The sequence below is a fragment of the Haemophilus paracuniculus genome (assembly GCF_002015115.1).
GTDB classification, from domain to species: Bacteria; Pseudomonadota; Gammaproteobacteria; order Enterobacterales; family Pasteurellaceae; genus Haemophilus_E; species Haemophilus_E paracuniculus.
The window spans coordinates 1-115,343 of record NZ_MUYA01000009.1 but is presented as its reverse complement, the minus strand read 5'-3'; the positions used below and the strand labels follow the sequence as shown (position 1 = coordinate 115,343).

The window sequence follows — 115,343 nt, the reverse complement described above, 5'->3', positions numbered from 1 at the left end:
GCAATCGCAATGCAACCGCTGCCCGTACACATATCCAAAATGCGTTTTGGCTCGGCTCGCAAAATGCCCGTGAAGCCGTTTTTAATCAATTCCCCAATCGGCGAACGTGGGATAATCACCCGTTCATCGACATAAAATTCCAAACCGCAGAACCACGCACTATTAGTCAGATAAGCAATCGGCTTACGCTCGCCCAAACGGCTTTCCACCATTGCCACAATCCGTGATTTTTCGACTCGGGTTAAGCGAGAAGAATAGATCGCCTCTGGCACATCAATCGGCAAATGCAAGGCACTTAACACAAGCTGATGAGCCTCGTCCCAAGCGTTGTCGTGTCCGTGTCCATAATAAAGATCAGAGGCATTAAAATAACTGTATGCCCAACGCATCATATCTTGAATGGTGGCAAGATCTTCTTCCACCGCATAGGCGGCGATTTCGTCTAAAAGTTCGGCATTATGTTGCATATTCTACTCACTAGGTCGGAAATAAAGGGGACTATTATCACTATTTATCTGCGGTTTATCAACCGCTTTTATTCTGCTAAAATCCGCCCCCTAAAATGAGGAAGATTATGCTAAACGATGACGATTTTGCCCTGTTTCAAGAGGCAATCAAAGGCACGAAAAAAATCAAACAAGACACCTTTGTGCCAAAAACCGAACCGAGAAAAAAAGTCAGTGAAATCAGACAGTTAAAAGAACAAGCGGATACTTTATTCTATTTTTCCGATGAATATGAACCCCTTTTAACCGAAGAAAATGAGAAAGTTCGCTACCTGCGGGAAGACATCGATCCCTACATTCTCAAACAACTCAGACGAGGCGATTTCCAGCCCGACCTATTCCTCGATCTGCACGGCTTAACCCGCGAGCAAGCGAAAAAAGAGCTGGCGAGTTTGATCCTCGCCTGCGAATGCGAGCAGGTTTATTGTGCCAGCATTATGACGGGCTTCGGCACCCGCACCTTGAAATATCAAATCCCCCGCTGGTTGGTGCAACACCCCAAAGTAATCGCCCTACACCAAGCCCCCCGCGAATGGGGCGGCGATGCCGCGATTTTAATTTTGGTGGAACAGCCTGAGGCTCCGAATAAGCGATAGCAAGCGGATGGATTTTGAAAAAATTTATAAATCTCACTACTTAATTTCGTAACTATATATCAACGGTTATTCAATAGGTTATGAATGAAATTTAACAAAAGATAAACAAATTTTAGATTTATTATAAACTTATTATCAAAAATAAATATGTCAATAGGATTAAATTATGGATTATTCTGTTCACAATAAATTAGTTTCTTTTATTTGGAGCATTGCGGACGATTGCTTACGCGATGTGTATGTTCGCGGTAAATATCGTGATGTAATTTTGCCAATGGTGGTACTACGCCGTTTGGATACCTTATTAGAGCCAACCAAAGAGAAGGTATTGGAAGAAGTCCGCTTTCAAAAAGAGGAGCTGAAATTTACCGAGTTAGATAGTCAGCCACTTGAAAATGCAACAGGATATGTCTTTTATAATACATCAAAATGGACGCTCAAAACGCTGTATCAGACGGCTAGCAACACTCCACAATATATGCTTGCTAATTTTGAAGAGTATTTAGACGGTTTTAGCGGCAACGTTCAAGAAATAATCAACTGTTTTAAATTACGTGAGCAAATTCGCCATATGTCGCATAAAAATGTATTACTCGGTGTATTGGAGAAATTTGTTTCGCCTTATATCAATTTGACGCCACAAGAGCAAGCTGATCCCGAAGGCAATAAATTGCCAGCTTTAACCAATTTAGGGATGGGCTATGTGTTTGAAGAGTTAATTCGCAAATTTAATGAAGAAAACAACGAAGAGGCAGGTGAACATTTTACGCCACGTGAAGTGATTGAACTGATGACACGCCTAGTATTTGATCCACTCAAACAATCTATTCCAGCCATTATTACAATCTATGATCCTGCTTGTGGCAGTGGTGGAATGCTGACAGAGGCACAAAATTTTATTGAAGAAAAATATCCGTTACCTGAAATTCAAGGACAACGAAGTATCATTCTCTTTGGTAAAGAGATTAACGACGAAACCTACGCCATCTGCAAATCCGATATGATGATTAAAGGCAACAACCCGCAAAACATCAAAGTTGGTTCAACCCTTTCAACCGATACTTTCCAAGGCAAATATTTTGATTTTATGCTTTCCAACCCTCCTCATGGAAAAAGCTGGAGCAACGATCAAAGCTATATCAAAGATGGCAAGAGCGTGATTGATGACCGTTTCAAAATCAGCTTAGCTGATTATTGGGGCAATGTCGAAACAGTGGACGCTACACCACGTTCCAGCGATGGACAATTACTGTTTCTAATGGAAATGGTAAATAAAATGAAATCGCCGAAAGATAATTTAATCGGTAGCCGAGTTGCCTCTGTACACAACGGTTCCAGCTTATTTACTGGATAAGCTGGCTCGGGCGAAAGCAATATCCGCCGTTTTATGATTGAAAATGACTTGCTTGAAGCCATTGTTCAACTGCCAAACAACTTATTCTATAACACGGGCATTACCACTTATATTTGGCTATTGAACAACGATAAACCCGAACATCGTAAGGGCAAAGTGCAACTGATTGAGGCAAGCCAATTATTCCGCAAATTGCGTAAAAATTTAGGCGATAAAAACTGTGAATTTTCGCCTGAACATATCGTCCAAATCACGGAAACTTATTTAGCGTTTACAGAAAAAGAAGGTGAATTTGCCGCTAAAATTTTTGATAACCAAGATTTCGGCTATTACAAAGTAACCATTGAACGCCCTGATCGCCGTTCGGCACAAATTACCGCCGACAAGATCGCCATCTTACGTTTTGACAAAGCTTTGCTTGAACCAATGCAACATTTATATCAACAGTATGGTGAACAAATTTATCAAGCAGAGGTTTTAGCAGAAACTGACAAAGAAATCACCGCTTGGTGTGAAGAACAAGGTATCGTCTTAAATAATAAAACCAAAGCAAAATTATTAGATATAAAAACTTGGGGAAAAATCCACTGCACTTTTTAATACCGCCACACAATTACTTTCGTATTTTGGCGAACAGCAATTTGATGATTTCAACCTATTTAAACAACAGGTAGAACACTTCCTAAAAGAGAAAAAAATCAAACTGTCTGCCACGGAAAAAAATGCGATTTTTAATGCGATAAGCTGGTATAACGAAACGGCAGAAAAAGTCGTAGCAAAAACCGTGAAATTAAAACCGAATGAACTAGAAACGCTCTGCCAACGTTATCAATGCCTGCCATCTGAATTAGCGGATTTTGGTTATTTCCCAACAGGAAAAGATGGTGAATTTATCCAATATGAAAGCAGTAGCGATTTACGCGACAGCGAAAGCGTACCACTCAAACAACGCATTCACGACTACTTTAAAACCGAAGTACAACCACACGTAGATGAAGCGTGGATCAATTTAGAAAGCGTGAAAATCGGCTATGAAATCAGCTTTAACAAATATTTCTACCGCCACAAACCGCTCCGTAGCCTTGCCGAGGTGGCACAGGATATTCTCGCCCTAGAAAAACAAGCCGATGGCTTAATTAGTGAGATTTTGGGGATCTAAATCCCCCTCTTTACTAAAGAGGGGATTGGAAGAGATTGACAAGCGGTCAGATTTTAAGGATTTTTGCAAATGAATAGATATGAAAGTTATAAAAATTCAGGTATTGAATGGTTAGGGGAAATTCCAAGTCATTGGGAAATAGGTAGAATTAGTGCTTTTTTTATTGAACGAAGAATTAAAGTTTCCGATAAAGATTTTCCTCCTCTATCAGTAACAAAATTGGGAGTTTTTCCACAATGGGAAAATGTTGCTAAAACAAATGACGGAGATAATAGAAAATTAGTCAGAAAAGGTGATTTTGTCATCAATAGTCGTTCTGATAGAAAAGGTTCTAGTGGTGTGGCTAAACAAGACGGTTCAGTTTCTTTAATTAATATTGTTTTACAACCTAAAAACATAAACTCAATTTATTCAGAATATTTATTTAAAAGTTATGGTTTTATTGAAGAGTTTTATCGAGTCGGACACGGTATTGTTGCAGATTTATGGACAACAAGATTTGAAGATATTAAAAACTCTTTAATATCTATTCCCTCAATTTCCGAACAACAAAAAATCGCCCAATACCTTGATGATAAAACCGCTAAAATCGATCAAGCGATAATGCTTGAAGAAAAGCAGATTGAGCAACTCAAAGAGTATAAACAAAGCTTGATCCAAAATGCTGTAACCAAAGGGCTTAACCCGCACGTTAAATTCAAACATTCAGGTGTAGAGTGGATTGGCGAAGTGCCAGAGCATTGGGATATAACAATAGGTATGAATGTTTTTAAGGAAAATAAACGAGATAATAAAGGAATGAAAGAAAATACCGTTCTTTCTCTAAGTTATGGAAAAATTATTATAAAATCAAAAGAAAAATTAGTTGGATTAGTTCCGGAAAGTTTTGAAACGTACCAAATTGTGGAACCAAACGATATTATTATTCGTTGCACAGATTTACAAAATGACCAAACCAGTTTAAGAACAGGATTAGCTAAAGATAAAGGAATTATTACAAGTGCCTATTTAAATTTGAAAGTAATCAATAATTATTCGGCTAAATTTTTGCACTATTATCTTCATACATTAGATATTACTAAAGTTCTATACAAATTTGGCTCTGGACTTAGACAAAATTTAAGTTTTTTAGATTTTAGACGATTGCCAATAGTTGATCTTCCTTTTGAAGAACAACACCAAATTGCCAACTATCTCGATCAACAAACATCAAAAATCGATCATACGATCCAGATAAAACAGCAACAAATCAATAAGCTCAAAGAGTATAAGACGGTGTTGATTAACGGTGTAGTAACAGGAAAAGTGAAAGTTGTATAATCGATTTTGAACAAAATGAGCTAAAAATAATTGATTTTGTGCAGTCGTAATTGATTTTAAGCACAATAAGCCTAAAATAATTACTTTTAAGCAAGAATAGGGCTTCTATAATGAGCAATCTAATCAACGACCCGATTGGAGCATTGTGGTTAATTCAGCAAGCAGAAATTGAGCCTTTTGCCCGTTTACCTGTTGTAAGCGGTATGGCGGCTCGCCGAAAAACAGAAACTGAAAGCGAAACAGGGTTTCGTAAAGAGCTGTATCCAGAAAGTTACCGCCCTGCTAATTCATATACTGCTCATCTGCAATTCCATTTGCGTAATGAAATTGTGCATTTAGAATTTTTGCAACGCTTATTTCAAGTGATAGACCAACAAATAATTCAAGATTGGATCAATGATGAACCCACAGGGCAATATGCACGCCGTGTTGCATTTTTATATGAATGGCTAACCGATAAGCAATTAACCGTCCCCAATAATATCGGTGGAAGCTATGTAGATGTTTTGTCAGATAAATATCTAATTACCGCATCCGTTGCACAAGTTGAGAAATGTTCACGCTGGCGGGTCAATAATAATTTGGCGGGGAATCGTGATTTTTGTCCAACATTGATCAAGACACCACAGTTTGAGCAAGCGATGAATTTAAATGTTCAAACATTATTAAATGGTTTAATTGATGAATTTGGTGAAGAATTACTGATGCGTTCTTCAGTTTGGTTGACATTAAGGGAAAGTAAAGCCAGCTTTAAAATAGAGGGCGAAGGCAATCAAACAACACGTATTGCCCGTTTTGCCGATGTTATTGCACGTTACACAGGTAAAGGAGAAATTCCTCTTGATGAAATGAGTTTAAGTCATTTACAAAAAGAAATTTTGGGTGATAAAGTCCTATTTCATCATTATGGTGTGCGTTTATCCCCCGTCTTTGTGGGACAAACTCATCATTTTCAAGAAGTTGTGCATTATATTGCTCCCTCTTATCCGCTAATATCCGCGAAATTGGCTGGGCTGAAAGCCTTTTGGCAAAAAACACAAGGGCAATCGCCAATTATGCGAAGTGCTGTATTGGCGTTCGGCTTTGTTTATATTCATCCTTTGGCTGATGGTAATGGACGTGTTCATCGATTTTTATTTAATGATGTACTGAGGCGAGATGGAGTGTTGCCCGATAATGTGATTTTGCCTATTTCTGGTGTGATTGCGGAATCAACTGATGAGCGGCAACGCTATTTTGAATTACTGGATAAAGTTTCTAAGCCACTTATGCAAAGCATTGGCAATGATTATTCTTTTAGCAAAAAACAACAGGTCTATGCTGATGGTATTCGCTCAAATTTGATTTTTGATGCGGAAAATAAAGCCAATCCGATTTGGTCTTATCCAGATTTAAGCCCCCACGTTATTTATTTGGCGAGATTATTAGAACAAGTGGTTAATCGTGATATGCGTGAAGAATCATTGTATTTATTACATCACGAACAAGCCAGAGAAGCGATTAAAGAAATTATGGAAATGCCTAATGATTATGCCGATCGTATTATTCGGAGTGCGAGACAAAATCAAGGAAAATTAACCAATAAATTGATTAAAGAGTTTGATTTTTTGGATAACAATGAAGATTTATGGCAACAACTACTTGGAGCAATTACTCAAGCATTTAATCATCAATTTTAAACAAAATTAGCTAAAAATAATTGATTTTGTGCAGTCGTAATTGATTTTAAGCACAATAAGCCCAAAATCATTGATTTTGAATAGGTGTCATTGATTTTATATACAAGCGGTCGGATTTCATCTATTTTTTGCAAATAAGGACAATCAAAATGGTAACAAGCACAAAAGAAAAAGATTTAGAAATTGCCATTGAACGAGCATTAACAGGTGCTTGTCGGGAGCAGGTAGTTAATCAAACAAATGAACCTGCTGCGAGTTATTTAACCAAAGATCACGGCTTTCAGCTGGGATTTTCACACGATTTTGACCCGCACTTTGCTTTGGATATGAGTCTATTTTGGACTTTTTTGCAAACCAGTCAAAAAGATGAATTGGCACGTTTTCAACAACTCAATCCAAATGATTGGGATCGAAAAATTTTGGAACGCTTGGATCGCAACCTGAAAAAATATGGGGTATTGCAACTGCTAAAAAAAGGATTGGATATTGATAACACTCATTTTGATTTACTTTATCCCGTTCCACTTGCCAGTAGCGGAGAAAAGGTAAAACAGCGTTTTGAACAAAATATTTTTAGCTGTATGCGACAAGTACCCTATTCTCGTATCAGTAACGAAACCATTGATATGGTTTTGTTTATCAACGGTTTGCCGATTATTACCCTTGAATTGAAGAATCATTGGACAGGGCAAACCGCTCGTTATGATGGACAAAAACAATACTGCAACCGTGATTTATCACAAACTTTATTACAATTCGGGCGTTGTTTGGTTCATTTTTCCTTAGATACTGAAGAAGCCTTTATGACAACCAAATTAGCTGGAGCCAATACTTTCTTTTTGCCGTTTAATAAAGGGCATAATCAAGGTAAAGGCAATCCTCCTAATCCAAATGGACACCGTACTGCTTATCTTTGGCAAGAGATTTTTACCAAACAAAGCCTTGCTAATATCATTCAACATTTTGTCCGTTTAGACGGTTCAAGCAAAGATCCGTTAGAAAAACGCTCTCTCTTTTTCCCTCGCTATCATCAATTAGAAGTGGTTCGCCGTTTAATTGAACACGTAGGACAAAACGGTGTCGGTAAACGTTATTTAATTCAACATTCGGCTGGTTCAGGTAAATCTAATTCAATTACTTGGCTTGCCTATCAGTTAATTGAAACCTATCCACAAAATCAAACTGCTGCCAACACCAGAGCGTTGGATCGCCCGATGTTTGATAGTGTGATTGTGGTAACAGATCGCCGTTTACTAGATAAACAGTTACGCGACAATATCAAAGAATTTTCTGAAGTAAAAAACATTATTGCCCCCGCAATGAATTCAGCTGAATTACGAGAATCTTTGGAAAGCGGCAAAAAAATTATCATCACAACGATTCAAAAATTCCCATTTATTGTGGATGGTATTGCAGATTTGAGCGATAAACAATTTGCGGTAATTATTGATGAAGCTCATAGCTCACAATCGGGATCAGCACACGATAATATGAATAAAGCAATGGGCAAAGAAAGTGATGAGCTTGAAGATGCACAGGATCTTATTTTAAAAACGATGCAAGCACGCAAAATGCGAGGTAATGCCTCTTATTTTGCCTTTACCGCAACGCCGAAAAATACCACTTTAGAGAAATTTGGCGAAAAGCAGGCAGACGGAAAATTCAAACCCTTCCATTTGTATTCAATGAAACAGGCGATTGAAGAAGGGTTTATTTTAGATGTACTCGCCAATTACACGACTTATCGCAGTTTCTATGAAATTCAAAAATCTATTGAAGATAATCCTGAATTTGAGAGCAACAAAGCACAAAAACGTTTAAAAGCCTACGTGGAACGATCTCAGCAGACTATTGATATTAAAGCTGAAGTAATGCTAGATCATTTTATTACTCAGGTCTTTAACCGTAAAAAATTAAAAGGCAAAGCCAAAGGTATGGTGATTACGCAAAACATTGAAACAGCGATTCGCTATTTTAAAGCATTAAACCGCTTGCTAGATGAACGAGGCAATCCATTTAGCATTGCTATTGCGTTTTCTGGCAGTAAAGTGGTGGACGGTTTGGAATATACGGAGTCAGAAATGAATGGCTTTGCCGAAAGTGATACCAAAGATTATTTTGACAGGGACGAATACCGCTTGTTAGTAGTAGCAAATAAATATCTAACAGGCTTTGACCAACCTAAATTATGTTCTATGTATGTGGATAAGAAACTAACGGGAGTATTGTGTGTTCAGGCATTATCCCGTTTAAATCGTAGTGCGAATAAATTGGGTAAACGAACAGAAGATCTGTTTGTCTTAGATTTTTTTAATGATACGGAAGAAATTAAAGCAGCATTTGATCCTTTTTATACTTCTACCACGCTTTCTCAAGCCACAGATGCCAATGTGTTATATGAGCTGAAAACACAACTAGATGAAGTTGGTGTCTATGAACAAGAAGAAGTCAATCGCTTTACGGAAGGCTATTTTACCAATCTAGATATTCAACAGCTCAGCAGTATGATTGACCTAGCAGTTAATCGTTTTGATCTAGAATTAGGGTTGGAACAAGCAGAAAAAATTGATTTTAAAGTTAAGGCAAAACAGTTCCTAAAAATTTATGGGCAAATGGCTGCTATTATTCCTTTTGAACAGATGATATGGGAAAAATTGTTTTGGTTCTTAAAATTTTTAGTACCGAAGCTTAAAGTGCAAGATCCGATCGATGAATTAGATGAAATCCTCAATGCGGTGGATTTAAGTTCTTATGGCCTAGCAAAAACGAAGTTAAATCATCGTATTGATTTAGAAGATGAAGAAACAGAACTTGATCCGCAAAATGCCAATCCGCGTAGTGCTCATCAAGACGATAAAACCCCGATTGATGAAATTATCCATAACTTTAATGAAAAATGGTTTCAAGGCTGGGGAGCTACTCCAGAAGAACAGCGAGTGAAGTTTTTAAATATTATTGATCGTATCCGTAGCCATAAAGATTATGAGCAAAAATATAAAAATAATCCTGACATTCATACGCGTGGTCTCGCTTTTGAGCAGATTTTACGAGATGTGATGAGCGAACGTCATCGAGATGAATTAGAATTGTATAAACTATTTGCTAAAGATCCATCTTTTAAAATGGCTTGGACACAAAGTTTGCAAAGAGCGTTAGGAATATAAAATGCTGTTTGTTGCTCAAAGCAAGAATCAACAAATTTCTCTTTAACAACAACAATAAATTCATCTTTCATAAACTGCTTACCTTACTAGGAAATATAAGTGGGTAAATTTTTTGGATTTTTAACAAACCACCGCTTATCGCATAAAAAACCGATCTTTCGATCGGTTTTTCTCTTTTTATGATTGTAGATATTGTTTAAATCGTTGTTCGATTTTTCTTAATTTATCTAGCACGCCTAATTTTTTGAATAATTTCTCTCTCTGAATATCAATCAACGCACATAAAATAAAAATCAATAATGCAATGCCAATAATTTTAATCAACATTAACAATACATTATCCTGAGCAAATGTTTTTGAAATACCTACGATAAAATTACTTCTCACTAAATTATGTTCGTGGATAAGATAAACCCCAAAACTTGCTGATGAAAAAAGAATAATAAGCTTAGCTAATTTTTCACTAGCAATTTTAATTTGAGTGCAAAATATCACTAAACATAATGCAGCAAAAACAATGGTGGGCGAAGTATAGGAAATCAAATTGATCATCTCAATTTTCATTGCATAGGCGTTATTAAAATACTCAACCACGATTTTGTTTAGCCAAGTTAAAATTGAGAAGAAGATAAAAAGGCTGATCGCATACTCTTTTTTCAAGTTAATCCCAAATTTAGCAAGATAACCACCCACTAAATACATAAGCCCTAGCCATAATACACTATAACCATTGCTAACTATATAAGGATCTTTTTTGAAATAGGTAGGTAAGATAACTATCAGAACAAGCATTACGATTAAATTTACTTTTAATGCATTTTTATTTACCTTTTGAAGATAGATATTTAAAATTGGCATTAACAAAAATAATCCAAAATAGGCACTTGCATACCAGTATTTTCGGTGGGTAATTGGAAAGAATGAGCTTATCCATTCTTTGATACTGATATTATGATATAAGCTAAATAAAAAGGTAATAATTAAACTATAAAAAAGAATTTGCAACCAAAAATAAGCCAATTTCGCATAACTTTGTTGAGAGTTCCAACTTAAATAACCCGAAGCAATCGCATAACAGTTTACCGCCCCAAACGCTAAAATTTCTAATAACCACGCCAAAGAATAATTTGAAAAAAAGAGGTTATTTTGATCATATTTTACACTTGCTAATAATCCACCGTGTCCCTCTAAATGCAAGATAATGATCATTAGCATTGAAATGATTTTTAAAAGATCAATGCCTATATTACGTTCATTGCGGATTGCGGATTGCGGATTGCGGATTGCGGATTTTGCATAGTATAGTTCCTTAAATTAAAAAAGATAGGACTAATTTTAAACTAGCCCTACCCTATTTTAATAAATTATTCTTCTTGGAATAATTTTAACTCACGCCCTTTGACTTGTTTTTTGAGCATTTCGGCAAATTCTTCTACGGTGAATGTGCCTAAATCTGCCCCTTTGCGGGTCCGGACGGCAACTTTGCCCGCTTCAATTTCTTTGTCGCCACACACGAGCATATATGGTACGCGTTTGAGGGTGTGTTCGCGGATTTTGAAGCCGATTTTTTCGTTGCGTAAATCCGATTTCACGCGTAAACCTGCGTCAGACAAGGTTTTCACCACTTTTTGCACATAATCCGCTTGGCTGTCGGTGATGTTCATCACAATCGCTTGGGTTGGGGCGAGCCACGCTGGGTAGAAGCCGGCGTACTCTTCGGTGATAATCCCGATAAAGCGTTCGATTGAGCCGAGGATTGCACGGTGGATCATTACAGGCGTTTTGCGGTCGTTATCTTCCGCCACATAAGACGCACCTAAGCGTTCTGGCAAGAAGAAGTCGAGCTGGATTGTGCCGCATTGCCACGCACGGTCTAAACAGTCGTGCAGGGTAAATTCGATTTTCGGTCCATAGAATGCCCCTTCGCCTTCTTGGATTTCATAATCCAAGCCGTTGGTGCGTAACGCTGCCGCCAAATCGTCTTCCGCTTTTTGCCACATTTCGTCCGTGCCGATACGGTTTTCTGGGCGAGTTGAGAGCTTAACTTTGATATTTTCAAAGCCGAAGGTGCTGTAAATGTCGTACACCATACGGATACAAGCGGTTACTTCGCTCTCAACTTGTTCAGGGGTACAGAAAATGTGGGCATCGTCTTGGGTGAAGCCACGCACACGCATAATCCCGTGCAACGAGCCAGACGGTTCATTACGGTGGCACGAGCCAAATTCCGCCATACGCAACGGCAGATCACGGTAAGATTTCAAGCCTTGATTGAAAATTTGAACGTGACCTGGGCAGTTCATCGGCTTAATCGCATACTCACGGTTTTCCGATGAAGTGGTAAACATCATCGCCCCGTAGTTTTGCCAGTGGCCTGTTTTTTCCCACAACACACGATCCATCATAAACGGGCCTTTCACCTCTTGATAATCGTACTCTTTCAATTTGGTACGCACAAAGGTTTCCAACTCACGGAAAATCGTCCAGCCGTCATTGTGCCAGAACACCATACCTGGGGCTTCTTCTTGCATATGGAACAAGTCCAACGCCTTACCGATTTTACGGTGATCCCGTTTCGCCGCTTCTTCTAAACGGTGCAAATAGTCGGCGAGTTGTTTTTTATCCGCCCACGCCGTGCCGTAAATGCGTTGCAACATCTTGTTTTTGCTGTCGCCACGCCAGTAAGCCCCCGCCACTTTTTGCAGTTTGAAATGGTGGCAGAAACGCATATTCGGGACGTGCGGCCCACGGCACATATCGATATATTCTTCGTGATGATATAACGCAGGGGTGGCGGTGCGTTCGATGTTTTCGTCCAAAATCGCCATTTTGTACGGCTCACCACGTTGCTCAAAAGTATCTCTTGCTTCTTGCCAGCTCACAGGGCGTTTCACCACGTCATAATTGGTTTTCGCCAGTTCCAACATCCGTTTTTCGAGGGCATCTAAATCTTCTTGGGTGAGGGAACGATCCAAATCCACATCATAGTAGAAACCGTTGTCAATCGTTGGCCCGATTGCCATTTTCACATCAGGGAAAAGCTGTTTGATTGCGTGTCCGAGCAAGTGAGCCGTTGAGTGGCGGATAATTTCTAAGCCGTCTTCATCTTTGGCGGTAATAATTTCAAGGGTGCTATCTTGGCTGATAATGTCGCACGCATCACGGCGTTCGCCGTTCACACGCCCTGCAATCGTGGCTTTTGCAAGCCCAGCCCCGATACTTTGGGCAACTTCCATTACAGAAACGGGTTGTTCAAATTGACGTGTTGAGCCGTCTGGTAGGGTAATAATTGGCATATTAAATCCTTGTACAGTGGTAACCGATACGAAAGGTTACTTGTTGATTTGAAAGAAAAAACCGCTTGCAAGCGGTCTGATTTTAAAAAATTTCTGCACATTTCTGCCCTTACAATGGGCGGAAAAGGCGGGCGGATTTTAGCATAGATTTTGTAAATTCCCAAAAATCAATGCTTAAAAGCGGGCAAGTTTTTGCAGGGTTTGGAAGGCAAGATCGGTGGCGAGATGGGCTTTGACTTTCGCCACGTTCGCTTTTAAATCCACCTTGCCAAACAGTCGCATTAACATTGCCACGTTCACGGCAACGCTGTCGATGTGAGCTGGCTCGCCTCTGCCCTGCAATAATGCGGTGATTTTCTCGGCATTTTCCGCAGGCTCGCCCCCTTTTAAGGCTTCAAGGGAATGGCGTTCAATCCCAAAATCTTCGGGGGTAAGGGTAAAATAACGAATTTCGCCTTTTTCGATTTCCGCCACTTGGGTTTCACCGTGTACCGTCACTTCGTCCAAACCCGCACCGTGTACCACCAACGTATGCTGATGATTGAGTGCCTTAACCGTTTCCGCATAAGGCTTGATTAAATCAGGGGAATAAACGCCGAGTAGCTGATGTTTCGGGCGAGCTGGATTAACGAGAGGTCCTAAAATGTTGAAGATCGTGCGAGTTTTCAAGGCTTGGCGAACTGGCACGGCGTGTTTAAAGCCGAGATGATATTGTGGGGCGAACAAAAAGCAGATGCCGATTTGGTCGAGGGCTTGGCGAGCGGTTTCCGCCGACATCGCCACGTTAATCCCGAGGGAAGTCAGTACATCGCTCGATCCCGTTTTGCTCGACACGCTACGACTGCCGTGCTTCGCCACTTTCAAGCCCATACTCGCAGCCACAATCGCACTGGCGGTGGAAATGTTAATCGTGTGATGCCCGTCCCCCCCCGTGCCGACAATATCCGCAAACGGATAATCAGGACAAGGGAAAGGTTGAGCATTTTCAAGAGTCGCCGTTACCGCCCCTGCGATTTCGTCCACCGTTTCCCCCCGCATTTTGAGGGCGATTAACGCCGCTGCCAGTTGTTCATTCGATAAATCGCCCTGCATAATCTGTTGGAACAGAAAATGCGATTCGGTTTGGGATAAAGTTTGTTGGTTGAAAAGCTGTTCTAAAAGTGATTCGAGGTTCATTTTGTTGTCCTTTAATACTGTATATAAACTATAACATCTTAACAAAGATCAAGAAAATATAAAATTTCCCAAGAGTCCACACACTACAAAAAAAAACGTAACTCATTGAAAAAAAAAAAAAAACTCAAAAAATAGAAATTTGTCAAAATAACCTTAAAATTATAATGGTAGATATTCATCTTTTACTTTTATATTATATTCAATAGTGATTATTCACATTTCTCTAAAGTATTTTATGCTTTATGACTTTTCAATGAATGAGAGTTTACTTTATATGAATAAAATCTTCAAAGTTATATGGAACAACGAATCTCAATCCGGGCAAGTTGTATCTGAATTAGCAAAAAATAGAGGCAAAGTGTCCTCTACTTTAGTTGGTGGAGTAGGTAGCGTTCTTCTACTTAGCCTTCCCAATACAGCATTAGGTGCAATTAACCCCGATCAGTCTTTAAATGATAATCAAAACACAGCCATTTATGGCCCTAACAACCGTATTCGCTTTGTGAATAATAACGGAGCCAATGCTAATTTGAATACCGAGGGTTCAAATAACTCAACGGTAGTTGGTACTTATCTTGATTTGGGTACTTATGCTAACGCAAGACGTTCAGGGGAAGCCTGGTTACAAAATGGATTCATGCAAAACTATGCAGATAGATATGGATATATACCTGAAAATGTTACGATGGTAGGTCGATATCAAACAGTTGGATCAGGGAAAGATGTTGTTCTACTTGGTAATAACCTAGTAACACAGAGCAACGGCAATATAAATCCTGATGGCCTACGAGCCACCCTAATGGTCGGGAGCAACCAATCAGCTATGAATGCCCTACAATTCGTTTCCGTGGGGCATAACATTACTGTAGGTAGTGGCGATAGAATGGTTGTCGTTGGTGAAAATATTACAGTGAACAATGGTGGTACTGGCTTAGGGAATAACTTACAGATTTCTCGTAATTCCATCGGTATTGGTAAACAAATCCGCGTAACCAATCACGATACAACAGGTATTGGTGAAAACATTACAACGAGTGCTATGCGAGCAACCTTCATTGGTCGAGATTTATATGGCAGCGGTGAAGCACTCGATTCAGTTGTAGTTGGACACAGTTTAATAGCGGGTCAGACAACCGGAAGAGGTAGAGGAAGAGAAACGGTTATTGTGGGTCGTGATAGCCAAGTTATCCCGTTTTGGTCAAACAGTTTTGGTCAAAAAGCTAACATTACATCAGGTAACTATGCTTTGGCGGCAGGATACAATGTCTCTATCAATGGAAACGGACATTATTCAGCAGCATTGGGTACAGATGCACATATCAAACGTGGTTGGTATAGTTTAGCCATCACAAATAGTTCAGTGGAAGGTAATTATGCTGTTGCAATTGGAAATGCAGTAACTAATGGCGATAACTCAACCACAATTGGGGCAAATTCAACTATAACAGGTAATCACTCTGTCGCTATGGGTAGCTACCTCAATGTAACAGGAGAAAACTCTGGTGCATTTGGTACGGCTCAAAGCAATACGACACCTACTGTAAATGCTAACGGTTCATATTCTATTGGTAATAGCAATACCGTTAGTTCGGATAAAGTATTTGTTTTAGGTAATAACATCAGCGTTCCTGAAGGATATGAAAATGCTGTTGTGCTAGGCGAAAGTTCAGGTATTACTCAGACAGCGACAAATGTAACAGTTGCAACGGTAAACGGTATTACATACGATAACTTCACAACGGGCGTGCAAGGCGATGGTTATGTGGTATCCGTTGGCAATGCAACCGCTCGTAGACAACTCATTAACCTTGCAGCAGGTGAAATCAGCGATACTTCTACAGATGCGATCAATGGTTCTCAACTTTATGCGGTAGCAAAAAAATTAAGCACAACATCATTTAATTTTGCCATTGCAAATGGAGAAAGTGCAACAACGGAAAGCGGAACAGCTCAAAACTGGGCGGTGAATGGCACTGCATCTCAAGGCATTACATTTGGTGCAACTACAGATCTTACCGTTACTACAGATGGGAAGGGTAAAATCGTTTATGGTTTATCGCAAACTACCCTAAATAATATCTCAGAAGCATTGACTACGGCTAAAACCGCTAACGCTACGGCAAATATTGCGAATACAACCGCTAACATTGCCAACACTACGGCAAACAACGCTAATGCGACAGCAAACGCTGCAAACACTACGGCAAATAACGCTAATACGACAGCAAATAACGCTAATGCAACAGCAAACGAAGCCCTTAAAACCGCAAATGAAGGTTGGTATCTCTCTACAAATAATGATGCCACATCATCTTCTAACGTGAAACCAGGTGGTATTGTTGATTTAAGCAACACTGACGGCTATATCAACATTACCCAAAACGGCAATAATGTAGTGTTCAACTTGAACAACAATATTAGTGCAGGCGGAAACGGTAAAGACGGTGAAATTAGTGCAAAAGGGGCTGATGGCAAAACAGGCGTGAGCTTGAACGGTAAAGATGGTTCAATCGGTATCAACGGCAAAGATGGCAAAGATGCAACCATTACTGTGGCAGACGGCAAACCTGCCTTAGATCCGAAAGACGGTAAAGACGGTATTACCCGTATTGTTTACAACACCACTCGCCCAGTCTTAGACGAAAACGGCAATCCGAAGAAAGATGCGAACGGTAACCCAATCCTTGAAAACGTTACCCGTCAAGTGGCAACAATGGACGATGGTTTGATCTTCGCAGGTGATAAAGGTGAAGTAACTCAAACAATCGGAAACAAATTAACCCTAACGGGCGGAGCTGATTCAAACAAGTTGTCCGATAACAATATCGGTATCGTCGCTGAAAACGGTAAATTAAGTGTTAAACTTGCAAAAAATATCGACCTCGGCGACAACAGCAAAGTGCAAACGGGTAACGTGAGCATTAGCTCGGACGGCATCAACGCAGGCGATAAGAAAATCAGCAATGTGGCAGACGGTGAACTTTCATCAACCAGCAAAGATGTAGTAAACGGCTCACAACTTCACGCTACCAACCAAAACGTAACCAAAGTACAAAACGAGGTAGCGAAAGGTTGGAACATTGTTACCTCTAAATCAGGTACGGGTAATGTACAGGGTTCAAGTGTAGCGAACGTGAAAATGGGCGATACCGCAACAATCGATGCGGGTAACAATATCAACATTACCCAATCAGGTCGTAAGATCAGCATTGCAACATCAAGCAAACCAACCTTTGAAACCGTTACAGCAACCCAAGGTGTAACCATCGGTCAAGGTAATAATGCTGTGAATATCGGTAACGATAGTGCAGGTAATTTAGTCATCAACAAAGGTACTAAACCTGTCCAAATCAAAGGCGTTGCTGCGGGTACTGCAGACACTGATGCGGCTAATATGGCTCAACTTAGAAACGTTGAAAATACCGTGAACAAGAAAGTCGATAAACTTGACAAACGAGTTCGTGGTATCGGTGCAAGCTCTGCCGCAGCGGCTTCATTACCACAGGTTTATATCCCAGGTAAATCAATGGTTGCCGCAGCAGCAGGTGGCTATGGTGGTAAATCTGCGGTTGCTGTCGGTTACTCTCGTGCCTCTGACAACGGTAAACTTATCTTGAAACTTCAAGGTACTGCAAACAGTGCAGGACACTTATCAGGTGGAGTCGGAGTAGGCTACCAGTGGTAATTTCTCACTAACATCTCACCGCTTGCAAGCGGTGGGATTCTCGAAAAAATTTAACAGCATATCTCGTACGAGATATGCTGTTTTTTTATAAGCTATTTCCTCAATTTTTATCGCTTTTTCAAAAGCCATTCCACACTCTGTTTGAGCAATTTTCCGCCCTGTACGGTGAGGATCGATTCGGGGTGGAATTGAAAACCGCAGATCGGTAGGGTTTTGTGGCGGATTGCCATTACGATGTGATCGGTTTTGGCATTGACGATCAGATCTTCGGGTAAGTTGTCGCCCATTAGTGAGTGATAACGGGCGATAGTCATTGGGCTTTCAATCCCCTCGAACATCATTTCGCCGTCGTGAGTCATCGGGGTGGCTTTGCCGTGTAGGGCTTGCCCTGTATGCACCACTTCGCCGCCAAAGGCTTCGATCAGAGCTTGATGCCCTAAGCAGATACCGATCATCGGCACTTTCTCTTTCAAGCGGTCGATTATTGGCAATAAATTACCCGCTTGTTGTGGTGTCCCCGGCCCTGGCGAGAGGGCGATCAAACAATCGGGGGTATTAAGGGCTTTTTCGCAGAAGGCATCGAGCGGATAATCATTGCGGAAAATCGTTACACTATGCCCTAACTGGCGGAATTGATCGACTAAGTTGTAGGTAAATGAGTCGAAATTATCGACAAAAAGAATGTTTGCCATTTTGCGTTCCTCTTAATTTCCACCGTTGATTTTGGCGATTGCATTCAATACCGCTCGGGCTTTGTGGCGGGTTTCGTCCGCTTCCATTTGTGGATCGGAATCTAACACCTCGCCGCAGCCAGCCTGCACAAACGCTGTGCCGTTTTGCACAAACGCCGAGCGGATCACGATACAGGTATCAAAATTGCCGTCAGACGTGAGATAGCCCACCGCCCCACCGTAGCTATGCCGTTTTTTGCCCTCAAATTGATAGAGTAATTCCATCGCCTTGATTTTTGGTGCGCCCGTCAGCGTCCCCATATTCATACAGGCTTGGTAGGCGTGCAACGCGTCCAAATCAGGGCGAAGCGTGCCAACCACCCTCGACACCAAGTGCATAATCTGCGAATAGCGGTCGATCTGCATTAAATCCACCACCTTACGCGTGCCAGATACGCACACCCTCGCCACATCGTTGCGAGCCAAATCCACCAACATCAAATGCTCGGCGGTCTCTTTTTGGTCGAGGCGTAGCTCTAATTCTAAGCGAGCATCTAATTCAGGATCGATATTGCCCTGCTCGTCAAACCCACGCGGACGTGAGCCTGCAATCGGGTAAATTTCCAACTGGCGAGTGGCTTGCGAATACTTCAACGCACTCTCTGGCGATGCCCCGAACAGGGTAAAATTGTCGTCCTGCATAAAGAACATATAAGGGCTTGGGTTGTTGATTTTGAGCTGACGATAGCTCGCCAGCGTGTTCGGGCAAGGAATGCAGAAACGGCGAGACGGCACAATTTGGAACACATCGCCCGCCACCAAATGGGGTTTGAGATCGCACACCATTTGCTTAAATTCAGGATCTTCAAGGCTTGCCACCGACTCGGTGCTGGCAGTTTGGATCGGCAGTTGCAACGGTTGATGTTGATGATCGGCTAATTTTTCACGGAATCTGACCGCTTGTTGGGCGAGAATATCCCCTTGGCTTGGATCAAAGCAGAATGTATGCAAGGTGGCTTGTTGCAACTGATGATCGATCACGACCAACTGTTCCGCCAAATAAAAACTAAAATCGGGGCAAGCTAACTCACTTTCGCCCAGCGAAATCTGCTGATTAGGAATAAATTGCAACACCAAATCGTAGCCGAACAAACCGCCCAAATGCACGGGGAAATCTGCCTTGGCGAAAATCTGATTAACTGCACGCAACGCATCAAAAATGGTGGTGCTTTTGAGTTTATTATCCTCATCTAATTGCTCATTAAGCGGCGGAAAAGTCGCTTGCAAGCGGTCGGATTCTGGCGAATTTTCACAAATCGGGGCAGGCGAAAGGGTCGCAAGTTGGTTCGCAATTAACGGCAACACCGCCTTGCCATTCTCACTTAACGCCTGAAAATGAACCTGCCGCCCCTCGCAAGTGATATGCACCGCCGACTGAGCAAACAGCAAACTTTTCAAGCTGTTTCTGCTCTGAATTTCCGCCGAATCCAGCAACAACGTATGCGGACGGTCGCCACAAAGATGATAAAAAAGTGCGGTAGTGTCCGCATAATAAGGTAATGAAGTATGTTGAATTTGCACGCTCATCGGAATCCCCTTTGGAAATTTTGTACTATTAAACTAGTACAACATAAATAAGTCAAGGGGCAATTTCATTATTTTTCGATTTTATAACCGCTTGAAAAAGCGTATAATTCGCCACAATTTTTTGAGAGCGAAAACAATGAGCCAATTTTTCTATATCCACCCCGACAACCCCCAGCCCCGTTTAATTCATCAAGCCGTTGAAATTTTGAAAAAAGGCGGGGTGATTGTGTATCCGACCGATTCGGGATATGCGTTGGGTTGTGCCTTGGGCGAGAAATCGGCGATGGATCGAATTGTGGCAATTCGCAAACTGCCTGAAAATCACAATTTCACGTTGGTGTGTAGCGATTTGTCGGAATTATCTAACTATGCGTTAGTCAATAATTCGGCGTATCGGTTGATGAAAAACAACCTGCCGAATCCTTACACTTTCATTCTGCCCGCCACCAAAGAAGTGCCTCGCCGTTTGCTGACCAAACGCAAAACTATCGGCATTCGTGTGCCAGATAATGCGATTGCGTTGGCGTTAATTTCGGCGTTGGGCGAGCCAATTTTGTCTTGCTCGTTGATGTTGCCGAATGAAGAAATTACCCAATCCGATCCCGATGAAATTCGAGATTATCTTGAACATCAAGTGGATTTGATTATTCACGGTGGTTATTTGGGCGTTACCCCCACCACCGTGATTGATTTAACCGAAGAATCGCCTAAAATTATCCGTTTCGGCTCAGGCGATCCAACCCCTTTTCAATAATCAATTAAGCCAATGAAATTATTTTTCAGTACGGCAAGGCGTAGCAACGCAGTAATGAAAAATAATTTCGGCGTAAGACGCTTGTGAAAGCGACAGGGAACTAAAATGAAAACATTTCAAACCAAAAACACCGCCAACAAGCGGTCAGATTCTGCGAAAAATTTACGTAACCGTACTACTCAATCAACCGCCAAACCGACTTCAAAACCGTTGGTAAAAAAATCGGCGAAACCGACCGCTAACGAGGCGAAAAGTGAGCTAAAAAAAGCCAAAGTGGTGGGCGAAAAATTGCAAAAAATCCTCGCCCGAGCGGGGCAAGGCTCTCGCCGTGAGATTGAGGAAATCATCGCCCAAGGGCGTGTGAGCGTGGACGGTCAAATCGCCACCCTCGGCGACCGTGTGCAAGTCAGTTCCAGCACCAAAATCCGCATTGACGGCAACCTCGTGAGCCTGATTCCTGCTCAAAAAGAGGTTTGCCGTGTGTTGATGTATTACAAACCCGAGGGCGAACTCTGCACTCGTTCCGACCCCGAAGGTCGTGCCACCGTGTTCGACCGCCTGCCTCGCTTAACTGGCGCACGTTGGATTGCGGTGGGGCGTTTGGACATCAACACCTCGGGATTACTGCTCTTCACCACAGACGGCGAACTCGCCAACCGCCTAATGCACCCAAGCCGTGAAGTGGAACGGGAATACTCGGTGCGTGTGTTCGGCAATGTGGACGAAGCAATGTTGCAACGCTTACGCAAGGGGGTGCAATTAGAAGACGGTCCGGCAAACTTCAAACAGCTCAAAGCCGTGGGCGGAATGGGGATCAATCAATGGTTTGACGTAACCCTGACCGAAGGGCGAAACCGCGAAGTCCGCCGTTTGTGGGAATCGCAAGGGATTCAAGTCAGCCGCCTAATTCGGATTCGCTACGGCAATATCAAACTCGAAAAAGGCTTACCGCGTGGCGGTTGGGAAGAAATGGGCTTAGAGCAAGTGAACTATCTACGCCAACTGGTTGGCTTGCCAGCGGAAACGGAAACCAAAGTCGATGTAACCAAAAACCGCCGCCGCACTAATATCCGCCAAATTCGTAAAGCGGTGAAACAGCATAATAAATTCCGTAAAGCCTAATATAAATTTATAAGCCGTGAAAACGGCTTTTAATTATTATTTAAATAAGGATAAAACGGTTTACCCCATTCCATTGCATTATGATTTTTCATCATAATTTCGAGCATTTCAGGAATAAAAAACGCCAAAACATCGCACCCGAATTTTAATTGTTCACGGTTGGCTTTACTGCCGAAAGTTGAACCGCCGTGTAGAATTTGGTTGCGTAAGGTATATAAACGACCGAATAATACATCTAAAATTCGCTCAGTTCTTTGTTTTTCTAATGCGGATAAAAAACGCTCACGTTCTTGAATAACGGCTTGATGATATTCTTTTTCGCTGATTTTATTATTTTGTAATTCCCAAAATGGTTGAAAAATATAAGGATTATCCAATAACAAGCGGATAGATCCTGAAAATTTTTTCCACGTTAGATTATAAATTTTTTGCTCTTCATCTAAGGCACAAATGCGTAATAAAAATTCGTTAAAAATTGCCCGATCTTTTGGCGAATCTTCTTTTAATTCTCGTGCATAAGCTGCATTAAAAGAAATCCAAAGCGAGATGAATTTATTATCCAAATCTTCCGCCACGCAGGCTTGTTTTAGCCAACTTAACGAGCGATGAATCCGTAGGCGAAAATCCTGCGAATAATCTTGTTCATCACGGTGCTGTTTAAAGTAGGTTTCTAAATGTTGAGCTTGGGTTGAGAGCATTTTGACCTCCATTAAAAATAGAGAGGAATTATAAGGTAATTTTGCTCAAATAAAAAAGCTGATTTTCATCAAATCAGCTTTTTCGACACTCGCTACAATTTTTCACAAATTGCTAAATTTAGTTTGACAAATTCGTCCCATTTGTAAATGTGGCTTAAATGTGTTCGGTAATAGTCCTCTACTCGGCAAACAAGCGGTCGGTTTTCATAAATTTGGCACAAATGGGTTTGTTCATCAAAATTTAAACAAACACCATCGCCCCGATCTAAATAAGCCGTTTGTTCACTTAAATGTACTCGTTGGCAACATTTACCACAGGCATTGCAGGGAAAAGGCGTTAACTTTTCTGTAATGATCCCAACCAACTTCTTACACTCTCTAAATTGCCCGACTCAAATGGCAAATCGATATTTCTACGTTCTACCTCTGCTTTGAGAATAACACTTCGCTCTAATTCATCATTATAAAATTAGAAATATATTGTTGAAGATTATTAACCATTTTTAGTTGCAATTCATTCGGGCTAATAATGGTTAAATGCGGAATCCAATACTGCACCACTGGCACAATATCCATTTCATTCACATTTTCACACGAAAAAATGGTTTCGCCACTTTCTAATTTATGCACCAGTTTTTGATTCGGCAACAAATTTCGGCGTAAAAAATAGGGTGTAGCAAATTTTGAGACTTTAATCACTACTTCCGAAAGTTGATTACCGTGTGAAATACTGTCGTTATTTTTAATTTCTTCAATAAACTGCTCATTCGGTTCAAAGGTTTCTTCCAATTTTTGAGCATTGAAATTTGGGTGAAACAGAATGTTTTCTTTTGATCGTTTTCCGTGCCGATTAAATACCAAATGCCATTTTTGTTGGTTAAACTATATGGGGCGATTTGGTAAAATTTTGCGGAAATCTGACCGCTTTTAATATATTGAAAATGAACAAATTTTCGCTCTTTAATTGCCTTATTTAATAATTCAAATTCTCGGGCTAAATGGCTGATATTTTCATATTCAAACCCTTTCACTTGAATGCTTTGAGTTAATTTTTCTTGATAAAAATCCCGATCTACTTTCGGAAAAAGTTCAGAAATGCTGGCAAATAACGCAAAACGCTCAATTTCTTCCTGTTGCAAATAGCCAAATTTGGCTCGGTTGAGTTTGTAATATCTCGCCCCGCACTCTTCCCAATCTAAAAAGGCGAGGCGATCTTTTAAATCACGTTGCAGGGTGCGGACGGACATTTCAAATTCTTCGGCGAGTTGGTTGATGTCTAACCGTTCCCCCTGATTTAAACGGGTGAGAATCGTGCCTAAACGCAGGGCAAGCACTTCACTTTTTTTCATTTCGGTATCCTCTTAATCATTTGACTGGGGCGAAGTTTACGCTATCCCCTTGACAGGTTGTGTCGTTTAAAACATTTTTTTGAAAAAAAAATTTTTTCCCCACCGCTTGCCGCCTCAAAATAGGATTTTTTACGCATTTTATACTTTAAAAGTATAAAGTAAGTATCATTCGCTCTTTATCAAAAAAAGTCAATACCTAACATTTCCACTTTGTAAATGAGGGGGAAATGTGCAAGACAAAAACGCAAAAATAATGCAGACCATTGGTCGGGCGATTGCCAAATATCGACAAGCGGTGGGTTTAACGCAGGCGGAATTAGCCGAAATTTTAGGCATTGGCAACGATGCGGTTTCACGAATGGAACGCGGCACGACCGTGCCGACCGTGCTGCGATTGGTGGAACTTGCCGAGATTTTTCAATGTGAAGTGGCGGATTTGCTCACCGAAAGTAGCACTCGTTCCCTCGATCAAGCCCGCCGTTTAGAGGGATTGTTGCAGGGGCTGAACATTTCCGAACGAATTGAGTGTGTGGATTTGGTGGAAAGAATGATTAAATGGAAAAAATCTGAAAAAAATTTGCGTTCCCCTCTTGCATTCTCAAAAAATTTGAAGTAGATTTTTGCTCAACTTACGCAATTTAGCAGAGAACAACACAATGAAATTTATCCAAACTCGCCATCATCATCGCCATTTTTCCTGATTCTTTCGGGCATTTGGTATGTTCGGAAGAAAATCCGAGCGGCAGAGTGCGATAATTTTATAACCCATTTGACCCCCTCGGATCATTCAAAATCCGAGGGGTTTTCTTTTTGATAATTGATAAAAATACAAGGAACAAAAAATGACAACACAACGTTTACGCATTGCAATGCAAAAATCTGGGCGGTTAAGCCAAGAATCGCAAGCCTTACTCAAACAGTGTGGGGTGAAAATCAACTGGAACGAACAGCGTTTGATCGCCTATTCCGAAAATTTGCCGATTGATATTTTACGGGTGCGAGATGACGACATTCCTGGCTTGGTGTTTGACGGCGTGGTCGATCTCGGCATTATCGGCGAAAATGTGTTAGAGGAAGAAGAACTCGGTCGCTTTTCCGCCAGCGAAGCCCCAAGCTACAAAATGCTGACCCGCCTTGATTTCGGTGGCTGCCGCCTTTCCCTCGCTGTGCCACGCGATTTCCCTTATCAATCGGTGCAAGATCTCGCCAACGCTCGCATCGCCACTTCTTACCCAAACCTACTCAAACGCTATATGGCAGAGCAAGGCGTGCCATTCAAAAACTGTTTGCTGACTGGCTCGGTGGAAGTCGCCCCCACCGCAGGGCTTGCCACCGCCATTTGCGACCTCGTTTCCTCGGGGGCGACCTTAGAGGCAAACGGCTTGCGTGAAGTGGAAATCATCTACCAATCCAAAGCCTGCCTCATTCAACGCTCGGCGGCACTTTCCCCAGAAAAACAGGCGTTAGTCGATAAATTACTGACCCGAATCCAAGGCGTACAACAAGCCAGCGAATCCAAATACATTATGCTACACGCCCCGAAAGACAAACTCAACGACATCACGGCGTTGCTACCAGGGGTGGAAAATCCCACAATCCTACCTCTTGCCAGCGATCCGAATAAAGTCGCAATGCACGTTGTCAGCCAAGAAAACCTGTTTTGGGAAACAATGGAAAAGTTAAAAGAAGCAGGGGCAAGTTCGATTTTGGTGTTACCGATTGAAAAAATGCTTGCTTGATCGTTACTTTTCTTTGCTTCGCCAAAGAAAAGTAACCAAAAGAAAGGCGACCCCGAACATTTTGCTTTGTCTCGCTTGTTGCTAATTTCTACGGTCGATTTGTAAACTCGCTTGCTTCGCAAGCTCAAACAGTACAAATCGCCCTTGAAATTCACGCAACCGCTCAACGCAAAATGACGGGGGATCAACAGGGACACGTCCCTGACTAATTGATAACCTAGTACGGCTTGCCGTGCTTTCAAGCGGTTAGATTTTAGAAAATTTCTACTAATTTATAAATATACAAGGAAAACTATATGCAAACCCTCATTTGGAAAAACCTCAGTGAAGATCAGAAAAAACAAGCCCTCACTCGCCCTGCGATTAGCGGTAGCCAGACGATTGTCGAGGCGGTGAATCGTATTCGGGAAGATGTGTTGAACCGTGGCGATCAGGCGTTATTGGAATTGACCGAACAGTTCGACAAGGTCAAATTGGATAGTCTAGTGGTTTCTGCCGAGCAGATTGAACAAGCCTCACAACGGGTTGCCGAGCCACTCAAACAGGCAATTCAAAACGCCAAAGCCAATATCGAAAAATTCCACACCGCCCAAATTCCGCAAGCGGTCGATTTGGAAACCCAAGCTGGCGTGCGTTGTCAAGTGGTAACTCGCCCGATCAATCGGGTTGGACTTTATATCCCTGGGGGTTCAGCACCGCTATTCTCAACCGTGCTAATGCTTGCCATTCCCGCCAAAATCGCAGGTTGTAAAAAAATCGTGCTTTGCACCCCGCCGCCGATTGCGGACGAAATTCTTTACACCGCCCAACTTTGTGGGGTGGAAACCATTTACGCCCTCGGCGGTTCGCAAGCGATTGTAGCAATGGCGTTCGGCACGGAAACGGTCGCCAAAGTGGATAAAATTTTCGGGCCGGGCAATGCGTTCGTTACCGAAGCGAAACGCCAAGTGTCGCAATCCGTAAACGGGGCGGCAATTGATATGCAGGCTGGGCCATCCGAAGTGTTGGTGCTTGCCGATGAATTTGCCGATCCCGAATTTGTGGCAAGCGATTTGCTTTCCCAAGCGGAACACGGGGCGGATAGCCAAGTGATTTTAGTTACCCCAAGCCAAGCCCTCGCCCAAGCCACCGAGCAGACGATTGAACGCCAACTGGCAAAAATTCCTCGCAAAGAGACCGCTTGTAAAGCCCTCGCCCACAGCCGAATTTTTATTGCGGAAAATTTGCAACAAGCGGTCGAAATCAGCAACGAATACGCCCCTGAACATTTGGTGGTGCAGGTCGAAAATGCCCGCTCGCTACTCGACCAACTCGACAACGCAGGCTCAATTTTCTTAGGGTCTTACTCGCCCGAAAGTATGGGCGACTACGCCTCGGGAACGAACCACGTTCTGCCCACCTACGGCTACACTCGCACCACGTCCAGCCTAGGATTAGCCGATTTCAGCAAACGAATGACAGTGCAAGAACTCACACCACAAGGCTTCCAAGCCCTCGCCCCAACCGTAATCGCAATGGCAGAAGCGGAACAGTTAGAGGCACATAAACAGGCGGTGGTGGTGCGGTTGAGCAAATCTAAGTAACTTTAATAGGTAAATAAAATGGAAAACCAAACTCTTCTCACCTATATTTTAACTTGCGTTATCGCAGCAGGCACGCCAGGACCTGGGACGATTAGCGTGATTGTATATAGTGCAATGGTTGGTTGGCGAAAAACTTTGCCTGTTATCTTTGGGGTGCAGGCTGGAATGTTTGCAATGGCGGTGCTTGCCCTATCTGGCGTTTCCGCCACGCTAACCACCTCACCTAAATTATTTATTGCGTTACAATATTTGGGGGCTGGCTATATTGCCTATTTAGGCGTGATGAGTTTATTAGCAAGCCGTCAATCGGAACAGTTTGAGGCAACAATGCGAGATAAAGGTAACTGGCAAAATTTTAATCACGGAATGATCGTTACCTTTGCCAGCCCGAAAACATTACTCTTTTTTACATCATTTTTTCCATTATTTATGGATAGCGAAAAAGCGGTATTGCCACAAATAAGTTGGTTGCTCTTTATTTTATTATTTTGCACGTTAATGGTTCATCTTATTTACTGTTTCTTTATGAATAAAATGACCGATATTTTCAAAAAATATAATCAGCAATTTAATTTTTCGGTTGGTATTATCTTTTTATTACTCGCTCTATATATGGCGTGGGGAATTTAAATTACATTAATACAGGAAAAAATATGCAAATCACACAACTCTCTCGAAAAAATATTCAAGCCCTGACCCCTTATCAATCGGCTCGCCGTTTGGGGGGCAAGGGGGACGTTTGGTTGAATGCGAATGAATATCCGATTTCGCCCGATTTCAACCTTTCCGCTCGTCAATTTAACCGCTACCCCGAGGCTCAACCGCAGGCGGTGATTGAGGGTTACGCTCGCTACGCGGGCTTGTCGCCCGATAATGTGTTGGTTACCCGTGGCGGCGATGAAAGCATTGAGCTGATTATCCGTGCTTTTTGCGAGCTGAGCGACAGCGTGCTTTATTGCCCGCCCACTTACGGAATGTATAGCGTGAGTGCCGAAACTTGTGGCATTACCTTGAAAACCGTGCCTTTGACCGCCGATTTTCAGCTTGATCTTGCCGAAATCGAACGCCAGCTAGACGGCGTGAAAGTGGTGTTTGTATGTAGCCCGAATAACCCGACTGGCGGGCTGATCAAGCGGTCGGATTTGCTCAAACTTTTGCAGATCACCGCAGGGCGTGCGATTGTGGTGGTTGATGAAGCCTATATCGAATTTTGCCCCGAGGCGACAATGACGAACGAGCTGGCGAATTATCCGCATTTGGCGATTGTCCGCACCCTGTCGAAAGCCTTTGCGTTAGCAGGATTGCGGTGCGGTTTCACCCTTGCCAATCCTGAATTGATCGGCGTGCTACAAAAGGTGATCGCCCCTTATCCGTTGCCCGTTCCCGTGTCGGATATCGCCGCCCAAGCCTTGCAACCACAGGGGTTAGCCGAAATGCGTCAGCGAGTAGCGGATGTGTTGAAAAATCGTCAATGGCTGATCGAACAATTACAAAAATGCTCGCAGGTGGAACGGGTTTTTGACAGCGAAGCGAACTATCTTCTGGTCAAATTCAAAGACGGGCAAAAGGTGTTTCAAGCCTTGTGGGATCAGGGGATTATCCTGCGTAATCAGCACACCGCTCTCGGTTTGGCGAACTGTGTGCGGATTACGATTGGCACGCCCGAAGAAAATCAACGGGTCGTGCAAGCGATTAGTGAGCTGAGTTAGATGAAAAGAGGTTGATCACCAACACACCGCCCAAAATCATCGCCATTCCGATAAAGCCTGCGAGATCGGGCTTTTGACCGAATAAAAAGAACGCGACAAGGGCGGTTAGCACGATACCCGAGCCAGACCAAATCGCATAAACTAAGCCGACTGGCAAGGTTTTAAACACAATCGACACTAAGTAGAGAGCCAAACCAAATGCCACGATGGCAACCACCGTTGGCAATGGGCGAGAAAATCCCTCGCTCAATTTTAAAGCGTTTGTGCCAACTACTTCGGCAGCGATTGAAATGAATAATAAAATCCAAGCGTTCATAAAAAAATCCTCGTAAAAGTAAAAAGAGCGAGCATTATAGCGAAAATTTATTTTTTGAGTAGTCTTGTATTTTAAAAATTTTTGTGCCACGCTTTGACAAAATTTAACCAAAATAAGGAACAAAAAAATGACACAACAATCTATTTTATTTATCGACCGTGATGGTACTTTAATTGACGAACCCAAAACGGATTTTCAAATTGATAGTTTAGAAAAATTACAATTTGAACCGAATGTGATTCCTGCTTTATTAAAATTAAAACCTTATTACCGTTTTGTAATGGTAAGCAATCAAGATGCGTTAGGAACGGATAAATTTCCCCAAGAAAATTTTGATAAACCGCACAACGCAATGATGAAATTATTTCATTCACAAGGGATTGATTTTGATGAAGTGTTAATTTGTCCGCACGCCCCAGAAGATAATTGTGAATGTCGTAAACCGAAAACCAAATTGTTACAAAAATATATCGACAAACAATTATTTGATCCAAAAACAAGTTTTGTAATCGGCGACCGTGAAACAGATCTAAAACTTGCCGAAAATTTAGGCATTAAAGGCTTACAATACCACCGTGAAAAATTAAATTGGGATTTAATCGTTGAAAAATTATTGCCAAATCCGACCGCTTGTAACAAGCCCTCTCGCTACGCCGAAGTGGTGCGAAAAACCAAAGAAACCGACATCAAAGTGCAAGTGTGGCTAGACGAGACAGGGGTAAACGAAATCAGCACGGGCGTAGGCTTTTTCGACCATATGCTCGACCAAATCGCCACCCACGGCGGTTTCCGAATGAACGTGCAATGCAAAGGCGACTTGTGGATTGACGAACACCACACCGTAGAAGACACCGCCCTCGCCCTCGGCTCGGCACTCAAACAAGCCTTAGGCGACAAACGCGGCATCGCCCGCTTTGGCTTTGTGTTACCAATGGACGAATGTAAAGCCGAATGCACAATGGATTTATCAGGTCGCCCCTACCTCAAATTTAAGGCGAAATTCAAACGCGAAAAAGTCGGTGATTTCAGCACCGAAATGACCGAACACTTTTTCCAATCCCTCGCCTACACCCTAATGGCAACCTTGCACCTTAAAACCAAGGGCGACAACGACCACCACAAAATCGAAAGCATGTTTAAAGTGTTTGGCAGAACGCTAAGGCAGTGTATAAAAGTTGAGGGGGATCAGTTGCCGAGTTCGAAAGGCGTATTGTGATTTCATTAAATAAATTTAACCTTTATATCATAAAATAATAGAGTAATTTAATATGAAAAATGAATTAAAAGAAAAGTTATTACCACTTTATGAAAAACTTATTCAAAATTTTCAACCTGCTGATCTTGATCGTTTATCTATTTTTAAGGTTCAAGTTGGCAGTCAATGGAAAAAAGGCGAAAGTATCCTTTTTGTTGGCAGAGCCTTAAATGGCGGTAATCATAGTTTATCTATAAAAGATTTATTCTCTTCGGAAAAAACAAATAGCTTTCTTTTAGATGTATTTAATAATACAGAATACAACATTAACAAATCGGCATTTTGGCGTATTATCCGAAAGATAGAAGATCATTATGGAAACAATGATGTTGAGTGGTATGAAAAAACTGCTTGGTCAAATTTATGCAAACTGGCACCAGAACAAGGAAATCCGAACAATAATGATTTTTATAGACAAGAAAAAATTTGTAGAGAAATCCTTTTAACTGAAATTGAAATTTTACAACCAAAGGCTGTGATCCTACTCACATATTCTTGGGACATTTTAGATATCGAAAATATATTTGAGTTAATTGATAAGAAAGAATGGAAGAAATATTCATCATATTTATATAAATATAATGATGTTTATTATATCTATACACCTCACCCACAAGGTAAATCTGAACAAGAACATAAAGAGGCAATTTGTAATTTATTAGAGAAAATCAAATGACTAATCTAGTAATCATCGACACAGGCTGTGCAAACCTGTCTTCTGTAAAATTTGCATTTGATCGTTTGGGGATTTCAGCCGAAATTACCCAAGATTTAGCCAAAATCAAATCTGCCGACAAGCTACTCTTACCTGGGGTAGGAACAGCGGAAGCAGCGATGAAAATCTTAGCCCAGCGAGATTTGAGCGACGCCATCAAAAACGCCACCCAGCCAATGCTCGGCATCTGTTTGGGAATGCAGCTGATGACAGAATTTTCGGCTGAGGGCAATGTGGCAACGCTTAATTTAATGGCAGGCAAAACCGAAGCGATTCCAAACACGGGGCTTCCCTTGCCCCATATGGGCTGGAACCGTGTTCGCTATCAAGCCGATCACCCACTTTTCGCAGGCATTGAGCAAGACAGCCATTTTTATTTTGTGCATAGTTTTGCGGTGCTACCAAGTGAAAATACCATCGCCACCTGCGATTACGGCGTGCCATTTTCCGCAAGCATTGCCAACAAAAATTTCTACGGCGTGCAGTTCCACCCCGAACGGTCTGGTCAAAATGGGGCGAAGTTGTTGAAGAATTTTGTGGAAAACCTCTAACTTCATAACAAGCGATAACTTTCCGCCAAATTTTTACAAAAATAAGGACACAACATCAATGAAAAAATCTATGATTATCCCTACTCTTGATTTGATCGAGGGGCAGGTGGTGCGGTTGCACCAAGGCGATTATGCCAAGCAGACCACTTACAGCGATGATCCTATCGCCCAATTTGCCGATTATGTCAAACAAGGGACAGAACAGTTGCATTTGGTTGATTTGACAGGTGCCAAAGATCCTGCCAAACGCCAAACAGCATTAATCGGCAAGATTATTGAGGCGACAGACTGCCCGATCCAAGTCGGTGGCGGTATTCGCACTGAGCAAGATGTGGCGGATTTGCTTGCGGTGGGGGCAAATCGGGTGGTGATTGGCTCAACGGCAGTGAAAAATCCTGCAATGGTTAAGGGCTGGTTTGATAAATACGGTGCGGATAAATTCGTGCTTGCCTTAGATGTAAACATTGACGACAAAGGGCAAAAAATTATTGCGATCAGCGGCTGGCAGCAGGCAAGTGGCGTGTCGCTTGAAGCCTTGATTGATGATTTTCAAGCGGTCGGTTTACAGCACGTTTTATGCACCGACATTTCCCGAGACGGCACACTATCTGGCTCAAATATCGCTCTTTATCAAGAAATTTGTGCAAAATATCCGCAAATTTCGTTCCAATCCTCAGGCGGTATCGGCTCGCTTGACGATATTTCGGCATTAAAAGGCACTGGCGTGGCAGGCGTGATCGTGGGGCGAGCGTTGTTAGAGGGAAAATTTAGCGTAGCGGAGGCAATCGAATGTTGGCAAAACGGATAATTCCCTGCTTAGATGTAAAAGACGGGCAGGTGGTCAAGGGCGTGCAGTTTCGCAATCACGAAATTATCGGCGACATCGTACCCCTTGCTAAACGCTATGCGGCGGAAGGGGCGGACGAGCTGGTGTTTTACGATATTACCGCTTCATCAGATGGTCGCACGGTCGATAAAAGCTGGGTGGCACGGGTCGCCGAGGTAATCGATATTCCCTTTTGTGTCGCAGGTGGCATTAAAACGGTGGCGGACGCCGAAAAATTATTCGCCTTTGGGGCGGATAAAATCTCGATCAACTCACCTGCCCTAGCCGATCCCAATTTAATCACCGAGCTTGCCGAACGCTTTGGCGTGCAGGCGATCGTGGTGGGGATTGATAGCTGGTTTGAAACCGAAACGGGCAAATACTGGGTCAATCAATACACGGGCGATGAAAAACGCACCCGCCAAACCAACTGGCAACTGCTCGACTGGGTCGCCGAAGTGCAACGCCGTGGGGCGGGTGAGATCGTGCTAAATATGATGAACCAAGACGGCGTGCGAAATGGTTACGATTTGGTGCAACTTAAAAAAGTGCGTGAAGTGTGCCAAGTCCCACTGATCGCCTCAGGCGGTGCGGGCGAAATGGTGCATTTTCGTGATGCTTTTGTGGATGCCAATGTCGATGGGGCTTTGGCAGCGAGTGTATTTCATAAGCAGATTATCAATATCAGCGATCTGAAAAAATATCTTGAAAATCAAGGGGTTGAAGTTCGCTGTTAGCCTCGCAAACAAGCGGTCAGATTTTTAAAAATTTTACAATAAGGAAACAAGATGCAAACCAAAATCAACTGGCAAAAAGTGGGCGGATTGCTGCCCGTGATTGTACAAAATTATCAAACTTGCGAAGTGTTAATGCTTGGCTATATGAATGAAGAAGCCCTCGCAAAAACCCTTTCAGAACAACGTGTTACCTTTTATTCACGCACCAAAGAACGACTTTGGACAAAAGGCGAAACCTCAGGCAATTTTTTAAAGGTTGTCGAAATGAGCCTTGATTGTGATAACGATAGCTTATTGATTTTAGCCGATCCGATTGGCGAAACCTGCCATACGGGCGAAGAAAGCTGTTTTCATCAATTTGAGAAAGAGCCTGATTGGGTCTTTTTTGCAAAATTAGAACGCTTAATTGCCGAACGCAAAGGAGCTGATCCGAAAAGCTCTTACACCGCAGAACTCTACGCCAAAGGCACAAAACGGATCGCCCAGAAAGTTGGCGAAGAAGGTGTGGAAACCGCCCTTGCTGCCACCGTTAAAGATCGCAATGAGACTATCTGCGAAGCGGCTGACCTTGCCTACCATTTAACAGTGCTGCTACAAAATGCAGATCTAAGCTGGGCGGATGTGATTGCAAAACTCAAAGAGCGGCATAAATAGAGAATTCTTTTATCTGTTTGCACGAATAAAAAGAGTCAAAATTACAAGATTTATCATTGTTCGGTAAGGACGGATTTTATATCCGCCCTCACAATGACAGCAGACACAAGCGGTCAGATTTCCTGAAATTTCAAGCATAAAAAAGGGCATTTAAAATGCCCTTCTACTTTGATTAAACCTAGATTAAGCCTGTTTTTGTTTGCGGTTGCGATACCATTTCCAACCGAGAAATAACGCCCCTAAGCCGAGTAACACGAAGATGGTCGTTTGCCCTCTTTTGACTTGATCGTGCAGCCAATCCAAATTTTGAGCACCGAAATCGCCGAGGTAAACCCAGATTGGCACGGAAATAATCGCCGCACAAAAATCTACCAACACGAAACGGAAGAAACTCACTTTACGGGTAATGCCCGACACGAGGTAAACCACCGCACGCAAACCTGGTAGGAAACGTGCCACAAATAACAATTTCCAGCCCTGTTTTTCAAAGCGTTCTTGCACGGTGGCGAAACGTTCTGGGGTGGCAACTTTGCGGATCAGCGGAAATTGCAAAATGCGTTCGCCGTAAATGCGTCCGAGCCAATACATTGTGCTGTCGCCGACTAACACGCCGATCATACTCACCACCAACATCCAATGCACATTGGTGTAGCCCAAACCTGAAATCACACCGCCCGAAACGAGGGTAATATCTTCGGGGATCGGCACGCCAAAGCCACAAATCAGTAGCACAAAGAAAACCGCCCAATAACCGTAGCTACTGAAAAAAGAAATTAACAATTCCATTACTTTTCCTCTATTTATTTAACGTTTTCACCGAACTACGGACAACCAATTCAGGGAAAAATTCCAAGGTTTGTGGCTCATAACTTTGGTCTTGATTTGAAATGCGAGCCAATAGCAATTCCAACGCTTTCACGCCCAAACGGGATTTTGATTGATGAATGGTCGTCAATGGCGGCGAATAGAAACGGGAACTATGAATATCATCGTAGCCGATAATCGACATATCCTGCGGCACAAATTTGCCCCGCTCGCTCAATGCGGAAATTGCCCCCAACGCAATGGTGTCGTTAAAGCAGAATACGGCGGTCGGCAATTTTTCCAATCGTAATAAATTGTTCATCTGCTCAAAGCCGTCTTCGGGTTCAAAATCCCCCTCGAAAATCCATTCCTCACGGATCGGCAAATTTGCCTCTTTCATCGCTTTTTCAAAACCCTCAAAACGGGCTTTTGAAATGGTTTTATTCAGATGCCCTGCGATCACGCCAATATCCGTGTGTCCATTATCGATCAAATGTTTGGTCGCCAAATAACCGCCTTGAAAACTATTATCAACGATGCGGTCGCTGCGGTCATTTTGGCGTCCCCAATCCATTACCACCATTGGCACATTGATGCCCGTGAACAATTCCAACGAATCTTTGGTGTATTCGGAACACATCACCAGCACACCGTCTACCCGTTTTTTGACTAACATATCTAAATGGTTCTGAATTTTCACCGTATCATTTTGCGTATTGCACAAAAATAGCGAGTAGCCCTGTTCATAGCAATGGCGTTCCACCGCCAGCACAATCTCCGCAAAATAAGGGGCTTCGCTGGTGGTAATAATCATTCCGATTGATTTGGTTGTATTCACTTTCAAACTGCGAGCCACCGCACTCGGCGAATAATTGAGGGCTTGCACCGCATTCCAAACCGCATTGCGGGTATCTTCCGCCACAAAGCGAGTTTGGTTGATTACGTGGGAAACGGTGGTGGTCGAAACCCCAGCTAATTTGGCAACATCTTTGATTGTAGCCATTGCTCTCTCCTTTCACTAAAAACGGGCGACAGTATAACAAATTTTCCCTTAAATTTGGCTTAACAAGGGGTCGGATTGTTGCAAATTTTGACGTGCCATTTTTTGAGCCAACCGCCGTTTTTGGAAAAACTGGCTGATTTTTTCGCTACATCGCTCTCGCAAAACCCCGCCCCGAATTTGCAAAAAGTGGTTCATTTTGTAATCTTCAAACAAGTGAAACCGCGAGCCGACCGCCCCCGTTTTGTAGTCGCTCGCCCCGAATACCAACCGCCCAATGCGACTATGCAAAATCGCCCCCGCACACATTGGGCAAGGCTCTAAGGTAACGTAAAGGGTGGTGTCTAATAATCGGTAATTTCTCACCGCTTGCCCTGCCATTCGGATCGCCTGAATTTCCGCGTGGGCGGTGGGGTCGGAAAGCAAAATCGACCGATTCCAGCCCTCGCCCAGCACCTCGCCATTCGCCCCCACCAGCACCGCCCCGACAGGAATTTCCCCCTCGGCTTCGGCGTTATCCGCCAACGCCAACGCCCGTTGCATAAAGTGTTGATCCTGTTCGGAAAGGGTGAGATCGCAAAAAATTTGGTTCGGTTGGATAAACATCGTCAAATCATCGAAAAAATAAAAAATCCGACCGCTTGCAAAGCGAACGGCGGTAAAACAGGGGCAGAATTTTAATCGATCCCCCCACAAATCACAAACGCCCTCATCCATCCCCTCATTTTTGTGAAAAAAATGTTAAACAGCTCACATTTTTCACAAAATCTGATTGCAAATCGTGCAAATTTTGGCTAAAACGGCAGGGTATTCGCCGACAAGCGGTCTGTTTTCAGCGAATTTTTACCACAAAATCTCAATCCACTTCTCATCCATTTCTAAGAGGGGAATTTTATGCAAAACACAACTCGAAAATTTTGGGCAAAATCACAACGCCTTGCCAAACTTTCCATATTCAGCGGTGCATTGCTGTTCGCCTTTGGCAAAGCTAGTTTCGCCGCCGATGTGCCAGCTGGCACGGTGCTTGCCGATAAGCAGGTGATCCGACTTCATTCGGTGGCGGAAACTGCCACCCTCGATCCGCAAAAATCCGCTGATGCAGGGGCAAGTCAGTTGATTTATCAAATGTTTGAGGGCTTAGTTAGCACCGATGCGGACGACAATATTATCCCAGGGGTGGCGGAACATTGGGAAGCCTCGCCCGATTTCAAAACGTGGACGTTCTATCTGCGTAAAGATGCGAAATGGTCGAACGGCGATCCCGTTACCGCCCACGATTTTGTTTATGCGTGGCGGCGGTTGGTTGATCCAAAAACGGCAGCACCCTATTCGTCTTACCTTGATTTTATGAAGGTGGAAAACACGCAAGATATCATTGAGGGCAAAAAATCGCCCGAAACCCTCGGCGTGCAAGCCCTTGATGATTACACTTTCCAAGTGAAATTGTCGGAATCGATCCCCTATGCGGCGGATTTAACCAACAATGTAACCCTCTACCCCGTGCATAAGGCGACCATTGAAAAATATGGCGATGATTGGACTCGCCCTGAAAATTTGGTGGGCAACGGGGCGTATAGTTTGAAAGAGCGTTCGATCAACGAAAAAATCACGTTTAAACGCAATCCAAACTACTGGAACAATACCAAAACCGTGATCGAAGAAGCGACTTACTACATTCTCACCGACACCTCGGCGGTGGCGCGCTACCGCACGGGCGAGTTGGATTTTTCCTTCATTCCGATTGCGACCTACAAAGATCCGAAATTCCGTGAGCAATATAAAGATCACATTCGCAACAACCGCAAACTCGCCACTTATGTCTATGAATTTAACCTTGCCAAACCGCCCTTTGATGATGTGCGAGTGCGAAAAGCGTTGGATTTAGCGGTGGAACGCAATATCATCACCGATAAAATTTTGGGCTACGGGCAAACCCCGACCTTTACGTTTACCCCAAATTACATCTTCGGGGGCAGCAAAATTCAGCAACCTGACTACGCTAACTGGACGCAAGAGCAACGCAATCAAGAGGCAAAACGGCTGCTGCAAGAGGCGGGCTACTCTCGCCAAAACCCTGTACGTAGCGAGTTGCTTTACAGCACCAACGATGGTTTGAAAACCATTTCCGTAGCGGTTACCTCAATGTGGAAGAAAAATTTGGACGGAATGGCAGACATTTCCCTCAAAAATATGGAATGGAAAACCTTTTCCGACCTCAAACACCGCAAGGAATTTAGCCTTGCCTTCGGGGCGTGGGTGGCGGATTATAACGAGGCAAGCACCTTCCTCACTCGCTACCTTTCCAACAGCAACCAGAACGAAACTAACTTCAAAAGCGAAGCCTACGATCAGCTCGTAAATAGCTCTTACAAGGCGAAAACCGACAGCGAACGTGAGGAAATTTACGCCAAAGCGGAAGCGGAACTCGACCGCAACCACCCTTTTGTGGCGATTTACCACTACGCAGGTTTGTTCCTCAAAAATCCAAAACTCAAAGGCTACGAGGGCAAAAGCCCGCAGGGGATTTACTACATTAAGGATCTCTATTTAGAGAAATAATCCCTCAAACGCAAGCGGTGCGATCCGAAAAAATTTTCCAGATCGCACCGCTTGTTTTTATGCTGAGCCACCTAGCCAGCCCAAAGCAGAATGGCAACGAGCTGCGGTAAGATAATCCGCAGGAACATCACGAGGGGATAAACGGTGGCGTAGGCGAGGGAAGCTGCACCGTTGTTTTCTTTGATGGCGTTGGCGAAGGCGAGGGCAGGCGGATCGGTCATTGAGCCTGCGAGCAAACCGCACAAGGAAAGGTAATTCATTTTGCCGTAGATTCTTGCCACAATGCCCGTGATGATGAGAGGGATTAAGGTAATCATCGCCCCGATGCCGATCCAAGTGATGCCGTCTTGACTGAGCAAGGTGTCGAGGAAATTGCCCCCTGCTTTTAAGCCGACCACCGCGAGGAACAGCACGATGCCGATTTCTCGCAGGGCGAGGTTGGCACTCGGCGGCATAAACCAGTAGAGTTTGCCGAAGCTACCCACTCTCGCCAAAATCAACGCCACCACCAAAGGTCCACCTGCCAGCCCGAGTTTCAACGCCACAGGAAAACCAGGGATATAGAGCGGAATTGAGCCGAGTAGCACGCCCAAGCCAATCCCGATAAAAATCGGCAACATCTGCACCTGCTGTAATTTTTGTTGAGCGTTGCCGATCACCGACATTACACTCTCAATATCCTCTTGTCGCCCAACCAAATTTAGCACATCGCCGAATTGCAAGGTAGTTTCCCCCGTGGGGATCAGTTCCACCCCAGCCCGATTGAGGCGAGAAATGATCACATCATATTTGCCTTTCAGCATTAGCTGGCGAATTTTTTTGCCGAACACTTTTTCGTTGGTAACCACCGCTCGTTCACTGCGGTACGCCGTGCCTTGGGTTGAAAGGGAAATGTTCGCCACTTCGCCAATAATCAACTGCATTTTGTGCAATGCCTGCGGTTCGCCCACGAGGTGCAACACATCGCCCACTTGAATGGTGGTGTCCACCTTCGGCACAAACAACTGTTCGCCCCGTTTCAGGCGTGAATAAGCCACCTCGTGCAGTTCAAAATCAGGCAATTCTTTGAGGGTTAAACCGTTCAAATTAGGGTTGGTAATCCGCACGTTGAGGGTGCTTAATCCCTCTTTTTTCTGTTTTTGTTGGCTGTCGAACGCGGTGGCTTCGTTGTCCACGTTGATTTTAAACAGAATCCGCACCAGCCACATTGAGAGCAAAATGCCGATAATCCCAAACGGATAGGCAATCGCATAGCTCATTCCCATTACGTTGGTGCTGTTCACGCCGCCGAGTTCCGCCAGAATTTGTTGCCCAGCCCCCAAAGACGGCGTATTGGTTACCGCCCCCGAGAAAATCCCCAAAATCACAGGCAACGGAATATCGAACGCTTTGTGAAAAATCACGACTAACAGACCGCTTAACGCCACAATCAAGACCGCAAAGGCGTTCAGTTTCAAGCCCGAATGGCGTAGAGAAGCAAAAAAGCCCGGCCCGACCTGAATACCAATGGTATAAACGAACAGGATCAAACCGAACTCTTGAATGAAATGCAGGGTTTTGCTGTCGAGTTGCACCCCAAATTGATTCATAAAGTGGGAAACGAAAATCCCCCCAAACAGCACGCCACCAATGCCGAGGCTTACGCCTCGCACCTTGATATGCCCTAGCCACAAGCCGATTACCGCCACCAACGATAACAGGCTGACCGTTAATGCAATGTCGCTCATTTTGTCCCCCACAAAAATTTTTGTGGAATTTTAGCAAAGTATGGGCGGAAAAAATGTGAGCTAGTTCAAAGATTTAGGATACTAATCCCATTTTTTGATTTTCGGATTGACAAACTCAATCCCCTTATCTTGGTAAGGGATTTTTTCCAGTTGCAACAGATAGCGTTTGGCTGGCAATCCGCCCCCAAAGCCCGTGAGAGTTTGCGATTTACCTAGCACACGGTGGCAAGGGATTAAAATCGAGATCGGATTACGCCCCACCGCACCGCCCACCGCTCGCATTGCTTTCGGTTTGCCGAGCTGTTGGGCGATCTCGCCGTAGCTGGTGATTTCACCATAGGGGATTTCTCGCAACTTTTGCCATACCGCCTGTTGGAATGGCGTGCCTTGCGGTTTGAGGAAATCGAGGGTGCGGAAATCAATTTTTTCCCCTGCGAAATAGCGATCTAAAATAGCGGTTGCTTTGCAAAAAATTTGCCAAATCTCACCGCTTGTTCCGTTCGCTTTTTGAAATTTTTCCACGCTGGTGGTGCGTTGTTCCTGCTCAAATTCGATATAAATCAAGGCGTTATCTTGGGCAAGTAGCAATAAATTGCCGACGGGCGAGGGATAATAATGATAGAAAATCGCTGACATCTTTTTCCTTTTCGCAAAAATAACAAAGGCGTGTATCTTACACGCCTTTGGGGAATATCTAAAATTAGAATTTGTAGTTCACGTTCAAACCGTAAAGATTTGCACGGGCTTTGGTGTTAAATGCACCTAAGTTACCCTCGGTGAACTGCTGTTTTTTGCCACGCAAGTGTGCAAAGCCCACATCCGCAGAAAGGTTCGGGGTGAAGCGGTAAGTTGCACCCACAGAATACCAAGTACGGCTGGTGTCTGGGATTGAGATCGATTTATGTTTTTTGCTTGCCGCTTGGTCGTAAGCAAAACCTGTGCGTAAGGTAAGTTGCTCAGACGCATCGTAAGAGAAACCTAACGCATAGCGAGATGAATTGCTGAAATCTTCCGCTTTGGTAAAGAGCGTATTTCCTGCATTGCCGTAAGCCGTTAAACTTTTGAGGCGTTTCCACTCGGTTAATTTGTAGCTATATTGCATCGCCAAGCGGTCGGTTAGTTTGTGATAACCTGAAAATTCCCACACCGCTGGTAAGTTGAGGGTTAAACGACCTGCAACCTCTGCACCGCCCGTGGCTTGGCTGATTGGCAAGCTCGTGCCAGTTGCCGCAAGTTGAGCCAATAAGGCGTTGTAAGCGGTTGGGAAGCCATTTGAGTATTGTCCTTTAAATTTCACATTTACCGCTGAACGATAAGAGAGACCCCAACGGTGATTTTCGTTTAACGCATAAGCAAGACCTGCGTTCCAACCCAATGCCCATTTGTCGCCTTTAATTTCTGAAACAACGGTATTGTTTGGCATTGTCGCTAATTGTTGAGCCACTGAACCTAATGCGGTGGCACGAGCGGTATCCCCCGCTGCGACTAATGCTGTCGCCGTTTGACCTAAGCGTTGTGCGATCGCTTTACCGCCCACGCCTAAGTAGCGTTTAAGATCCGCATCGGCATAAACGGCATTTAAACCCGCACCAAAACTGAAACCGCTACCTAAATCATAAGCACCGCTGAGGTTGAAATTCATTGCGGTTAATTCGGTTAAACCACCGTAAACGCCTGCGTTAAATTGGTCGTTATATTGTGATTTCATACCATAGTTTACGTTTACGCCACCACCGAGTGAGAATTTGTCGTTCACAGGGCTAACGATGTACATATTTGGCACAACGGCGTTTGGAATCACATTGCGGTGTGAAGCATTTACCGTGCCGAATCTGCCGTCCACATTCACGTGGGCATCAACATAAACGCCACCCGCAGAAATTTCGGTGCTTTTGAAGTTGGTCATCAACGCAGGGTTGTTTGCCACCACGGAAGCGTTATCCGCCACCGCTGCGTTACCTGCGTAAGCCATACCTAAGCCAGAAGTTGAAACTTCGGCAAGTTGGAAAGCGGCTGAATAAGCCCCCACCGCTGAAAAACTGAAAATTGAGGCGATTGCCGTTTTGGTAAATTTGTTCATAAAAAATTCCCTATGGTTTCGTTTTGTTTTCGTTCTAATGATGAACTCTTTGAGAAAAACATTGTCGTGAACACAACACGGTCGCCATTCTACGAATCGATCCCCGAACAATCAATCCAAAACAGAGTGTTCCGACCAGTCGCCAACCTTTCGAGCAAGAAAAAACCGCAGTTTCCTGCGGTTTGGTTTTATTCATATTCTTCCAGCCATTTCAACAAAATCGCTTCTAAAATATGTTCGTTTGAGGCTTCGGGATCATCATTGAAATCTTCCATTTCGCAGATCCATTGGTGCATATCGGTAAAACGCACGGTTTTTGGGTCGAGATCGGGATCACGGTCGTATAACGCCCACGCGATCTCTTGGCTATCGGTCCATTTCATTAGTGTGCCGCCTCGTTTGCGTGGTTAAGGTTATATTTCGGAATTTCGACCACCAGATCTTCCGTGCCAACGATACATTGACAGCTCAAACGACTATCCATTTCCAAGCCCCACGCTTTATCAAGCATATCTTCTTCTTGATCGGTGGTTTCGTTGAGGGAATCATAACCCTCACGAATTACCACGTGGCAAGTGGTGCAAGCACAAGAGCCATCACAAGCGTGGTGAATTTCTACCCCAGCTTCGTGGGCGACATCAAGCAAATTCGCCCCAGTTTCCGCTTCCACCACCATACCCTCTGGGCAAAATTCTTGGTTAGGAAGAAATACGATTTTTGGCATTTTTTATCCTCTTTTTAGTGAAAAGTAGGGACGCAAGGCTTGCGTCCGTACCAATTAAACAATTTCATCAACCGCTTTACCCGCAAGGGCTTTTTGGATTGAAACATTCATTCGGCGAGCAGCGAATTCTTGGGTAGCGTGATCGAGATCTTTGATACCCTGTTGGATAGCGGTGCGATCCGTGCCTTTTTTCAGCTCGATCAAGCGAGCCAATTCCGCTTCAATCGCCTTAAATTCGTCCACGGTTAAAATCTCTGAACCGTCCGCTTGCAAGGCTTGAATCACGCTGTCAATCACCCGATCCGCTTCCACCCGTTGCTCGGCTAACTGGCGAGCTTCCATATCCTCTTTGGCGTTGGTTAATGAAGAACGGATCATTTCCGTTACTTCTTCATCGGTCAAGCCGTAAGATGGTTTAATCTGGATTGAGGCTTGCACTTTGGTTGATTTTTCCATTGCGGTAACGCTCAACAAACCGTCTGCATCGACTTGGTAAGTTACTCGAATTTGAGCCGCCCCTGCCACCATTGGCGGAATGCTTCTCAGGGTAAAACGTCCGAGGGAACGGCAATCGTCCACTAGCTCACGCTCGCCTTGCACAACATGGACGGTCATTGCGGTTTGACCATCTTTGAAGGTGGTAAATTCTTGGGCTTTCGCCACGGGAATGGTGGTGTTGCGAGGAATGATTTTTTCCACCAATCCGCCCATTGTTTCAATCCCGAGAGAAAGTGGCACAACGTCTAACAACAACATTTCCGCATCGGGCTTGTTGCCGACCAAAATATCCGCTTGAATCGCAGCCCCGAGAGCTACCACTTTGTCAGGGTCAATCGAAGTCAATGGGGTGCGACCAAAAAATTCGCCCACCTGCTCACGCACAAATGGCACACGAGTCGAACCGCCCACCATTACCACTTCTCGCACTTCGCTACTCTCAACCCCTGCATCTTTCAAGGCTCGGCGGCAAGTGAGCAACGAACGTTTGACAAGCGGTTGGATTAGCTCGTTAAATTGCGAACGGCTGATCTCGCCCTGCCAGTTGGCAAAATTTAGCGAGAATCTATCCGCTTGCGAAAGGGCAATTTTGGCTTGGGTGGCAAGGGTCAAAAGCTCACGCTGTTCACGGGCATTTTGCGGTTGCACGCCAGCTTGGTCGGCGATCCAATTCGCCAATAAATGATCGAAATCATCGCCACCGAGAGCCGTATCGCCCCCAGTCGCCAATACTTCAAACACGCCACGGCTGAGGCGTAAAATCGAAATATCGAAAGTGCCGCCGCCCAAATCATACACGGCAATCACACCCTCTTGACCACTATCCAGCCCGTAAGCAATCGCGGCGGCGGTTGGTTCATTCAGTAACCGCAACACATTCAAGCCAGCCAAGCGTGCTGCATCTTTGGTGCTTTGGCGTTGAGCATCGTCAAAATAGGCTGGCACGGTAATCACCACGCCCGATAATTCGCCCGCTAAATGCTGTTCAGCAAGGTTGTTCAAATGGCTCAAAATATCCGCCGACACTTCCACAGGGCTTTTGTTGCCTTGGCGAGTGGCAATCAACGGCAAGCCATTTTCGCTTTGGTTGAATTGATAAGGCAAATTCGGGTAGCGTTGCTGCACATCGGCAAGGGAACGCCCGATCAAGCGTTTCGCCGAAATCACCGTATTTTGCGGATCGCTCGCCGCCTGTTGAAACGCCTCAACGCCGACAATTTTCTCGCTCTCGCCATAATGCACCACGGACGGCACTAAGGCTCGATCCTGCTGATCGGCTAACACGGTCGCCTGCCCACTGCGGACCGTCGCCACTAAGGAATTGGTCGTCCCCAAATCAATCCCTACCGCCAATTTCGCTTGGTGCGGTGCAGGGGTTTGGTTCGGTTCAGAAATTTGAAGTAATGCCATTTTGTTCTCTATGTTCTCAATTTATCGCTTAATTCTGTTAAAAAAGTTAATTGACCGAATAGCCAAAACTATATTTATCATCGGCATTAAAGGTTGCTTGATAATGGCGTTCAACGGGAACGCTGGTTTTGGTTTCGGGGTTGTAAACTTGGCTGCCGTTGAGGTTGGCGATGTCAGTTTGCCAGTTTTGCCAGCGTTGGTCGGCATAAAAAGCATTCAAATCGCCCATTAACGCCCAGCCGAGAAATTCGGAATAGCTGAGATTTTGGCATTGCCATTCGGCTTTTTTCGGGTGGTAGTAGTAAATTTGCCCGATTTTGTCACCTAATCCGCCTGCGTTAATCGCAAAATAACCGCCGAGAATGTCGTCCGCCACCAATAAATACGGGGGCTGTTCGCCTGAGGCTTCAAAAGTTTTACCGAAATTCCATTCAAATACACCACGGGGTAATTTTTCGTTGCCCGAGCCAAGTAAGCGTAACCAGCCGTAATCGATCAGCACGCCCCCCGTTTCATAAATCATCGCCCCTAATGGCGAGCGGGTCGGCAGTTGCATTCCGTGTAGCTCTTTGCCTGCATTTTCGGGGTAGCTTGCCAGAATTTCATAACGGTTGGTCGCTTGGGTAAACCACTCTTTTAACACCAACCACGCCGATTGTGGATCTAATAATTCGTCTAAACTTTTCATTTTATCCCCTTAAAAATCAAACAGTTGCTCTTCCACGCGTTCAATTTCGGCGAGTAATTTTTGGATAAAACGCAATTTATCGCACAATCCGTCCGCTTGTTGCCATTGTTGGTTGTTGAGGGCGGTTTCCAGATCTTGCAACATTGTTTTTTTGGCTTGTTCGATCTCTTGGCTGAAAGCGGTCAGTTTCGCTTCATTTTTTGCGTTTTCAATGCTTTCAAGGGTTTCACGCCATTCCAGTTGCTGCATTAGAAATGCCATATCTTTGGCACTTTTTTGTTCTAGATCAGCGGTTTGTTGGGTGTTTAAGGCGATGATCGCTTCCGCACGTTGGATCGGATTTTTGAGAATCTGTAACGCATCGTTGATTTCCGCCGATTTTTGCATTGCTAAACGCTGTTCTTGGGCGGAACTTGCCGAGAAATTGTCGGGGTGAAGTGATTTTTGTAGTGCAAGATAGCGTTCCGAAAGGCGATCTAAGTCGATTTGGAACTGCACGGGTAGATCAAAAAGGGCAAATGGATTATTCATTTCGCCCCCTAAACGTTAAAGCTCTCGCCACAACCGCACTCGTTTTTCACGTTTGGGTTGCTGTATTTAAAGCCCTCGTTCAAGCCCTCTTTCACATAGTCTAACTGCGTGCCTGCAAGGTAAACGAGACTTTTTTCATCGACAATCACTTTCACGCCGTGCTGCTCAAACACTTGATCATCTTCATTTAACACATCAACAAATTCCAGTACATACGCCAGCCCCGAACAGCCCGAAGTCTTCACGCCGAGGCGTAAGCCAATGCCTTTGCCACGGTTGTCGAGAAAGGTTTTTACACGGTTTGCTGCGGTTTCGGTGAGGGTAATGCTCATTGGGTGTCCTTTTTAATGGGTTAAATCAAGAAAATCTTTATGTTAGGCGTAGGGACACGATGCTCGTGTCCCTTGTAAAAATTTGCGGAAATCCTACCGCTTGTTATTGACCGTTCTTCGCTTTGTAGTCAGCGATAGCGGCTTTGATCGCGTCTTCGGCGAGGATTGAGCAGTGAACTTTTACGGGTGGTAATTCAAGCTCTTCGGCGATGTCGCTGTTTTTGATTTGACCTGCTTCGTCAAGGGATTTGCCTTTTACCCATTCAGTGATAAGCGAACTTGACGCGATTGCAGAGCCACAGCCGTAGGCTTTAAAGCGTGCATCTTCGATGATACCTTGATCGTTTACTTTGATTTGTAAGCGTAAGATGTCGCCACAAGCAGGCGCACCCACCATTCCAGTACCAACGTCTGCGGCGTCTTTGTCGAGTGTGCCAACGTTGCGTGGGTTTTCGTAGTGATCGATAACTTTATCGCTGTATGCCATTTTGATGTTCCTCTTTTATTAAATTAGTGGATTGCAAGGGGTAGGATTATCTGCAAAATTTTTGTAAATCCCACCGCTTGTCGAAAAATTAGTGGTGATTCCACTCGATTGCGTCAAGATCTACGCCGTCTTTGAACATTTCCCAAAGTGGCGAGAGTTCACGCAGTTTGTTTACTGCTCTTTTCACGATTTCAATCGTGTGGTCGATTTCTTCTTCGGTTGTCCAACGACCGATTGAGAAACGGATTGAGCTGTGGGCTAATTCATCGTTCAAGCCTAATGCACGCAGAACGTAAGATGGTTCAAGGCTCGCAGAAGTACAGGCTGAACCCGATGAAACGGCGATATCACGCAACGACATCATCATTGATTCGCCCTCAACGAAGTTGAAGCTGATGTTGAGGTTGCTGCCGACACGGTGTTCCATTGAGCCGTTTACATAAACTTCTTCCATATCTTTCAAGCCGTTGTAAAGGCGATCACGCAAGGCGGTGATTCGCACCATTTCGCTCGCCATTTCTTCTTTGGCAATGCGGTAGGCTTCGCCCATACCCACAATTTGATGTACAGGCAATGTGCCTGAACGCATACCACGCTCGTGGCCACCACCGTGGATAATCGCTTCTAAACGCACGCGTGGTTTACGGCAAACGTAAAGACCGCCGATCCCTTTTGGCCCGTAGAGTTTGTGGCTTGAAAACGACATTAAATCTACGTTTAACTCTTGTACATTCACATCAATTTTGCCGACCGATTGGGTCGCATCCACGTGGAAAATGATTTTTTTCGCACGGCACAATGCACCGATTTCTTTGATAGGTTGGATCACACCGATTTCGTTATTCACGTGCATAATTGACACTAAAATGGTGTCTGGGCGGATCGCTTCTTCTAATTTAGCGAGGCTGATTAAACCATCTTTTTCTGGCTCTAAGTAAGTAACTTCAAAGCCCTCACGCTCTAATTGACGGCAGGTATCCAACACCGCTTTGTGTTCGGTTTTGCAAGTGATGATGTGTTTACCTTTGGTTTGGTAGAAGTGAGCCGCCCCTTTGATCGCAAGGTTGTCAGACTCGGTTGCACCCGAAGTGAACACGATTTCACGAGAATCCGCACCAATTAAATCCGCGATTTGGTTACGGGCGATATCCACCGCTTCTTCCGCTTCCCAACCAAATTTATGCGAGCGAGAGGCAGGGTTACCAAAAATCCCCTCTTTCGTCATATATTCCATCATTTTTTTCGCAACACGCTCGTCCACGGGACAAGTTGCCGCATAGTCTAAATAAATCGGTAATTTCATTGTTACTCCTAATAAAAAATCGGTGTGATTATTTGTGATCGTGGCAATGTGCCGTTTCGCAATCGTGTTCTTTGTGTTCTTCAACCAATTCCGCGAGCGAAATCGTATTCAAAAATTGCCCGATTTGATCTTCCAAACGTTCCCAAAGGGTGTGGGTTAAACATTTTGAATCATCGTGGCAGTTACCGTTTCCTTTGCATTTTGTAATATCGACACTTTCATTCACCGCGGCGATAATCGTGCCAACGCTAATTTCTGCGGGGGATTTACCCAGTTGATAACCACCGCCCGGCCCACGCACACTTTGCACAAGCCCCTCGCGGCGAAGTTGAGCGAAAAGTTGCTCTAAATAAGAGAGAGAAATGGCTTGACGCTCTGCAATATCCGCCAAGCTCACAGGCATTGACTGCCCGTGTAACGCAATATCTAAAATGGCGGTTACAGCATAACGACCACGCGAGGTTAATTTCATAGTGAAACACTCCAAAAAAGCAAAAGCAAAAAAAGCGATAACGCTAATACGGGCGAGATTGTGATATACCCTACTATTATAGTCAAGAATTTTAGGCTTATCGTATTAAAAGGTTTTCGTTATGAAACGCCCGTTTTGCTTTTCTGTTGTTCAAAAACGGCGTTATTGTAAAGATTTTTCAGGAAAATAGCTACTTTCCCACCGCTTGCTCTCCCTGATCATCCGCCCGAAAGTGCGATCCCAAACTTTGCTTGCGGTTGAGCATTGCGGAAACCACCGCTTGGGCGGTTTTGAGGGCATGGTAAATTTCAAGCCCTTGATGATAATGATGAGTAATCGGACAGAATTGTTGTTCTAACCGCCCAAGTTCCGCCAGCAGTTGCGTGAGGTTCGCTTCGGTGCGGTAAACATTGGCAAAACGAGCCATTTGAGTGCGGATTTGTTGTAACACTTCGCTGGCGGTCAGGTTCGGATCAGCATTGGGGTTGGCAAGTTGGTTAAGCTGATTTTCCGTCGTTTTGGCAAGACTTTCCGCCTCTGCAAGCGGTCGGATTTCCGAAAATTTTTGCCGTTCGGTGATCTTCGCCACCGCTCGGCGAGCAAACACCAAACCACCGCCGACCGAATTTCCGCCCAGTCGATTCGCCCCCTCAATACACGCCGACACCTCGCCCACCGCAAACAGCCCCTGCACCGCACTTTCGCCAAATTCATCAATCTCAATTCCCCCGTTGCAACTATGGGCAAAAGGGGCAATCGCAATCGGATCTCGCACCAAATCGATCCCTACTTCCTGCGAAAGCCACTGCAAATAGACCCGATAAAACTCGGTTTGATCCTGATAAATCGCCGAATCATAATGCAAATAAACGCTCTTCGCCTGCGGATTTTCCAGCAGATATTGCATTATCACACGGTCAAATTCGACACTGGCAAAATCCACGCTGAACGGGGCGTAATCACTTCGCATTTGTACCATTGCGGCGAACTGCTCGGCGGTCAAATGAGGGAACAAATCCTTGCCCTCGTGATCGGTGATTTTCTTAACATATTTGAGGGTATGCTCGCCGAACAGCACCTTATATTTCGGCTCGACAAAGGCAGGAATGAACTGGATAAATTCCAAATTGACCAACTTCGCCCCCGCCTGTTGAGCGAGGAAATGGGTTGAGCCGATTACGTCCGCAGGGTAAAGATTGTGCTGATAAAGCCCTGCAATGCCACCACTTGCCAAAATAATGTGCGGCGTTTGGCAAAAAAGATAGCGGATCTGACCGCTTGTTTGCACCGCCAACACTGCCCCTTGCACCCGATTTTCACGGCTAACAATTTTAACCAAAGTGGCATTTTCAAGGATTTGGGTGGATTGCCCAGCGAGAATCTGTTTAGCTCGCTTCGCCGCCTCTCGCCATTGGTTAATCAGAAAAATTGGGCGAGCATATTTGGCAAAACAGGCAGGGCGATTATCCTGCCGCTGCCACGGTTCAAAGCCAATTTTGCTTAATAAATCAATCGCTTGCGGCGAATCTTCCAAATAGGCTTGCACAATTTTCGGATTATTCTGACCGCACGCCACTCGCTCAATATCTTCCCGAAAACGTTCGATATCCCCTGCCCCACCCGTTACTTGAATCCCCAACGTGGCTTTCAACGGAAAATAACTCGCCCCCGACCCAATCACCGTTTTGGTCGCCAACAGCATGCGAATCCCTGCCTGCTCTGCCTCCACCGCACAAGCCAAGCCAGCAATGCCTGAGCCAATAATTAGCAGATCCGTTTCAATAGTTTGAGAGATATGGATTTTGTTTATCATACAAAAAATATCTGTTTACAAGGGGTTGGATTTTGGAAAATTTCATCGTTTATTGGCAACAAGGGCGGATATAAAATCCGCCCCTACGAACGATTATCTCGCTCAAATAAAATCCCCCGTCATTTTGCGTTGAGCGTTTTCGTTAATTTCAAGAACGATTTGTACTGTTTGAGCTTGCAACGCAAGCGAGTTTATAAATCGTTCGTAGAAATTAGAAAACAGCGAAACATCAGCAAAATGCTCGGGATCGCCTTTCTTTGCCGACTTTCTTTGGCGAAGCAAAGAAAGTAGGATCTAATCACAACAACGACGGTGCTGCCCCTAATAGTCGTTTGGTGTAATCCATTTTCGGGTTTTCGAAAATTTGTTCTACTGTGCCAGATTCGACGATTTGCCCTGCGTACATTACTACGATTTTGTCGGATACTTGTCGCACCGTTTGGATATCGTGGGAAATGAACACCATAGCAAGGTTGAGCTCTTTTTTGAGATCGGCGAGCAAATTCAGCACCTGCGCACGCACCGAGACATCAAGGGCGGAAGTGGGTTCGTCCGCCACGATCAATTTCGGGTTGAGTGCCAAGGCTCTGGCAATCGCGACCCGTTGTTTTTGTCCGCCCGAGAGACGGGTCGGTTCAACTAACGCTGCCGAGCGAGGCAAGCCAACCCGTGAAAGCAGTTCATAGACACGCTTTTCCCGTTCGTGGGGTTGCAAGATGTTGTGAATATCGAGGGGATCTTTGAGAATATCCAGCACTCTCATTCGAGGATTGAGGGCGGTGGCAGGATCTTGGAAGATTACGGAAACCTGCCGTCCGAACTGTTTTCTCGCCTCGGCACTGCCATACTGCATTTGCAAGCCGTTGAATTTGACCAAGCCCGAAGTCGGTTTTTGCAAGCCGATCATCACGCTTGCTAAGGTCGATTTGCCGCAGCCAGATTCGCCCACAATGCCGACCGTTTCCCCTGCGGCAACGCTGAAATTCACGCCATTGACCGCCGTGATTTTTTTGCGGTTAAACAGCGAGCCGTCTCGGGACGGAAATTGCACCACAATGTCGGTCATATCAATGATGTTGTTCGGTTGGATAAATTTCATACTCATTGGTTAATCCTCCAAATGCGATGCCCAAAGGTGTTTCGGGTGATCGGCGGTTGGTACTAATTTCAGACGCTTATCAGGGTTGGCATCTGGTCGTAACGAACGGCTGGCAAAGCGGTCGCCTTTGGCAAAATCAAATGGCGATGGCACGCTGCCCGGAATTTGGTAAAGCCGTTTCGCTCTTGCCTCGGTTGAAAGCACTGAGCCGAGCAAGCCTCTGGTATATTCGTGGGTTGGATTGGCCAACAACGGTGAGGTTGGGGCAGCCTCCACCACTTGCCCCGCGTACATTACGGTAATGTGGTGGGCGATTTGTGCGACTAAGGCAAGATCGTGGCTGACGAACACCATCGCAAAGCCGAGTTTTTCACGCAATTCGTTGAGCAGTTTGATCACTTCCGCTTGCACCGTCACATCAAGGGCGGTGGTTGGTTCGTCTGCGATCAATAATTTTGGTTCACGCGCCAATGCCATTGCGATCAACACCCGTTGGCGTTGTCCGCCAGATAATTCGTGCGGATAGCGGTTGAGGGTTTTGGCCGGATCTAATTTCACCCATTCCAACAAGGTTTCGGCAGTCTGTTTTCCGCCACGGCTAATCAGTTGTGCCATTTGATCTTTAATTCGCATAGACGGATTTAACGCACTCAACGCATCTTGATAGATCATCGCGATTTCGTGCCCACGCAAGCGGTTTAAATCGGCAGATTTTAGCAAATCGTGCTGATTGCCGGCTCGGTCGGTAAACAGAATTTCGCCAGTGATTTTCGCCGTTTTCGGCAATAAGCCCATAATCGAGAATGCCGTGATGGATTTCCCACAGCCCGACTCGCCCACCAAGCCCATTGTTTCGCCCTCGTGTACGGTAAAGCTGATGTTATCCACCAACGGAATTTCGCCGTAGCGATTCGGGAAACGGATCGAGAGATTTTTTACTTGCAGAATCGGTTTCGCATTTGGGTTAAGTTGCATACGGTCGTTACGCGTGGTTTCACGCTGATTTAACTGCATTAGGTAGCGTTTGAGCGCCAAACTTTCCGCCATCGCCTCTTGCACATCGGTCGCAAGCGGTTTTTCTGCACGGTTTTCTTTCGATTGTGGCGTGCGTTTAAGTTTTGGATTGACTAGCGCATCGGTCAAGCCTTCGGCGAGAATGTTGAGCGCCAGCACGGTCAGCAAAATCATCAAACCTGCAAAGGTTGTCGCCCACCAGAAACCGCTTAACACGAGGTTACGTCCTTCGGAAAGAATGTTCCCCCACGATGGGAATGGCGGTTGTACCCCAGCCCCTAAGAATGAGAGCGACGCCTCAAACACAATCGCATCGGCAACCATTACAGTCGCAAAAACTAAGACAGGGGCGGCGGTATTTCGCACAACGTGTTTGAGTAAAATGTAGGTACGACTTCCCCCTAACACACGTTCGGCACGCACATAATCTTCTTCCCATTGGGCAACCACGTTGGCACGCACCACGCGGGCGAGTTGAGGGGTGTAAACCACCGCAATCGTAATGATGATCACAGGTACAGAGTTACCAAAGGTGGCTAATAGCACGGCGGCAAGGGCAATGCCCGGGAATGCCATTAAAATATCCATTAACCGCATAATGATCTCATTGCCCCATTTTTGGGCGGTGGCAGCGGTTGCCCCTAAAATGCCGCCGAAAATAATTGCACAGCCAACCGCACCTAGCCCGATAAAGAGCGAGGTTCTTGCACCCCATACCATTCGAGAGAAAATATCGCGTCCCAAGCGGTCCGTTCCGAACAAATATTCGCCACTCGGTGCTTGGACGGGTCTAAGGGTTTGCAATGGGTCAAAGGTCGCCACAAAGGGGGCGAAAATTGCCACGAATGCCACAAAGAGAATAAAGAGTAACGCAATTTTGGCGCTGGTTGATAAGGCTTTGAATCTTGCTCCGCCAGAAGCAAGTCGCTCTGCTAATCCTTGACGAAACATTATAGACTCCGAATTTTAGGGTTAATCAACAAATAGAGAATATCCACGATGATATTCACCACCACAAAGGTAAAAGCAATGGTTAGCACGACCCCTTGTACAAGGTTAAGATCGTGATTGACAATGCCGTTGAAAATGAGTTTACCCATTCCCGGTAAGTCGAAAATCTGCTCGATCACCACTGCACCGCCAAGCAAATAGCCCACACGCAAGCCCAACACAGTAACAGGGGTAATCAACGCATTGCGTAGCACATTATGGCGAATCACGGTCGAATATGGCACGCCGTTACCGATAGCGGTGCGGACGTAATCTTTATCCATTTCTTCCACCATTGTGGTACGCACCACCCGAATTAACGAGGCACACACTGGCACCGCAAGGGCAAGAGACGGCAACACCATTGAGGAAAAATACTCGCTCGGGCTTTCGCTAAACGGCACAAATCCGCCCGATGGAAACCAATCTAAATTGAGTGAGAACCATTGGATCAATAAGATACCTAGCCAGAATGATGGGGTAGCGACCGCTGCTACTGAAATTAAGCGGATAATCTGATCCACTAAGCGATCACGGTAAAGTGCTGCGGTGACACCTAGGGTAAAAGAGACGATGGCCGCCAAGAAAACACCGATTAAGGTGAGTTGTAAAGTGAGTGGGAAGGCTTTGGCGATCATATCCACAATCGGCTGTTCAGGCGGTGTGGTCACGCCAAAATCGAATTGTAATAAGTTGCCGATAAAGCGGAAGTATTGCACGATCAACGGATCATTTAACCCACGCTGTTCACGCCACAAGGCTTTTGCCGCCTCTGTTGCACTTTCGCCAAGGGCAACGGTAGCAGGATCACCGGGGGTAAATTGTAAGACAATGAAAACTAATGCGGTTACGCCCAACATCATTACGGGCAGAGCCATTAGGCGGCGTAACAGCAAACGAAGTACGATTTCCATTTTTTCTCCATATAGTTAGCTACAAAATAGAAATGCAAGCGGTAAGATTTTTGAAAATGTATCATTGCCCCCTCCCTACCCTTCCCCGTAAACGGGGGAGGCTTTAAATTTGGGAAGGGGCAAATTGACGTTACTTACGACCTACGCCGAGGAAAGATAAGCCAGTGGTTGGCAATGGTTGGAAATCAGTGAGTGATTTATCATTCCAAGCACTTGGTAATTTGCGGTGCAAAATTGGGTAAAGCGGTACTTGCTCTGCAATGATATTGATGGCTTTATCCCATTCCGCTTTGGCTTCTTCATTAGATTTCGCACGCACGGCATTATCAAGGGCAGTTTGTACTTCGGCATATTCTGGCGTATTGCTCCAACGGAAACGTTTTTTCGGCCAGACATCGCCACGATACCACCAGCTTAATAAGAGGTCTAAATCGTTACCGAAGACAGACGGATCGCCCGGGGCAATCACCACTTCATAGTTGCCTGTATCGACAAATGAGCCGTATAACGCCCCAGATTGTAGATGTTTAAGGGTAACTTTCACGCCATTTAAGCTGTTCCACGATTCTAAAATCAATGGCGCACACTCTTTCACCCAAGAGTGGTCGGTCGCAAGCAATTCAAAGCTCAATTCGGTTACGCCAGCCTCTTTCAATAAAGCCTCTGCTTTGGCTTTGTCGAAATCGTATTGTGCTTTGGCTTTTGTGTAGCCTGGGTGCGTATCTTGCACATAAGAGGTTGCTGCTTTCGCATTGCCAAGGAACACAATATCGATCAGTTTTTGCGTATCCAAACCATAGTGCAACGCTTGACGTACTTTTGGATTGTTAAACGGTGCTTTTTCGCAGTTGAACATTAAGAACAACAAGCCAAATGATTGGACAGATTCTACCGTTTGACGACGTTTTAAACGTTCTGCATCAAGATATGGCACGCTTTCAATCGCTTGAACACGGTTAGATTCTTGTGCCGTCACACGCGCCGCATCATCAGAAAGCAAGAACCACGTCATTTTCTCAACTTTGGCTGGATAGAGACCGTTGTAAGCCTCAAATGCTTTGAACACAATGCGGTCATCTTTGGTCGCAGACACGAATTGGTAAGGGCCTGAGCCGACTGGGTTTGCATCAAAGGCGGCTTGACCTTTTTCTTCAATGAGGTGTTTCGGCACGATCTTCACAATCGTCAAACGCTCTTTGAATAACGCAAATGGATATTTCAATTTAAATTCCACCACTTTATCGTCCACCGCTTTGACCGACTCAATAAATGGAATGAATTGGCTAAACAACGAGGCTTTGGCAGGATCTAACACACGCTCAAAGGAATAGACCACATCGGCGGTGGTGACTGGTTTGCCATCGTGGAAGGTCGCCCCCTCACGCAGAGTAATGTGATAAGTCACTTCATCTTTTTGCTCTGGCTCTTTGGCCGCCAACGCAAGATAAGGCTGACGAGTCGCTGGGTGCAAATCAACCAAGCCCTCAAAAATATGCAAGTTGGCTGCTAATGATGAAGCACCGCTCGAAGTCAGCGGATCGAACCCTGTTGAGATGGGATAAGCAATCCCCGCCTCAATGGACGATCCTGCGGTCGCTTTGGCTAACGCATTGCTTGAAAAAGCCCCTAACGAACCGCTAAACGCCACACCTGCCCCGACGCCAGCTAACAATTTCATAAAGTGACGGCGAGATTCGTTTAATTCGAATGAATGAGTCATAAACACGCTCCTTTTTGCTGAGAGAGAGAAGTTCAGTACCACTTTTTCTGAACATTTGTTGAATAATCAAAAATGAAGTAAAGCAATCATTTTTAGATTATTTTTTGAATTGAAACTATCATATCATTTAATCATCAGAGATAAAGGCTCAATGTTCAAATCTGTGATCTCGCTCACGAAAAAATTTTCTTTTAAGCGGTGAAATTTTTAAAAATTTCTCCCCCTACCCCCTGCTCCGCAGGGTACTTCCCCCGTAAACGGGGGCAGATCAATCCTTCTCGCTAACTAGCGGCTAATCAGATCTCCCCTCGCTTGCGGGGGGAGTACCACCGCAGGTGGGGAGGGGGGTAAACCGCAACCTACAAGCGGTAGGATTTTTAAAAATTTTGCGATCTAGATCTCATTTTTTAGATTTGTTGCTTTCGTCTTGCGTTTTCTTGTTCTAAAATGAAGTAAAAATCAATTTTCACTCAAAACAACGGAGTAAATATGTCAAAAAAATCCCCTCAGTTGTTGGCAGCTTTGCAAAATGGCTTAATCGCCTCTTGCCAACCCGTTGATGATGGCCCGATGGATAATCCGAACATTGTGGCGGCAATGGCACAAGCCTGTGTGATTGGCGGTGCGAAAGGGATTCGGATCGAGGGCGTGGCGAATTTAAAAGCCACTCGCCCCGTGGTCGATGTGCCGATTATTGGGATCGTCAAGCGTGATTTGCCTGATAGCCCCGTGCGGATCACTCCTTTCTTGCAGGATATTGATGATTTAGCCGAGGCAGGGGCGGATATTATTGCGGTGGACGGCACGTTCCGCCCTCGCCCTGTTGAAATTGAAATGGCGTTGAAACGCATTCACGAACGGGGCTGTTTGGCGATGGCGGACTGCTCAAATTTGGAAGAAGGGCGTTATTGCCATCAGCTCGGTTTTGATATTGTCGGCAGTACGATGTCGGGCTACACCAGTGGCGAAGTGCCAGACGACCCCGATTATCAGCTCGTGCGTGATCTCAAAGCCCTTCGTGCAAATGTGATGGCGGAGGGGCGTTACAACAGCCCTGAACTGGCTCAACAAGCGATCAGATGTGGGGCGGATTTTGTCACGGTCGGCTCGGCGCTCACTCGCTTGGAGCATATCGTCAGTTGGTTTGCCACGGCGATTGAATCCGCTCAACAAGGGGGCAAATAATGCGTTGCCTTGCCTTTGATATTGGTGGCACGAAAATCGCCACCGCCTTAGTGGAACAGAACCAAATTTCCGCCCGTAAACAGATTGCCACCCCCCAAGCGGAGGGAGCGGAGGCAATGCACCACGCCTTAGGCGAGTTGATCCAAGCCTACCAAGGGCAATTTGATTATGTGGCGGTCGCCTCAACGGGGATCATCAATAATGGCGTTCTTACCGCCTTGAACCCGAAAAATCTCGGCGGACTCGCCGAATTTCCCCTCAAACAAAGCCTCGCTCGCCACACCGATAAGCCGATTGGCTTGCTCAACGATGCCCAAGCTGCCACTTGTGCAGAATATCAGCACGAAGATCCGCAAGCGGTGCCAAATTTCGCCTTTATTACCGTTTCGACTGGGGTCGGCGGTGGCATTATTTTAAACGGCAAATTGCTGACCGAACCGCACGGCGTTGCTGGGCATTTCGGGCATAGCCTTGCCGATCCCAACGGGGCGATCTGCGGTTGCGGACGGCAAGGTTGCGTAGAGGCGGTTGCCTCTGGGCGCGCGATTGAGGCGGTCTCTTCGCAGTGGGAAAATCCGTGCGATCCGAAAACCGTGTTTGAACGCTTCCGCCAAGGCGATCCACAAGCGGTCGGTTTAGTCGAAAAATCTGCAAAAGCGATCGCCAATCTGATTGCGGATCTACGAATTAGCCTTGATTTACAAAAAGTCGTGATCGGTGGGAGCGTTGGCTTGGCTGGCGGCTACCTACCCCTCGTACAACAATTTTTAAACGCAATGCCGACTTTCTACCACTGCGAACTCGCCCCCGCACAATTCGGGCAAGACGCAGGGTTAATCGGCACGGCTTACTGGACAAAACAACAACTCTGAGGAACTTCAAATGAAAAACTTAAAAGGTATTTTTAGTGCATTATTGGTTTCATTTAACCAAGACGGCACGATCAACGAACAAGGTTTACGCCAAATCGTTCGCCACAATATCGACAAAATGAAAGTCGATGGCTTGTATGTGGGCGGCAGCACTGGCGAAAACTTTATGCTTTCCACCGCCGAGAAAAAAGAGATTTTCCGCATCGCCAAAGACGAAGCGAAAGATCAGGTGGCGTTAATCGCCCAAGTGGGGAGCGTGAATCTGCACGAAGCGGTAGAACTGGGCAAATATGCGACCGAACTCGGCTACGACTGCCTTTCTGCGGTAACACCGTTCTACTACAAATTCAGCTTTGCCGAAATCAAACACTACTACGATACCATCATCGCGGAAACGGGCAACCACATGATTGTGTACTCAATCCCCTTCTTAACGGGGGTAAACATCGGCGTGGAACAGTTCGGCGAACTCTATCAAAACCCGAAAATCCTCGGCGTGAAATTCACCGCTGGCGATTTCTATCTGCTCGAACGCTTGAAAAAAGCCTACCCGAACCACCTACTCTGGGCTGGCTTTGATGAAATGATGATCCCTGCGGTGGCACTCGGTGCAGACGGGGCAATCGGTAGCACTTTCAACGTAAACGGCTTGCGTGCTAGACAGATTTTTGAATTAACCCAAGCCGGCAAACTTGCTGAGGCGCGCGAAGTGCAAAGCGTGACCAACGATTTAATCGAAGGCGTGCTTGCCAACGGACTCTACCTTACCCTGAAAGAGATCCTCAAACTTCAAGGCGTGGACGCAGGTCACTGCCGTGAACCAATGACCTCAACCGCCACGGAAAAACAAGTTGCTGAAGCAAAACGTTTGAAAGAGCAATTTTTGGGGTAAACATCTAATGTAGTATCGTTCTAAATAACTTTTCTTTTTAAAAGGAGACTCTTATGAAAAAGAAAACGATTGCACTCATTATTTCATCACTTATTTCTACATCATTCGCGAATGAGCCTTTGTTTAAGTATCAAGATACGCGTGATCTACTTAAACCTAAAGATATTAGTAGCGAATTCACTCAACAGAATATTTTTCAGTTGGGTAGCGGTTCCATTACATTGAGAGTCAAAAATGTGGCTCGCCGAGGGGTAACTTCCTTTTTAGGAGTATCTAATCCTAACAGCAATACGCAATATTTAAATCTCTATATGAATCGTATTGATGCAGATCCTACGAAAAATGTTACTGAAAAAGATGTGGTTGGATTAGAACTACGTAACACCAGTCCGTTAATTGATAACGCTGCTTTGACCGTAGATCTTCCTCGTGATAATAGCGAATTTAGAACGATTACTTACACGTTTGATAAAACCAATCAGCAAATCAATATCTATGTTGATGGACAAAAACGTAAAACCCACAATGCTTCTAAATTTTTTGAAGATATTGGAAACCTTTCTTCCGCTTTTTTAGGAAAAACAGAAAGATACTCACAATCAGGTTGGCGAGCCACCGCCAACCTCTATTATGCGGATGTAACAAGCAATGTACTTTCTGATGACGAAGTCGCTGCCAAACATCAACAACTTCAACAAGCACATCAAGATGCTCTTGCAAAAGATGAAGCCAAACGCACCGCTTTAGGGGCTTATCTCGGCGAGAAAATGCCGATCTTTGTGAAAGATCAAGCAGGGGCTAAAAACTATCGTATTCCGTCTCTGATTACCACCCAAAGCGGTTGGACGATTGCGGCTATTGATAAACGTAATCAGCATAGTGCTGACTGGGGCGATATTGATACTGCTGTTCGCCGTAGTAATGACGGTGGAAAAACTTGGTCGGAAGATAAAACGATTTTAGATCTAGTTTCCCAAGGCTATGGACAAGAAAACGCTGCCTTTTTGATTGACCCACTGATGGTGGAAGACAAATCCAATGGGCGTGTCTTTATGCTATTAGATATGTTCCCTGAAACCAGAGGCTTTTTCGGCATCAATAAACAATCTGCGGAAGGTTCAGGTTATAAAAATATTGATGGTAAATCCTACCGCTTGCTAACTGATAATCGAAGACAGCAATACACCGTGCGTGAAAATGGGGTGGTTTATAACGAACAAAATCAACCAACGGATTATCGCGTAGTAGTTGAAGGCAATCCCGAAAAGGCTTTTAAAGATTTAGGCGATCTCTACCAAGGCGAAACGCGTTTGGGTAATGTCTTTTTACAAACTAATTATCAAGGCAATGACTCTGCCCCTCTAAAAACCATCGTTACTAGCTATCTTTGGCTAACTTATTCCGATGATAACGGCGAAACTTGGTCAAATCCGACTGACATCACGCCACAAGTGAAAGCTGATTGGATGCGATTCTTAGGTACTGGGCCAGGAAATGGTATTCAGCTAAAAAATGGTAATTTGATCTTACCTGTTTATTATACAAACGCTGCTGGAAAACAATCGGCAGCGGTAATTATCAGTAAAGATGGCGGTAAAACGTGGGAACGTGGCGAATCCCCAAATGACAGATTACTTTTTGAGCAAGGTGGATCTCGTTATTTAAATAACACTAATGCAGAATTAACCGAATCACAATTAGTTGAGCTAGATAATGGCGATTTGAAAATGTTTTCTCGTAATCGCTTAGGGGTTGTACGTATTTCTACCAGTAAAGATGGTGGTTACACTTGGCAGGTAAATCCTGATTTTTATGAAGAACTTGCCGATCCTTATTCACAACTTTCCGTGATTAAGTATTCCAAACGGATTAACGGTAAAGAATATTTGGTCTTTGCGAACCCTAGCTCACCAAATGGACGTGTAAACGGCAAAGTGTGGCTGGGCGAAGTGCAAGAAGACGGTTCGATTGAGTGGAAATATAACACTACGATTACGACTGGTTCTTACGCCTATAACAATCTAACTGAATTGCCGAATGGCGATTTAGGTTTGTTGTATGAAGAAAGTGCCGAAAAAATCATCTACACCACCCTCAATCTGCAAGAGATGTTATGGCGAGATAACATTATTCATCGTGATAGCCGTAATACACCTGTTGATATTTCCCTCAATAGCGAAACAGAGGAAACGTTCTATAAAATCGGCGATGGCGAAATGGTTAAAGTCGGTTCAGGCATCAATAATGCTGATTTAGTCGTGAATGAAGGCACGGCGACTTTAAACCAAACCGCGGATAGCAACGGTCAAAAACAAGCCTATCATCACGTTTTAGTCAATAAACTAGGCACGGCAAAACTCGGTTCAGCCGATCAAATGGATTTGAACAATTTTAGCTTGAATAACGGTACCCTAGATCTCAATGGCAATACCGTGAGCCTTACCACCGCCCAAAGCCGTAATGAGGGATTATTTGCCACAACGCTAAACGGCAATATCCTAAATAATAATGCCAACACACCAGCCACCCTCACTTATGCGTTATCGGGCGAGCGTAGCCTCAATGGTAATTTAGGCAGTTCGCAAGGTTTACTCAACTTTGCCTATCAACCGAACGAAACAAATGCTCAATTTACCCTAAACGGTAATAGCACCTTAAATAAGGTTGATGTGGACAAAGGCACCTTGATTTTCCAACAAAATCAACATACGGCAAATCAAGTCAATCTCGCCAGCGAGGCGAAATTGCAACTCCAAGGTAGCACCCAAGCCGACTTCAAGCGGGTAGATTTGGCGAAAAATGGCCAACTTATTGTTGATAATCAACAAGGCGAGACTGCTACCCTGACCGCCAATACCACGGGGGCTGGCGACTTGTTAAAAACAGGCGATGGTTTACTCTCACTCAGTGGAAATTATCAACATTCTGGCAACACCGATATTCAAGGCACGCTTGAATTACTTGGTCGCATTGAGAATAGCCCTGTGAACCTCAATCAAAATGCCATTTTAGCGGGCAATGGCGAAATTCGCTCAACCACTACGTTGCAAAGAGGCAGTTTAATTGCCCCAAGTTGGGTGCAACGCACGAGCGAATTTGAGCCAAAATCACTCACGCTTGCCAATCTCAATAACGAGGGCGGTGCGGTGCTATTGCGAGTAAACAACAACCAAACGGAAATGACCGAATGGCAACACGATCAACTTCTTATTAACGGCAAAGTGGAAAGTGAAAATAGCATCCCTGTTGCGGTGGAAATGCTCGGCGATCAACAAGGGCATTCTGATCGTAACAACAATGGACGCTACGATGCGGATGAGGGGATCTCACTGATTCAAGCAAAAGAGAGCAAGCTCAAACAATTTGTGCTTGATCGTGCCGTGCAACAGCAAAGTTTAAACAATATCTACCCGCTTACCTTAGTGAGTGTGGATAAAGAAGCGACCGTTGCGGCTCAAAATCAATTAGGCACAAAAGATAGCAACTACTACGACTACCGCTTGCAAAACAAAATCATTGATGAAAGTGGTAACGAAATCGATCCTGTTGTCAAAGTGATTACGCAAGTAGGTACAAGCTTAGTTTACGAAAAACCGTCAATGGAACTCCCTCCGCCAGGCAAACAGACTGAACCAGTAAAACCTATTGAAACGGCTAAACCTGTTGAAACAGTAAAACCTACTGAAACGGCAAAACCTGCTGAAACGGCAAAACCTGTTGAAACGGCTAAACCTGTTGAACCAGCAAAACCTGTTGAAACAGCGAAATCTGTTGAAACAGCGAAACCTGCTGAAACGGCAAAACCTGTTGAAACGGCAAAAGCGACTGCACCAGCAAAACCGATCGAAATAACGAAACCCGTTGAAAAAGTTATCGTTCAACCAGCTCAGCCTAAACCAAGCCGTGTCGCGGTGTCGCCGCGTATTCCATCTTACCTTGTAGCAAATTCTGCCCTCTATATTCAAGGTAACGAACTGAAAAATCAGGTGCTAGACAACATTTGGTCGGATAACAAAAAAGGTTTCTATGTCAATCAGCGTTATAGCCAAATCAGCTACGATTCCAACTTAGGCTTTACAAATTACGGCTACCGCTTCAAAATGAAACAAAACAGCACCCTATTTGGTGGTTATATCCCTGTTTCAGACGTTACCGAGCTACATACCGCAATTGGCTTTAGCCAACAAAAAGTCACCCCACAAGCGGCGGACGGCGTGAGTGAGGCGAAATATAAATCCACCTCATTCCTCGCCACCCTACACAATCAATGGCAAAACGGCGTGTTGTGGAATCTTGGTGCAGGCTATCATTACCATCGAGGTACGATTTCCACCGCCAATAACAAAGATGTCGCAAAACTCAAAGCAAACCAATATCAAGCCTTTACCGAATTAGGCTACACAATGCCAGTCGGCAACCTTGAAATTACCCCATTGGTTGGCTTAAGTTACCAACGCTTAACCACGCGTATTAACGAAAATACCGATTTGAACATTCAGCTCAAACCATACAACGTATTGACGCAATATGCAGGGGCAAATTTGGCGTGGAAAAACGAAAATCTGCGTTTCAAAGTGGGGGCTTTCTATGAGCAGAATAACGAATCGAACAACAATGTTCGCATTTCGGGCAACCAATCTGCTCAATTTGCCACAGGGCGTTTAGGCAATGCTGTTGTTTGGAAAGCGAGTGCCGATGTGGCGATTACCCCGCAATTAAAACTTGGGTTACAGCTCAATCATCGCCAAGCGGTGTCTAAAGCGAAGCTCAACCAAACTAATGTGGTGGGTAAATTGGAATATCAATTTTAACTAAGATGAACTTAAGATTGATAGATAAAAGGGCTGTAAAAACAGCCCTTTCGTTTTAGTAACACATTATTCACTCAAAGAACATTTCTGCCCTTATAAGAAATTTTTAGAAATCCTACCCCTTGTATTAGAGAGCCAGTAGTTGTTTTAACGCTTCGGCGATGCTCTCTTCATTATTTGAGCCAATCGTTTGTTTCGCCACTTGTTGCACCTCATTTTCAGAGCCGCCCATTGCAATTCCCATTCCAACCAATGAAAGCATACTGATGTCGTTGAAATTATCCCCAAAGGCAATCACATTTTGCGGATCGATATTTTCTCGCTGTAATAATTCGGCGAGCATAGCCCCTTTGCTATTGCCTTGGCGAGTGATGTCCACCCGATCCACCCAAGACCATTCAGGGCTGAATTGATCAAGGGGTAGCTTTTCGACAAATTTTTGCATTTTTTGTAGATCGGGATCGCTGATCAACACTTTCCAAACCGTTGTGCCACGCTCAATTTCCGCTTGGAAACTTGGGATTTGATGCACATTCGGACGCACATTTTCAGGGCAAGAAGCCACCCATTTTTGCAATTTCTCAAAATGCGGGTTGAGCCATTCGTAGGTCATCGCATCACGGAAATAGACCGCAACGTGGATTCCCTCGGCTTGGGCTTGGCTAATTACGCTGGTGGCTTGCTCGGCGGAAAGTGGATTGCCCGCCAAAACTTCATCATTTTTGAAATCGTAAAGATAAGTACCGTTGCAGCAAACCACGGGGGTATCTAGCCCGAGCTGCATATAGTAAGGGCGAACGGCGGTGTGGTGTCGCCCCGTAACGAGAAACACTTTTAGCCCTTTCGCTTGGGCTTGTTGAATCACTTGTTTGCTGACTTCAAGAATGGTGGCTTGTGAGGTTAAGAGTGTGCCGTCTAAATCGAATGCAATCGCTTGGTAGGTCATAGTTAATCCTTAAAAATAAAAAGGGCAGTAAAAAACTGCCCTTTATTTTATGCTATTTTACACAAGTAAAAAATGGATTATTTACCTGAGTTGTATTGTGGGGTTTGGTAAAGTGGTGCTGGACCGTTAGGACCTGCAACGTTGCCACCTTCGTTTTGTTTTAACACACCACCGTTAGCAGTGATTTCCACACGACGGTTTGGACGTAAGCAGTCGCGTAACGCTTGACCTGACTCACCATCACACGCTTTCACTTGGTTCGCTTTACCGTAACCTACTGCTTCGATTTGTGCAGTTACGCCTTGTTGGATTAAGCGGGCTTTAACCATATTTGCACGACGTTGTGAAAGACCTAAGTTGTATTGCTCAGAACCTAAACGGTCTGTGTAACCTGCAACTTTAACTTGTTGTGCTTGTGAAGATTTTAATTGAGCTGCTACGTTATCAACAACTTCTTTACCTTTTGCAGTTAAGGTATCTTTATCGAAGTCGAATAAGAAATCACCGCTTAGGTTGTAGTTAGAGTTGCCGTTACAGCCGTTTGGATACCAGAAGAAGCTTTGTGCGTTTTCGTTTTTGTCAAATAAGATTTTGAATTGACAAATTTTTTGAACGCCGTTCTCACGATAGTTGAACGCATAGTCCCACTCGTAAACGCCGTATAAACCTTCGTTGAAGTGTGGACGACCGATGAGGTAGTAAAGTTGATCTTTGGTCATACCACGTTCGATTTGACGAACGTTTTCCCAGTTTGGCCAAGAACCAAATGCAGAACCAGAGTGGGTAAATACTGACTCAGAGATTTTTGGGAATACTGGGTTATCAGTAGTACCTTCGTCAGTTACTTTGCTGAGGTTACCACACGCTGTTAATGCAAGTGCAACGCCTGATAATAACAATCCGCGAAAAACAGTCGTTTTTTTCATTGCTAGTTGTTCCTTTATATGTAAGTTAAACTTAATTTAAATGACGCAATATCCAACTCAATAGATAGAGGCGAGGCGATTTTACAATAAAAAAATTGCCTAGACTATACCCCAATTAAGAAATTATTGGAAAATCTTCCATTTCGAGGACAAATAATTGCAAATTCACGTTGCCTCGGAACTCATTTATGTCTAATTTATAAACAATTCGTGCATTTTTTATTGAAAGATCGGGATATTGGCGTAAATCCACATTAAACCAAATCGCATCAAGCAACATTCCATACTCATTTTCCACCAATAATTTGAGGTGTTTTTCCGCCAATAATCGCTGTTGCAAAATTTTAAATTTCCCCTCAAAAACAGGCTCGGGGAAATGCTGCCCCCAAGGGCCAGCTTGTTGTAAAAGCCTTGCGGTATCAAGCTGGAACTCACTTGCGGTTAATTCGCCGTCCGTGTAAACCACCCCTTGTAGCTGCTCTGGCGAAATCATTTCCGCCATTGTTTTGTCGAAAGCGGTTTGAAACTTCAAAAAATCATCTTGATGAATGGTCAGACCAGCCGCCATTGCGTGTCCGCCAAATTTGAGGATCAAATTTGGGTACGCCGTATCAATCCGTTCTAACAGATCTCGCATATGCAAGCCCTCTATCGAACGAGCCGAGCCTTTCAAAAATTCGCTCTCATCACTCTCTTGGGCGAATGCAATCGCAGGGCGGTGGAATTGATCTTTAATCCGTGAGGCTAAAATGCCAATCACCCCTTGGTGCCAATCACTTTGGTAAAGCACCACGCCCCCTACTCTTTCCTTATCCGTCAAGGCAGGCAATTTGGCACAAATGGCGAGGGCTTCGGTTTTCATCTCTTGCTCGAACTCTTTGCGAGTTTGGTTGAGGCTATCCAGCTCAAAGGCAAGTTGGCGAGCGATGTCCATATTTTCCGCAATCAATAATTCTACCCCAAGGGACATATTTTCCAACCGCCCTGCCGCGTTGAGGCGAGGGGCGATCGCAAAGCCGAGATCCGCCGTTTGCAAACGGGCAAGATCCCTTTTGCTGATTTCGGCAAGGGCTTTGATCCCCGCTCGGCAATGCCCTGCTTGAATCCGTTGTAAGCCTTGAAAAACTAAAATGCGGTTATTTTGATCGAGAGGGACGACATCCGCCACCGTGCCAAGTGCGACCAAATCCAACAAATCGGCTAAATTCGGCTCGTTGCCGTTGAAATAGCCCTGCTCTCGCATTCGCCCTCGCAAGGCTAACATCAGGTAGAACGCCACCCCAACCCCTGCCAAGGATTTAGACGGAAAGCTGCAAGCGGGTAGATTTGGGTTAATCATCGCATCGGCATTCGGCAATTTTTCCGCGGGCAAATGATGATCGGTAACCAACACTTTCAGGTCGTTCGCTTTAAGTAGATCAATCCCCTCAAAGGAAGAAATGCCGTTATCCACCGTTAAAACCAAATCCGCCCCTTTGGCAAGTACCATTTCCGCCACCGCCACACTTAGCCCGTAGCCCTGCGAAAAGCGGTCGGGGATCAAATAATCGACCCGTTCAAAACCGAGCTGGCGTAAGCCAATCAAGGTTAAAGCGGTACTGGTTGCCCCGTCCGCATCGAAATCGCCCACAATCACAATTCGCCCTTGCGTTTGGCGAATTTCAAGCAGTAAATCGACCGCTTGTTCAATGTTGGCAAGCTGCTGCGGACGGTGCAAAAACGCCAGCCCTCGCTCTAATTCGGTGGGGGATTTTACCCCACGGCTTTGGTAGAGGCGGTTTAATAATGGATTGTCGGATAAAGTTTCGCTGGTTAATTGGGGGCGTTGTTGGATCAGTTTTTTCACGGTTTTTCTTCAAAAATAAAACGGACAAGCGGGTAGATTTTTAAAAATTTCGCTGAATCTACCCGCTTGCATTGAATGAAAAGTGCTAATTAGTCTTGCAACATTTTGAGTAATTCTTTCGGTTCAACATAGCCTGCGATCATTTCGCCTTTTTCGGTAATGATGTTTGGCGTGCCGTTAATCCCGAATTTTAAGCCAAGCTGATAGTGGCGTTTAACCAAATCCGCTGATTTTAAGTTGGTTGGCAGAACGCCATTGTAGGCATCATCAAGGGCTTTATTACGATCTTTGGCTTGCCAAATCGCTTCCATTTGTTTCGCCGCTTGGCTGTTCAAGCCCGTGCGTGGAAACGCAAGGAAACGTAAGGTAATGCCGAGATCGTTATACTCTTTAATCTGTTTATGCAGCATTTGGCAGTAGCCGCAAGTGATGTCCATAAACACATTCACCACATATTTTTGATTGACGGCAGGGTAAGTGATCATCTCATTTTTGATTGCGTCTAAATTAGCGAGTAGTGGGCGGTTGGTGATGTCCGTTGCCTTGCCGTCTTTCAGCTCAAAAATTTGCCCGTGGATCACATAACGACCGTCATTACTGATCTGCACAATGCCCTCATCAGAAATCGCTGTTTTAAAACCTGCTAGTGGCGATTCGCTGATTTTGACGTTATTCGCCCCCATTTTTTCGAGCTGTTTGACTAAATTTGCCTCGTTCGCCATTGCAGAACCTGCCACGAGGGCGAGGCTTAATCCGAGAAGATGTTTTTTCATTGTTAATCCTTAAAATTTAAGTTTTGCCATTACGTTTTTGGCTCTTGCCAAGAAAGATTGACGTTCTTTATCCGCCATTCCCGTATTTGAACCTGGTAATTTCACCGTCATCGCATTCACAGGGCGACCGTTAATATGCAATTCATAATGCAAGTGCGGCCCAGTGGAAGCCCCCGAATTGCCCGATAAGGCAATGCGGTCGCCTTTTTTGACGGTCTGCCCCACTTTCACCAATTTTTTGCTGAGGTGCATATACACGGTGGAAATGTAGCCGTGTCGAATCCGAATATAATGCCCTGCCCCATTCGGCTGATAGGCAACGTGATCGACCACGCCGTCAGACGGGGCGACAATCGGCGTGCCAACTGCCAGCGGGAAATCCGTGCCATTATGCGGGCGAACCCGTTTGGTAATCGGGTGCAAACGGCGAGGGTTAAAGTGCGATGAAATCCGTGAGGTAAAGAGTAACGGCTGCCGTGCAAAGCCTTTATTTAAAGTTTCGCCGTGGTTGCTGTAATAACGCCCATTATCCGCTTGAATCGCATAGAAACTTTTCTTGTCGCTAACGACTACAATTCCCTCAACGTTGCCGACATCCGTAACCGTGCCGTTAATGTATTCACGCTTGACTAAAATCGCAAATTTATCGCCTTTTTTCAGTTTATTGGTGGCAATTTGAGATTGTAACCCCACTGAAAGTTGGCTGATTTGACGGTCGGACAAGCCGACTAATTTCAAACTTTGGTCAAAGCCACCGTTGATAATGCCTCGCACCACATCTTGCCGCCATTCGCCCTTTTTCTCAATGCGTTGAATCGCCCATTTGCCGTTCTCTTTGCGTTCATAAACTCGCTCTTCTTTTTCTGACACGAGCCAGTTCATATATTCTAGCTGACCTTGATTATCTAAGATCCAGTAGAATTGTTGTCCGCCTTGCAAATTATTGAGTTCGGGATCACGCTTAATCATTGATTTCGCGACACTCGCCGATAAGCCCGACTGTTCCAGCACATCTTTGAGTTTATCGCCACGCCCCACGGTGTAGCTAAATTGATCTTGAATCCGCAACGCTTGATCGGCAACATCAAGCAAGCTATCCAATGCCGCTTCCGCCTCTTTTGGCAACACTTCCTGTGGCTCTTGCTTGGCGACTTCTTGCTCTGGATTTTCTTCATCGACTTCGTCTTTACTTTCTGATTCATCGTAGTAAGAGGTGGCGTTCGGATCTTCGGGTAATTCTGCCTCTTTTTCGTCTTCTACGTCTTTTTCATCTTCTTTTTCAGCGGCATCTTCCGCATTTTTTTCATCAATCCCACCGCTTGTATCCGCTTGTGCTGTCTGCTGTGCGGTTTCCTCGCCTAAGCTCTGTTCTAATTTTTCTTCAAAGGTAACAAGTAGCGATTTGGATTGAGCAATTTGTGCCGATAACGCCTGCAACAGTGCATTTTGATCTGCTGTCAAAGACTCAACTTGTGGCTCATCCACCAATGCCACCGTAGCTTCCGCAGGGGCTTGTTTCGAGTTGGAATTGTTAAACATTAAGCCGATGCCAAGGGCAATTGAGCCAAACGCCACCAAAAATAAAAAAGCCCGAATCCGTGCTTTTTTACGGCGTCTGTCTCGTGCAAAAACCACTTTTCCCAAAATATCTTCCTATTCTTCTTTCACGTTTAAAACGCTTGTTTACGACATATGGAATAAAAATAAATTCCCTTTTTCGTTGCGAGTTGCAAAAAAATCCGCTAATTTGACCGCTTGTTATCGCTGTTTTTCGTGAATTATGCAAATTTATAAAATCAAACCGCCCAAATCGGCGGATATTTTAGTGCAACTTGAACAAATCAATGTGCAATTTGGTACAAAGCACGCTTTACAAAATATCAATTTAGCCATTGCCGCCAATTCGATAACCACTATTGTGGGTCCAAACGGCGGTGGAAAATCAACCCTGCTGAAAGTGTTACTAAAATTGATCCAGCCGACCTCGGGCAAGGTGCATCATAAAGCAGGGCTGAAAATCGGCTATGTGCCACAAAAATTACAGTTGGAACAATCAATGCCGATCAGCGTTCGCCGTTTTTTGCAGCTCAAACCGCAAACCAGCGAAACGGAAATTAACGAAGCGTTAAAACTCTTTTCCATTCAACATCTTGCCGAAAGCCAGCTACATAAATTATCGGGTGGCGAACAGCAGCGGGTGCTGTTGGCAAGGGCGATTTTGAACCGTCCGCAGTTGCTGATTTTAGACGAACCGATGCAAGGGGTTGATATTACAGGGCAAACGGAACTCTATCAACTATTAAATCATCTTCGCTCGTGGCTAGATTGTGCGATTTTAATGGTTTCCCACGATTTGAACCTTGTAATGGCGAACACCGATGAGGTGCTGTGCATCAATCGCCACCTCTGTTGTGCGGGAACGCCTGAACAAATTTCCAACGATCCCCACTTTATTCATCTATTTGGCGATCAATTCGCACAAAATGTGGCGTTTTACTCACACCGCCACAATCATCATCACGATTTAACCGGCAATGTCTGCAACGGGCAATGCCAACATTAGGGAAGCACAATGTTTGAAATTCTTTTTCCTGCGTGGCTGGCAGGCATTTTACTTTCGCTGATCACCGCACCGCTCGGGGCTTTTGTGATTTGGCGAAAAATGGCATATTTCGGCGACACCCTCGCCCACTCGGCACTACTCGGCGTGGCTCTCGGCATTTTTTTGGAAATCAATCCCTACCTTGCCGTGATTGGAATGACCATCCTACTCGCCCTATTATTAACGTGGATCGAACATCGCACCGCTTACTCGGTCGATACTCTGCTCGGCATTGTCGCCCATTCCAGCCTGTCGCTGGGCGTAATCACCATTAGCCTGCTCGACAATGTGCGGGTGGATTTGATGTCCTACCTATTCGGCGATCTGTTAGCGATCCACTTTGACGATGTGATCTTGATAGGCATTGGGGCGGTTGCAATCTGTGGCGTTCTCGCCTTTTTCTGGCAGAAATTTCTCTCGATCACGATCAGCCCTGAACTCGCCCAAATTGAGGGCTTAAATGTTACTCGCTTACGTTTTATTTTGATGATTTTAACCGCCCTCACCATTGCGTTAAGTATGAAATTTGTTGGGGCGTTAATCATCACTGCCTTGCTGATTATTCCGTCCGCCATTGCCCGCCGTTTCGCCAAAAGCCCTGAACAAATGGTGGTTTATGCGGTGTTATTCAGTATGCTAGCGGTCAGTTTAGGCTTATTATTTTCAGGCTGGAAAGATACTCCCGCAGGCCCTTCGGTGGTGCTTGCCGCAGGCGGACTTTTCTTCTTATCATTACTGAAAAAGAAGAATTTGTTCTAGTAATCCGTTGATATTTTCGCTAAAATTTGATAAAACCTTAGTTGATTGAAAAACATGATTGTTCATCTGGTTTAAAGGTGTGGTAACTAAGTATTTAAATAACGACTTGGAACACCACAATTTTGTGAATTTATCCCAAGATACTTTGTCAAATAAAGAAGCAGTTTTGTTAAATTTCATTTGCCAAACTATGTATACGATTAGGTTGGCAGATATATCTAAACGTCCTACTATTCTTGTGCCATAAGAGATTTATTATGAAAAAAGAAATAGATTATGCGCTAGTTGAAACAACACGCCCTCCTATCTACACAGCAATGAAATACTGGGGGAAAAAACCACACAACATTTGGGCGGAATACATTTTAAACTATACACCTGAAGATGGTGTATTTCTTGACCCTTTCTGTGGTAGTGGAATGTCCGTTATAGAATCCTTAAAGGGGAAACGTAAAACTATTGGATTTGATTTAAATCCGTTAAGCACTTTTATGATTGAAATTTTCACTTCAAATTATAATTCTGAAGCTTTTAGAGATAAAGTTGAAGAGATAATTAAATTTGTAGATAATGATGTAATCTATAATAATCTCTATAAATACAATAAAGAAGTTATACATCATGTTAAATTCAATAATGGCGTACCATATGAAGTTGGTCTAATTTCATATCAGAGAACAAAATCAAACAAAATTAAGGAAACTAAATCACTCCGAAAACCTAACAAATTTGATTCCAATGCGATTCAATATTCAAAGGGTATTGATTTAGATAAGTTAGAATTATTTTATCCTAATCAACTATTTCCACAATCAGATAGTTTCAATCAGTCATTTATAAAGAATATTGGTGGTAATAATTTTAAAAATATTTGGACAGAGCGAAACTTGTATGTATTAGCATTGATCTTTTCTAAAATTAAAGAAATTTCATCTAACGAGCTACAACAGCACTTACTATTTGGATTCATTCAAACTGTTCATTTATGCACAAAAATGAGTGTACCGAGAGAAGAGAAAGCCAAAAGACCATTCTCAACTAGTTGGGGGCGTTCGGCCTATTTGTGTGCAAATAGGCAAATGGAACAAAATCCTTTGTATGTTTTTAAAGGGAGTTGCTTTGGGAAACAGTCGGTGGATTCAGCTTTGAATAATGCTAATACTTATTTGCACGCTGAATTAAACCAACCTATTAAAAAAAGAGAAATAACAGCATCTAACAAGCAAAAAAAGAACAAAACCTACCAATTAAAATATGGAATGATTGACATTAATTCGTTAGATTTATTTTTAGAAGAAAAATCTGTCGATTTTATTTTAACTGATCCTCCTTATGGTGGTTTAGTTCAATATTTGGATTTATCCTATATTTGGTTGATTTGGCTACAAAATATCGATACTCGCTATAAACCAAATTTTGATGCCGAAATATCCGTTAATAAAGAAAGAAAGATGAGTATTGAGGTATACGAAAAGAGATTTGTAGGCGGATTGAAGCAACTTCATAAGGTTTTAAAAGATGATGGAAAAATGGTTCTGACATTCCATAACAAAGAAATTGCAGTTTGGAATGCTTTTTTAAGGGCTATAAAATTAGCAGGTTTCCAAATCGAAAAAGTCATTCATCAACAAAACTTAAGAGCAGGAGAATCTGTCGTTTCTAATCCTTATGGAACTTCGGGTACTGATTTTTATATTAGGTGTGTTAAACAAAATTCTGTGACTACCATTTATTCAACTACAAATGAACGTGAAATTAATAATACGATTCTAAGTGCAGCGATTGATGTTATTGCAAAAAGAAATGAGCCTACTCCTTACCAAATTCTTTTTAACGGTATATTAGCTAATTTGTCAATGAGTGGGCAATTAATTGAAGATGTAGATAAAACGATTGAAACCACACTCAAAAAACATATTGATAGCACATTTATACTTTCCGACAACTTAAATACCCAAGCTGGAAAATTTTGGTGGTTTAAAAATCCTAAATCACATATAAACTATCCTGACATTCCGCTAACAGAGCGAGTTGAGCAATGTATTATTTCTTTATTGAGAGCAAATGGTGCAGTAACTCTTGATGATGTTTTAAAGGAAGTTTTTATGAAATTTCCGAATGGATTAACCCCAGACAATCATTCTGTTCAAAATATTTTAAAAAAATATGCGGTAAAAAGCCAAGAAAAGTGGGTTTTCCAACGAGAGTTATATGAAGAAAGAGCTACAAAGCATACTCAATATATTTTTAAACTTATTAAATTGGCTAAATCCCTGAAATATGAGATTTTTGTTGGGAAACGAGAACAGTCCGAAATAATTAATAATCAAACTTTAAGGGAAAGTGCTGATTATACAAATTTAACTCACTTGAATTTGAGCGATGAAGTTTGCAAGCGCTTAGAAATGATTGATTTAGTATGGCTCGAGAAAGGAAAGTTGAGATATTTAATTGAAATTGAGAACTCAACCACTATTACTTCTGCTATTCAAAGAGCTTCTAATGCAAATGACTCAGTCGAACGGTTCATTGTTATTCCTAATGAAAGAGAGAAAGAGCTGTTGAATATTAAAGATAAATTTTTTATAGATGGTTTTAAACAGTATAAGTGGAAATACATTACTTATTCTGACATTGATAATTTAGTTTCAATAAAGAATTTGAAATTATCTAATATTCAAGCCTTATTTAAGGATATTTAAGAGATAAATCTATGAATAATATTCCGCAAGAAAAAAATTTAAATGGCGTTTATGATGCAAGAAATAAATTAAATGATCTAACTGGCAAAGAGTGGTTAAAACTTACTAAAAGTTTTTGGTTTTCTGAAAAATGTGCCGCTGACAAAGCTGCTATGAAACATCCAGCCCCATTTTTAATCAAAGATACCGAAAAATTGATAAGTTTTTTTACAAAAAGAGGTATGACTGTTTTAGACCCCTTTTGTGGTAGTGGTACAACTATTATCGCCGCTCATAATCTAGAACGAAAATGTATAGGATTTGATTTGAATGAAACGTATAAAACCTTAGCAATAAACAGGCTAGATGATTTAAATATAATAGATAATTATAAATATCTATTGGGTAATTCATTAGATTTATCAAAACACCTAGAAAAAGAGTCTATCGACTATATAGTTACATCTCCTCCTTACCACAACATACTTAAAAACAAGGCACAGGGATTGAGGACAGATAAAAGTGAAAAAGGTTTTAGGAATGGAGGTCGTATTGGTGCTAATTATTATTCGGATAAACCAGAGGATTTAGGTAATTGCGAAACTTATCATGATTTCTTAACGAAGTTGAAAGAATTATTTACCTACTTGTTTCAGGCATTAAAAGAGGGCAGATATTGCACGATTGTAATTAGTGATTTTACAGTTGATAAAAAGGAAATAAATGTACAAGGTGATATTGTAAGAATAATGCAATCTATTGGATTTGAATTTGTAGGTACTACTATTTTACTACAGGACAACAAACCCCTCTACCCATTCGGCTATCCGTTTGCATATAAGATTAATCATAATCATCAAAATATGATTTCGTTCCGAAGGGTAACAAAAACGTAGAAATGGATAGCCATTTCAAAATGGCTATCTTATTAAAAAGTAAATCAATGAATTATTAAACTACAGCCAAAAAGAAAGCGGCTAGCCTTATAACTAAAACATAAAAATGTTTGATCAAACCCTATTGAAGTCTTGATCGAATTTAGCGAAAATCGCACCGCTTGTTAGCCCATTTGGGTGGTTATTTTTTATTTGTGGAACAGACTTATGTGTCAATTATTAGGAATGAATTGCAATACGCCAACGGACATTACCTTTTCGTTTGAGGGCTTTCGCCGCCGTGCAGGTTTAACCGACCACCATACGGACGGCTTCGGCATCGCTTTTTTTGAGGGAAAAGGGGCGAGAATTTTTCGGGATAACCGCCCTGGGGCGTCCTCGCCAATGGCGGATTTAGTGAGTGCGTACCGAATCAAATCCCTCAACGTGATCGCCCATATCCGCAAGGCGACCAAAGGCGATGTGAACCTTGAAAATACCCACCCGTTTACCCGTGAACTCTGGGGCGAAAACTGGACTTTCGCCCATAACGGCACGGTGGAAAATGTGCAAGTCTGCTCAGAGTGCCATTATCAGCCGATTGGCACCACGGATTCCGAAGCGGCATTTTGTAATCTGCTTTCACGTTTGAAAAAACGCCACCCTAAAAAGCCGTCCGACAAAGAAATTTTTGATGCGATTGTCGAAATTACTTCGGATATTGCAGAAAATGGCGTGTTTAATTTTATTCTGTCAAACGGACAATGGATGATCGCCCGTTGCTCAACCAATTTGCATTACGTTTGTCGCAAAGCCCCATTTGGTAAGGCGTTGCGTGATGATGATGTGATGATCGATTTCAGCCAATACACCACTGAAAACGATAAAGTTACCATTATTACCACCCAACCGCTGACCAAAAATGAGCAATGGACAAAAATGAAAAATGGCGGTTATGTCTTTTTTAAAGACGGCGATTTAGTTTATGAAATCGAAGGCACATTGCCAGAATGTAAACCGCACGTTTAATGCTACAAAATAAAGTGAAAAAATAAGGGGAAATGTTTATTTCCCCTTTATTTTTAGTCGATCATATCCGCTAATAAAAATTGCAACACCGCATCCATTCTAAAATGCGGAATTGGCTCGCCTTGTGTTAATTGTTTTGGCTCAAATTGATCAAATTCAAATTGATTATATTGCCAATAATTTCGATCGGGCAAACGGCTCGGTACGCTACCAGGATAAAGGGTAACTTGCTTTTTATCCTTAGAACGCACGCCGCGAATCGCTCGAATTTGCTCACCATTTTGGGTAACCACCACAGGCTCAGTGGCTCGAATCGCTGAAATGGCGTGATAGCCCGTTTCCACCCCTTCAAATTCCGCGTGTCGCCCGCCCTCTTGCACCAGCTGTCGCATTAAACTTTCTAAATTTGGCAGCTGATCACTGGTAATATGATCCGCTTTGGTGGCAATAAATAATAATTTGTCGATATTCGATGAAAACAAGCGATGAAATAACGAACGATTACCATAATGGAAATGTTTAAATAACTGTTGTAAGCCAATTTTCATTTCCATAAATGCTTCATAACTATGATTTAACGGGGTTAAACAATCGGCTAAAATCACTTGGCGATCAAATTGGGAAAAATAATTTTCATAAAACGGCTTTACAATTTCTTGCTGATAATGTTCATAACGCTTTTGCAAGGTATGAAATACACTATTTTTCGGGCTTTCGGCTAATTTTTGCCAATCATTTTCCGTCAAATCTAATAAAGGGAAAAATTGAAAAACAGGTGCGCCTCTACCATTTTCATTTGGTAAAACAAATCGCCCTGGCTGAATATATTGCATTCCCTCGGCTTTACATTGCAATAAATAGTCGGTGTATTCTTCGCTTAAATCGGCGAGTTGATTTTCATCGGCTTTTGCGGACAAATCCAACGCCTTAATTTTTGCCAGCCAGCTTTCGGCTAATTCCGCCCGTCTGCCTTGATGCACCTGTTGCTGATTTTGCGACCACTCTTTGAACGATTGCGAAAGCAACGGCAAATCCAACAACCATTCACCGGGGTAATCGAAAATATCCAAATAAAGCGTGCCTGTTTCTTTCAAATGGCGAAGAAAACTATCCTGCCGTTGGTAGCGGATCGCCAACCGAATTTCGCTGATTCCCGTGGTGGAAGCCCCCCAGCGTGGCGGATTATCTTCCAACCCTTGACGATTTTTATCATATTCAAAACGAGGAATGGTTAAATCTTTCTGCTCAACCCGTTTCACGGAAATAATTTTGCCGTAACGTGCAGGGGCAAACAGATTGAGGTGCGGATTTTCGCCCTTTTGAATGTGCAGAAGTTGGTCAACAAAGCTGGTAATAAAAGCGGTTTTACCGCTACGACTAAGCCCCGTAACCGCAAGGCGTAAATGATTATCCAACCCACGTTGGACGAATTTATGAAGTTGGTGCTGAATTTGATTAAACATTGGCTGAAAATTATTGCTAAAATAACCCCTTGTAAGACTGCAAAATATAGCAAAAAATCCCCTTATGCGGAACAAAAGGGGAACAAAAAGAGGAAATAAAATGGAAAACGAAATTGAATTAAAGTTAATGCTAAAAGAGCAAGCCATTCCCGCCCTGCTCGCTTGGATCAACCAACAAAATATCCTCACGCAAAGCTCGGAAACCTTAGGAAATTGCTATTACGACACCCCAACGCAATTTTTCGCCGCTCAACAAATGGGCTTTCGTGTTCGTCAAAAAAACAGTGAATATGAACAAACCTTAAAAACCAAAGGGGAAATTGTTGGTGGCTTGCATATTCGCCCCGAATATAATTTACCCTTATCCAATGAAAAACCTGATTTCAAGGGGTTAGTTTCTCATTATTCTTTAAATTTTGAGCCAAAAGCAGTGGAACAAATCCAACAAAATTTAATCGCAACATTTAGCACCGATTTTCATCGCACAAAGTGGTTAATTAAATATCAACAATCGCAAATTGAAATCGCCCTCGATCAAGGTTTAATTAAAAATCAATATGGCGAAGAAAACATTTGTGAAATGGAATTTGAATTAAAATCAGGCGAATTAAAGGCGATTTTAAATTTGCTAACCACCTTGCCAAATCAAGATGGCGTGTGGTTTAGCAGTTTAAGCAAAGCTCAACGGGGCTATTTGGTGGGGCGTGCCGATAAATACCAGCAAGAAATGGAACGAAATCTCGCTCAACATCAAGGATTTCAATTAGAACAAGAGTTAGCGGACTATATTAGAACCGTTGATGCAAAGGGTGAGATTTTAGAAAATTTCTACATTTTTGAACCCTCACTTAAAAATAAAGATCACACTGACTTGATCGATTATTTAATCAGTAACCATTATTTCCAAAAAACTTTAAAGCAAATTATCGCTTTATATGCCTAAAAAAATGCCACCTTTCGGTGGCATTTTGATTATTCGGTAATTGTAAAGGTTTGCGTTGGGAATTGAACTTCATTCACACGCACTTGTAAACTATATTGCCCTTTCGGATCGGTGTTATCAAATCGCCAGCAGTTGCCGATAGATTCATTATTCACGCTTGGTTTACGATACGTAACTTCGTGTTTGGTTTTATCTTTTGAACTAATCACGCTACCATTTTTCGCAACGAAAGTTGATTCCGCAGGGGCAACGAAATTTTCAACCACTTCGTTGCTTGCTTTGAACGGCACGTTCACCGCTGTCCAGCAAAGTTGATGAGTTTTGCTGTTTTTCACCGAATAAGTGGTCGTTTGTAAAGGGCGAGCCACTTTGCTACTTGAATCCAACACATATAAAACCATCATTGGCGGTTTTGCTTCACTGGCTGGGGCAGGCTGGGCTGGTTTTTCTTCCGCTAACGCCACGCTCGACATTGCAAGTAAAGAAGTGGCTAGGGTCAAATATTTTTTCATTCACGATTCTCCGTTTTTTGGTGTGATTCTCTTAATTGCTTGGCAACCATTGCAATCGCTTCACCGCTACTGACACCTTGTTGCATCAGTGCTTGGATCTGCTCGACCGCTTGTTGTTGCTGTTCGTGGGTCAAACTTAGTAAGGTATTATCCATTTAAGTTCCTTTTGCCAACAAAAATTTGTGGGTAATTGGGGCGAAATCATAGCATAACCCTCTTAATTTTGACAAAACTTTGCTAAAATCTTGCCACTTTATCGGCAATTAAAAGGAAAAAAGAATGAGCAAACTCAACACCATATTAGTGCAAGCGGGTAGAAAAAAACGTTATACGCAAGGGGCGGTGAATAGCGTGATTCAGCGAGCTTCGTCCCTCGTGTTTGAGACCGTTGCCGATAAAAAACACGCCACCAAAAACCGCTACAAGGGCGAACTTTTTTACGGGCGGCGAGGCACGCTCACCCACTTCGCCCTGCAAGAGGCAATGTGCGAATTGGAAAACGGGGCGGGTTGCTATCTCTACCCTTGCGGGGCGGCGGCGGTAACCAATGCCATTCTCGCCTTTGTGGCACAAGGCGATCACATTTTGATGACGGGGGCGGCTTACGAGCCAACCCAAGATTTTTGTAATGTTGTGTTAAAACGACTAGGCGTAAGCACCACCTATTACGACCCAATGATCGGCGAGCAGATTCGTGGTTTAATTCAGCCCAATACCAAAGTGCTGTTCCTCGAATCGCCAAGTTCCCTCACAATGGAAGTGCCAGATATTCCCACCCTCGTTAAAGTTGCCCGAGAAGTCAATCCCGACATCGTGATTATGATTGATAACACTTGGTCGGCGGGGGTGCTGTTCCCTGCCCTTTCCTACGGAATTGATATTTCGATTCAAGCAGGCACAAAATATCTGGTGGGGCATTCTGACACAATGATCGGCACCGCCGTTTCCAACGCCAGATGTTGGAATCAACTACGTGAGCAATCCTATTTAATGGGGCAAATGGCGGATGCGGATTCCGCCTACGTTACAGCCCGAGGCTTACGCACCCTCGGGGTTCGCCTCAAACAGCACGAACAGAGTAGCATTGCGGTCGCCAAATGGCTCGCCACTCGCCCCGAAGTCAAAACCGTTTACCACCCTGCCCTACCAAGTTGCCACGGACATTCCTTTTTCCAACGGGATTTCAGCGGATCAAGCGGTCTGTTTTCGTTTGAATTAAACCAAGTGCTAACGGACGAGCAACTCGCTAACTTCCTCGATCACTTTGAGCTATTCACAATGGCATATTCGTGGGGGGGCTTTGAGTCGTTAATTCTTGCCAACCAACCGCAGGAAATCGCCCGCATTCGCCCTGCGATTGACCGCAAACTCACGGGAACATTGGTTCGCATCCATATCGGTTTGGAAGATGTGGAAGATTTAATCGCCGACCTTGAACAGGCTTTCGCTCGCATTTAATTTTATTTTTGACGATCTCGCACAATGGAAAATCTTAACGCACTTACCCTACCCCTCGACACTTCGGTGCTGATTGAGGCATCGGCAGGCACGGGCAAAACTTACACCATCGCTAACCTTTTCGTTCGCCTTTTACTGAAAGATGAAGCGAAACGTAACCCATTGAATATCAACGAAATTTTAGTCGTTACCTTTACCACCCTTGCCACCCAAGAGTTGCGAGATCGTATCCGCAAGCGACTAGCCGAAGTTCGCAAATTATTCAGCGATTATAAAGAGAAAAAATCTACCGATTTAGAGCAGGATCAAGCCTTTTTATTTCCGCTCTATCAAAATGTGATTGAGCAAGATCCCGATTTATCGGAAACCTTGTTGCGGTTAAGCATTGCCGAAAAAGAGATCGATCTTGCCAACATTTTTACCATTGACAGTTTCTGCCAAAAAATGCTGTTTCAATTTGCATTTGATTCGGGCGTACCATTTGATATTGAATTAAATCCTGACGAAAATGAATTATTAACTCGCTTAAATCAAGAAATTTGGCGAGAGCAGTGCTATCCATTAAAACAAGAATATGCACAAACCATTTATAATAATTATAAAACACCAGATAATTTATTATGGAAAATTCGTCCTTATCTTTATCAAAATTTACCCGAACAAAATAAACTGATTTCAGAAAATTCATTGAACGATCTTTTTGAACGGATCAATCATCATATTCGAAAAATCAAACAAAAATGGCAAGAAAATCAGCCAGATATTATTCAATTTTTACAAACAGAACCTAATTTAAACCGCCGTTCTTATCGCTCTGATTTAATTTTAAAATGGGCAGAACAGATTAACGAATGGGCAAATTCAACGGAACTATTTATCCCCGATAATTTTAGCCGTTTTTGTCAGCGTGGCTTAGATAATCCAAAAGCTCGAAAAAATGCGGAACAAGCGGTTGAAAATGCCCTTTTTGCCGAAAATGAAGCGAATCTCACCGCTTACGAACAGCAATTTGGGGCAGTTTCTCAATGTATTGAATATCATTTTTTACTCGCTTTACGCCAAAAGTTAGCCGAATATAAATCTACCCACAAAGATAAAACCTTTAAAGATATTCAAATTTTATTTAACCAAGCCTTAAAATCAGATCAAGGCGAACGGTTAATTAGCCAAATCCAGAATTTATATCAATTTGCAATGATTGATGAATTTCAGGACACCGATCAAGATCAATATGAAATTTTCAGTCAACTTTTTATGGGCGAAAAAGCCCAACAAAAGCGAATTGGCTTTATTATGATTGGCGACCCGAAACAATCTATTTATAAATTCCGTGGTGCAGATATTTTCACCTATTTAACCGCAAAAGAAAAAGCGGAAAAAGCCTACACCCTAAATAAAAACTGGCGTTCTTTACCCGAAGTGGTTGAAAGCACCAACCAACTTTTTCAATTTAATGAAACCGAAGCCCAACCTTTTTTATATAAAGGGATTGATTTCCAAGCGGTAAGTTTTAATCCAACTGAAACAAAATTAGTTGGCGAATCTTATACCAATTATTATGTACAAACCGAATTTAATTTAGAACTGGCAGCGGAACAGTGTGCCTATAAAATTCAACAACAATTAAAAAAATCTAGTGAAAAAAGATTATATCTTGCGAAAAATGAAACGAAAAATCTGCCAATTCAGCCCGAAGATATTACCGTTCTAGTCCGTGATCGCAACCAAGCGGATTTAATGCAGGCGACCCTCAAAAAATATCATATTGATGCGGTAATTTCGAATAATAAAAATAGTGTTTTTTACACAATTGAAGCAAAAAACATCGCTATTTTATTAAAAGCCTGTTTAGAACCTTTTAATTCAAGGGCGATATTAGCCACACTCGGAACAACCTTATGGGCGAAATCGGCGAATGAAATTTATCAACTTAAAAATAATGAAGCAGAATGGGATTTGTGGGTAAATAAATTTTTAACCTATCAAAAAATTTGGCAACAACAAGGTGTTTTACCAATGTTGCACGAAATTTTCCGTTCAGAAAATATGCTACAACATTTAAAAAACACAACAGAAAATAGCGAACGCAGTATTACTAACTTATTTCATCTTGCCGAATTATTACAGCAAGCAATGCCGCTGTTAGAAAATGAGTTAGCATTATTACATTGGTTTGAAGAACATATCAATGATCCGCAAGGTTCAGACGAGCAATTATTACGTTTAGAAAACGAAAGAAAGCTAGTTAAAATTATTACAATTCACAGTTCAAAAGGGCTTGAATATCCGATTGTTTGGCTACCTTTTGTGGCGAAAAAATCTCACGTTTCTAATAAAAATTTCAGCGTTGATAATTTTGCGATTTATAAAGATTTAGAACAAAATAAAGATTGTTGGGCATTTGAAAATAAAGAAAAAGCGACAGAAGCTATTATAAAAGAAGAATTGGCGGAAGAGTTACGTTTATTATATGTTGCCGTTACCCGTGCCAAATATCAAATTAACTTTATTTTGCCAAGAACCTTTGAAAATGGCTGGAATGCAATGCACTATTTACTTAGTAACGGTGCTATTGGCATTGATCGTAAATATGAAACAGAAAACGATCTGAGCTATTATCTCAATCAAAAAAGAATCCAAGGGGAAATTATTGAATTACCTGATATGCCAACGGTCGATGAATGGCAGCCGACACAATCGCAAACGGAAATTACTGCCCTTGAATTTACGGGCAATACTCCTCGCTATATTGGCAGTATTACTAGCTTTACCCAATTAGAAAGCCAAAGCCGAGATTTGCAAAAAAATAATAAAATCTCACCGCTTGTCGATAACGCTCTCGATTATGATAATGCTATTTCTGATTCAGAAAATAATAGTTTTGAAGAAGATAATGAATATAGCCCAATTAAATTTCCTCGTAGTGCCAAAGTGGGAAATTTATTACATAAATTCTTTGAAACTTCTGTATTTAGCCAACCTATTTCTAATGAAAAAATCACAAAATTATGTGAGCAATTAGATTTAAATGAGAAATGGATCGAACCAACAAAACAGTGGTTTAAAAATATAATGCAAACCCCATTTGCTGAACCTGCATTTTCACTTAATCAAATTGATGAAAAACAGCGTTTAAACGAATGGCAATTTTATCTTAGATTAAGCAATCGAAATGCATTACCTGAACTCAATAAATTATTAAAAAAATATTCGCCTATTGCCAAAAATCTCCCTGATTTAAATCTGCTAGAATTAGAAGGATTTGTAAAAGGCTATGTGGATTGCATTGTCAAAATCAATGATAAATTTTATATTTTGGATTATAAATCAAATTCTTTATCGGCATTTGGCTATGATTTTTCGCCACAAAATATTGAAAAAGAGATCGGCAAATCCCGCTACGATTTACAATATATTCTCTACACCCTTGCCATTCATCGTTATTTAAGATTCCGTCTCGGGAAAAATTACGATTACGACAATGATTTTGGCGGCATCGCTTATTTATTCCTAAGAGGAATGAACGGCACACCCAATAGCGGGGTTTACTTTGAAAAACCGAGTAAACAGCTGATTGAAGAAATGGATTTGTTATTTGATTAGTAGATACAATAAAATATAAGATTAAAATATATCAATACAAATACATTTTAATCTCAAACTTCTACAAGCGGTACGATTTACGAAAATTTTCGCTAATCCCACCGCTTTTAGATCTACTTTTCTTTGCTTGTGCAAAGAAAAGTAGCAAAAGAAAGCACACCCTGAACATTTTGCTTTTGTTTCGCTTGTTTCTAATTTCAAGGTCAATTTGTAAACTCGCTGACTTCGTCAGCTCAAACAGTACAAATTGACCTTGAAATTCACGAAACAGCTCAACGCAAAATGACAGGGAAAATTATTCGAGCAAAAATTTAGAATGTAGGGCAAATTCTATATCCATTTTTATTAAAATAAAAAAAGAAATAAAAAAATCCCCGTAAATAAAAAAACCGTTTTGATCGCTCAAAACGGTTTTTCATTCAACAATGATTATTTCTGACGCATCGCAGGGAATAAAATCACATCACGGATTGATGGGGCGTTGGCGAAGATCATTGCGAGGCGGTCGATGCCTAAGCCTTCGCCTGCCGTTGGTGGTAAGCCGTGTTCGAGGGCGACCACAAAATCGTCATCGTAGAACATCGCTTCATCATCGCCTGCTTCTTTCGCTGCTACTTGGGCTTGGAAGCGTTCAGCTTGGTCTTCTGCATCGTTCAATTCTGAGAAGCCGTTGCCGATTTCGCGTCCGCCGATAAAGAGTTCAAAGCGGTCGGTTACTTCTGGATTTTCGTCATTGCGGCGTGCAAGCGGTGAGATTTCCGCAGGGTGTGCCATTAAGAAAGTTGGCTGAATCAGTTGGTGTTCCGCCACTTCTTCAAAGATCGCATTGACCACTGAACCTAAGCCCCACGATTTTTGGATTTCGATGTTCAAGCCTTTGGCAATCGCTACCGCTTTGTCGAAATCGTGCAAGTCCGCAAGTTGAATGCCGTTGCCATATTTCACAATCGCATCGTGCATTGTGATTCGCTCAAATGGTTTGCCGAAGTCGAACACATAGTCGCCATAAGGGACGGTGGTCGTGCCGAGAATATCGAGTGCCAAACGGCGTAACAATTCTTCGGTGTTATCCATTAAATCGTGGTAATCCGCATAGGCTTGGTAGTATTCGATCATTGTAAATTCAGGGTTGTGGCGAACGGATACACCCTCGTTGCGGAAGTTGCGGTTTAGCTCAAACACACGCTCAAAGCCGCCCACCACAAGGCGTTTGAGGTAAAGTTCTGGGGCGATACGCAAATACATATCCACGTCTAACGCATTGTGGTGGGTAATAAATGGTTTCGCTGCTGCACCACCTGGGATCACTTGCAACATCGGGGTTTCCACCTCAATAAAGCCTTTTTCAGTGAAGTATTGGCGAATGCCCGAAATCACTTTGGAACGAATGGTAAAGGTGCGACGAGATTCTTCGTTCGCAATCAAATCTAAATAACGCTGACGGTAGCGAGTTTCTTGGTCGGTCAAGCCTTTGTGCTTGTCTGGCAACGGACGCAACGCTTTGGTTAAAAGCTCAAATTCCGCCACACGCACGGTCAATTCGCCCGTTTTGGTTTTGAATAACGTGCCTTTCGCCCCGACAATATCGCCCAAATCCAAAATGCCGATGGTGTTTTCATATTCGCCCTCGGGCAAATTATCGCGAGCGACATAAAGTTGAATATCGCCGCTCACATCTTGAATGGTGATAAAAGTCGCTTTCCCCATTGCACGGCGAAGCATAATCCGCCCTGCCACCACCGCAGGAATGCCCTGCTCTTTGAGGGTTTCGCCCTCTACTTCATCATAATTTTTGTGCAAATCTGCCGCATAATGCTCACGGCGGAATGTGTTCGGAAACGCATTACCACGCTGGCGAAGTTGGTTTAATTTCTCACGGCGAGCAAGCATCTCGCCGTTCAGATCTAATTCTTGGTTTTCTTGTGCTGACATTAGTATTACCTTAGAAAAATGTAAAATTATTAAAAATCCAACCGCTTGTTAGACATCAAGGGTGGCATAAAGGGCGTTGCTTTCGATGAAATCTCGGCGTGGCTCAACTTCATCGCCCATTAGGGTAGTGAAGAGGCGGTCGGCTTCGATGGCATCGGTGATTTTCACTTGTAGCATTTGGCGATTTTCAGGATCCATTGTGGTCTCTTTAAGCTGTTTCGCTTTCATTTCGCCCAATCCTTTATAACGCTGAATCACTAAGCCTTTCGCCGATTCTTTCTTCAACCACGCCAAGGCTTCGGCGAAGTTGCTCACGTTGGCACGACGTTCGCCTTTGGTCACGTAGGCGGTTGGTTCGAGCAAGCCTTGTAGCTGTTCGCCGAGTTGCATTACTTGGCGATATTCCTCGCTGCCGACAAAATTGAAATCAAGGGTGTAGGCGGTGTCCATTCCGTGCATTGTTACGATAATTTTCGGCTCGTAGGTTTGGCGTTCGCTGTTGAACGCAATTTCGCCACGATAGTTGCCGCCATTGCTTTCGTTGGCGGTGAGATAATCGACAAAATTTGCCGTCCAAGCGGTGGCTTCCGTTTCATTTTTTACCACGTCCACCAGATTTGGCTGATAAAGCAAGCCATTGAGCAAGGCTGACGGATAACGACGAGTTAAACGCCCAAACAATTTCTGCACATCGTTATATTCGGCGATCAATTTTTCCAACGCCAACTGATTTAACGCTGGGGCATTTTCATTAACGTGCAAGCTCGCATTATCTAACGCAAGAGTAAGTTCATATTGAGCCATTTCTTCATCATTTTGAATATATTGCTCTTGTTTGCCTTTCATTACTTTGTAAAGCGGCGGTTGAGCGATATAAATATGCCCACGCTCGATCAACTCTGGCGTTTGGCGATAGAAGAAAGTGAGCAAGAGGGTGCGAATGTGCGCACCGTCCACATCCGCATCGGTCATAATGATGATTTTGTGATAACGCAATTTATCTGGGTTATATTCATCACGCCCGATGCCCGTGCCGAGGGCGGAAATCAAGGTCGCTACCTCTTGCGAAGAGAGCATTTTATCCAAACGGGCTTTTTCCACGTTTAAGATCTTCCCTTTAAGCGGTAGGATTGCTTGATTTTTCTTATTACGCCCTTGTTTTGCCGAACCGCCCGCAGAGTCCCCCTCGACAAGGAACAGTTCCGACAAGGCAGGATCTCGCTCTTGGCAGTTGGCGAGTTTCCCCGCAAGGATATTCAATTTCGCCTTGCCTTTGGTGCGAGAAAGGGATAACGCACGTTTTGCTGCCTCGTTCGCACGCGCCGAATCAATGATTTTAGTAATAATCGCTTTCGCATCGGCAGGGTTTTCTTCCAAATAGGTTTTGAAATAATCGCCCATCGCACCGCTTACCGCCCCACTCACTTCCGAAGAAACCAATTTTTCTTTGGTTTGCGAAGAGAATTTTGGATCAGGCACTTTGACCGACACAATCGCCACTAATCCCTCACGAATATCGTCCCCCGAAATTTTGACCTTAGCGTCATCTTTCTTCATTACTTTCGGGTTATCTTTATTCTCTTTGATGTAGTTATTCAGCTCACGGGTTAATGCTGTGCGGAAACCTGCTTGGTGCGTACCGCCGTCCCCCTGCGGAATGTTATTAGTGAAGTAGTATTCTTTATCTTTGGCGTAGGTTTGGTTCCATTGCATTGACACTTCCACCCCAATGCCGTCTTTCTCGGTCGAGAAATGGAACAGGGTTGAATGGGCTGGCACTTTGCCTTGGTTAAGATATTCCACAAAGGCTTGAATACCGCCCTCATATTTGAAGTGATCTTGCTTATTATCACGCTCATCGATCAATTTGATCGACACGCCAGAATTGAGGAACGACAATTCACGCAAGCGTTTTTTCAGAATATCGTAAGTGAAAACGTTTGAGTATTTTGGCTCTTTGGCTTTTTTCGGTTTTTCAACGATCTCGATCTCAACATCGTCTTGATCTTCCGCATCCGCCACTAATTCTGCCTCTTCGATTTCCTCATCAACGCTCTCTTCAACATCGTTCTGCTTGATTTTGAAAATATCACGGCTCGGCCAGAAACGCACGGATGTCCCCGTTTTATCCGTCTCGCCAATTACCGCCAACGGGGCGTCAGGCACACCCAAGCTATAAAATTGCTCGTGAACCTTGCCCTCACGGCGGATCGTGAGTTGCAATTTAGACGAAAGGGCATTCACCACCGACACCCCCACCCCGTGCAAACCGCCCGAGACTTTGTAAGAGTTGTCGTCAAACTTACCACCCGCGTGCAGCACGGTCATAATCACTTCCGCCGCCGACACACCCTCTTCGGGGTGAATCCCAACGGGAATCCCACGCCCATCATCTTGCACCGACACCGAATCATCGGCGTGAATGGTTACGATAATGTCCTTACAATGCCCTGCTAACGCTTCATCAATCGCATTATCCACCACCTCAAACACCATATGGTGCAAGCCCGTACCATCATCGGTATCGCCGATATACATACCAGGGCGTTTACGCACGGCGTCCAAGCCACGCAAGACTTTAATACTGGAAGAATCGTAACTATTCGTTTGTTCAGACATTCGTAATTCCTTGATAAAAAAATGATGGCGGATTTTCGCCAAAAAATTGAGCGAGATTATATCAGAAAAAGCGGTTGATGTGGCGGAAATTAGCCGATTTTCGCCGATAAAAAATGCCCCTAATGATCGGGGCATTTTAATTATTCAGCTTTGGTCAGATCTTTCACTTCCGTTTCAGGGGTTACTTTTTTCACCGCTTCAATCCCTTTTTGGCAGCCTTGTTTTGAAGCATAGGCTTGGCTGGTGGCGATAATTTCGTGGTTGCCCGCTTTTAAACGCCAGCGAAATTCTTCTTTTGCATCTTTGTAAATTTCAAAGTACATTTTTGTTTTCCTCTTAAAAATGCCAACGATTTGGCGTGTATAGCTTACGCTGAATTTGGGAAATTGTAAATTTTTCGTGGGATCTTACCGCTTGCAGATCTACTTTTCTTTGCTTCGCCAAAGAAAAGTAGCAAAAGAAAGGCGACCCCGAACATTTTGCTTTTGTTTCGCTTGTTTCTAATTTCTGCGGTCAATTTGTAAACTCGCCAGCAAGCTGGCTCAAACAGTACAAATTGACCTTGAAATTAACGAAACCGCTCAACGCAAAATGACGGGGGATTTATTCGAGCAATAATTTGAAAACTAAGAAAATTTTATTTTCTCTCTAATAAACAAGAAATTTTCAAAAATCCCACCCCTTGCACCTTTTTTCTTAACCTGCTTTCGGTTACTATTTCCGCACTTTTTTTATTTTTTCTCGGATCTGAATATGACGCAAAAATTGCTTATTTTACATACAGGTGGCACGATTTCGATGAGTGAGGGGGAAGACGGTAAAGTCGCCCCGTCTCAGCAAAATCCGTTGCTTGCTGCCCTTGAACGCCTCAATCATCCTGCTCAACTGCATCAAGAATCGGTGCTGAATGTGCCGTCCCCTCATATTACGTTGGAACATTGGTTACTGCTGAAAAATCGGATTGAACAGGCGGTTAATCAAGAGCATTTTGACGGGATTGTGATTACCCACGGCACGGACACCCTCGAAGAAACCGCTTATTTCCTTGATTTGTCGCTGAATGTGAATGTGCCAGTGGCGATCACGGGGGCGATGCGTTCCAGTAATGAACTGGGGGCGGACGGCTTAATCAACCTGCAAAGTGCGATTTTGGTCGCCCTTAGTCCTGAAAGCCAAAATAAAGGGGTGTTGGTGGTAATGAATGATGAAATTCATCACGCCAAATTTGTTACGAAAACCCACACCACCAACGTGGCGACTTTCCAAACCCCAACTTTCGGGCCGTGCGGATTGGTGGCGAAAAACCGTGTGATTTATTTCCAACAGCTGACCGCTTACGAACGTTTTCCGCTGACGGAAGTGAAAAAAGCCAATGTGCAAGTCGTCAAAACCTATGCGGGAATGGATAGTTTCCTGCTCTCGCAACTCGCTAAAAGTGGTTGCGATGGCGTGGTGATTGAGGCGTTGGGGGCGGGCAATTTACCGCCAAGCTGTTTAGACGGCGTGCAAGCCTTGCTCGATGCGAAAATTCCTGTGGTGTTAGTTTCGCGTGCCTTTAACGGCGTGACCCAAGATGTGTACGACTACCTCGGCGGTGGCAAACAGCTCAAACAGCAGGGCGTGATTTTTACCACAGGGTTGAGCGGACAAAAAGCTCGGATCAAGCTAATGGTGTTGCTCAATCATTCCCTTAACCAACCGCTTGCCAGCTATTTCTAATCAAAAAATAAGGACGCCGAAGCGTCCTATTTTTTTACGTTTGATTAGAAACGGATGCCCGTTCCCAAGCCCAAGCCGACACCTGCACCGTTTGAGCCGCCACTAATGTTTGCACCGCCGCTGAAAACGCAACCTGCCAACATTAACGCCGATAAAATTACCACTAATTTTTTCATTTTAAATTCCTATAAAAAGCCAATCGCTGATTAGCGAGGGCGTATTCTACGAATTAACCCCTGCCAACGCAATGGATTTATTTTCCGACCAGTCCGTCAAGGATTGCACCAGTTGATCGATCACGGGCTGCCAACTCAAATCCGCCCCTTGTCGAAACAGGCGAACGCTCTGATACCAATCACTATCCGTTCGCTCTAACCCCCAACGAAAATCGGGGTGGAAACTCAATAAAATCCACGTTGGTTTGCCCATTGCCGCCGCCAAATGTGCCACGGACGTATCCACCGAAATCACCAGATCCATTTGCTCGATCAGCCCTGCGGTGTCGGAAAAATCATCAAGTCGATCCGCCCAAAGATGTAAATTTTTTGGAAAATCTGACCGCTTGCAATCCGCTTTATTCAACACTTTTTGCAAGCAATGAAACTCACCATCTAGCTCAAATAACGGGGCGAGTTGGGCGAAATCAAGGCTACGGGAAAGATTGCGTTTATGCTTGGGCGAACCGCCCCACACAATGCCAATTTTAGGCTTGCGACTGGCTGGTACAAGGCTCGCCCACTTTTCCGCAAAGGCAGGTTCAGCTTGCAAATAGCCCCCTGCAAGGGGTGGTATTTCTGAAAATAATCGCAGGGCAAGAAGCAGGCTCATCATCGGAATATGATATTTCAGCCCATAAATGGTTGAACCATTTGGCACGGTTTCCACCCCGTAGCGAGCCAAATTGAAATTGAGCAGATTCTCAATGCCCGTGTGATTTAGCACCACCACATTCAACCCTCGCCGTTTTGCCTCAATCGCATAACGCACAAACTGAATGTTGTCGCCGAAACCTTGCTCAACGTGGATCAGCAATTTCCCCTCACCAATCGGCTCGCCTTGCCCCATACCTTGCCATTGAGGAATATCGATCCCCAACGGCTCAAAAGCGGGCAAGTTAGTTTTCCAACGCCATTCGTAATCTTGCCAACCCTGCTCGTTCCCGCCCAAAGTGAGATGCAGCAAGGCTTTGTTGCACCACGCCAACGGAAAATTTGGCGACAATCGCACCGCTTGTTTAGCGTCCCACAGGGCGAGATCGTAAAGCCCCAAATTTTGCAGGGCAATCGAACGATGATGATAGAGTTCCGCTTGATCGGGCAAGGCTTGCAACAGCTGATCGTAATAACGCAACAGCACCAACCATTGCTCACTGGTGCTGGCTTTTTCCTCTTCGGCAATCAAGAGAGCGAGAAAATCGCTATATCGCATTTCCGCCATTGGATTTCTCGTTAGGCTCGAAACACTTTCACGTTGGCAAAGCCGTTCTCTTTGAGGTAGAGGGCTTGCAGTTTGCTCATCACACCACGCTGGCAGTAAAGCAGGTAGTTTTTGCTTTGGTCGAAGCTGGCGAATTGGGAAGAAAGTTTGTAGAACGGCAGAGTTTGCACCGCCACGCCGTCTAAGCGGAACGGACTTTCGTCCACTTCTTCGGGGCTGCGAATGTCTAAAATCACATCGTTTTCGCCCAGTTCCGAAGTCGTTTCCACCGAAACCACCTCTTTTTCGGTCTGTTGGGCGATTTCACGAATATCTAAAAATTGGGCGGAAGCCACCGCTTGTTCGAGGATTTCAAAATTGAAATGCCCCTCTTCTTCCACGATTTTGCTCTCAATCGCCTTGACCGTTGGATTTTTCGAGATTACCCCACAAAATTCAGGCATTGATTTGGCGATGTCGTCCGTGCCGATCTCTTTCGCCATTGCGATGATCTGCTCTTTGTCGTGGGTAATCAGCGGACGCAACACAAGGGTGTCGGACGCCTTATCAATCAAGCGTAAATTGGTCAGCGTTTGGCTGGAAACCTGCCCCAACGCTTCGCCCGTTACAATCGCTTGAATATCAAAACGCTCGGCGATTTTGCTCGCCGCTCGCACCATCATTCGTTTCAACACCACGCCCATTTGACCGTTATCGACTTTTTCCAAAATCTCGCCGACCACGCCCTCAAAGTTGATCGCGACAAACCGCACCTTGTGCGAACTGCTAAACCGTTGCCAAATGTGATACGCCATCTGCTTCACGCCGATTTCGTGTGCCGCCCCGCCCAAATTGAAGAAGCAGTAATGCACCCGTGAGCCACGGCGAATCAGCATATAGCTCGACACGCCCGAATCGAAACCGCCCGAAATCAGCGAAAGTACATCTTCCTGCGTGCCAATCGGGTAGCCGCCCAAGCCTTGATGACGGGCTTTGATCAGCAACATTTTGTCGTGATCAATATCGATCCGCACTGTTACTTCGGGGTTGGTGAGGCGAACGGTAGCGGATTCGATCCGCTGGTTCAAGCCACCGCCGACATAGCGTTCCACATCAAGGGAACGAAACTCGTGCTTACCCTTACGGCGAACTCGCACGCAAAAGGTTTTGCCCTCTAACTCGGTTTTGACCGCTTGATAGGTCTGCTCAAAAATATCGTGCATTGAAGTAAACGGCGTTTCTTCCACTTCCAAAATGTGATGAATACCGGGGGTGCGTTGCAATAAATCCAATACAAGCGGTGCGTTTTCGGCATTTTTCGCCCGCACCTCGATAAAATCCCAATGGCGAATCACCGCCACGTTTTCATCGTGTTTAGTCAAGACATTGCGAATGTTACTGGTGAGAATTTTGATAAAGCGTTTCCGCACCGAATCGCTTTTAATCATAATTTCAGGGAAAAGTTTGATGATAAATTTCATTGTTGAATGGGTTTGAGAAAAATTGGGGCGGATTTTAGCATAAAGGAAGGGTTGAGGGAATTTTGTAAAATCCCACTCTTATAAAAAGCCCCGAATTGATTTCGGGGCTGTTTTCATTTCAGCAAACAGAATTAGTAAGCTAACACCGCACGGCGGTTTTTGGCGTAATCTGCTTCCGTATGACCCAACACTGCTGGTTTTTCTTCACCGTAAGAAACTGAGCGGGCTTGACCTTTCACGCCTTTGTTGACAAGGTGGGTTTGCACTGCTTCCGCACGCAACTGACCTAACGCGATGTTGTATTCTGGCGTACCACGCTCATCAGCGTGACCTTCGATCACCACGTTTTGGCTTGGGTTCGCTAATAAGTAAGCTGCGTGAGCGTCAAGCAAGTTGCTGTATTCGCCATCTACTGAGTAGCTATCAAAACCGAAGTAGATAGTGTTGTAGCGAGTTTGTAAATCTTGTGCCGATAAACCGCCGTATTGACCGCCTGCCACACCGCCATTTAACGCACTATTTGCACCGTTTGCATTTAATGCACCATTTGCGGTTTCGTTGTTGTTTGAAGAACTACACGCTGCTAAAACAAAAGCAGGTACAGCAACCATTAAAACTTTCGCAAGTTTTTTCATTTTTTGCTCCTAACTAATGAGATATAAAGAAAATGTGGAATTATTCTAGCACGCTCAATTTGTCTTGAATAGTCGCCATAAAAAATAAGCCCTAATAAATTAGGGCTTATCTCGTTTTTGGAAAACTAATTCAAATTAGTATTCTAACACCGCACGACGGTTTTTTTGGTAATCAGCTTCGGTATGACCTAATACAGCAGGTTTCTCTTCACCGTAAGAAACGGTTGATACGTTAGTTGCACCTTGTTGTGCTAAGTAGCTTTGTACTGCATCTGCACGGCGTTGACCTAATGCGATGTTGTACTCTGGTGTACCACGTTCGTCAGCGTGACCAGATACAGTTACGTTGCCGTTAGTTGCTTTTAAAAGTTGTGCGTGTGCATCTAATAAGTTGCGGTATTCGCCTTCAACTGCGTAGCTATCGAAACCGAAGTACACAGTGTTGTAACGAGTTTGTAAATCTTGTGCAGATAAACCGCCGAATTGACCGTTTACACCAGCACCATTTAACGCACTGTTTGCACCGTTCGCACCATTTAATGCACCGTTTGCAGAGGCGTTGTTGTCTGAACTGCTACACGCTGCTAATACGAATGCAGGTGCTGCAACCATTAAAACTTTAACGAGTTTTTTCATTTTTTGCTCCTAAGAGATAAGATAAAAATTATTTAGTCAAATACGGTGACCACGCAGGGAATTTATATTGTCCACCTGCTCCCGGCAAATTCGCTTTGAAACGACCATCTGCGGACACCAATTGTAGCACTTTGCTCGTCCCTTTGGTAGAGCTATAAATAACCATAATTCCGTTAGGCGAAATGCTCGGACTTTCATCCAAAAACGTTGAGCTCAAAACTTCTGTGCCACCCGAAGCGAGATCACGTTTCACAATTTTATCACCTGAAATCATGATTAAATTCTTGCCGTCTGAGGATACTTTCGCATTATAGCTACGGTTGCCCCCCACAGCACTTGCACCGCCACCCGATGCACTCATTCGATAAACCTGCGGCGAACCTGCACGGTCTGAGGTAAAGTAGATTGAACTACCGTCTGGCGACCAACTTGGTTCGGTGTTATTACCTGCATTCGCCGTTAATTTTGACGGATTCCCACCGCTTGCCCCTACCACATAGATGTTTAATGCACCGTCTTGGTTAGACGCAAACGCAATGCGTGAACCGTCTGGCGAGAATGCTGGTGCGCCGTTATGCCCTTTGAGGGCAGCGATTACACGGCGAGATCCTGAACGAAGATCGTGTACCACCACCTGTGATTTTTTGTTTTCAAAGGTAACGTACGCCAATTTTGAACCGTCTGGCGACCACTCTGGCGACATCAACGGCTCTTTGCTGCTCACCACGGTGAAAGCGTTAAAGCCGTCATAATCTGACACACGCAATTCGTAAGAATTTGTGCCACGTTGTACCACATAAGCAATTTTGGTTCTAAATGCCCCACGGATTTGGGTTAATTTCTCAAACACTTGATCGCTCACGGTGTGAGCCCCTTGGCGGATTTGAGCCGCAGGCACGTTGAATGAGCCTTGGGCGATAACCGCTGCTGGGTTGCTTAATGTATCCACTAATTGATAAGCCACATTGTAGCCACCGCCTGCTGCACTCACTTGACCGACGACAACGGTATCAACGCCAATATCTGTCCATTGCTGAGAATTAACTTCTGCGGCAGAAGCTGGCTGAGCAGGCAATTTATTTCTTTGAACAGGGGTAAATTTACCACTATTGCGTAAATCATCTGCAACGATCTGCCCCACATCCGCAGGCACACCGCCACTGGTTTTGAATGGTACAACGGCGATAGGTTGAGCCATACTCACCCCTTGATCGACCGAAATCACCACATCGCTTTCCGCTTTCGCCACGCCACTTAATAAAAGTGCGGCAAGGCTAATCATACTCGTTAAACGAGATTTTAACTTCATTTTTAACCTCTTGGTTGTTATTGAACTTTCAAACCGAAACGAATAATAGGCGATTTATATCTATTATAAGTTTCTTCATTTGGTGCTCTTGGTACATTACGAGCCGTGGTAATCGCTGACACCGCCGCTCGGCAGATATCATCAGGACCACCCATTACATCATAAGTAACGATGTTACCGTTTGGATCAAGATTGATCCGAACACGACATTCACGCCCTGCAAAACTTGGATCAACACGGTAAGTCCGAGATAATTTTTGCTTAATTAACCGCTCGTAATTTGAGTCTGCAACGCCCTTGCTATTGCCAACCCCTTTCGCATTACCATCGCCCTGCGAACCCGCAGAGTTTTTATTTCCGCCCTTGCTTGAACCACCACCAATATCGCCGCCACTCAAAAAGTCATCAAGGGCTTTGTTATTTTTAGCACGTTCTGCTTTCGCTTTTGCCTCTGCGGCAGCTTTTGCTTCCGCAGCTGCTTTGGCTTTCGCCTCTTTTTCAGCCTTCGCTTTCGCTTCGGCAGCAGCTTTTTCTTTGGCTTCTTTCTCAGCTTTTAGCTTGGCTTCTTTTTCCGCTTTCTCTTTTGCCTCTTTTTCGGCTTTTAGTTTCGCTTCTTTTTCTGCCTTCTCTTTTGCCTCTTTTTCCGCTTTTAATTTCGCTTCTTTTTCGGCTTTGAGTTTAGCTTCTTTTTCCGCCTTTTCTTTTGCCTCTTTCTCGGCTTTCAATTTGGCTTCTTTTTCCGCTTTGAGTTTCGCCTCTTTTTCTGCTTTTTCTTTCGCTTCTTTTTGAGCTTTTTGCTCTTCTAGCTTTTTCTGTTCAGCACGTTTTTGAGCCAATTCAGCCTCTTTTTGTTGTTGAGCTTTTTCCGCCTCTTTGGCTTTACGTTCTTGTTCCGCTTGCTTTGCCGCCGCTTCTAAACGTTTCGCCTCTGCCTCGGCTTTCAAACGAGCAGCTTCGGTGGCTTTTTTACGCGTTGCATCTTCTTCAAGCTGTTTTTTCAACTGCTCTTGTTTAGCTTTTTCTTGTCTCGCTTGCTCTTGCTTCGCTTGTTCCTGCTTTAATTGCTCTTGTTTAGCCATTTCTTGCTGGCGTTTTTGCTCTTCACGTTTTTTCTCTTCTTGTTTCTGTTTTTCAAGTTGAGCTAAACGTTGTTGAGCCGCCAACTGTTGTTCCGCTTTGGTCGGCTGTTCAGGGGCTGGTTCAGGTTCTGGCTCGTCAGGCACAGGTTCTTCTTTTTCCTGTTCGACTTTTGGCTTAGGGTTGGCTTGCTTTTCTGCTTTGAGCCGTCCATATTCCGCCGCCACTTGCCCCGTATCGACCATTACTGCCTCAAAATCCTCGCTGCTGCCACCGCTACCGCCCGCCGAGGGTAATTCGACTTTGGTAAAAAGCGAGCCAAGCAACAACAATCCAATCAGCAATAAGTGCAACAGGATTGAGGCAATCACCGCAAGTTCTAGTCTATCGTTCTTCGTTTTCACGCCCGATCCTTGCCATTATTTGCCTTCGGTCATTAAACCGACTGATTTAATGCCCGCATCTTTTAATAAGGTAATGCCTTTCATCACTTCTTCATAAGGCACTTCTTTGCCCCCAGCAACGAGGAAAAGGGTGTTGTTATCCTTTTGAAACGCCTCGCCTGCATAGGCAACCACTTCCTGTTCCGTCAAGTTTTCTTGACCACCTTGCACATAGTTGCCGTCAATTTTTAATTTGTATAAGCCAACACCTGAAATTTCGAGAATCACAGGGGTTTTATCTTCGTTAGAAACCGATTGACTATGTTTATCTTCTGGCAATTCAACTTCAACACTTTGGCTGATAATCGGGGCGGTTGCCATAAAAATCAGTAAAAGCACTAATAATACGTCCAAAAATGGCACGATGTTGATTTCAGATTTAATGTCATTACGTTTACGACGACGGTAAGACATACTTTCCTCTTAAAATGAATAAGTAAAAGATCTGACAACAAGCGGTCAGATCTTATGAAATTGCTAAATTTGCAGAAATCCTACCGCTTGCTTACTTCTTCGCAAAGGCTTCACGATGTAAGATCGTAGTAAATTCATCAATAAAGTTGGCGTAATTTTGTTCTAACTTGCTCGCACGCAAGCTCAAACGGTTGTATGCCATTACCGCTGGGATCGCAGCAAATAAGCCGATCGCCGTGGCGATCAATGCCTCGGCAATCCCTGGGGCAACAGATTGTAAAGTCGCTTGTTTCACCGCACTTAATCCCATAAATGAGTGCATAATCCCCCAAACCGTCCCGAATAAGCCGATATATGGGCTGATTGAACCCACCGTGCCTAGGAATGGAATATAGCTTTCCAACCCATCCACTTCACGGTTTAACGCAAGGTGCATTGCACGGGTTGAGCCTTGAATCATCGCCTCTGGGGCATCTGGATTCACTTGTTGCAAGCGGGTAAATTCTTTAAAACCTGCATAGAAAATTTGCTCTGAACCGCTTAACGCTTCACGGCGGTTATCTAAGCCTTGATGCAAGCGGTGCAAATCTTCGCCCGACCAGAATTTATCTTCAAACGCCTCTGAGGCTTTTTTGGCACGGGTTAGAACGCCGCTACGCTGAATAATCACCGCCCACGATAAAATCGAGAACGCAATGAGAATTAAGATAACAATCTTAACCACGATACTCGCTTCCATAAAGAGCGACACTAGGCTAAATTGATTTTCCATTAAAAACTCCGAATGAATAAGAATTAGGCTAAATATGAAGCGAGCATTTGCTGAATATCGGCAGGAATGGCGATCGGCTTCATTTTGGTTAAATCTACACTGGCAACAGTAACCGTTGCTTCGCTTAAACAGAGATCGCCTCGATACAAACGCTGTAAAAAGACGATACTGGCTTTTTTAAGTGCTTTTATTTCCGTTTTAACGGTTAATAAATCATCTAAACGAGCTGGCGTTTTGTAATCAATCGCTAAGTTTTTGACGACAAAGGCAATCTGATTTGCCAACAAGAATTGTTGTGAAAATCCGCCCTGCCGTAAAAATTCGGTTCTTGCACGCTCAAAGAAACAGATGTAGTTTGCGTGATAAACCACGCCACCTGCATCGGTGTCTTCGTAATAAACTCTGATAGGGAAATCCATCGTTGTTATTCAGCCTATTTTATTGAAAAACGCCTAAAATTTAGGCGTAAAAAACTTACGCATTTTAGAGAGTGCGAAAAGGTTATGCAAGGGGTTGGAAAAAATATTTTTTGAGGAAAATAAAAAAGCGTGGCTCGCCACGCTATTTTGAAATGTAAAGGTAAATAATGGAAAAAATCACGAGAATGTAACCGCTTATCGGCAGGAAAATGAGCTGCCAAACCGCAGAACGAATGGTAAAACCAATGCCGTGAATCCATAAAATCGCCATTCCATAAAAGGCTAATAAGGCTAAATACGGCACTTTTCCGCCAAAATGCTGGGCGAAAACGCTTGAATTGAGCAAAATAAAGCCAAATAAAAAGGTGGCGAGGATAAAAGAAAGGGCTTGTAGCAAGCCCTTTGCAGTGAAGTTATAAAGTGAGCGAATCATTATTCGTCAAATTTACCTGTTTTCTCAATGCTGATAGTAATTACTGTCGCAAAAAGAATGGCAAGCAAAACGCCTAATACCCAAGTTACATAAAACATTGTTGTTCTCCTTAGTATAGACTTGCTTTGTTGTCTTCGATGAATTTCGCATCAAGACGACCAAACATTTTGATGTAAGTCCAAATGGTGTAACCCAATACGATTGGCACGAAGATACAAGCCACGATTAACATTACGGTTAAGGTGAATTGGCTTGCGGTTGAATCCCACGCCGTCAAACTCATTGCTGGGTTTGAAATTGATGGCATTACGAATGGGAACATTGCCACACCTGCGGTAAGGATAACACCCGTTTGCATAATGGAAGACGAGAAGAACGCCCAACCAGAACGGTTTGCTTTTGAACTTACCACGGTTAATAACGCACCGACGACCGCTAATGCAGGAATTACCCACAATACTGGCATTTCGATGAAGTTTTTGAACCACGCACCTGTTTCTAACGCAACGGTTTTGTTAGTGAAAACAGATTGTGCGTTGTGGTCGATTTGGCTGGTGATCACGAAGCCTTCTTTGAAGTAAATCCACACGCCAGCTAACACGAACGCCACAAGGGTGATGATAGCGGTTAGTTGTGCCACATTTCTTGCACGGTTGCGTAAATCGCCCGTAGTTTTCATTTGTAACCAAGTTGCACCTTGGGTGGTCAGCATCATTAAGCTCACGACACCGCATAATAAGGCGAATGGATTTAACAAGCCGAAGAATGAGCCTGTGTATTTCACTTGGTTGATGTTGTTGAACTCAAACGGTACGCCTTGTAACAAGTTACCGAATGCCACTCCGAACACCAATGACGGCACGAAACCACCGATGAACAAGCCCCAGTCCCACGCATTACGCCATTTTGGAGCGTCAATTTTCGCACGATATTCAAAGCCCACTGGGCGGAAGAATAACGCCGCTAACACCAAAATTAACGCAATAAAGAAACCAGAGAATGCCGTTGCATAAACCGTTGGCCACGCAGCGAAGATCGCACCGCCTGCGGTTAATAACCAAACTTGGTTACCGTCCCAGTGTGGGGCGATTGAGTTAATCATCACACGGCGTTCCACGTTGCTTTTACCGATCACAGGTAATAGGGTAATTACCCCCATATCAAAACCGTCAGTAATCGCAAAGCCGATCAATAAAACACCGATTAAAACCCACCAAATAAAGCGTAGAATTTCATAATCAATCATTTTCTAATCCTCTTATTTCGCAGATTGCTCAAAGTGGTAACGACCTGTTTTTAATGCACTTGGGCCAAGTCTGCCGTATTTGAACATTAAATACATTTCCACCACGAGGAAGAGCGTATATAAACCGCAAAGTAACCCGATTGAGAACCAAAGCTCGCCCGTAGTTAATGCAGAGTTCGCTACGCCCGTTGGCAACATTTCATAAACTGCCCACGGCTGACGGCCATATTCCGCCAAGAACCAACCGCTTTCAATCGCAATCCACGGTAATGGAATACCCCATAATAAGGCTTTTAAATAAATTGGGTGTTTTTGCACCGTGCCACGCAAGTTTTTCAAGAATGCGATACCGATTAACAATAACATCAAACCACCTGAAAGCATCATAATACGGAATGCCCAGAATGTTGGACCTACGTTTGGAATGGTATCCGCTGCCGCTTTTAAGATTTGATCTTCCGTTGCGTCCACCACTTTATCGGTATATGGTTTTAACAATAAACCAAAGCCAAGATCTTTTTGCACCGCTTTGAACGCCGCTTTATCCTCTTCGGTGTAGTTACCTGAACGTAATTTTTCGAGTAAGCCATAAGCCACGATACCGTTACGCACACGCTGTACGTTTTCCGCACGCAAATCTTTCAAACCTTTGATTTCTTTGTCGAAAGAACGGGTGGCGATAATCCCTGCCATATATGGGATAGAGATTGCCGTTTCGTTTTTCATTTCCGCCGAATTTGGAATCACGAACGCATTCCACGCAGCTGGGGCTGGGTGGGTTTCAAATTCCCCTTCCATTGCCGCCAATTTCACAGGTTGTGCTTTACCGATTTCGTAGCCTGATTCATCACCCATAATCAATACAGAGATGATCGCCACTAAACCAAAGCTCGCACCCACAGAGAATGAGCGTTTCGCAAAGCCAAGATCACGACCTTTTAAGATGTAGTAAGCACTGATCCCTAACACGAAGATCGCACCACAAGTATAGCCTGCGGTTACGGTGTGTAAGAATTTAGACTGCGTAACTGGATTTAAGAAAAGTTCTGAGAAACTTGTCAATTCCATTCGCATTGTTTCAAAGTTAAATTCTGAGGCAACAGGGTTTTGCATCCAACCGTTTGCCACCAAAATCCACATTGCTGAGAAGTTAGAACCGAACGCGACTGCGTAAGTTGCTAGTAAGTGTTTACCTTTTGATAAACGATCCCAACCAAAGAAGAAAATACCGATAAAGGTAGATTCTAAGAAGAACGCCATTAAGCCTTCAATCGCTAATGGTGCACCAAAGATATCGCCCACATAGTGGGAATAGTAAGACCAGTTTGTTCCGAACTGGAATTCCATTGTAATACCAGTCGTTACCCCCAAGGCAAAGTTAATACCGAATAACTTACCCCAGAACTTAGTCATATCTTTATACACTTCTTTACCCGTGGTTACATAAAGGGTTTCCATCACCACGAGGACGAAAGAAAGACCCAATGTTAATGGCACAAATAAGAAGTGATAAAGGGCAGTTAAAGCAAACTGCAATCGAGAGAGTTCAACAACGTCTAACATCTCAAACCTCTTTTCTACTTAGCCTGAAAATTATTGATTACCGAAAGTAATCACCCCAAATAACTCGCTTTTAACTTACGCCCAACAAGAACATAACCTAAAAACGTTAGCGTTGCATTTTACTCTCAAAAGCCTAAATAAAAAACAGTAAATTTGTGTCAAATTTCACATTTTGGAAGAAAAAATTTAATTTTTTTGTGATTTATTCCCATTATTAAAAATACGATTACTTTAAGATAACAATTTATTAACAATTTCATTTTTTCCCTAAAAAATAGGCAGGATCAAAAAAGATCGCAAAACCTCACAAAACCGATGACAGACCGTTTCGCTTTTGCTAGAATCCCGAAAATTTTCCGATCAACCATTCGAAATCAATCGAAAAAACATAAGGATAATTGTCGTGAAAAAACAGATTTTAGCGATTACGATTGCACTCAGCACCGCCTTGATCGGGCAAAATGCGTTGGCGAAAAATGTCAAAACCTCGTCGCTTGCCATTGCTAAACCTAGCACCAGCAAAAGCCAAGCAGCTCCAAAACAGTGCCAACAACTGTTTAACGCAACGGACAAATTGATCGCCGAAGCTGCAAGACAACCAGGGACTCACAGCAACCTTGTGCAAAAAATGAAAACCAAACTGTCTAGCACCAAGCAACAAATTTTAAAACTTGATGTGGCAATGCAACAAAAAAGTTGCGATAAAGGCTTAGTTGCCTTGAATGATTTGGTTAAACGCTACTAATTCAATTTCAAATAAAAAAACCGAGTTAATTACTCGGTTTTTTATTTATTCTTTCAATAAATCTATCGCAAAAATCAACGCCTCAATAAAAGTGTCAATATCCTGCTGCTGATTATAATGAGCCAGCGAAATTCGCAACGTGCCAGCCTGCGATAAATAACGTAAATAGGGCTTAGCACAATGCTCGCCGCTACGCAGGGCGATTTGGCGTTCCGCCATTATCGCCGCAATGTCCGCATGATGAATACCGTCCACCACAAAACTAATGGTGCTGGTTAAATACGCTTTTCGCCCTAAAATTCGCACATTTTCGAGAAAATCTAACCGCTTGTAAGCATAGTCCAACAAGGTTTTAAGGGATTGATTTAACGCTACAAAATCCCAACCATTCAACCATTCCAACACCTTGCCAAAGCCAATAATACCCGCAATGTTCGGCGTGCCAGCCTCTAACCGATAGGGCAATTCCGCCAATTCAAGGTGGCGTTCGCTTACCGATTTCAACATCTTTCCGCCATAAACAAGGGGTCGGATTTCGGCTAATTTCGCCTCATTGCCAATCAACGCCCCCACCCCAGTCGGTCCATACATCTTATGTGCCGAGAACGCATAAAAATCCGCCCCGATTTGTTGCACGTCCACTGCCTCACAACAGACCGCTTGTGCCATATCAATCAGCACCATTGCTGGCGAATATTGGCGGATCAATTTCACTAGGGCTTCCGCAGGCTGTCGCACGCCAGTTACATTTGAGATCAGATGAAACGCCACGATCTTAGTGCGATCCGAAAGGCGATCTCGCAATAACGCAGGATCGATCTGACCATTTTCATCTAACGGCAACACGATCAACTTAGCTTGACGGCGTTCCGCAAGCTGCTGCCACGGAATAAAATTGGCGTGATGTTCCGCCACCGTGATCACTATTTCATCATCTTCTTGTAGCAGATGCTCGATCCCATTCGCCACCAAATTGATCGCGTGAGTCGTGCCACTCGTCCAAACCACATTTTCTCGACTCGCCACATTAAAGCGTTTTGCCACCAAATCCCGTGCCTTTTCATAGGCTTGGGTTTGGGCGAAATCGTACTGGCTGCGATGCACCGAACCTGCCGAACAGTAAAAATCGTTGGTTGCCTCAATCAGCACCTTCGGTTTCAAGGTGGTCGCCGCCGAATCGAGATAAACCCATTCGGGGGATCGCTCAAAGAAAGGGAAATTTGCACGAAATTGTTGGTTAATCATCATCTTTGTTGTGCTTTTCGATAAAGTTTATTGCACGGAATGCCGTCCCCATTGCCGTCCAATTCCTGCCAGCCACAAATTTTAAAATATCGCACCGCTTGTTCATAATCCGCCATTTGACGGCAACTGCGTTTGACTTGGCAATTCAAATTTGCCGAAGTCGGCTGGGTGTTTGTTACTTGGCGATTTTCCATTTGATCCCGTTTCAATTTACGCCATTCAGCGGGATCAACAGGATTCGGATCTCGCCACAACCCCACCCGTTGAGCTTGGGCGTTGGCTTGGGCTTGTTGATAAATCGGCTGGGTTTGGCGATACGCCCACGCCATTCCCTGCTCGACCAATTTCAAATTCAGATTGTCGCCCGATTCATACACTACCGCCAACATACGCTGATATTTGTCGTAACCCGTAACCGCAAGGGTAACTTGCTTTTTGAAAGCAAGGCTGGCGAGGGCTTGCTTGGCTCGTTGCCCGAAGGGTTGAGCCAGTTCAGGGGCATCAATATGCACCAACCGCACTTTGATTTGAGCCTTATCTTTCAAGCAAGTGAGAGTATCGCCATCACTAATTCCCACCACTTTACAGCTCAATTCCCGCTCAACCGCCATTGCAAGCGGTGAGATAATCAAAAAAATCGCTAAAAGCCGTTTCAGATATTTCACGAGATTTTTTCCAATAAGGTTAAGGTTTCATAATGTGCCGTGTGGGGAAACATATCGAACAACTGCACTTTTCGCAGGCGATAGCGAGTGAGCGAAACGAAATCTTTCGCCATTGTTTCCGCATTACAGCTTGAATAAATGAGATAGGGCGAACCGAGTTCGTTCAAAAATTCCGCTAATGGCTTGCCAATGCCTCGCCGAGGTGGATTGACGATCACCAAATCGGGCGTTTTTTGTTCACTATTTAAGGCAAATTGTGCCGAGTCGAGGGATTGAAACTGCACATTTTGCAAGCCTAAGGCGGCAGCGGATTGGGTCGCACTCGCAATCGCCGAGGGGGAAATTTCAATCCCCGTTAAAGTTACCGCAGGATTTTTGGCTTGCAAGGCTTTGGCACAATGTAAGCCAAATCCGCCCACCCCACAAAAGAGATCCCACAAATGCACAATCGGCAATTCGCTAACCCACTGTTGAGCAGTCAAATAAAGTTGGCTCGCTACGCTTGGGTTGGTTTGAAAAAAGCCCTGCGGACGAATAAATAACGGCACGCCGTTAAAACGTTCTTCAATCACCTTGCGTGGCGTGAGGAAAATTTCCGTTTCCCCCTCTAACACCGCCGAATGGTTGGGCTGAATGTTCAAACTCACCACCGAATCCGCTGGCAATTTGGCTAAAAAAGCGGGCAATTCCCGCTCAACAAGCGGTCGTTTTAGCTCACTTTTTAGCACAAAACGGATCATCAGCGACCGATTGTAACGGCTTTCCGTAATCAAAATATATTTCAACTCGCCCTTTTTCTTGGCGATATTGTAAGGCACTAAGCCTGCCCGCCCGATAAAATCTTTGAGGATCGGAAAAAGCTCGGCAAAACTCGGCGGATAAAGGGGACAATCGCAGAGATCCACACCACTTTGCGGATCATTGGGATCGGTTAAAATCCCCAAAATCGGGCGTTCAACGCTACCCGACACTACCATTTTTGCCTTGTTGCGAAAACCTGCCAACGGCGAAAAAATCGGCGGTTGCCATTGTTCTTCGGAAAATTTTTCAGAAAGCAACCCCTTGATGTTCGCCGTTTTTGCATCGATTTGGTTGGCATAATCCTGATCTAACCATTGGCAAGAGGTGCAACGCTTCGCCTCAAAATGGGGGCAAATCAGCCTTGCCCCCTGCTCGCTATGCTGCATTTTGGGCTTTCCATTCCAACCATTGATCCTGCAAGGCTGAAAGCTGTTGGGTCATCGCTTGCCAACGAGGGCTACGCTCTAATTCTTGCCACGAGAAGGATTTACGCTTCATTAGGGATAAATGGCGTTCTTGCTGGGCTTCGGTTGGTTGATATTTCAAGCCGTCCAACACTTGCACTACGCCCTCTGGCTCGTTGCACAACAGTAGCAAATCGCAACCTGCGTTAAGGGCTTTTTCGCTACGTTCAACATAGTCGCCCATAAAGCCTGCCCCTTTCATTCCCAAATCGTCCGAGAAAATCACGCCGTTAAAATTGAGCTGTTGGCGTAGCACCTCTTTCAGCCAATAGTGCGAACCGCTGGCGGGTTGGCTGTCGCATTGGGTGTAGATAACGTGAGCAGGCATAATCGCCGATAGCTTGCCCTTGCCGATCAACTGTTGGAACGGCTGAATATCGTGGCTGAAAATTTGCTCACGAGGGCGATCATCAAACGGCGTTTCCAAATGCGAATCGGCGATAACGTGTCCGTGTCCTGGGAAATGCTTGCCCGTGGTCGCCATTCCCATTTCCAACATTCCGTCAATAAAGGCTTCCGCAATCGGCAGAATATCCTCAGGCTGTTCGCCGAACGAACGGTCGCCAATCGCCTTACAACAATGCCCTAAATCCAGAACGGGGGCAAAACTTAAATCAATGTCGAGGGCAAACATTTCCGCCGCCATTAACCAACCGCTCTCTTTGGCGAAATGTTGCTGTTCCTGCGGATTTTTGCCCAATTTTAGGAAAGATTGCATTGCAGGCAAGCGGGTAAATCCCTCACGAAAACGCTGCACCCGTCCGCCCTCTTGATCTACCGTAATTAACAACGGTTTTTTAACCCGTTGGCGAATGGATTTAATCAAGGCTTGAATTTGCTCACGGTCGTGAAAATTGCGGGTAAACAAAATCAAGCCAGACACCAACGGATGCGACAAAATCTCTTGTTCTTCAACGGTCAATTCTTGACCTTTAATATCAATCAGTAACATATTTCCCCCTATTAAAAAGCCCTTGAAGATCAAGGGCTTTCGATTATTTCGCCGAATTTTTTGCTTGATTGCGTCTCATCACAATGTTCAATAATTCCACCACCAGCGAGAACGCCATTGCAGTGTAAATTGCTGATTTTGGAATGTGCAAATCAAAGCCCTCGCCCACCAACGCAAAGCCGATTAAAATCAAGAACGCCAAGGCTAAGTTTTTAATGGTTGGATTATGTTCCACAAAGTCGCCAATTGGTTTAGCCGCAAACATCATTACCCCTACGGCAATCATAATTGCAATTACCATTACAGGAATATCATCTGCCATTCCTACTGCGGTAATTACCGAATCCAACGAGAACACAATATCTAAAATCGCAATTTGAATTAAAGTTAAAAAGTAGCTCGCTTTTTTGCTCTGCTCGGCTTTCTCTTCTTCGCTTTCGCCTTTGATCGCTTCTTTTAATTCCATTGCACTTTTCACGATTAAGAACAAGCCACCGAGGATTAAAATTAAATCACGCCCTGAAATTTCTTGCCCTGCGAACATAAATAGCGGATTGACTAATTTCATCATCCACGACAGGGAAAGCAGTAATAAAATCCGAGTTCCCATCGCTAAACCTAGCCCGATAATCCGCCCCGATTGGCGTTGATGTTCTGGCAAGCGAGAAACTAAAATACTGATGAAAATGATGTTGTCAATACCCAACACAATTTCAAGCCCAGCGAGGGTAATTAACGCCACCCACGCTTCTGGATTTGCAATCCAATCAAACATAAGGAAATCCTTTAAAAATTCAGCCGTAGCCGATCCCGTAAAAAGTTGCACATCATAGCGAGAGAACGCCGAAAATTAAAGGGGGCTAGCGTAAAAAACTCTGTAAAATTTGTGAGGTGAACGATTTACGCAGATAAAAACCTAACGGCAAACTCTGAATTTGCTCACCGTCTGCATTGATCGCATTTGTCAAAGCCTTGCTGTTTCGACCTTTCGGGCGTAACTGCAACACTTCGCCGAGGGTGGCGTTAATTTCGTTTAACCGCCCGAACACGATCAATTCCATTAACTCGTCCCAATCTAGCTGTAATTGCTGTTCCTGCTCGGGGCTTGGCGACCACAAAATCGGCTGCCCGATATGGCGATCCGCCACGGAAATTTGTCGCTCGCCCTCAACGGGAATCCAAAGCACCCGTTGCAATTTGTGCCGAACGTGGGAAGTTTGCCAAGTGATGCCGTGATTTTGCGTAAGTGGGGCAAGGCTCACAAAAGTCGTTTCAAGGGGTTCGCCCTGCCGATTGATCGGGATTGTTTTCAACTCGATCCCCAAATGGGCAAAATCTTGCTCTGGCTTACTGCCTGCTTTCGCCCCTAGCGCCGTTTCAATCAACTGCCCCACCCAGCCTTTATCTCGTTTTAAATCGGGTGGCACAGGGATATTCAATTCCGCCGCCACTTCACCCAAGGTAAAACCCGCCAACCATTGAGCTTTGGCGAAAAGGACTTGTTCGGTGGCGGAAAAGGTGGCTAATTCCATTGTTTCATCGGCTTAAAGCACAACAAGCGGTGAGATTTGATGAAATTTCAAAAAATCCTACCCCTTGTAAAAGCTACATCCACGCGTTACTGCGGATCACACCCACCGCAATGCCCTCAATCTCAAAGAATTTAGAACGAGGATCAACCACAATCGGCTCTAATTCATCATTTTCTGGGTGCAGATAAATTAACTCGCCTTTCTTTTCAAGGCGTTTTACCGTTACTTCATCATCGACCCGAGCCACCACCACTTGGGTATTGCGAGCCACATTGGTTTTATGCACGGCAAGCAAATCACCGTCATAAATGCCGATATTTTCCATTGAATTACCGCTCACACGCAGTAAATAATCCGCCGCAGGGTTGAACATTGCACCGTTGATCGGGTAATAATTTTCAACGTGTTCAATCGCCATAATCGGCGTGCCAGCCGCCACTTTGCCGACTAACGGCAAACCTTCATCATTTGCCGCTTCTTCCTCATCGTTTACCAAAATCCGAATCCCACGGGACGTACCAGAAAGCATTTCAATATAACCCTTACGAGCCAAGGCTTTCAAATGCTCTTCCGCCGCATTCGGCGATTTAAAACCAATCTCACGGGCAATTTCCACCCGTGTTGGGGGCATTCCCGTGTGTTCAATGTGCTGTTTGAGAAAATCAAAAATTTCTTGCTGACGAGCCGTTAAATGTTTGCGTGCCATTTTATCCTCTCTGTTTATTTATCCATTTTTGGTATTATATACAGTAAAATTTGATTTGTAACTAATTTTTTAGCAAAAATTTTGTGGTAAACTACCGCTTGTTTCCAACATAATGTCAAAAAATAGGAAAAAATATGGCGAGTTTTTTAAATTTTTACCGAAAATTACTCAATTTACCCCTTTCGTTACTCGTGAAATCCCGTGCAATTCCTGCCGATCCGATTAACGAACTTTCCCTTAATTTGTTGCAACCGATCCTCTATGTATTACCCTACACTTCGCAAACGGATCTGCTCATCATTCAAAAAAACTGTTTGGCATTAAACCTGCCCGATCCGTTACAGCCCAATGAAATCAATGGTCAATCTCTGCCTCGTTATGTTTTCTTAGATGAAGGTCGCCGTTTTTTCAAATCAAAAGGGGCGAAAAGCGAAACGGAAAGCCTGTTTTACCGTTATTTAGATTTACACCATAATGATGAAAATTTAGACGTTCAACTCGTGCCAGCGTCCGTTCTCTGGGGGCGTTCCCCTGGGAAAGAAAAAACCCCTTCGTTACGCTTTTTAGGTGGCTTTCAACGCCTGATTGCGATTTTATGGTTCGGGCGTGATAACTTCGTTCGCTTCTCGCAAGCGGTAGGTTTACGCTCAATTTTCACCCAAGACGGTGCAGACGAAAAAATCGCCCAAAAATTGGCTCGTATTGCCAAAATCCACTTTGCTCGCCAACGCTATTCCGCAATGGGGCCTCGCCTGCCTGATCGTGAAGTGATGTTCAACAAATTGCTCAATTCGGCGGTAATCCAAACGGCGATTCAAGAAGAAGCCACCAACAAAAAAATTTCCGAAGAAAAAGCACGCAAAGAGGCGGAAAAGATCCTCAATGAAATCGCCGCCGATGTTCGCCACGAAAGTTTGCGAATGGCGGATCGTGTGCTTAGTTGGCTTTGGAACAAGCTCTATCAAGGGATCAACGTCCAAAACGGCGACCGTGTGCGTAAGCTCGCGTTGGAAGGGCACGAAATCGTTTATGTGCCGTGCCACCGCAGCCATATGGACTACCTTTTACTCTCTTACATTCTTTATCATCAAGGCTTAGTGCCGCCGCACATTGCGGCAGGGATCAACCTCAATTTCTTCCCCGCAGGCCCGATTTTCCGCAGTTGGGGGGCGTTTTTTATTCGCCGCACTTTCAAAGGCAACCGCCTCTATTCCACCATTTTCCGTGAATATCTGGCGGAACTATTCTACCGTGGCTATTCGGTGGAATACTTTATCGAAGGCGGTCGCTCTCGCACGGGGCGTTTGCTCGAACCGAAAACAGGAATGATGTCAATGACCCTGCAAGCCCTGCAACGTGGCTTGGCTCGCCCGATCAGCATCGTGCCAGTTTACATCGGCTACGAACACGTTTTAGAAGTGGACACCTACGCCAAAGAACTGCGTGGGGCGGAAAAAGAAAAAGAAAACGCAGGCTTGGTGCTACGCGTCATCAAAAAATTGCGTAATTTAGGGCAAGGTTATGTGAATTTTGGCGAGCCGATCCAGCTCAATAATTACCTCAATCAACACTATCCAGAATGGAAAACCCCAAGTGAAGATGGTCGTCCAACGTGGCTAAATAGTGCCGTAGATGATGTGGCAAAAGAAGTAATGCTCAACATCAACAAAGCGGCAGCGGTCAATGCCAAAAACCTCGTTGGCACGGCACTGCTCGCCTCTCGCCAACGTGCCTTAACCCGTGAATTGCTAATCGAACAACTCAACAGCTATTTAGAATTGCTCAAAGCCGTGCCTTATTCTAAGGATATTACCATTCCGACCGAATCGGCTGAGGAATTGCTCGAACACGTTTTAACCCTACCGCGTGCAGGGGTTCGCACCGAAAAAGACAACTTCGGCGAAATGATGATCCTCGACCGAGAATCCGCCGTGCTGATGACCTACTACCGCAACAACATTCAACACCTATTCGTGTTGCCGTCCTTAGTCGCAAGCGTGATCTTACACCACGAAGCGGTTTCCAAAGATCTGATCCTCAAAACCGTCCATCAAATTTACCCATTCCTACAAGCGGAATTATTCCTTCATTTTAAAAATGAAGAGATCCGCACCCAAGTAGAAACCATTTTGGCAGAGTTCGCTCGCCAAAAATTGATTAAATTTGAAAGCGAAGTGTATCAAATCAACCGCCCACGCATTCGCACCCTGCAACTGCACGCCGCCAACGTGCGTGAAATTCTGCAACGCTACTACATCAGCCTCAACATTCTGCTCGAACAGCCAGAAATCAGCCGAGCAGAATTAGAAAAAGAGAGCCGTTTAATCGCCCAACGCCTTTCGGTGCTACACGGCATCAACTCGCCAGAATTTTTCGACAAGGCACTGTTCTCAACATTCAGCACCAGCCTTAAAAACGAAGGCTACTTCGACCAAGAGGGCAAAGCGATTGAAAACAAAGTTCGCCAAACCGAAGACATTCTGCGTAGCCTAATTTCCCTCGAAGTGCAGCTCACCATTCAAGGGGCAAGCACCGAAAAAGCCGAAACCACCGAAAACCCAACCGCCTAACAAGCGGTCAGATCCTCAAAAAAATAAAAGGACGCATTTTAACAATGCGTCTTTTTTTATTTCCCAAAATCCTCTAACTTAGCCTTTTTGAACATTTTTTGTGCATTTGGAAAATTTATTTCGCCAAGGGCTTGACGTGTTTTTTTTTTTTATAATGCCAAAGATTTACCTAAAAAACAAAGCAGGTAAATCTCTCACTATATTTTAAACAAAGGAAATTTCAATGGAAAATCAAGAAATACAGCAACAACACCCCCAAGAAAGTGCTTGCACTAGAATTAAAAATAAAATTATTAGTGATATTAAACAAGGATACGCACAACTAAAAGACTCAATTCAGCGTAATCCAAATGAATATCAGGAAATACGTAGAAATTGGTTTTCTGGATTAATGTTTATTATCAAATGTTATCTTCCTATTTTAGGTATTTATTCCATAGCTTCTGTTTTTCAAGCAGACATTCCTCAAATTATAAACAGTGCATTAATGATATTACTTATCATATTCTATTATGTGGTGATTTTAATCTCACTATGGGTAATTATAAATGATAAAGATTTACTAAATAAAATTGTAGCATACATAATATCTATCATAATTATCTTCATTTCATTCTGTATATCCATTTATACAAACGGAAGAGCAACATATCAAACTATTGACCTTATAAATATAGGAATAGAAGAAAATTGCAAACTAACAATCAGTTTAGTAGTTGCCATTATGATTACTTTGTTCTTATTCATATATCCTATTTACTTAATAATAAAAAACCTTAAAAAGATTAAAGAAAACGATGATAAGCATCAAAAATAAAGTGAATCGAACAATTTCCTAACACAGTAGTTGTTAAAGCTCATTACGGCTATTTTTCTCGAAAAATAGCCGATAAAAAAGCCATTTATGGCTTTCCTCGGCAACGAAGTTGCCCCATTGTAATTAATTAAAGGGGTTGCCGTGGCAACGGCAAGCCCTTTAATTCCCCGCCGAAGGCGGCAGGGGTTGCAACCATTTTAAGAGAAGAGATGAGCAAAAAGAAGTGTATTTGAAAAAATTATTCAATCACTTCGATTATAAAACCGTTAAACCACCACCATTAACAAGAGAAGTGATGCAAGCAATTAACGATGAAATGGAGCAAAAAAAGAAAGATGTTCAAAAAGGTATGTTTAATCTAAAACAGATGACTTTTTATGCCTTAATGCATTTTCTTGCTGAAAATTACCATTTCTTAACACCAACAGAAAAAGTAGATGCGTTAAATAAAGCAGGAGAACACAACGGTGCAAGCGGTAACATTTACCAAAATAATAATGGCAAAGTTGGTTATACCCTAAATGCTTTAAATGAGGATTTCCACGCCACTGTACCAACAGAATTCAACAATCTCACTAGCAAAAATAAAGTGCAAAAAGAAGAAGCGGCTAGTCGGATTAATGGTAAACCAATGATAGAAGCTCTAAAAAATACAGATAAAGCTAAAATTTTCTTAACTCGGTTTATAAATTCTGAAAATGAAAAAGAGAAAGAAGAAATATGGAAAGCAATAAAAAAAGAATCAATGAGACAAATTATGGAAACTGTGAAACAGAATCCACAAGATGCTGAATTGCAAGAAAAATTTGAAAAAGTTCAAGAGTTTGAAGAGCAACTTTCTGAAAAACAAAAAAATGAAGTAAGGCTAAATCAAAATTTTAGACAAGAAAATAAAGGTAATGAGTTTAGTAATGCTAAAAAATTAACTTTTTAAGAGGAACTTTAAAATGAAATGGTTTAAATTAGGTTTTATGTTATTTAGTTTGATTGGTTCTATTGCAAATGCAAGTGATACTTTTGCACCGCCTGTTAAATTAACCCCTAAATTGGAAAAGCAGTTTGACAATACAGAACTAAATATTGTTGCTAATAATCGGAATATGTTAGCAAATACCAATAAAGTTAAAAATGGTAAAATCTCATTTTTTGATAACAATATGGTAAGTTATCTTCGCTATTTGTCTAGGGAAGTGGATAAAATTGAAAAGGGAAATTACAACAAAGCATTATTACACACAATAAGAGCAACAGGGAAAGGGTTAATTAGAAATGCTAAAACATTTCAAGTTGCACTAGACAATCGTAGAAATGAGTTTACCCCACAACAATACAATGAGATTAAAGCAAAAATTGAAAATATGGGTGGCTATGGCGTATATATACGAAATACTGCTATTGATACTGGGATAAAGTATTACCCTAATGATTAAAATCTGAATGAAACAAAAAGGCGTAGAATAAATTCTACGCCTTTTTTGTAAAACAACCGCAACCCTTGGGTAACTTCTTTCTAAACAAACAACAGAATTCCTTTTCTTACTCTATCTATTAACAACCCTCTTTTCCAAAAAAACAAATGCACACAAAACCCCTTAAAATTACGCTCTTCTTCCTTATCCCCAACAACCTTATCCCTACCCCTAAATTTCATCATAGATCAACACAACACCCAACAAAATCATTTCCCCACAACACCTTTTCAAGATCTCTTTCACACCACTTAAAAAATAATTACGGTGCTTCTACTCAAAAAATCGCTACCTTCGTTATTCAATGCCTATTTTATCGAACATAAAAACGCAATGCAGAGCGTTCAACAGAACGCCATTGCGTTTTTGCCAATTTCCACAAAATTTCCCACCGCTTGCCGTTCTCGACTTTACGTTTTTCGCCCCCTTCGGCACTGCGTGCCACTTCCCCCGCAAGCGGGGGCAGATCAGACAGCTCTTACTAACGAACAAAGATCTCAAATTTCCACAAAACAAAATCTGCCTCTGCCTGCGAGGGAAGTACCCTGCGTAGCAGGGGGTAGCAACTGTGTTCCCTAAAAAATCTACGCCACCGTCCCTGCGGATAAATGATAGCCAGCATCCCATTTTTCATTGCGTTTGACCAACGCATTCAGAATGGTCAGCAACTTCCGCATACAGGCAGTGAGGGCGACTTTTTTGGGTTTGCCTCTTGCCAACA

Annotated in this window: 100 protein-coding genes and 5 pseudogenes (1 of these 105 running past the window's edge); 39 read left to right on the top strand and 66 right to left on the bottom strand. The window is 43.8% G+C overall.

Annotation, left to right across the window (positions count from 1 at the left end):
* A protein-coding gene (prmB, locus tag B0187_RS07820; protein WP_078237305.1) for a 50S ribosomal protein L3 N(5)-glutamine methyltransferase crosses the window boundary here: on the bottom strand, positions 1-467 show its beginning. Its footprint begins 475 nt before the window's first position; only the first 467 of its 942 coding nucleotides appear in the window; its start codon is at positions 465-467; its stop codon lies off the left edge, out of view.
* 107 nt (positions 468-574) lie between these two features.
* Between prmB and smrB the strand changes: the two genes are divergently transcribed.
* The 5 genes and pseudogenes from smrB to B0187_RS07795 all read left to right on the top strand — a co-directional run bounded on the left by smrB (position 575) and on the right by B0187_RS07795 (position 9,778).
* Positions 575-1,102: an endonuclease SmrB gene (gene smrB / locus B0187_RS07815; protein WP_078237304.1), complete on the top strand. Its 528-nt coding sequence runs from the start codon at positions 575-577 to the stop codon at positions 1,100-1,102.
* Positions 1,103-1,268: 166 nt separating this feature from the next.
* Positions 1,269-3,615 (top strand): annotated as a pseudogene (locus B0187_RS07810) (type I restriction-modification system subunit M).
* Positions 3,616-3,684: 69 nt separating this feature from the next.
* Entirely contained in the window at positions 3,685-4,935 is a 1,251-nt protein-coding gene (locus tag B0187_RS07805) for a restriction endonuclease subunit S (RefSeq protein WP_078237303.1), read from the top strand.
* A 110-nt stretch (positions 4,936-5,045) separates the two neighbouring features.
* A complete protein-coding gene (locus B0187_RS07800; protein ID WP_078237302.1) occupies positions 5,046-6,614 on the top strand; it encodes a Fic family protein in 1,569 nt (522 codons plus the stop codon).
* 149 nt (positions 6,615-6,763) lie between these two features.
* Positions 6,764-9,778: a type I restriction endonuclease subunit R gene (locus tag B0187_RS07795; protein WP_078237301.1), complete on the top strand. Its 3,015-nt coding sequence runs from the start codon at positions 6,764-6,766 to the stop codon at positions 9,776-9,778.
* A 177-nt stretch (positions 9,779-9,955) separates the two neighbouring features.
* Here B0187_RS07795 and B0187_RS07790 read toward each other — a convergent pair whose 3' ends face one another.
* The 3 genes from B0187_RS07790 to trpD form a co-directional block, all read right to left on the bottom strand.
* Complete coding sequence (locus B0187_RS07790) at positions 9,956-11,017, bottom strand: acyltransferase family protein (protein WP_281247604.1); 1,062 nt, start codon at positions 11,015-11,017, stop codon at positions 9,956-9,958.
* Positions 11,018-11,142: 125 nt separating this feature from the next.
* Positions 11,143-13,074 carry a threonine--tRNA ligase gene (thrS, locus tag B0187_RS07785; RefSeq protein WP_078237299.1) on the bottom strand — a complete coding sequence of 644 codons (1,932 nt, stop codon included), beginning with the start codon at positions 13,072-13,074 and terminating at the stop codon, positions 11,143-11,145.
* Between the two features lie 174 nt (positions 13,075-13,248).
* Positions 13,249-14,250 carry an anthranilate phosphoribosyltransferase gene (trpD, locus tag B0187_RS07780; protein WP_078237298.1) on the bottom strand — a complete coding sequence of 334 codons (1,002 nt, stop codon included), beginning with the start codon at positions 14,248-14,250 and terminating at the stop codon, positions 13,249-13,251.
* Positions 14,251-14,455: 205 nt separating this feature from the next.
* On the opposite strand from trpD, the gene B0187_RS07775 reads away from it, so the two are divergent.
* Positions 14,456-17,935, top strand: coding sequence for a YadA-like family protein (locus tag B0187_RS07775; RefSeq protein ID WP_143413769.1), 3,480 nt, complete (start codon positions 14,456-14,458; stop codon positions 17,933-17,935).
* Between the two features lie 107 nt (positions 17,936-18,042).
* Here the strand turns inward: B0187_RS07775 and B0187_RS07770 are convergent, their stop codons facing one another.
* Entirely contained in the window at positions 18,043-18,627 is a 585-nt protein-coding gene (locus B0187_RS07770; protein WP_078237296.1) for an aminodeoxychorismate/anthranilate synthase component II, read from the bottom strand.
* 12 nt (positions 18,628-18,639) lie between these two features.
* Positions 18,640-20,193 carry an anthranilate synthase component I gene (trpE, locus tag B0187_RS07765; RefSeq protein ID WP_078237295.1) on the bottom strand — a complete coding sequence of 518 codons (1,554 nt, stop codon included), beginning with the start codon at positions 20,191-20,193 and terminating at the stop codon, positions 18,640-18,642.
* Positions 20,194-20,329: 136 nt separating this feature from the next.
* On the opposite strand from trpE, the gene B0187_RS07760 reads away from it, so the two are divergent.
* Together B0187_RS07760 and rluB are read left to right on the top strand one after the other, a co-directional pair.
* Positions 20,330-20,947, top strand: coding sequence for an L-threonylcarbamoyladenylate synthase (locus B0187_RS07760; protein WP_078237294.1), 618 nt, complete (start codon positions 20,330-20,332; stop codon positions 20,945-20,947).
* A gap of 105 nt (positions 20,948-21,052) precedes the next feature.
* Positions 21,053-22,069 carry a 23S rRNA pseudouridine(2605) synthase RluB gene (gene rluB, locus B0187_RS07755; protein WP_078237293.1) on the top strand — a complete coding sequence of 339 codons (1,017 nt, stop codon included), beginning with the start codon at positions 21,053-21,055 and terminating at the stop codon, positions 22,067-22,069.
* Between the two features lie 29 nt (positions 22,070-22,098).
* On the opposite strand, the gene B0187_RS07750 is transcribed toward rluB, so the two are convergent.
* The 4 genes from B0187_RS07750 to B0187_RS07740 all read right to left on the bottom strand — a co-directional run bounded on the left by B0187_RS07750 (position 22,099) and on the right by B0187_RS07740 (position 24,116).
* On the bottom strand, positions 22,099-22,767 hold the full coding sequence (locus B0187_RS07750) for a HEPN domain-containing protein (protein WP_078237324.1): 669 nt from the start codon (positions 22,765-22,767) through the stop codon (positions 22,099-22,101).
* 92 nt (positions 22,768-22,859) lie between these two features.
* Positions 22,860-23,132 carry a YkgJ family cysteine cluster protein gene (locus B0187_RS07745; protein WP_245797020.1) on the bottom strand — a complete coding sequence of 91 codons (273 nt, stop codon included), beginning with the start codon at positions 23,130-23,132 and terminating at the stop codon, positions 22,860-22,862.
* 85 nt (positions 23,133-23,217) lie between these two features.
* The gene (locus tag B0187_RS10480) at positions 23,218-23,415 is read right to left on the bottom strand and encodes a WYL domain-containing protein (protein WP_483866664.1); all 198 of its coding nucleotides are present in this window, start codon (positions 23,413-23,415) and stop codon (positions 23,218-23,220) included.
* A gap of 50 nt (positions 23,416-23,465) precedes the next feature.
* Positions 23,466-24,116 carry a helix-turn-helix transcriptional regulator gene (locus B0187_RS07740; protein WP_483866663.1) on the bottom strand — a complete coding sequence of 217 codons (651 nt, stop codon included), beginning with the start codon at positions 24,114-24,116 and terminating at the stop codon, positions 23,466-23,468.
* A 229-nt stretch (positions 24,117-24,345) separates the two neighbouring features.
* Between B0187_RS07740 and relB the strand changes: the two genes are divergently transcribed.
* The 5 genes from relB (at position 24,346) to hisC (ending at position 29,147) form a co-directional block, all read left to right on the top strand.
* On the top strand, positions 24,346-24,732 hold the full coding sequence (gene relB / locus B0187_RS07735) for a type II toxin-antitoxin system RelB family anti-toxin (RefSeq protein ID WP_078237292.1): 387 nt from the start codon (positions 24,346-24,348) through the stop codon (positions 24,730-24,732).
* Between the two features lie 226 nt (positions 24,733-24,958).
* Positions 24,959-25,855, top strand: coding sequence for an ATP phosphoribosyltransferase (gene hisG, locus B0187_RS07730; protein ID WP_078237291.1), 897 nt, complete (start codon positions 24,959-24,961; stop codon positions 25,853-25,855).
* Between the two features lie 296 nt (positions 25,856-26,151).
* Complete coding sequence (gene hisD, locus B0187_RS07725) at positions 26,152-27,438, top strand: histidinol dehydrogenase (protein ID WP_078237290.1); 1,287 nt, start codon at positions 26,152-26,154, stop codon at positions 27,436-27,438.
* Positions 27,439-27,456: 18 nt separating this feature from the next.
* Complete coding sequence (locus B0187_RS07720) at positions 27,457-28,068, top strand: LysE family translocator (RefSeq protein WP_078237289.1); 612 nt, start codon at positions 27,457-27,459, stop codon at positions 28,066-28,068.
* Positions 28,069-28,091: 23 nt separating this feature from the next.
* Positions 28,092-29,147, top strand: coding sequence for a histidinol-phosphate transaminase (hisC, locus tag B0187_RS07715; RefSeq protein WP_078237288.1), 1,056 nt, complete (start codon positions 28,092-28,094; stop codon positions 29,145-29,147).
* Here the strand turns inward: hisC and B0187_RS07710 are convergent.
* Entirely contained in the window at positions 29,131-29,463 is a 333-nt protein-coding gene (locus tag B0187_RS07710; RefSeq protein WP_078237287.1) for a DMT family transporter, read from the bottom strand. The genes hisC and B0187_RS07710 overlap by 17 nt on opposite strands.
* A gap of 127 nt (positions 29,464-29,590) precedes the next feature.
* Between B0187_RS07710 and hisB the strand changes: the two genes are divergently transcribed.
* From hisB to hisIE, 6 genes are read left to right on the top strand one after another with little or no spacing between them, the layout of a single operon-like run.
* Positions 29,591-30,679 carry a bifunctional histidinol-phosphatase/imidazoleglycerol-phosphate dehydratase HisB gene (gene hisB / locus B0187_RS07705; protein WP_078237286.1) on the top strand — a complete coding sequence of 363 codons (1,089 nt, stop codon included), beginning with the start codon at positions 29,591-29,593 and terminating at the stop codon, positions 30,677-30,679.
* Between the two features lie 52 nt (positions 30,680-30,731).
* Positions 30,732-31,394 carry a uracil-DNA glycosylase family protein gene (locus B0187_RS07700; protein ID WP_078237285.1) on the top strand — a complete coding sequence of 221 codons (663 nt, stop codon included), beginning with the start codon at positions 30,732-30,734 and terminating at the stop codon, positions 31,392-31,394.
* Positions 31,391-31,984, top strand: coding sequence for an imidazole glycerol phosphate synthase subunit HisH (hisH, locus tag B0187_RS07695; RefSeq protein ID WP_078237284.1), 594 nt, complete (start codon positions 31,391-31,393; stop codon positions 31,982-31,984). Before B0187_RS07700 ends, hisH begins: the two co-directional genes overlap by 4 nt.
* Positions 31,985-32,042: 58 nt before the next feature.
* Positions 32,043-32,792: a 1-(5-phosphoribosyl)-5-[(5-phosphoribosylamino)methylideneamino]imidazole-4-carboxamide isomerase gene (hisA, locus tag B0187_RS07690; RefSeq protein ID WP_078237283.1), complete on the top strand. Its 750-nt coding sequence runs from the start codon at positions 32,043-32,045 to the stop codon at positions 32,790-32,792.
* Positions 32,774-33,547, top strand: a complete 774-nt coding sequence (gene hisF, locus B0187_RS07685; protein ID WP_078237282.1) for an imidazole glycerol phosphate synthase subunit HisF — start codon at positions 32,774-32,776, stop codon at positions 33,545-33,547. The genes hisA and hisF overlap by 19 nt, the downstream gene beginning before the upstream one ends.
* Before the next feature lie 51 nt (positions 33,548-33,598).
* A complete protein-coding gene (gene hisIE / locus B0187_RS07680) occupies positions 33,599-34,201 on the top strand; it encodes a bifunctional phosphoribosyl-AMP cyclohydrolase/phosphoribosyl-ATP diphosphatase HisIE (RefSeq protein ID WP_078237281.1) in 603 nt (200 codons plus the stop codon).
* A gap of 183 nt (positions 34,202-34,384) precedes the next feature.
* Here hisIE and B0187_RS07675 read toward each other — a convergent pair whose 3' ends face one another.
* From B0187_RS07675 to tadA, 3 genes are read right to left on the bottom strand one after another with little or no spacing between them, the layout of a single operon-like run.
* Positions 34,385-34,987: a DedA family protein gene (locus B0187_RS07675; RefSeq protein ID WP_078237280.1), complete on the bottom strand. Its 603-nt coding sequence runs from the start codon at positions 34,985-34,987 to the stop codon at positions 34,385-34,387.
* A 10-nt stretch (positions 34,988-34,997) separates the two neighbouring features.
* Positions 34,998-36,008 carry an HTH-type transcriptional repressor PurR gene (gene purR / locus B0187_RS07670; protein WP_078237279.1) on the bottom strand — a complete coding sequence of 337 codons (1,011 nt, stop codon included), beginning with the start codon at positions 36,006-36,008 and terminating at the stop codon, positions 34,998-35,000.
* Positions 36,009-36,056: 48 nt separating this feature from the next.
* The gene (tadA, locus tag B0187_RS07665; protein ID WP_078237322.1) at positions 36,057-36,611 is read right to left on the bottom strand and encodes a tRNA adenosine(34) deaminase TadA; all 555 of its coding nucleotides are present in this window, start codon (positions 36,609-36,611) and stop codon (positions 36,057-36,059) included.
* A 288-nt stretch (positions 36,612-36,899) separates the two neighbouring features.
* Here tadA and B0187_RS07660 point away from each other — a divergent pair, with 288 nt between their 5' ends.
* The gene (locus tag B0187_RS07660) at positions 36,900-38,564 is read left to right on the top strand and encodes an ABC transporter substrate-binding protein (protein WP_078237278.1); all 1,665 of its coding nucleotides are present in this window, start codon (positions 36,900-36,902) and stop codon (positions 38,562-38,564) included.
* Positions 38,565-38,635: 71 nt separating this feature from the next.
* Here B0187_RS07660 and B0187_RS07655 read toward each other — a convergent pair whose 3' ends face one another.
* From B0187_RS07655 to B0187_RS07575, 17 genes are all read right to left on the bottom strand, one after another.
* Positions 38,636-40,291 (bottom strand): putative transporter, encoded by a 1,656-nt coding sequence (locus B0187_RS07655; protein WP_078237277.1) that lies wholly within the window; start codon positions 40,289-40,291, stop codon positions 38,636-38,638.
* A gap of 81 nt (positions 40,292-40,372) precedes the next feature.
* On the bottom strand, positions 40,373-40,927 hold the full coding sequence (locus B0187_RS07650; protein ID WP_078237276.1) for a methylated-DNA--[protein]-cysteine S-methyltransferase: 555 nt from the start codon (positions 40,925-40,927) through the stop codon (positions 40,373-40,375).
* A 64-nt stretch (positions 40,928-40,991) separates the two neighbouring features.
* Complete coding sequence (locus B0187_RS07645) at positions 40,992-42,371, bottom strand: outer membrane protein transport protein (protein WP_078237275.1); 1,380 nt, start codon at positions 42,369-42,371, stop codon at positions 40,992-40,994.
* Between the two features lie 188 nt (positions 42,372-42,559).
* Positions 42,560-42,754: a Fe-S cluster assembly protein IscX gene (gene iscX, locus B0187_RS07640; RefSeq protein ID WP_078237274.1), complete on the bottom strand. Its 195-nt coding sequence runs from the start codon at positions 42,752-42,754 to the stop codon at positions 42,560-42,562.
* Positions 42,754-43,095 (bottom strand): ISC system 2Fe-2S type ferredoxin, encoded by a 342-nt coding sequence (gene fdx, locus B0187_RS07635; RefSeq protein WP_078237273.1) that lies wholly within the window; start codon positions 43,093-43,095, stop codon positions 42,754-42,756. Before fdx ends, iscX begins: the two co-directional genes overlap by 1 nt.
* 54 nt (positions 43,096-43,149) lie before the next feature.
* Positions 43,150-45,003, bottom strand: coding sequence for a Fe-S protein assembly chaperone HscA (hscA, locus tag B0187_RS07630; RefSeq protein ID WP_078237272.1), 1,854 nt, complete (start codon positions 45,001-45,003; stop codon positions 43,150-43,152).
* A 46-nt stretch (positions 45,004-45,049) separates the two neighbouring features.
* A complete protein-coding gene (locus tag B0187_RS07625) occupies positions 45,050-45,691 on the bottom strand; it encodes a DUF2625 family protein (protein WP_078237271.1) in 642 nt (213 codons plus the stop codon).
* 9 nt (positions 45,692-45,700) lie between these two features.
* Complete coding sequence (gene hscB / locus B0187_RS07620; RefSeq protein WP_078237270.1) at positions 45,701-46,222, bottom strand: Fe-S protein assembly co-chaperone HscB; 522 nt, start codon at positions 46,220-46,222, stop codon at positions 45,701-45,703.
* Positions 46,223-46,230: 8 nt separating this feature from the next.
* Positions 46,231-46,554 (bottom strand): iron-sulfur cluster assembly protein IscA, encoded by a 324-nt coding sequence (gene iscA / locus B0187_RS07615; RefSeq protein ID WP_078237269.1) that lies wholly within the window; start codon positions 46,552-46,554, stop codon positions 46,231-46,233.
* Positions 46,555-46,657: 103 nt separating this feature from the next.
* Positions 46,658-47,041, bottom strand: a complete 384-nt coding sequence (iscU, locus tag B0187_RS07610; RefSeq protein ID WP_078237268.1) for a Fe-S cluster assembly scaffold IscU — start codon at positions 47,039-47,041, stop codon at positions 46,658-46,660.
* 88 nt (positions 47,042-47,129) lie between these two features.
* On the bottom strand, positions 47,130-48,344 hold the full coding sequence (locus B0187_RS07605; RefSeq protein WP_078237267.1) for an IscS subfamily cysteine desulfurase: 1,215 nt from the start codon (positions 48,342-48,344) through the stop codon (positions 47,130-47,132).
* 28 nt (positions 48,345-48,372) lie between these two features.
* Positions 48,373-48,816: a Fe-S cluster assembly transcriptional regulator IscR gene (iscR, locus tag B0187_RS07600; protein WP_078237266.1), complete on the bottom strand. Its 444-nt coding sequence runs from the start codon at positions 48,814-48,816 to the stop codon at positions 48,373-48,375.
* 190 nt (positions 48,817-49,006) lie between these two features.
* Positions 49,007-50,629, bottom strand: a complete 1,623-nt coding sequence (locus B0187_RS07595) for an FAD-binding protein (RefSeq protein WP_425432442.1) — start codon at positions 50,627-50,629, stop codon at positions 49,007-49,009.
* A gap of 298 nt (positions 50,630-50,927) precedes the next feature.
* On the bottom strand, positions 50,928-51,734 hold the full coding sequence (locus tag B0187_RS07590) for an ABC transporter ATP-binding protein (protein WP_078237265.1): 807 nt from the start codon (positions 51,732-51,734) through the stop codon (positions 50,928-50,930).
* 3 nt (positions 51,735-51,737) lie between these two features.
* The gene (locus B0187_RS07585; protein WP_078237264.1) at positions 51,738-53,693 is read right to left on the bottom strand and encodes a dipeptide/oligopeptide/nickel ABC transporter permease/ATP-binding protein; all 1,956 of its coding nucleotides are present in this window, start codon (positions 53,691-53,693) and stop codon (positions 51,738-51,740) included.
* The gene (locus tag B0187_RS07580; RefSeq protein WP_078237263.1) at positions 53,693-54,646 is read right to left on the bottom strand and encodes an ABC transporter permease; all 954 of its coding nucleotides are present in this window, start codon (positions 54,644-54,646) and stop codon (positions 53,693-53,695) included. Before B0187_RS07580 ends, B0187_RS07585 begins: the two co-directional genes overlap by 1 nt.
* A 130-nt stretch (positions 54,647-54,776) precedes the next feature.
* Entirely contained in the window at positions 54,777-56,366 is a 1,590-nt protein-coding gene (locus B0187_RS07575; protein WP_078237262.1) for an ABC transporter substrate-binding protein, read from the bottom strand.
* 489 nt (positions 56,367-56,855) lie between these two features.
* On the opposite strand from B0187_RS07575, the gene B0187_RS07570 reads away from it, so the two are divergent.
* Genes B0187_RS07570 through B0187_RS07555 form a run of 4 tightly spaced genes read left to right on the top strand, consistent with a single transcriptional unit; the run spans position 56,856 to position 64,126 of the window.
* A complete protein-coding gene (locus tag B0187_RS07570) occupies positions 56,856-57,551 on the top strand; it encodes an N-acetylmannosamine-6-phosphate 2-epimerase (protein ID WP_078237261.1) in 696 nt (231 codons plus the stop codon).
* Entirely contained in the window at positions 57,551-58,423 is an 873-nt protein-coding gene (locus B0187_RS07565) for an N-acetylmannosamine kinase (RefSeq protein ID WP_078237260.1), read from the top strand. Before B0187_RS07570 ends, B0187_RS07565 begins: the two co-directional genes overlap by 1 nt.
* A gap of 10 nt (positions 58,424-58,433) precedes the next feature.
* Entirely contained in the window at positions 58,434-59,315 is an 882-nt protein-coding gene (gene nanA, locus B0187_RS07560) for an N-acetylneuraminate lyase (RefSeq protein WP_078237259.1), read from the top strand.
* A gap of 53 nt (positions 59,316-59,368) precedes the next feature.
* Positions 59,369-64,126 (top strand): exo-alpha-sialidase, encoded by a 4,758-nt coding sequence (locus B0187_RS07555; RefSeq protein WP_078237258.1) that lies wholly within the window; start codon positions 59,369-59,371, stop codon positions 64,124-64,126.
* Positions 64,127-64,253: 127 nt separating this feature from the next.
* Here the strand turns inward: B0187_RS07555 and B0187_RS07550 are convergent, their stop codons facing one another.
* From B0187_RS07550 to mepM, 5 genes are all read right to left on the bottom strand, one after another.
* On the bottom strand, positions 64,254-65,072 hold the full coding sequence (locus B0187_RS07550) for a pyridoxal phosphatase (protein WP_078237257.1): 819 nt from the start codon (positions 65,070-65,072) through the stop codon (positions 64,254-64,256).
* 77 nt (positions 65,073-65,149) lie between these two features.
* On the bottom strand, positions 65,150-65,998 hold the full coding sequence (locus B0187_RS07545) for an OmpA family protein (protein ID WP_078237256.1): 849 nt from the start codon (positions 65,996-65,998) through the stop codon (positions 65,150-65,152).
* A 115-nt stretch (positions 65,999-66,113) separates the two neighbouring features.
* The gene (gene recJ, locus B0187_RS07540; protein WP_078237255.1) at positions 66,114-67,844 is read right to left on the bottom strand and encodes a single-stranded-DNA-specific exonuclease RecJ; all 1,731 of its coding nucleotides are present in this window, start codon (positions 67,842-67,844) and stop codon (positions 66,114-66,116) included.
* A gap of 89 nt (positions 67,845-67,933) precedes the next feature.
* Positions 67,934-68,617, bottom strand: a complete 684-nt coding sequence (gene dsbC, locus B0187_RS07535) for a bifunctional protein-disulfide isomerase/oxidoreductase DsbC (protein ID WP_078237254.1) — start codon at positions 68,615-68,617, stop codon at positions 67,934-67,936.
* A gap of 9 nt (positions 68,618-68,626) precedes the next feature.
* A complete protein-coding gene (gene mepM / locus B0187_RS07530; RefSeq protein WP_245797019.1) occupies positions 68,627-70,261 on the bottom strand; it encodes a murein DD-endopeptidase MepM in 1,635 nt (544 codons plus the stop codon).
* A gap of 136 nt (positions 70,262-70,397) precedes the next feature.
* Here mepM and znuC point away from each other — a divergent pair, with 136 nt between their 5' ends.
* The 6 genes and pseudogenes from znuC (at position 70,398) to B0187_RS07505 (ending at position 76,563) form a co-directional block, all read left to right on the top strand.
* Complete coding sequence (gene znuC, locus B0187_RS07525) at positions 70,398-71,180, top strand: zinc ABC transporter ATP-binding protein ZnuC (RefSeq protein ID WP_078237253.1); 783 nt, start codon at positions 70,398-70,400, stop codon at positions 71,178-71,180.
* Between the two features lie 9 nt (positions 71,181-71,189).
* Positions 71,190-71,978 carry a zinc ABC transporter permease subunit ZnuB gene (gene znuB / locus B0187_RS07520; protein WP_078237252.1) on the top strand — a complete coding sequence of 263 codons (789 nt, stop codon included), beginning with the start codon at positions 71,190-71,192 and terminating at the stop codon, positions 71,976-71,978.
* 45 nt (positions 71,979-72,023) lie between these two features.
* A pseudogene (locus B0187_RS10375) lies at positions 72,024-72,225 on the top strand (IS1595 family transposase); the annotation flags it as partial.
* A 10-nt stretch (positions 72,226-72,235) separates the two neighbouring features.
* Complete coding sequence (locus tag B0187_RS07515) at positions 72,236-74,680, top strand: type II restriction enzyme NmeDI-related protein (RefSeq protein WP_078237251.1); 2,445 nt, start codon at positions 72,236-72,238, stop codon at positions 74,678-74,680.
* A gap of 11 nt (positions 74,681-74,691) precedes the next feature.
* A complete protein-coding gene (locus B0187_RS07510) occupies positions 74,692-75,555 on the top strand; it encodes a DNA methyltransferase (protein ID WP_078237250.1) in 864 nt (287 codons plus the stop codon).
* Between the two features lie 207 nt (positions 75,556-75,762).
* Positions 75,763-76,563, top strand: a complete 801-nt coding sequence (locus tag B0187_RS07505) for a class II glutamine amidotransferase (RefSeq protein WP_078237249.1) — start codon at positions 75,763-75,765, stop codon at positions 76,561-76,563.
* A gap of 53 nt (positions 76,564-76,616) precedes the next feature.
* Here the strand turns inward: B0187_RS07505 and B0187_RS07500 are convergent, their stop codons facing one another.
* A complete protein-coding gene (locus B0187_RS07500; RefSeq protein ID WP_078237248.1) occupies positions 76,617-78,026 on the bottom strand; it encodes a YcjX family GTP-binding protein in 1,410 nt (469 codons plus the stop codon).
* A gap of 100 nt (positions 78,027-78,126) precedes the next feature.
* Here B0187_RS07500 and B0187_RS07495 point away from each other — a divergent pair, with 100 nt between their 5' ends.
* Positions 78,127-78,969, top strand: a complete 843-nt coding sequence (locus B0187_RS07495; protein ID WP_078237247.1) for a CYTH domain-containing protein — start codon at positions 78,127-78,129, stop codon at positions 78,967-78,969.
* A 29-nt stretch (positions 78,970-78,998) separates the two neighbouring features.
* Here the strand turns inward: B0187_RS07495 and B0187_RS07490 are convergent, their stop codons facing one another.
* Together B0187_RS07490 and B0187_RS07485 are read right to left on the bottom strand one after the other, a co-directional pair.
* Positions 78,999-79,481 carry a PM0630 family protein gene (locus B0187_RS07490; protein WP_078237246.1) on the bottom strand — a complete coding sequence of 161 codons (483 nt, stop codon included), beginning with the start codon at positions 79,479-79,481 and terminating at the stop codon, positions 78,999-79,001.
* A complete protein-coding gene (locus B0187_RS07485) occupies positions 79,478-79,636 on the bottom strand; it encodes a YoaH family protein (RefSeq protein ID WP_078237245.1) in 159 nt (52 codons plus the stop codon). Before B0187_RS07485 ends, B0187_RS07490 begins: the two co-directional genes overlap by 4 nt.
* 124 nt (positions 79,637-79,760) lie before the next feature.
* Here B0187_RS07485 and metC point away from each other — a divergent pair, with 124 nt between their 5' ends.
* Together metC and recB are read left to right on the top strand one after the other, a co-directional pair.
* Complete coding sequence (gene metC, locus B0187_RS07480) at positions 79,761-80,939, top strand: cystathionine beta-lyase (protein WP_078237244.1); 1,179 nt, start codon at positions 79,761-79,763, stop codon at positions 80,937-80,939.
* Positions 80,940-80,963: 24 nt separating this feature from the next.
* Positions 80,964-84,542, top strand: a complete 3,579-nt coding sequence (gene recB / locus B0187_RS07475) for an exodeoxyribonuclease V subunit beta (protein WP_078237243.1) — start codon at positions 80,964-80,966, stop codon at positions 84,540-84,542.
* A gap of 429 nt (positions 84,543-84,971) precedes the next feature.
* Here recB and lysS read toward each other — a convergent pair whose 3' ends face one another.
* From lysS to B0187_RS07460, 4 genes and pseudogenes are all read right to left on the bottom strand, one after another.
* Complete coding sequence (gene lysS / locus B0187_RS07470) at positions 84,972-86,474, bottom strand: lysine--tRNA ligase (protein WP_078237242.1); 1,503 nt, start codon at positions 86,472-86,474, stop codon at positions 84,972-84,974.
* Between the two features lie 48 nt (positions 86,475-86,522).
* Positions 86,523-88,409: pseudogene (locus tag B0187_RS07465) on the bottom strand (DNA gyrase subunit B); the annotation flags it as partial.
* A gap of 132 nt (positions 88,410-88,541) precedes the next feature.
* A pseudogene (locus B0187_RS10455) lies at positions 88,542-89,093 on the bottom strand (ATP-binding protein); the annotation flags it as partial.
* 140 nt (positions 89,094-89,233) lie between these two features.
* The gene (locus tag B0187_RS07460; protein WP_078237241.1) at positions 89,234-89,416 is read right to left on the bottom strand and encodes a YegP family protein; all 183 of its coding nucleotides are present in this window, start codon (positions 89,414-89,416) and stop codon (positions 89,234-89,236) included.
* 430 nt (positions 89,417-89,846) lie between these two features.
* Here B0187_RS07460 and B0187_RS07455 point away from each other — a divergent pair, with 430 nt between their 5' ends.
* Positions 89,847-90,812, top strand: a complete 966-nt coding sequence (locus B0187_RS07455) for an asparaginase (RefSeq protein ID WP_078237240.1) — start codon at positions 89,847-89,849, stop codon at positions 90,810-90,812.
* A 44-nt stretch (positions 90,813-90,856) separates the two neighbouring features.
* On the opposite strand, the gene B0187_RS10440 is transcribed toward B0187_RS07455, so the two are convergent.
* The 14 genes from B0187_RS10440 to B0187_RS07390 all read right to left on the bottom strand — a co-directional run bounded on the left by B0187_RS10440 (position 90,857) and on the right by B0187_RS07390 (position 102,656).
* Positions 90,857-90,988 carry a hypothetical protein gene (locus B0187_RS10440; RefSeq protein ID WP_281247602.1) on the bottom strand — a complete coding sequence of 44 codons (132 nt, stop codon included), beginning with the start codon at positions 90,986-90,988 and terminating at the stop codon, positions 90,857-90,859.
* 46 nt (positions 90,989-91,034) lie between these two features.
* On the bottom strand, positions 91,035-92,249 hold the full coding sequence (locus B0187_RS07450; protein ID WP_078237239.1) for a glycosyltransferase family 9 protein: 1,215 nt from the start codon (positions 92,247-92,249) through the stop codon (positions 91,035-91,037).
* A gap of 11 nt (positions 92,250-92,260) precedes the next feature.
* Positions 92,261-93,709: a tRNA uracil 4-sulfurtransferase ThiI gene (gene thiI / locus B0187_RS07445; RefSeq protein ID WP_078237238.1), complete on the bottom strand. Its 1,449-nt coding sequence runs from the start codon at positions 93,707-93,709 to the stop codon at positions 92,261-92,263.
* Between the two features lie 131 nt (positions 93,710-93,840).
* Positions 93,841-94,344, bottom strand: a complete 504-nt coding sequence (gene pal / locus B0187_RS07440; RefSeq protein ID WP_078237237.1) for a peptidoglycan-associated lipoprotein Pal — start codon at positions 94,342-94,344, stop codon at positions 93,841-93,843.
* 135 nt (positions 94,345-94,479) lie between these two features.
* Positions 94,480-94,980, bottom strand: coding sequence for an OmpA family protein (locus B0187_RS07435; RefSeq protein WP_078237236.1), 501 nt, complete (start codon positions 94,978-94,980; stop codon positions 94,480-94,482).
* 28 nt (positions 94,981-95,008) lie between these two features.
* Positions 95,009-96,289, bottom strand: coding sequence for a Tol-Pal system beta propeller repeat protein TolB (tolB, locus tag B0187_RS07430; RefSeq protein WP_078237235.1), 1,281 nt, complete (start codon positions 96,287-96,289; stop codon positions 95,009-95,011).
* Positions 96,290-96,306: 17 nt separating this feature from the next.
* Positions 96,307-97,770, bottom strand: coding sequence for a cell envelope integrity protein TolA (gene tolA / locus B0187_RS07425; protein ID WP_078237234.1), 1,464 nt, complete (start codon positions 97,768-97,770; stop codon positions 96,307-96,309).
* A 15-nt stretch (positions 97,771-97,785) separates the two neighbouring features.
* Positions 97,786-98,223, bottom strand: a complete 438-nt coding sequence (tolR, locus tag B0187_RS07420; protein ID WP_078237233.1) for a colicin uptake protein TolR — start codon at positions 98,221-98,223, stop codon at positions 97,786-97,788.
* Positions 98,224-98,314: 91 nt separating this feature from the next.
* Positions 98,315-98,995, bottom strand: a complete 681-nt coding sequence (gene tolQ / locus B0187_RS07415) for a protein TolQ (RefSeq protein WP_078237232.1) — start codon at positions 98,993-98,995, stop codon at positions 98,315-98,317.
* Positions 98,996-99,018: 23 nt separating this feature from the next.
* The gene (gene ybgC / locus B0187_RS07410; protein ID WP_078237231.1) at positions 99,019-99,414 is read right to left on the bottom strand and encodes a tol-pal system-associated acyl-CoA thioesterase; all 396 of its coding nucleotides are present in this window, start codon (positions 99,412-99,414) and stop codon (positions 99,019-99,021) included.
* Positions 99,415-99,556: 142 nt separating this feature from the next.
* Complete coding sequence (ybgE, locus tag B0187_RS07405) at positions 99,557-99,847, bottom strand: cyd operon protein YbgE (protein WP_078237230.1); 291 nt, start codon at positions 99,845-99,847, stop codon at positions 99,557-99,559.
* The gene (locus tag B0187_RS07400; protein ID WP_078237229.1) at positions 99,847-99,945 is read right to left on the bottom strand and encodes a CydX/CbdX family cytochrome bd oxidase small subunit; all 99 of its coding nucleotides are present in this window, start codon (positions 99,943-99,945) and stop codon (positions 99,847-99,849) included. The genes ybgE and B0187_RS07400 overlap by 1 nt, the downstream gene beginning before the upstream one ends.
* 11 nt (positions 99,946-99,956) lie before the next feature.
* On the bottom strand, positions 99,957-101,093 hold the full coding sequence (gene cydB / locus B0187_RS07395; RefSeq protein WP_078237228.1) for a cytochrome d ubiquinol oxidase subunit II: 1,137 nt from the start codon (positions 101,091-101,093) through the stop codon (positions 99,957-99,959).
* A gap of 12 nt (positions 101,094-101,105) precedes the next feature.
* Positions 101,106-102,656, bottom strand: coding sequence for a cytochrome ubiquinol oxidase subunit I (locus B0187_RS07390; RefSeq protein ID WP_078237227.1), 1,551 nt, complete (start codon positions 102,654-102,656; stop codon positions 101,106-101,108).
* Positions 102,657-103,059: 403 nt separating this feature from the next.
* Between B0187_RS07390 and B0187_RS07385 the strand changes: the two genes are divergently transcribed.
* Complete coding sequence (locus B0187_RS07385; RefSeq protein ID WP_078237226.1) at positions 103,060-103,401, top strand: DUF5339 domain-containing protein; 342 nt, start codon at positions 103,060-103,062, stop codon at positions 103,399-103,401.
* A 45-nt stretch (positions 103,402-103,446) separates the two neighbouring features.
* Here B0187_RS07385 and B0187_RS07380 read toward each other — a convergent pair whose 3' ends face one another.
* The 7 genes from B0187_RS07380 to lexA all read right to left on the bottom strand — a co-directional run bounded on the left by B0187_RS07380 (position 103,447) and on the right by lexA (position 109,766).
* Positions 103,447-104,646: an aminotransferase class V-fold PLP-dependent enzyme gene (locus B0187_RS07380; protein WP_078237318.1), complete on the bottom strand. Its 1,200-nt coding sequence runs from the start codon at positions 104,644-104,646 to the stop codon at positions 103,447-103,449.
* Positions 104,646-105,311 (bottom strand): thermonuclease family protein, encoded by a 666-nt coding sequence (locus tag B0187_RS07375; protein WP_425432441.1) that lies wholly within the window; start codon positions 105,309-105,311, stop codon positions 104,646-104,648. The genes B0187_RS07380 and B0187_RS07375 overlap by 1 nt, the downstream gene beginning before the upstream one ends.
* Positions 105,308-106,498 carry a 23S rRNA (uracil(747)-C(5))-methyltransferase RlmC gene (gene rlmC / locus B0187_RS07370; protein ID WP_078237225.1) on the bottom strand — a complete coding sequence of 397 codons (1,191 nt, stop codon included), beginning with the start codon at positions 106,496-106,498 and terminating at the stop codon, positions 105,308-105,310. The genes B0187_RS07375 and rlmC overlap by 4 nt, the downstream gene beginning before the upstream one ends.
* Positions 106,488-107,528, bottom strand: coding sequence for a beta-N-acetylhexosaminidase (nagZ, locus tag B0187_RS07365; protein WP_078237224.1), 1,041 nt, complete (start codon positions 107,526-107,528; stop codon positions 106,488-106,490). Before nagZ ends, rlmC begins: the two co-directional genes overlap by 11 nt.
* 43 nt (positions 107,529-107,571) lie before the next feature.
* Entirely contained in the window at positions 107,572-108,303 is a 732-nt protein-coding gene (locus tag B0187_RS07360) for a TerC family protein (RefSeq protein WP_078237223.1), read from the bottom strand.
* A gap of 85 nt (positions 108,304-108,388) precedes the next feature.
* Positions 108,389-109,060 carry a DNA mismatch repair endonuclease MutH gene (gene mutH, locus B0187_RS07355; protein WP_078237222.1) on the bottom strand — a complete coding sequence of 224 codons (672 nt, stop codon included), beginning with the start codon at positions 109,058-109,060 and terminating at the stop codon, positions 108,389-108,391.
* A 73-nt stretch (positions 109,061-109,133) separates the two neighbouring features.
* A complete protein-coding gene (gene lexA / locus B0187_RS07350; protein WP_078237221.1) occupies positions 109,134-109,766 on the bottom strand; it encodes a transcriptional repressor LexA in 633 nt (210 codons plus the stop codon).
* A gap of 134 nt (positions 109,767-109,900) precedes the next feature.
* Between lexA and plsB the strand changes: the two genes are divergently transcribed.
* The 4 genes from plsB to B0187_RS07330 all read left to right on the top strand — a co-directional run bounded on the left by plsB (position 109,901) and on the right by B0187_RS07330 (position 114,583).
* Complete coding sequence (plsB, locus tag B0187_RS07345; RefSeq protein WP_078237220.1) at positions 109,901-112,336, top strand: glycerol-3-phosphate 1-O-acyltransferase PlsB; 2,436 nt, start codon at positions 109,901-109,903, stop codon at positions 112,334-112,336.
* 223 nt (positions 112,337-112,559) lie between these two features.
* Positions 112,560-113,153, top strand: a complete 594-nt coding sequence (locus B0187_RS07340) for a hypothetical protein (RefSeq protein ID WP_078237219.1) — start codon at positions 112,560-112,562, stop codon at positions 113,151-113,153.
* A 229-nt stretch (positions 113,154-113,382) separates the two neighbouring features.
* Positions 113,383-114,087, top strand: coding sequence for a hypothetical protein (locus B0187_RS07335; protein ID WP_143413768.1), 705 nt, complete (start codon positions 113,383-113,385; stop codon positions 114,085-114,087).
* 13 nt (positions 114,088-114,100) lie between these two features.
* Complete coding sequence (locus tag B0187_RS07330; protein ID WP_078237217.1) at positions 114,101-114,583, top strand: hypothetical protein; 483 nt, start codon at positions 114,101-114,103, stop codon at positions 114,581-114,583.
* Between the two features lie 352 nt (positions 114,584-114,935).
* Here the strand turns inward: B0187_RS07330 and B0187_RS10435 are convergent, their stop codons facing one another.
* Together B0187_RS10435 and B0187_RS10195 are read right to left on the bottom strand one after the other, a co-directional pair.
* Positions 114,936-115,067 carry a hypothetical protein gene (locus B0187_RS10435; protein ID WP_281247601.1) on the bottom strand — a complete coding sequence of 44 codons (132 nt, stop codon included), beginning with the start codon at positions 115,065-115,067 and terminating at the stop codon, positions 114,936-114,938.
* 139 nt (positions 115,068-115,206) lie between these two features.
* Positions 115,207-115,343, bottom strand: a pseudogene (locus tag B0187_RS10195) (IS110 family transposase); the annotation flags it as partial.

Excerpts from the sequence above, each read along its gene's own strand:
- znuC (WP_078237253.1), top strand. The coding sequence starts at position 70,398 with ATGCAAATTTATAAAATCAAACCGCCCAAATCGGCGGATATTTTAGTG.
- trpD (WP_078237298.1), bottom strand. The coding sequence starts at position 14,250 with ATGAACCTCGAATCACTTTTAGAACAGCTTTTCAACCAACAAACTTTA.
- hisIE (WP_078237281.1), top strand. The coding sequence starts at position 33,599 with ATGCAAACCAAAATCAACTGGCAAAAAGTGGGCGGATTGCTGCCCGTG.
- fdx (WP_078237273.1), bottom strand. The coding sequence starts at position 43,095 with ATGCCAAAAATCGTATTTCTTCCTAACCAAGAATTTTGCCCAGAGGGT.
- pal (WP_078237237.1), bottom strand. The coding sequence starts at position 94,344 with ATGAAAAAACTTGCGAAAGTTTTAATGGTTGCTGTACCTGCTTTTGTT.
- B0187_RS07750 (WP_078237324.1), bottom strand. The coding sequence starts at position 22,767 with ATGCTCTCAACCCAAGCTCAACATTTAGAAACCTACTTTAAACAGCAC.
- lexA (WP_078237221.1), bottom strand. The coding sequence starts at position 109,766 with ATGGCACGCAAACATTTAACGGCTCGTCAGCAAGAAATTTTTGATTTT.
- dsbC (WP_078237254.1), bottom strand. The coding sequence starts at position 68,617 with ATGAAAAAACATCTTCTCGGATTAAGCCTCGCCCTCGTGGCAGGTTCT.
- ybgC (WP_078237231.1), bottom strand. The coding sequence starts at position 99,414 with ATGGATTTCCCTATCAGAGTTTATTACGAAGACACCGATGCAGGTGGC.
- cydB (WP_078237228.1), bottom strand. The coding sequence starts at position 101,093 with ATGATTGATTATGAAATTCTACGCTTTATTTGGTGGGTTTTAATCGGT.
- B0187_RS07515 (WP_078237251.1), top strand. The coding sequence starts at position 72,236 with ATGAAAAAAGAAATAGATTATGCGCTAGTTGAAACAACACGCCCTCCT.
- tolR (WP_078237233.1), bottom strand. The coding sequence starts at position 98,223 with ATGTCTTACCGTCGTCGTAAACGTAATGACATTAAATCTGAAATCAAC.
- B0187_RS07605 (WP_078237267.1), bottom strand. The coding sequence starts at position 48,344 with ATGAAATTACCGATTTATTTAGACTATGCGGCAACTTGTCCCGTGGAC.
- B0187_RS07360 (WP_078237223.1), bottom strand. The coding sequence starts at position 108,303 with ATGTTTGATTGGATTGCAAATCCAGAAGCGTGGGTGGCGTTAATTACC.
- B0187_RS07510 (WP_078237250.1), top strand. The coding sequence starts at position 74,692 with ATGAATAATATTCCGCAAGAAAAAAATTTAAATGGCGTTTATGATGCA.
- B0187_RS07455 (WP_078237240.1), top strand. The coding sequence starts at position 89,847 with ATGACGCAAAAATTGCTTATTTTACATACAGGTGGCACGATTTCGATG.
- B0187_RS07490 (WP_078237246.1), bottom strand. The coding sequence starts at position 79,481 with ATGAAAAAATATTTGACCCTAGCCACTTCTTTACTTGCAATGTCGAGC.
- B0187_RS07795 (WP_078237301.1), top strand. The coding sequence starts at position 6,764 with ATGGTAACAAGCACAAAAGAAAAAGATTTAGAAATTGCCATTGAACGA.
- hisF (WP_078237282.1), top strand. The coding sequence starts at position 32,774 with ATGTTGGCAAAACGGATAATTCCCTGCTTAGATGTAAAAGACGGGCAG.
- B0187_RS07450 (WP_078237239.1), bottom strand. The coding sequence starts at position 92,249 with ATGGCGGAAATGCGATATAGCGATTTTCTCGCTCTCTTGATTGCCGAA.
- B0187_RS07435 (WP_078237236.1), bottom strand. The coding sequence starts at position 94,980 with ATGAAAAAACTCGTTAAAGTTTTAATGGTTGCAGCACCTGCATTCGTA.
- hisH (WP_078237284.1), top strand. The coding sequence starts at position 31,391 with ATGACTAATCTAGTAATCATCGACACAGGCTGTGCAAACCTGTCTTCT.
- mutH (WP_078237222.1), bottom strand. The coding sequence starts at position 109,060 with ATGGAATTAGCCACCTTTTCCGCCACCGAACAAGTCCTTTTCGCCAAA.
- rluB (WP_078237293.1), top strand. The coding sequence starts at position 21,053 with ATGAAAACATTTCAAACCAAAAACACCGCCAACAAGCGGTCAGATTCT.
- B0187_RS07645 (WP_078237275.1), bottom strand. The coding sequence starts at position 42,371 with ATGAACAAATTTACCAAAACGGCAATCGCCTCAATTTTCAGTTTTTCA.
- hisG (WP_078237291.1), top strand. The coding sequence starts at position 24,959 with ATGACAACACAACGTTTACGCATTGCAATGCAAAAATCTGGGCGGTTA.
- znuB (WP_078237252.1), top strand. The coding sequence starts at position 71,190 with ATGTTTGAAATTCTTTTTCCTGCGTGGCTGGCAGGCATTTTACTTTCG.
- B0187_RS07555 (WP_078237258.1), top strand. The coding sequence starts at position 59,369 with ATGAAAAAGAAAACGATTGCACTCATTATTTCATCACTTATTTCTACA.
- trpE (WP_078237295.1), bottom strand. The coding sequence starts at position 20,193 with ATGAGCGTGCAAATTCAACATACTTCATTACCTTATTATGCGGACACT.
- B0187_RS07575 (WP_078237262.1), bottom strand. The coding sequence starts at position 56,366 with ATGACTCATTCATTCGAATTAAACGAATCTCGCCGTCACTTTATGAAA.
- B0187_RS07595 (WP_425432442.1), bottom strand. The coding sequence starts at position 50,629 with ATGATAAACAAAATCCATATCTCTCAAACTATTGAAACGGATCTGCTA.
- B0187_RS07460 (WP_078237241.1), bottom strand. The coding sequence starts at position 89,416 with ATGTACTTTGAAATTTACAAAGATGCAAAAGAAGAATTTCGCTGGCGT.
- B0187_RS07660 (WP_078237278.1), top strand. The coding sequence starts at position 36,900 with ATGCAAAACACAACTCGAAAATTTTGGGCAAAATCACAACGCCTTGCC.
- nagZ (WP_078237224.1), bottom strand. The coding sequence starts at position 107,528 with ATGTTACTGATTGATATTAAAGGTCAAGAATTGACCGTTGAAGAACAA.
- B0187_RS07565 (WP_078237260.1), top strand. The coding sequence starts at position 57,551 with ATGCGTTGCCTTGCCTTTGATATTGGTGGCACGAAAATCGCCACCGCC.
- plsB (WP_078237220.1), top strand. The coding sequence starts at position 109,901 with ATGGCGAGTTTTTTAAATTTTTACCGAAAATTACTCAATTTACCCCTT.
- B0187_RS07655 (WP_078237277.1), bottom strand. The coding sequence starts at position 40,291 with ATGAGCGACATTGCATTAACGGTCAGCCTGTTATCGTTGGTGGCGGTA.
- B0187_RS07390 (WP_078237227.1), bottom strand. The coding sequence starts at position 102,656 with ATGTTAGACGTTGTTGAACTCTCTCGATTGCAGTTTGCTTTAACTGCC.
- hisA (WP_078237283.1), top strand. The coding sequence starts at position 32,043 with ATGAAAAAATCTATGATTATCCCTACTCTTGATTTGATCGAGGGGCAG.
- B0187_RS07485 (WP_078237245.1), bottom strand. The coding sequence starts at position 79,636 with ATGGATAATACCTTACTAAGTTTGACCCACGAACAGCAACAACAAGCG.
- B0187_RS07720 (WP_078237289.1), top strand. The coding sequence starts at position 27,457 with ATGGAAAACCAAACTCTTCTCACCTATATTTTAACTTGCGTTATCGCA.
- thiI (WP_078237238.1), bottom strand. The coding sequence starts at position 93,709 with ATGAAATTTATCATCAAACTTTTCCCTGAAATTATGATTAAAAGCGAT.
- B0187_RS07495 (WP_078237247.1), top strand. The coding sequence starts at position 78,127 with ATGGAAAACGAAATTGAATTAAAGTTAATGCTAAAAGAGCAAGCCATT.
- recB (WP_078237243.1), top strand. The coding sequence starts at position 80,964 with ATGGAAAATCTTAACGCACTTACCCTACCCCTCGACACTTCGGTGCTG.
- B0187_RS07570 (WP_078237261.1), top strand. The coding sequence starts at position 56,856 with ATGTCAAAAAAATCCCCTCAGTTGTTGGCAGCTTTGCAAAATGGCTTA.
- iscU (WP_078237268.1), bottom strand. The coding sequence starts at position 47,041 with ATGGCATACAGCGATAAAGTTATCGATCACTACGAAAACCCACGCAAC.
- lysS (WP_078237242.1), bottom strand. The coding sequence starts at position 86,474 with ATGTCAGCACAAGAAAACCAAGAATTAGATCTGAACGGCGAGATGCTT.
- B0187_RS07590 (WP_078237265.1), bottom strand. The coding sequence starts at position 51,734 with ATGAGTATGAAATTTATCCAACCGAACAACATCATTGATATGACCGAC.
- smrB (WP_078237304.1), top strand. The coding sequence starts at position 575 with ATGCTAAACGATGACGATTTTGCCCTGTTTCAAGAGGCAATCAAAGGC.
- nanA (WP_078237259.1), top strand. The coding sequence starts at position 58,434 with ATGAAAAACTTAAAAGGTATTTTTAGTGCATTATTGGTTTCATTTAAC.
- B0187_RS07330 (WP_078237217.1), top strand. The coding sequence starts at position 114,101 with ATGAAATGGTTTAAATTAGGTTTTATGTTATTTAGTTTGATTGGTTCT.
- B0187_RS07625 (WP_078237271.1), bottom strand. The coding sequence starts at position 45,691 with ATGAAAAGTTTAGACGAATTATTAGATCCACAATCGGCGTGGTTGGTG.
- tolQ (WP_078237232.1), bottom strand. The coding sequence starts at position 98,995 with ATGGAAAATCAATTTAGCCTAGTGTCGCTCTTTATGGAAGCGAGTATC.
- B0187_RS07400 (WP_078237229.1), bottom strand. The coding sequence starts at position 99,945 with ATGTTTTATGTAACTTGGGTATTAGGCGTTTTGCTTGCCATTCTTTTT.
- B0187_RS07340 (WP_078237219.1), top strand. The coding sequence starts at position 112,560 with ATGGAAAATCAAGAAATACAGCAACAACACCCCCAAGAAAGTGCTTGC.
- hisB (WP_078237286.1), top strand. The coding sequence starts at position 29,591 with ATGACACAACAATCTATTTTATTTATCGACCGTGATGGTACTTTAATT.
- B0187_RS07800 (WP_078237302.1), top strand. The coding sequence starts at position 5,046 with ATGAGCAATCTAATCAACGACCCGATTGGAGCATTGTGGTTAATTCAG.
- B0187_RS07580 (WP_078237263.1), bottom strand. The coding sequence starts at position 54,646 with ATGGAAATCGTACTTCGTTTGCTGTTACGCCGCCTAATGGCTCTGCCC.
- B0187_RS07650 (WP_078237276.1), bottom strand. The coding sequence starts at position 40,927 with ATGTCAGCGATTTTCTATCATTATTATCCCTCGCCCGTCGGCAATTTA.
- B0187_RS07760 (WP_078237294.1), top strand. The coding sequence starts at position 20,330 with ATGAGCCAATTTTTCTATATCCACCCCGACAACCCCCAGCCCCGTTTA.
- B0187_RS07585 (WP_078237264.1), bottom strand. The coding sequence starts at position 53,693 with ATGTTTCGTCAAGGATTAGCAGAGCGACTTGCTTCTGGCGGAGCAAGA.
- rlmC (WP_078237225.1), bottom strand. The coding sequence starts at position 106,498 with ATGCAGCATAGCGAGCAGGGGGCAAGGCTGATTTGCCCCCATTTTGAG.
- B0187_RS07550 (WP_078237257.1), bottom strand. The coding sequence starts at position 65,072 with ATGACCTACCAAGCGATTGCATTCGATTTAGACGGCACACTCTTAACC.
- hisC (WP_078237288.1), top strand. The coding sequence starts at position 28,092 with ATGCAAATCACACAACTCTCTCGAAAAAATATTCAAGCCCTGACCCCT.
- iscX (WP_078237274.1), bottom strand. The coding sequence starts at position 42,754 with ATGAAATGGACCGATAGCCAAGAGATCGCGTGGGCGTTATACGACCGT.
- hscA (WP_078237272.1), bottom strand. The coding sequence starts at position 45,003 with ATGGCATTACTTCAAATTTCTGAACCGAACCAAACCCCTGCACCGCAC.
- B0187_RS07505 (WP_078237249.1), top strand. The coding sequence starts at position 75,763 with ATGTGTCAATTATTAGGAATGAATTGCAATACGCCAACGGACATTACC.
- tadA (WP_078237322.1), bottom strand. The coding sequence starts at position 36,611 with ATGTTTATCCAACCGAACCAAATTTTTTGCGATCTCACCCTTTCCGAA.
- B0187_RS07770 (WP_078237296.1), bottom strand. The coding sequence starts at position 18,627 with ATGGCAAACATTCTTTTTGTCGATAATTTCGACTCATTTACCTACAAC.
- thrS (WP_078237299.1), bottom strand. The coding sequence starts at position 13,074 with ATGCCAATTATTACCCTACCAGACGGCTCAACACGTCAATTTGAACAA.
- metC (WP_078237244.1), top strand. The coding sequence starts at position 79,761 with ATGAGCAAACTCAACACCATATTAGTGCAAGCGGGTAGAAAAAAACGT.
- B0187_RS07710 (WP_078237287.1), bottom strand. The coding sequence starts at position 29,463 with ATGAACGCTTGGATTTTATTATTCATTTCAATCGCTGCCGAAGTAGTT.
- B0187_RS10440 (WP_281247602.1), bottom strand. The coding sequence starts at position 90,988 with ATGAAAAAATTAGTGGTAATTTTATCGGCGTTAATGTTGGCAGGTTGC.
- B0187_RS07700 (WP_078237285.1), top strand. The coding sequence starts at position 30,732 with ATGAAAAATGAATTAAAAGAAAAGTTATTACCACTTTATGAAAAACTT.
- iscA (WP_078237269.1), bottom strand. The coding sequence starts at position 46,554 with ATGAGCATTACCCTCACCGAAACCGCAGCAAACCGTGTAAAAACCTTT.
- B0187_RS07740 (WP_483866663.1), bottom strand. The coding sequence starts at position 24,116 with ATGAAAAAAAGTGAAGTGCTTGCCCTGCGTTTAGGCACGATTCTCACC.
- B0187_RS07500 (WP_078237248.1), bottom strand. The coding sequence starts at position 78,026 with ATGTTTAATCAAATTCAGCACCAACTTCATAAATTCGTCCAACGTGGG.
- B0187_RS07675 (WP_078237280.1), bottom strand. The coding sequence starts at position 34,987 with ATGGAATTGTTAATTTCTTTTTTCAGTAGCTACGGTTATTGGGCGGTT.
- B0187_RS07380 (WP_078237318.1), bottom strand. The coding sequence starts at position 104,646 with ATGATTAACCAACAATTTCGTGCAAATTTCCCTTTCTTTGAGCGATCC.
- ybgE (WP_078237230.1), bottom strand. The coding sequence starts at position 99,847 with ATGATTCGCTCACTTTATAACTTCACTGCAAAGGGCTTGCTACAAGCC.
- B0187_RS07545 (WP_078237256.1), bottom strand. The coding sequence starts at position 65,998 with ATGAAAAAAACGACTGTTTTTCGCGGATTGTTATTATCAGGCGTTGCA.
- hscB (WP_078237270.1), bottom strand. The coding sequence starts at position 46,222 with ATGAATAATCCATTTGCCCTTTTTGATCTACCCGTGCAGTTCCAAATC.
- purR (WP_078237279.1), bottom strand. The coding sequence starts at position 36,008 with ATGGCTACAATCAAAGATGTTGCCAAATTAGCTGGGGTTTCGACCACC.
- tolB (WP_078237235.1), bottom strand. The coding sequence starts at position 96,289 with ATGAAGTTAAAATCTCGTTTAACGAGTATGATTAGCCTTGCCGCACTT.
- iscR (WP_078237266.1), bottom strand. The coding sequence starts at position 48,816 with ATGAAATTAACCTCGCGTGGTCGTTATGCTGTAACCGCCATTTTAGAT.
- hisD (WP_078237290.1), top strand. The coding sequence starts at position 26,152 with ATGCAAACCCTCATTTGGAAAAACCTCAGTGAAGATCAGAAAAAACAA.
- B0187_RS07805 (WP_078237303.1), top strand. The coding sequence starts at position 3,685 with ATGAATAGATATGAAAGTTATAAAAATTCAGGTATTGAATGGTTAGGG.